The sequence below is a fragment of the Bacillus sp. COPE52 genome (assembly GCF_003355115.1).
In the GTDB taxonomy this organism is placed as follows: Bacteria; Bacillota; Bacilli; order Bacillales; family Bacillaceae_G; genus Bacillus_A; species Bacillus_A toyonensis.
The window spans coordinates 5,154,395-5,269,737 of sequence record NZ_CP031292.1 but is presented as its reverse complement, the minus strand read 5'-3'; the positions used below and the strand labels follow the sequence as shown (position 1 = coordinate 5,269,737).

Here is a 115,343-nt window from a genome sequence, read left to right as displayed (position 1 = left end):
GCAATCGGTATTTTAATTGTAGCACCAGATTTACAAATGCCAGCAGTTTCAAAATTTATCGATGGAACAGGCCCTGTTTTCTCAGGTAACTTATTCCCGTTCTTATTTATTACGATTGCCTGTGGGGCGGTGTCTGGATTCCATGCGCTTGTTTCATCTGGTACGACGCCAAAAATGATTGAGCAAGAGGGGCATGCACAGCCAATCGGTTATGGAGCAATGTTGATGGAGTCGTTTGTAGCAGCGATGGCTATGATTGCGGCTTGTGTATTAACACCAGGAACTTATTTTGCAATTAACAGTCCGGCAGCACTTATCGGTACGGATGTATCTCAGGCGGCCCAAGTTATTTCTTCATGGGGATTTGCTATTACACCAAATGAATTAAAAGATCTTGCTGTAAACGTTGGAGAACAAACGATTTTATCACGTACAGGTGGCGCACCAACGTTAGCGATAGGTATGGCATATATTTTCTCACAAGTAATAGGTGGGACCGCAATGATGGCATTTTGGTATCATTTTGCCATTCTTTTTGAAGCACTATTTATTTTAACAACGATTGATGCAGGAACGCGTGTCGGTCGCTTTATGATTCAAGATATTTTAGGACATGTATATAAGCCGTTTGCGAAAACAGATTCTACATTAGCGAATGTAATAGCTACAACGTTATGTGTATTAGGCTGGGGATATTTCTTATACCAAGGAGTAATAGATCCACTTGGTGGAATTAATACATTATGGCCGTTGTTCGGTATTGCAAACCAAATGTTAGCAGGTATTGCATTATTACTTGGGACGACAATTTTATTCAAAATGGGGAAAAAGGTATATGTTTGGGTGACACTTATCCCGACTGTCGGATTGTTAATTGTAACAATGACAGCTGGTTATCAAAAGCTATTTCATGAAAATCCAAAAATAGGATTTCTATCTCATGCAAAGGTGTTTCAGGGAGCATTAGATGAGGGGAAAGTGTTAGCTCCAGCTAAAAATGTCGCTCAAATGAAACAAATTATTTTTAATGATTATATCGATGCCGCACTTTGTGGGATTTTTATGATAGTTGTAATCGCCGTATTAATTTCTGCAATTCGAATTTGGATTCAAGTATTAAGAAATAAGCCGATGCCGTTAAAAGAGGCACCATATATTCCTAGGGATGAAAGTGAGTCGAGGAATTATGCTTAAAAAACTACGGCAAGTATGGGGCAAAAGGAAACACTTTATTAGTTTACTTGTAGGGGTACCAAGTTATGAAGCATATGTGGAGCATATGAAAAAGCATCATCCAGAAGAAGAGATTGTATGTCAGAAGCAATTTTTCGCTGAGGCGCAAGAAGCTAGATTTAATGCGAAAGGCGGCAAGATATCACGTTGTTGTTAATAAAAAAGGGACGAATCTTCGTCCTTTTTTATTTTTTTGCTGTTTCACGTGGAACAGCAAAAATAAATAAAAAGCTTTGGGAATTATAGGGAGTTCGTATACAATAAAGTAAGGAAAGGGATAGACGAAAAAGTAGGGAGATTATTTTATGTTAAGGGATTTATTTGTAAACACAACAATCATTCTTTCCTTTATCTTTATTGGAGGTCAGCTTTTAAGAGATAGTCCGTTAAAAGAAGGATTCTCTTTTTGGCAGAAATGCGTAGTAGGTATTTTTACTGGAATATTAGGTATATTACTAATGTATTTCGGTGTTCGTATTGGTACTATTCTATTGGATTTACGCTACTTAGCTGTCATTCTAGCTGTTATAATTGGAGGGCCAATAGCGAGTACTATAACAGTTGGTATGATTTTAGTAACTAGGCTATTATTTATGGATTATTCTTTAGCTTCTCAAGTGGCTATTTATACAATTATTGCGATAGGGATAGGTAGTATCTTTATTTCACGCATGAAGCTTTCTTTAGGAGAAAAGTGGGTATGGTTACATACGTATATTTTATCTATTCTAATCCCGGCGCTATATATATGGTTAATTAAAGATACCTACATTGTGGGGTTATATTTATTTTCTAGTATTCTTACAGGCTATATCACGTTTTTTAGTGCAAAATATGTATTGCAATCTAATCAATTATTCCAAACGATGAAACAGTATGCAACGATAGATGCTTTAACAGGACTTGGAAACGTAAGACATTTTGATTTAGAGATGAATCGTTACATCGGTAATAAGCATATGAAAAGTGGTTCACTTTGTTTATTACTTATAGATATTGATCACTTTAAGTATGTAAATGATACGTATGGGCATCCTGCAGGAGACGAAGTGTTAAAACAAATAGGGTGTATTTTAAGAGGAATTTCAACATTTCCAGATTTGGTTTTTCGAAAGGGTGGAGAGGAATTTGCACTTTTGATACCGCAGAGGGGACTAACTTATGGTATTCGTCTTGGGGAACAAATCCGTATAGCTGTTGAAAAACATTCATTTCAATTGTTAGATGGAACGAAAATAAAAATCACAGTGTCGGTAGGGATTTCAGAGTATAAAGGATCACAGGAACAGCTTATTCAAGCGGCTGATGACGCGTTATATTATTCAAAAAGAAATGGTAGAAATCAGGTCAATTCTGCATCTTAAAGGTAAGATGACCAGAAGATGTAAAATTTATTTAAAAAAACACCCACAGAGGCAACGTATTAGCTCTGCGGGTGTTTTTATTTATACGCTAGACAAGCTCTTTCGGTGCAACGAATTTACGATATGCACCATGATGAGTTGGTCCTACGTATTCGTTAATCTTGAATGAGTAACGAATAGCAGCTGTGATAAATTCTTTAGCAGTTTTTACTGCTTCTTTCACAGATTTTCCTTTTGCAAGTTCTGCTGTAATTGCAGCAGAATATGTACAACCAGCACCGTGTGTGTTTGTAGTATCAATTTTTTCTGATTCTAGAAGATCGAATGTTTCTCCGTCATATAGGACGTCGATTGCAGTTTCTGTACCTAGTTTGCTACCGCCTTTAATTAGGACGTATTTAGCACCTAAAGCGTGGATTTTCTTCGCTGCTTCTTTCATGTCCTCAAGAGAATTAATTTTCACGCCGCTTAATTGGTAAGCCTCAAATAAGTTTGGTGTTACAACTAATGCTTTTGGAACTAAAACGTCACGTAAGCAATCATTCGTTTCAGGATGTAATGCTTCATCTGCGCCTTTACATACCATAACAGGATCAACTACTACGTTTTTGAAATTATGCTTTTCAATTGTTTCTGCAACCATTTCAATAATTTCTACTGATCCAAGCATACCCGTTTTTAAAGCATCTACGCCAACACCTTCAATTGTTGTTTCTAATTGTGGTTTTAATGTAGAAGCTGGGATTGGGAATACGTTATGTGTCCAACCGTTATGTGGATCCATCGTTACGATCGTCGTAAGAGATGTCATTCCGTATACGCCAAGTTCTTGGAATGTTTTTAAATCTGCTTGTATACCAGCACCGCCACTTGTATCAGAACCAGCGATAGTAAGTGCTTTATTTAATGTCATTATGAAATCCCCCTCAAGTGATATAATGAAAACTATGTTTTCACCATTATATCAATGTTACGAATAAGTACAAAGTGAAAAGTAGATGATTTACTTTAGAGGCGATTTAAAATCTTGTATGTAGGAGATTGAGCATGTTTCGAGATAATCGTACAAATGAATTAGTTATATTAAAAGAAATTGCAGAAACACTAAATACATCAAATGATACATATCATGTATTGCAAGCGGTGCTAGAAAAATTGCTAAGTGTAACAGGTTTGACGACAGGATGGATTTTTCTTGCGGATGAAAATGGGAAGTATACGAAGTTGATCGATTACCAGTTACCAGAGGCGCTGACATATGAAAACAAACGCCCGATGTGTGAAGGTGAATGTTGGTGTTTACGTGGATTTGTAGATGGGAAATTAGAACGAGCTGTTAACATTATTGAATGTAAAAGAATTAATAATGCAATTGAATACAATTGGGGAGATACAGAAGGAATTCTTCATCATGCTACAGTTCCTTTAAAAGCAGGAGGAGAAAAGTTTGGCTTATTAAATGTGGCGAGTCCAGGTAAAACACATTTTTCAGAAGAAGAATTAGTATTGCTCCAATCCGTTGCTTTCCAAATTGGGACGGCTTTAAAACGAACGAAATTATATGAAAATGAAAAACGAAGAGCACATTATTATGTGAAATTGGAACGTTTTATTCAAGATTTAAAAACAATTCATAGGTTTAATGTATTACCTGAAAAAGTTGTAAATCACGTAGGTGAAGTATTTCAATGGAATCAAGTGGCGTTTTTTATTAGAGAAGAAAAAGAATTATCTTTGCGAGCGTCTTTTAGTCAGGAAGAGTTACAAGAAGATGTAAAAGAAGCGGCAAAGAAGGCGCTAGTAAAAGGTGAATCGGTTCTTTTAAAACGTCAAATTGGTCATAATGTACATCTAAATGGAGCTGTTATTGCTACGCCAATACATATTCAAAGCCATGTATTTGGTGTTTTATGTGTAAGTTTAAATAATGGAGAATTTGATGTGAATACAATAGATGTAATCCAAGCGCTATCGAATCATATTTCGCTAATAATAGAGAATTTAAGATTAAACGAGCAGCGTCGTGAACTTGTACGAATGGAAGAAAGAAATCGATTAGCAAGAGATTTACATGATTCTGTTTCACAGAAATTATTTTCATTAACCTTTATGACAAAAGGTGCTGAGGCAGTTTTAAAAGGTCAAAATGAAAAAGTGGATCGATCTTTGCATGACATGCGTGAACTAGCGCAAGGGGCATTAAAAGAAATGAGGACATTAATTTGGCAGCTTCGTCCGGCAGGATTAGAAAAAGGATTATTACCTGCTCTAAAGCAGTACGGTGAAAACTTAGGATTGAAAATTAGGGAGCAAGTTACCGGTGTTCGTGACTTACCTCGTGTGGTAGAAGAGGCATTATGGCGCATTGGACAAGAAGCGTTAAACAATGTAAGTAAGCATGCAGGTGTAAAAGAAGCGACGGTTTATTTTACAGTGACTGAGAAAAATGTATCATTAGAAATAGTTGATCAAGGAAATGGCTTTGTAGAAAAAGATATAAAAGAGAAAAAATCACTCGGTATGACTACGATGCGTGAAAGAGTAGAATTAGTTAGTGGAACAATTAAAGTTGTAAGTAGCAAGAAACGAACGAGCGTAAAAGTAAATGTACCATTATGATGTGAAAATGAGGGAAGTTTGTGAAAATAAAAGTATTGTTAGTTGATGATCATACAGTCGTTTTAAAAGGGTTAGCATTTTTCTTGAGTACACAGGAAGATTTAGAGTTAGTTGGAGAAGCAAATAATGGGAAAGAAGCATTAGTGAAAGTAGGAGAAACAAATCCTGATGTTGTACTAATGGATTTATATATGCCTGAAATGGATGGCGTTGAGGCGACAGCTTGTATAAAAAATGAATATCCAGATGTGAAAGTAATCGTATTAACTAGCTTTTCTGATCAGGCACATGTTTTACCGGCATTAAAAGCAGGAGCAAGTGGTTATATTTTAAAAGATGTAGAACCGGATCAACTTGTTGAAGCTATTAGAAGCGCATATAAAGGTAATATTCAATTACATCCCGATATTGCGAGCGCCCTTATCTCTCAAACATTGCCTCAAGAAGAGAGGGCAGAGAAACATTTCGTTCATGTAGATGTATTGACAGCAAGAGAAAACGAAGTGTTACAACTATTAGCAAAAGGGATGAGCAATAAAGAAATTGCCTCTGTTTTAGTTATTACAGAAAAAACGGTTAAAGCACATGTAAGTAGTATTTTGAGTAAATTAAACTTATCTGATCGCACGCAGGCAGCATTATATGCAGTGAAAAATGGGATTGTATAAGACGAAAGTCGTAAGACCTAGTTCGCCTTTAGGAGGTGGACTTTTTTTATGGAAAAATACGTCTATGTGAGGACGAAATTGTCTTGATATAAAGATAAAATATGTTTGCAAGCAACAAAACAACAATTACAAGGGATACCTTTTTTAAAAACATATAACAACGTAAGAGTGAGTATTAGGAGGAAGAAATAATGGCAACAGTTTTATTCGTAAAAGCAAATAATCGTCCAGCGGAACAAGCAGTTAGTGTGAAATTATATGAGGCATTTTTAGCAAACTATAAAGAAGCACATCCAAATGATACAGTAGTAGAACTTGATTTATATAAAGAAGAATTACCATATGTAGGCGTAGACATGATTAATGGTACATTCAAAGCAGGTAAAGGATTTGATTTAACGGAAGAGGAAGCAAAGGCAGTAGCAGTTGCTGATAAGTACTTAAATCAATTTTTAGAAGCTGATAAAGTTGTTTTCGGTTTCCCATTATGGAACTTAACGATTCCAGCAGTATTGCACACGTATATTGATTATTTAAACCGTGCTGGTAAAACGTTTAAATATACACCAGAAGGTCCAGTTGGACTTATTGGAGATAAAAAAATTGCATTATTAAACGCACGCGGTGGCGTATATTCTGAAGGTCCAGCGGCTGAAGTAGAAATGGCTGTTAAATATGTAGCAAGTATGATGGGCTTCTTCGGTGCAACAAACATGGAAACAGTGGTTATTGAAGGACATAACCAATTCCCAGATAAAGCAGAAGAAATCATTACTGCGGGCCTTGAAGAAGCAGCTAAAGTAGCAAGCAAATTTTAATTGAAATTATAATCGCCACTCAAAGAAACAGCATTAACATAAACGTTAATGCTGTTTCTTTATATTTTTAACTCATCAGCAAGTTTTTCTAATTGACTTCGATCTTGTATATAATATGTTCGGCCTTCTTTTTTTAAATAATTTTGCTGGCAAAACTGGTTTAATACGTATAAAAGGTGACGATAACTGACGTTTAAGTATTCTGAGGCTTCGGTATGTTTTTCGGTATAGCAATTATTTTGTTCTGTTAATAGAATAAAAGCCGCTAATCGATTTTCGAACGGATAACTATTGTTTTTTGCATAACTTTCTGTTCGGGCAATTGTTTTTTCGCCAATGAATTTGCATAGTTTCTGTAAAAAGGTAGCATCTTGCAATAAAAGATGCTGACAATCTTTAAGAGGAAGTGCTAAGCAAATACAATTATCGATTACCTCAACTGCTTTAGTAAAGGATTCTACACCAATTAATCCTAATTCTCCAATGAACGAAGGTGCTTGAATAAAGTTAATTAATGAAACCTTTCCGTTTTTGTGACTCATATATATTTTTGCTTTCCCAGAAATTAAATAATAAAGATAAGGGAAATCAACCCCTTCAGTACATATCTTTTCTTTCTTTTGAAAGGAATGTAGCTCAGCATACGGTAAGACATCAAAAGAAAAAAGAGTGTGGAGATTGTAAGTTTGCATGTAATGAGAAATTTCTTCGTTGTTTTTGCTGACTTTCATATTTTCACCTCATATTTAGTATGAGATATCTCCTATTATTTTTACAAGAAAGAATGATACGATTTACTTAAATTTGTTTTTGTAGAAAAGAGAGTGTGAGGGGTTTATGAAAAAATATAAAACATTGTTGTTTGATGTAGATGATACACTGTTAGATTTCCAGAAGACGGAGAAAGTGGCATTACGTATGCTTTTTGAGGAGAAAGGGATTCCTCTAACTAGTGAGGTTGAAGCGCGTTATAAAAAAGTTAATAAAGGTCTTTGGGATGTTTTTGAAAAAGGCGAAATCAACCGCGATGAAGTTGTAAATACACGTTTTTCCATTTTATTCAAAGAGTACGGGAAAGAAGTAGATGGGATATTATTCGAAAATAATTACCGTAGCTACTTAGAAGAAGGAAATCAACTCATACAAGGTGCATTTGAATTTATAAATCAAATTCAAAATGAGTATGATTTATATATAGTGACAAACGGCATTTCTAAGACGCAAGATAAACGTTTACGTAATGCAGGGTTACATTCATTGTTTAAAGGTATTTTTGTTTCTGAAGATACAGGTTTTCAAAAGCCGATGAAAGAGTATTTTGATTATGTTTTTGAACGGATTCCTAACTTTGCTTCTGAGGAAGGGCTTATTATTGGGGATTCATTAAGCGCCGATATTGAAGGTGGATATGTAGCGGGAATTGATACTTGTTGGTTTAATCCAGAAAAGAAATTAAATGATAGCGAGATTGTGCCAACATATGAAGTGCATAGTTTTGAAGATTTATACGCTCTATTGAAGCGGCATGTGTAACAAAAATAGGCAGTGGAATTTTTGTCCCTACTGCCTACTTTTATTAATTTGTAGTTTCGTTCCGTTTAGGAAGCGGAAATGCATTACCAATCGCTGCTGCCCCGAGCATTGGTAATAGTAAATTAAGCGGGAAAAACATAAGTAATAGCAAAGTTATAGCTATTGGCTTTCGTAACGCATAGCTCGAAATCGCTGTCGTTACGATGGCCACAGATGCTACTGGATCTATAGGAAGAATAGAAGCTATAGCGTATCCAATACTTGACCCTGAAAATATAATTGGGAAAATATGTCCACCACGCCACCCCGTATTTAAACAAACGGCAGTAATGCATAGCTTTAAAACTCCTGAAAGAAGTAGTATCCAAAAGGATAAATGCCCCCATTCAACAACTAATTCTTTTAATTGATGTTCCCCTGAAAATAATGTGTACGGAAGAAAAGTGCCTACAATTCCTAATAAAATACCACCGATAATTCCAAGTGTAATTTTGTACTTTGTAAAAGGATGAATTAACTTCTCTAATATGAATTCTAATTTGAAATAAAAGAAACCAATTATAGCACCAATACTAGCAAGCGGGAGAAATGCGATCCATTCATTGAAAGAAAGTGAACCTTCTCCAAAATCAACAATAAAGGATCCTCGATTATCGAGTTTACTCAGTAGTAAATAAACAGAAAAACCTGCAAAAGTAGTAGTTAAGTATACAATTGCTTTTTTTCCTTTAGAAAATTCGTTAATTTGCTCACTCTCATTTTCATTTGGGGCCAAGTAACCGAATAATGGTGCATTAAAAATGACACTTAAAGTAGCACCAATTCCAACCTCTGTTAGTTCATTCATTCCCTTTAAAGCAAATTTAAAGCGATCACCAACCCATGTGCAAAGTCCGCCAATAATTCCAACAAGTGCGGCTTCTGGACCGAGACTAGCCCCAAATATTAAGACAATAATCGCAGTTAAAGTAGCTTGATGGACAAAACGGTATTCAATCCTACCTGTTTTTTTATATTCATCCATAACCTCTGGCATAAGACGTGGATATGTACCAAAGTATTTTTGTGATAAACCAACAAGAATCCCGCCGATTGTGGTTACGCAAAGGGTGTAATAAGGGGGGGAAGAGAAAACGCTAGGTAAATAACCCCAAATAAAATGGATTCCGATATTTATCGTAACTAAAAATAGCCAGACTGTAGCGCCTACTATGGATCCTAGAAGAATGCCATATAAGACGATTATATAATTCATGTCTTTTGTATTTGTCATGTTATACCTCCGTTATGCAAGTCTTAGTAGGAAAAGGTTGCAGATGTTAGTGTGAAATGGATTGAATATGTATAGTATCTTTTTGAGAGGATTGCTTATTCAACATGTAGGGCGATTTTTTGAATTTATAGTTTAAGTTACTTATTTAATTTTATAGATTGATTTGAGTTTTTTAAAGGTCTTTTTTGAAATAGAATGGAATATATTTCTTTTGTTGCTTTCTATAAAACTGTTAACATTTATTTTAGAACATTCGGAAAAATCAATTGACATTAGGAAATTATTGCTATAAAATCAACGGTAATTGCATAGTCTTATCAAGAAAAGGTGGAGGGACAGGCCCGATGAAACCTTGGCAACAGCCGTATAACGGAATTGTGCCAAATCCTGCAGGTGATAATCCTGAGAGATAAGAAAGAGCCTTTAGAGCGTGTTTTCAAACTGCTCCTTTCTTATTTTCAGGAAAGGGGCAGTTTTTTATTTTGTATAAAAGAAAGGAGAATGAGAGATGGGAGAATCATGGGGAAAAGGAACGATTTGTGTGCAAGGTGGCTATACACCAAAGAATGGTGAACCACGTGTTTTGCCGCTTTATCAAAGTACAACGTATAAGTACGATACGTCGGATGATTTAGCAGCACTATTTAATTTAGAGGCAGAAGGATATATATATACGCGTATTGGCAATCCTACTCTAGCTGCATTCGAGCAGAAGTTATCAGATTTAGAAGGCGGTGTAGGAGCGGTTGCAACAGCTTCTGGGCAGGCAGCCATTATGCTAGCAGTTTTAAATATTTGTAGTAGTGGAGATCATCTTCTTTGTTCTTCAACAGTTTACGGGGGGACGTTTAATTTATTTGGAGTAAGTTTACGTAAGCTTGGCATTGATGTTACGTTCTTTAATCCAAATTTATCAGCAGATGAAATTGTGGCACTTGCTAATGATAAGACGAAACTCATCTATGCAGAATCGTTAGGAAATCCAGCAATGAACGTTTTAAATTTCAAAGAATTTTCAGATGCAGCCAAGGAGCTGGAAGTACCTTTTATCGTTGATAACACATTAGCGACTCCTTATTTATGCCAAGCGTTCGAACATGGAGCAAATATTATTGTTCATTCTACGACGAAATATATTGATGGGCATGCAAGCTCTTTAGGTGGCATTGTAATTGACGGAGGAAATTTTGATTGGACAAAAGGGAAATATCCTGAGCTTGTTGAACCAGATCCAAGTTATCACGGCGTAAGCTATGTTCAAAACTTCGGGGCAGCAGCTTATATTGTGAAAGCACGTGTTCAGCTGTTAAGAGACTATGGAAATTGTATGAGCCCATTCAATGCGTATATTAGCAATATTGGCTTAGAAACACTGCATTTACGAATGGAGCGTCATAGCGAAAATGCTCTCGCAGTTGCCAAGTGGCTTGCTAACCATGAACGTATTGAATGGGTGAATTATCCGGGGTTAGATAGTAATGAAAATTACTCGTTAGCACAAAAGTATTTGAAAAAAGGTGCTAGTGGAGTTTTAACTTTCGGTATTAAAGGTGGATTAGAAGCAGCAAAAGAATTTATTGCAAATGTAAAACTAGCGACTCTCGTAACGCATGTAGCTGATGCAAGAACTTGTGTTATACATCCTGCTAGTACGACGCATAGACAATTAAGTGCTGAAGATCAGCGTTTAGCTGGTGTTACATCTGATTTAATTCGTTTATCGGTTGGTATAGAAGATGTTTCTGATATTATTGCAGATTTAGAAGCGGCATTAGTCGGAGGCAAACAACATGCCGATCATAATTGATAAAGACTTACCAGCTCGTAAAGTATTGCAAAAAGAAAATATTTTTGTAATGACGAAGGAACGAGCAGAAACACAAGATATTCGGGCATTGAAAATTGCTATATTAAATTTAATGCCAACGAAGCAAGACACAGAGGCACAATTACTTCGATTAATTGGAAATACACCGTTGCAATTAGATGTTCATTTGCTTCATATGGAATCACATCTGTCTCGTAATGTAGCGCAGGACCATTTAACAAGCTTTTATAAAACGTTTCGTGATATTGAAAATGAAAAATTTGATGGGCTCATTATTACAGGAGCACCAGTTGAAACTCTTTCTTTTGAAGAAGTAGATTATTGGGAAGAGCTTAAACGTATTATGGAGTATTCAAAAACGAATGTAACATCCACGCTTCATATTTGCTGGGGGGCACAGGCTGGTTTGTATCATCATTACGGCGTTCCGAAGTATCCCCTTAAGGAAAAAATGTTCGGCGTATTTGAACATGAAGTCTGTGAGCAACATGTGAAACTGTTACAGGGGTTTGATGAGTTGTTTTTTGCCCCGCATTCCCGTCATACAGAAGTACGAGAGAGTGATATTAGAGGGGTGAAAGAATTAACGTTGTTAGCAAACTCTGAAGAAGCTGGTGTTCATCTTGTTATTGGGCAAGAAGGAAGGCAAGTTTTCGCCCTCGGACATAGTGAATATAGTTGTGAGACGTTAAAACAAGAATATGAACGAGATCGTGACAAAGGGTTAAATATTGACGTGCCAAAAAATTATTTTAAACATAATAATCCAGATGAAAAGCCGCTTGTTAGGTGGAGGAGTCATGGGAATTTATTATTCTCTAATTGGTTGAATTATTACGTGTATCAAGAAACCCCTTATGTATTGTAAAAAAAGATTGTGTAACACGTGGCAACGTTTTCTTTGTAAGGATTACTCTTTATTTTTCCGAATCTTCAAAATACATTGTTTTTCAGACTTTTTATTCATATAATTTCATCTAAACACAATTTTTGAGGGGTGGACAGTATTATGAAAGAAATTCAGGTTGGTCTATTAGGTCTTGGGACAGTTGGTAGCGGTGTAGTTCGTATTATTACAGATCATCAAGAGCGACTTATACACCAAGTAGGTTGTCCAGTGAAGGTAACGAAAGTATTGGTGCAAAACATTGAGAAAGAGAGAGAGGTAGAGGTACCTTCTACTCTATTAACACAAAATGCAAATGAAATTTTAGATAATCCAAATATTGATGTTGTCATCGAAGTGATGGGTGGCATTGATGATGCAAAGGCATATATTTTACAAGCTTTACAAAGTGGGAAGCACGTTGTGACTGCAAATAAAGATTTAATGGCGTTACACGGAGCGGAACTATTAGCAGTAGCAAAGGATAATAAGGCTGATTTGTTTTATGAAGCAAGTGTAGCTGGAGGAATCCCGATTTTGCGAAGCATCGTAGAAGGACTTTCTTCAGATCTTATTACGAAAGTAATGGGAATTGTAAATGGAACGACAAATTTTATTTTGACGAAAATGTCAGATGAAGGGAGAGCATATAACGACGTGTTAAAAGAAGCCCAACAACTTGGATTTGCAGAAGCAGATCCAACATCAGATGTAGAAGGTTTAGACGCGGCAAGAAAAATGACGATTTTAGCTACTCTCGGTTTCTCTACAAACGTAGAGCTTGGAGATGTGAAAGTAAAAGGAATTACTTCTATTACAGAAGAAGATATTGAATATAGTAAGAGCTTAGGTTATACAATTAAATTAATTGGTCTTGCAAAGAGAGATGGCGAAAAATTAGAGGTTACAGTTGAACCGACTTTACTTCCCAATACACATCCTCTTGCGGCGGTGCAAAATGAATATAATGCTGTGTATGTGTACGGTGAAGCGGTAGGAGAAACGATGTTTTATGGGCCGGGAGCAGGAAGCTTACCGACAGCAACAGCGGTTGTTTCGGATTTGGTTGCTGTGATGCAAAATATTAGACTAGGGGTAACAGGAAATAGTGCTGTAGTCCCGCAATATCAAAAAGTATTAAAAGAGCCAGACGAAATTGTCGTGAAAAAGTTTTTAAGACTGCATGTAAAAGATGAAATTGGTGTATTTGCAAAAATTACTTCATTGTTCTCTGAGCGCGGAGTTAGCTTTGAGAAAATTATTCAAATGCCGCTTGAAGAGAAAGGAAAGGCTGAAATTGTGATTGTAACGCATCGTGCGTCTCTTGCTGATTATGATTATATTCTACATACGTTGCAAGGGTATGAAGAAATAGATTGTTTGAAAGCGAACTATCGAATTGAAGGGGATGCTAAGTAGTATCTCTTACCATAAAACAGAAAGAGCCTATTAAGCGGCTTGCTTAATAGGCTCTTTTTTATTTAAAATCTGCGTACCAATTTGAATAAATGCTTGAATGATCCAACCTGTTGTAAAGGATAAGATAATTGTTCCAAAATAGATGGGTCCATCTAATAAGAAGCTTAATGTTAAAAATAGAAAAGCCAATGAAATCTCTGTTTTTCTAAACGTCCATTTTCTCTTTTCAGCAACTGTTAAAACGAAAGCTTCTTGAGGTGCTGCGCAAAGGTTTGTTGAGACATAAAGGCCAATGCCAGCTCCGACAAATAGATTTCCACAAATAAGTGTTATATATTTTGGAAGAGAGCGGATAGCGTCCATAATAATTGTAATGGAACCAATCCAGTCAACAAAAAGAGAAATAAGAATCATCGTTACAATTGTGCCAATTGTAATTTGTTTTTTATTCCAAAAGAGTACGATAAGTGTAAAAGCAAAGTTAATCATGAAAATCCAAAAACCAATACTTATCCCGAAATTCTGATATAGTGCAATAAAGAAGGAATCGTAAGGGCTAAGTCCAAAGGAAGTAATTGTCGTCATCATATTAATACCGATGGCGAGAATGAGTAAACCGCCAATAAAAAATATATATTCTAACTTGAATCGAAGCATAGTTGCATATCCTTTCTAAATGTATTTGCTAGGAAAGGATATATTGTGGAAAGCTTACCAGGTCAAGTGAGAATTTTTGAGGGGAAGGGGAAAATGAGATGACGAATATAAGAAAGATTGCTGAACTTGCCGGGGTATCGGTTTCAACCGTTTCACGTGTACTAAATAATCATCCATACGTGAATGAACAGAAACGAAAAGAAATTTTAGCGATTATAGAGGAATTGAATTATACGCAAAATGTGAACGCGATTCATTTAGTGAAAGGAAAAACGAATGTAATTGGCGTTTTATTGCCACACGTAAATGATCAATATTATAGTGTTATTATTGAGGGGATATCAAAAGAAACGGCAAAGAATAATTATAATATGATGCTTTGCCAGACAAATTACAGCGAAGAAAGAGAACTAGAAATTTTACATATGTTAAAAATGAAAAAGCTTGATGGGGTTATTATATGTTCCCGTGCCAATAGTAAGGAGAAACTTGAAGAATATACGAAATTCGGCCCGATTGTTATGTGTGAAGAAATAGATTCGAAGTGCATTTCAAGTGTGCATATTGATTACTACAAAGTATTTTCGCATGGGATGAAAAGCTTAATAGATGTCGGTCATACACGTATTGGATATTGCATTGGAAGAAGTAATAGCATTAATAGCCAAAGACGAAAAAAGGCGTATGCAGATTCGCTTCAACAGAGTACCGTAACACCGTTAGAGACTTGGAAATTTGAAGAGTGTTTTACGGTGGAAGATGGACGTAACGTAATCAGAGAATGGGCTCGTATGTCTGTAAAACCGACGGCGTTTCTTGTATCTTGTAATCATATTGCAGCGGGAATGGTAACAGAAGCAAAAAAACAAGGAATTCGAATTCCAGAAGATATGACGATTATCGGATGTGACGATCAAGAGGTAGCAGATATATTAGGTATAACAACAATTTCCCATCCTAGTAAAAATGTCGGGATAAAAGCGTTTGAATTATTATATGAAAAGATTAATGCAGAGAAATTAGATGTGAAACATATAGAGTTATTACCAAAGTTAGTAAATAGAGAAACGACGTGATAGGGAAGGTGTGAAAATCGCTTTTCAAAATTTCGTTTGGTATAATTATGGACAATCTAAGAGGGCTAAAAGGGGTTTTGACATGAGATCAAAAGTAGTAAAAGTAATCCTACTCATTACAATTGCATCTTTTTGTTTATTTGCATATGGCTTTGTTTCAGGTGTAAATGATGTATTAAATCCGAAAGCTTCAAGTTTAATTAAGAAAACGGATGTAGTAGCAAAAGAGAAAAAGAAAACGGGAACATTGCAAGTCGTTAGTTTAGGTGATTCGTTAACGCGCGGCGTCGGTGATAAAGAAGGCATTGGCTATATTGGACGAATGAAAGAAGATTTACAAAAAGATTATAAGCAAAAAGTTGCACTAACTAACTTGGCAGTGAGTGGTGCGAAAATGCCCGATTTATTAAAACAAATTGAAAGCAGCGGTGCTCAATATTCAATTAAGCAAGCAGATGTGATCGTTTTAACCATTGGCGGAAATGATTTATTTCCAGGCTGGGAATCGCTTGGAAAGATAGATTTAGAAACATACCGTCCTGATACGGAAACGTTCCAAAATGAAGCTAAGAAAATTATAGAACAAATTCGTAAGTTAAATACAGATAGCCCTATTTTTTGGCTAGGTTTATATAATCCTTTTGAAGATGTAGAAGATTTAAAAGGGTCTTCAAACATTGTTGTGGATTGGAACGCTTCTTTAGAGAAGTTAGCGTTAAATGATAAAAATGTATATATTACACCGACATTTGATTTATTCCAAAACCGTGGAAAAGATTTATTATACTCTGATCATTTTCACCCGAATGAAGTAGGGTACACATATATGGCAGAACGATTAGTTCAAAATGTTGTGAGTAAGTTAAAACTAGAACAAGGAGGGGTAACATGACGACGATACTTTCCGTGCGAGACTTGAAGAAGGTAATTGGAAAGAAGACTCTTGTAGAGAATATTTCCTTTGATGTAAAGCAAGGAGAAGTGTTCGGGTTCCTAGGACCGAATGGTGCTGGAAAGACGACTACCATTCGAATGTTAGTCGGATTGATTAAGGCGACAGAAGGTACGATTTCTATCGGTGGTTATTCAATTAAGGAAAATTTCAGAGAAGCGATGCGTCAAATTGGGAGTATCGTTGAAAACCCAGAACTGTATACATATTTAACAGGATGGGAAAATTTAAAGCAATTTGCTCGTATGTTAGGTGATATATCAGATGAACGTATTATTGAAATTGCTCAAATGGTTCATTTGGATGAAAGAATTCATGACAAGGTAAAAACGTACTCACTCGGTATGAAACAGCGCCTTGGAATTGCGCAGGCGCTCCTTGGGAATCCGAAGTTGCTCATATTAGATGAGCCAACGAATGGTTTAGATCCAGCCGGGATTAGAGAACTTAGAGAATTTATACATACGCTTGTGAAAGAAGAAAATATGAGCGTGTTTATTTCAAGTCACTTGCTAAGTGAAGTACAAATGATATGTGATCGTGTCGCAATTATTCATAAAGGAAAAATGATAACAGTTGCCAAGGTTGAAGAGTTAATTAAAACAGCAAGTGATCGTGTAGAATGGATTGTTACACCAATTTCTAAGGCGAAAGATATGCTAGAAGCGGCCGAGGAAGTAAGAGAAGTGAGTGTAGAAGGCGAGCGATTACTATGCCGCATGGATATTGCATCTATAAGTAGTTGGAATAAACACTTTGTAGAAAATGAGATAGATGTGCATAGCGTTAAGGAGCTTGTATTTACGCTAGAAGATTTATTTATTGAACTCACAAGGGGTGAGCAGCATGCGTGAATTTGCGAATCTAGTTTTAAATGAATCAGAAAAGATTTACCGTAAGAAACGTATTTTTGTTGTCATGCTTATTTTAGCAATATTGATCCCGCTTTTTGTGTATGCGCAGTATCGTGAAATAGAAACGACACAAAAAAGACTCGGTACAACGGATTGGAAAGTTTCATTACAACAGCAAATTGTTGATTCTCAGAACCGGTTGAACAATTCTAGGTTGCCAGAAGAATGGCGTGATTGGTTAAAAGTAAGAGTTGAGCAACAACAATATTATTTAGATCATGATATTAACCCGATGGCGCCGGGCGCACCGACTTTTGTCAGAGCATTTATTGAACAAGGAATTACATTGTTTATTCCGCTTCTCGTGATGATTGTCGCTATTGATATCGTTTCAGGAGAACGAAGTGATGGGACGATGAAGATGTTACTTACGCGGCCGATTCGGCGCTGGAAAATACTACTTAGTAAATACGTGACGATGTTATTTTTCATTTCGCTCATACTGCTTCTTGTAGGTTTGTTTGCTTACATATTATCAGGGCTTGTATTTGGGTACTCGGGATGGAATTTACCTGTTTTAACTGGATTTGTCATTGATAAGGAAACGTTAAATACGAACTTTGTGCACCTTATTCCGCAGTGGCAATACATCTTAATGGCGTATGGACTGGCCTGGTTTGTTGCTATCGTTGTCGGAACTATATCGTTTATGGTTTCTGTTTTAATTCGCAATACACCAGCTGGTATGGGTGTTATGTTAGCTGCATTAATTGCAGGTGGTATTTTAAGTTCATTTGCAACGTCTTGGGAAGGCGCAAAATATATTTTTAGTGTGAACCTATCATTAACGGATTATTTATCAGGAAAATTACCTGCATTACAAGGTTTATCGATGGGATTTTCTTTGATGAATTTAACTGTTTGGGCAGTTGTTTCCCTTATTATTTCGTTCATAGTATTTACAAAACAGGATATGTTGAATTAATTAGACAGGGAGTGACAGTATGGAAAATGTTTTAAAAAATGATTGGGGGCCGTTATTGGCACCAGAATTTGAGAAAGAATATTATCGCGAATTGGCTAATTTTTTGAAAGAAGAATACAGTACACATGTTGTTTATCCAAAGATAGAAGATATTTTTAATGCTCTAGAGTATACAAGTTATGAAAATACAAAGGTCGTTATTTTAGGACAAGATCCATACCATGGACCGGATCAAGCGCATGGTTTAAGCTTTTCTGTGCAACCCGGTATTAAAACGCCACCGTCGTTGTTAAATATGTATAAAGAACTTCGAGATGAATATGGGTATGGCATTCCAAATAACGGTTATTTAGTAAAGTGGACAGAGCAAGGAGTTTTATTATTAAATACTGTATTAACAGTTCGGCAAGGTGAAGCAAATTCTCATAAAGGAAAAGGATGGGAGCATTTCACTGATCGTGTAATTGAGCTATTAAATGAACGTGAAAAATCAGTTATTTTCATATTGTGGGGACGCCATGCACAGGCGAAGAAGAAGTTAATTACGAATCCAAATCATCATATTATCGAATCTGTACATCCAAGCCCATTGTCAGCAAGACGTGGTTTCTTTGGAAGTAAGCCGTACTCTAAAGTAAATACGATTTTAGCTAATATGGATGAGAGAGAAATTGATTGGGAAATTCCAAATTTGTAAAGTGAAACTTTAATCAGTGGGGGTTTTGTTCACCCCCTACTGATTATCAGCCTTCACCAATCGGGGTAAATAGAAAAGGTAGTTAACAGTCGTTAACTACCTTTTTATTATCATTGTTGCTCGTTCTTTAATTTTGCATCTAGTACAAAAGTACCAAATGGGATAACTGATGAAACGAATGCCCCAAGTGCCCATAAAATTGATTTACGGTGTACGATTGTTACTTGAATGACTGCAAAGATGAATAGAATAAATAGAACACCATGAGCCATGCCTGTAATTTTAACAGCTGTTGCAAATCCTGCGAAGTATTTCAATGGCATTGCTACAAATAATAGTAATAGGAAAGAAATCCCCTCAACTAGTCCAATTGCTCTTAATCGTCCAATTGGTGTAGATAACATGTAAAGTAGCCTCCTTTAACGTATGCTTGTTTATAGTAAATTTGTATTCTTTTTCAAAATAAAATAGTCTATTTTGTTTCATTATATACAAAAAGAAAGTTTACACTACGAGAATAGTGCAAAGTTCAAAATATAGTCACAAAAGCACGAGAATTTAAATAAAAACCTATTTGAAGTGTTTGACTTCAAATAGGTTTTATGAATGAAAATATTAAACAAGTACTTCTGTTTTTAAAACGAATTTCTCTACAACTTTTGCAACGCCATCGTTCATATTTGTATCTGTTACATAGTTTGCAATTTCTTTAATATCATCTGGTGCATTACCCATTGCAACGCCAAGACCTGCGAATTCAATCATCGCTTGGTCGTTATAGCTGTCGCCCATTGCGATAACTTCTTCGCGTTTAATACCAAGTTTTTGGATGAGTTGGTTTAGGCTTGTTCCTTTTGTAACACCATATTCAGTAAATTCTAAGAAGAATGGTTTTGAACGCATCACGCTTAATTGGCCTTCTAGTTGTTTTTGTAGTTTTGACTCTACATTTTGTAAATGTTCTGGATTTTCTACCATTAGCACTTTTACCACTGGTTGTTGCACAGCTTCTTTAAGGTTATTTACTTCTACAATTGGCATACCAGTAATGTGACCTTCAATTTCTGTATAAGAGTTATTTTCTTCAGTGATAATATCGTCACCAATGTATGTATGAATCCATACATTTTCGTCTTTACTAATATCGTATAGACTGTGAACGATTTCAGGAGATAACGTACTACTGAATAATTCTTCATCTGTATTACAGTTAATAATTTTTGCGCCGTTAAATGACAGAATAAAACTACCGTATGCCTCTAAATGTAATTCGTTTGCGATTGCGCGCATCGCAAACGTTGGGCGCCCAGAAGCAAGTACAACTTTAACGCCGCGCTCCTGTGCAGTCATTAAAGCTTCTTTCGTACGAGGTGAAATAGTATGGTCATCACGTAATAAAGTATCATCTAAATCTAAAACAATCATTTTATAAGTCATATAGAAAATTCCTTTCTTTAATTGAAATCAAAATACATGTTCATGAAGATGTTGAGGAATAATAGTAAGACATCAAACCTCTTTGAAAAGAAGTAGATAAATTATTATGAGTGTGTTGCTCATAATATTGGTTAATAATCATTGGGGATGAATAAACCCCCAATGATTAAAGTTTAATTTTATCGTAACAACTCTAAAGGTAGAGTGCAATAATGGAAGTTTTCCAATTTAAGATATTTGTTTTGCCGTGGAACGAGAAAATAGTATTTCTAGCAAGATTGCCATTACAGATCCAAGAACGAGACCATTACTTAAAAAAGATGCTAGAAATGGTGGAAGTGTGGAATATGCTCCTGCTGGAACAAACATAACTCCGACTCCTGTAAAGATGGAAAGACCGGCTACTTTAAATAATCGTTCTTTATCCTGGACAGTTTCGTATTCTCGAAAGGCGAGGCCAATCATGCTTGCGAATACAGGATAAATAGCGGCATAACCAACTGCAACAGGGATTGCTGCAAAGAATGAAGTGCTCTTTGGGAATATACTAACGGCAATAATAAAGCTTGATCCTAATATAAATGGAAGGCGTTTATAAATATTAGTCGTTGCAATAAATCCTGCTGATCCAGAAATGGCAACAGGTCCAATAGCTGAAAATAGACCGCCTAGCAATTGATTTATTCCCGTTATAATGCCAGCTTGTTTAAATCGATCTGGAGCTGCATCTGTTTCGTACTTAGAAACAACCTTTTGTACAACACGAATACTTGCTAACATATTTGTTAGAAGTAATAGTGTAACGAAAATGACTGTGATTGCCATGTTCCATTCAACGCGAGGCATTCCGAAAACGAATAGAGATGGAAGACGGATTATGTCTGTTACAGGTGTTACAGGATTAGATAATCCGAAGCATGCAAATAAAATCCAGCCGCAGACAATACTGAAGAGAACGGAATATTGTCCAATAATAGGTAGCTTCATAATGAAAAAGGATAGTAAAATAACAATGAGTGAAAGAATAAATACTTTTGGTTGTACTTCTGTATGTTGTCCATCAAGACCAAACATTCCTTTTAAGAAGGAGCCACTGAGTTGCGTGACAAGAAGAAATAAATATGTTCCAATAACTGTCGGTGTAAAGTAGCGAACTAGTTTATCAATGAGTCCAAAAACGCTAAGAATAATGCAAATAATACCGCTTAATAAGAAAGCATATTGAAGAACTTTAAGTGTCTCATTGCTTGATCCAAATAATATGACGCCTAAACTTGCGTAAAGGGAGAAAATTCCCCACCAAAGGCCAGCAGGACCTTCTTGAATAGGAAGTTTATGCCCAAATATAGCTTGCAAGAGACCAGCAAAGCCTAGAACAAATAATGTTCTTTGTACGAATGCGATAGCTTCAGCGCCATCAAGACCATAACTAGTTGCGACACTAATTGGTACAATAAGGCTTCCCGCTAAAATAAATAGTGCCCATTGTAAGGCGGAAAGAAATGTCTTCATTATATCAACCTCTTTCATAGATTCCGTATCTAGTATATACGTATTTTATTTCCACTGGCAAAGATTGTAGATAGAGAAAAGAGTTGAAACACGATATGAATGCACGTAAGCAATTATGGATAGCTGTTGTATGTATGACCTTTGTTGTAATTTTAGGAACACTAGGATTTATGACAATTGAAGAGATTAGTTTGTTTCAAGCATTTTGGATGACGATGATTACTGTATTGACTGTTGGATACGGAGATGCCGTTCCTGTAACGCAAGCAGGGAAAGTATTTGCGCTCCTTATTATTCCTGTTGGTGTTGGTATTGTTACATATGCAATTGGAGTAGTGGCAGCTATAATTATTGAAGGGAATTTATTTCATGCAGTGCGGAGGAAGAAGATGGATAAACAAATAGCACAGTTACAAAATCACATTATAGTATGTGGTTGCGGTAGAGTGGGGCTTCAAGTTGTACATGAATTGCAAGAAAAGAAAATTCCATTTGTTGTTGTCGATAAAGATGAAAGCATATTAGAGAAAGAAAAGCTTTTGTATATACATGGAGATGCGACGGAGGATCAAGTTTTACATCATGCTGGAATTTCAAAAGCGGCTGGTTTAGTTGCTATTGTTGCAAATGATGCTGAAAATGTATTTATTACATTAACGGCAAGAGGATTAAACGATGCAATTAAAATTGTAGCAAGAGCGGAAAAGCCAGAAACCGAAGAAAAATTAAGGCGTGCTGGTGCAAATAAGGTTATTAATCCATCTAGTATGGCAGGAATTCATATTGCAAAAGGTATTGCGAATCCGCTAACAGTTCATTATATTGATACAGTACTGTATGGAATAGAGCAATCATTTGTAATTGAAGAAATTTCAGTCGGAAGCGATTCTATCTTAGTCAATAAATCGTTACTAGAGAGTGATGTGAGAAATCAATTTGATGTAACAATTTTAGCGATTTTGAGAAGTGGGGATATTATACATAATCCGACGGGGCAGGAAAAATTGCAAGAACATGATATGATAATAGTATTTGGTTCAGTAGAGAAGCTGGGGCAATTTGAGAAAGAACTACAAAGTACGAGGTGATAAGGAATGCAAATATCGAGCGATAAGATTTTAAATAAAATGGCGAATGAAATTGCAAAGGCAAAAAGTAGTGAAGGACAAAAATCAAAAGATCATTTATTAGTTGTGCGTGCTTTATGCGATTTACTATTAGATGAACAAGTTGAATCTTCTACGTATAGAGAGCCGCAAATTCAATCGCAAGTAATTAGATCGCAGCCTATAACAACAGTTCAACCAGTCCAACCAGTTATACCGGTTTCTGGAGAACCTGTGTATATAAAAGAAGAAGGTGCAAATGGTAATTCTTTATTTGATTTTTAAGGATTAAATCGTTTGGCTTATATGAAAAAATTGCTTATGATAAAAGTAAAAAAGGGGAATTAAGATGAAAATTTTCTTTTTACTAGGTTGTATTGCAGCGGGGCTATCTGTTGCGTTAGGAGCCTTTGGGGCACATGGTTTAGAAAATAAAATTTCTGCGAAAATGTTAGAAGTTTGGAAAACAGGCGTTACATATCAAATGTTTCATGCAGGTGGACTATTCGTAGTTGCTCTATTGATGGATAAGATTCAATCATCACTTTTAACTACTGCTGGTTGGCTTATGGTAGCTGGGATTATTATGTTCTCAGGTAGTCTTTACGCACTAAGTACGACAGGTATTAAGTTCTTTGGTCCAATTACACCTCTTGGTGGTGTAGCGTTTATTGTGGCGTGGATTTTAGTAGGAACTGCAGTAGTAAAAGGGTTATAAAAAAACAAAAGCTGGCATTTGCCAGCTTTTTTTTTATGGTCTCGGAGCATAAGATGCTTGTTGACTAGGTAAATACGTAATCTCTTCTGGGAATTCTACATAATCTAAGTAGATCATTAATAGTAAAAAACGTTTCCCTGATTGTGGTTCACTAATAACGATATGATCACGTCCGGCCGCTTCGATAATCCCTGTATAAGATTGTGTACCGAGCGAGCTACCACGCTCATAAGTCATTACAACTGTAGCTTGCTTTCCTTTATTTAAGCGAAGAATGTTTTCAATGTATGATTGCTCGAGCGGTAACATCCCTTGAGAAACTGCAAGTTGAGCCTGAGCAGCTTGTTGTTGCATTGCTTGCTGTTGTTGCTGTTGCTGCGCGGTCATTTGTTGCGGTTGTACGTAAGTGCCTGATGGTTGATAAAAACCTGTTCCATAGTACGGGTTTTGTTGCTGTGCCATTCAAAAATCCCTCCTTATTTTCATTCCCTAATATACGCTTGGACAGTCTCCGGCAGATGGCTGGAAGAAGCAGTGCTTTTTAAAGCGACCAGAATTTTGTTGGTCATACCAAGTTGGCGGACAAGGACCTTCAGGTCTAAAAAACCATAAGGCAAAGTTAGCGGGCCAAAAACGTTGTCCTTGAATGGTCCGTCTTGCTAATGCGATATCTTGCTCCCTCGCTCGCTGATAAAAATATCCTTTTTGAGTTGCCTCAAAACCACCAGGATTTTGATAAACCATTTGACGTAAATTACGTATCTTTTTAAAATCTAAACAATTTCCGCGGACACGATTTACCCCAACGTTTCCGACCATTAGCATTCCTTGTTGCCCTTCTCCTTCGGCTTCAGCACGCATCAGTCTAGCTAATAACTTTACATCTTCTTCGTTATAAGCAATAACACCCATTATGTGTCACCTCTCTTTGTGGAATACCTTTTGGAAAGAGGTTTATCCCGCATTAATGGGCAGTAAGACTCCCACCTTAAAATTTGGCTGGAGCAAAGAAGGTGGGTGGGAGATCAAACTGCCCCTAAACGCCTGATTGGTGAAGGCTAATAATCAGTGGGGGATGAACAAAACCCCCACTGATTAAAGTTTCACTTTATCTCTAGATGAAGTGTGGAACAATTACTAGTTCATACGTATGAGGAAAAGGACTCAGATATGACAACCAAACGAAGTTTTACATTGAGAGAGGAAAATAAAAAAGCTAGCGTGTGCTAGCTTTTTATCATTAAAATATTTTGGACCATAAGTTTGAGAAGAAATCACCAACGGAACGCATTGTTAATACGAACCAATTTGCTTTTTCTACTTCTTCTGTCGTTTTTGCAGCAACCTTCATGCTCTTATTTCCATCTAAGAAACCATATTTATCAGTTGATTCTAAAACGATGGAACCCACCTTTGTATCTTTCTTAATAGGAGCACTTAAATGTCCATCTTCAGCGAGTGACTTATCTGCTTCAGTAGAAATTTTGTAAGGTGATTTGTCACCCTTTTTCGCAATTACTGTTATTTCTTTTTCAGGTGCAACAGTTACTTGATCTGCTTTCCCTTTTACTACAGAGATTGTATTATTTTTATCAATTTTCAGCTTTTGTTTTTCGAAGCTATTAAATCCATATTCAATTAATGCACGAGATTCTGTGAAACGCTCGTCCATTGATTTTGTCTTAATAATAACGGAAATAAGACGTAGATCACCACGTTTTGCTGTAATAGTGAATCCATATCCAGCCGTATCAGAACTTCCTGTTTTCAAACCATCTGATCCTTCATAAGCGAAAGCAGCACCTGGTAGCATCCAGTTCCAGTTTTCCATACGAATTGGCTTCGGATGATTATCCGGGAAGTTTCTAAATCTTTGTTTTGTATCCTTTAGCATTTCTGGATACTTTGTAATTATTATTTTTGAAAGAATACCCATATCGCGAGCTGACATGGAGTTTTCTCCATTCGGATCAGTTCCTTCAGGGTGTTTTCCTTTTAAATCAGCGTTATTTAACCCAGTAGCGTTTACAAATTTATATTTCTTTAACCCTAGTTTTTTTGCATGGTCATTTGCAAGATTTAAGAAGTTTTTTTCGCTTCCTGCAAGAAGTTCTGCTAAAGCAATACTAGATCCATTCGCAGAGAAGATAACGATAGAATGATATAATTCTTTTACAGTATATTGACGTCCTTTTTCAAATGGTACGTTAGAGAATTCGTTATTACGAGAGACTTCATAAGCATAATCAGAAATATTTACTTTTGTATCCCAAGTAATTTTCCCTTCTTTAATTGCCTCTAAAACAGCATAAACAACAATTAATTTTGACATACTAGCGATAGCTAGTAATTCATCTGGATTTTGCTCATGCAGTATTTTTCCTGTATCTGCATCAAATAGAAGTGCAGCGGCTGCCTCAATATGTATTTTTTCTTCCGCATGGGATGTTGTTACTACTAAGGGAGAAATTGACAATAAAAGCAATAGTAAAATAGACAAGATTTTCTTCATATAGATTATCACCTTCGCATCGGTATTTAGCATATAGCTCGTATCATTTTAGCATAAATTTATATATAAAAAGGTTACAATTTTACAATAAATTTGAAAATAATTTGTCGATTTTTGTTCAAATTTGCGGAGAAAAGAAGTTTTTTGAGGAGAAATATAGAGGATAATAAAAAAGGAACGAAATTCGTTCCTTTTTCACTATTTATATGTGTAAAAATTTCTCTACTTTTTCGTTCGGTAAAATGTTTCCTACGAAAAATGTTCCGAATTCACCGTAACGAGCACTTACTTCATCGAAGCGCATTTCATATATAAGTTTCTTAAATTGAAGAACATCATCAGCGAATAATGTTACGCCCCACTCGAAATCGTCGAATCCGACTGATCCTGAAATAACTTGGCGTACTTTACCTGCGTACTGTCGGCCAATTTTACTATGACTGTACATCATTTTTTTACGTTCTTCCATAGGAAGCATGTACCAGTTGTCATCACCTTGGCGACGCTTGTCCATTGGATAGAAGCAAATATGATTTGCTTTTGGTAATTCAGGATATAAGCGAGCTAAAATTTGTGGGTTTTGGTATGGATCTTCATCAGCTGGAAGATAGTTGCTTAGTTCAACAACAGATACGTAAGAATATGCAGGAACCATATATTCAGCTAATGTTGTTTTATTTAGTTCTGTTTCAATTTCATTTAATTCTTCCATTGTTGGACGTAAAATCATAAGCATAATATCAGCCTTTTGACCAACAACTGTATACATTGCGTGACTACCTTTTTTTGCAGTAGCTACTTCGTTCCATTTTTCAACGACATTTAAAAATTCAGACACAGCTTGTCCGCGTTCGTCGCTAGATAATGTTTTCCATGCAGCCCAATCAATAGAACGTAAATCATGTAGACAATACCAGCCATCTAACGTTGTTGTTGCTTCACTCATTCTATTCACCTCAGTTAATGATAGTTTTACACGTTAACTATAGCATATATAGTTTTAAAATCATCTATATAAAGTTTCGGCATATAAAATTGTCACATTTATATTTATTAGAAAACGGGAGAAAATAAGGCTTAAGTAGGACATATTTTTAGGCTGAATTTTATGAAAATATAATCATTTTCATTTTATCTATTTTTTGGGAGCTATAAGTTTAAAATATAGAGGAAAAGCAGTATTCTTAAAGATAGAGTTTTTTTAACATATGTAGGAGGGTTTATTCGTGAGCAACTTATTTACAACAGTAAAAGAAAAAGTTCAAGGAAAAGGCATTTCTATCGTACTTCCTGAAGGAACTGATGAAAGAATTTTAGGCGCTGCAGAGCGTTTAGCAAAAGAAGAGTTAGTAAAACCAATTTTAGTTGGTAATAAAGAAGAAATTAGCGCAAAAGCTGCTAGCATGAATTTAACATTAGCAGGCGTTGATATTTATGACCCAGCTACATACGAAGAAATGGATGCAATGGTAGCATCTTTCGTTGAACGCCGTAAAGGTAAAGCAACTGAAGAAGACGCTCGTAAAATCCTTAAAGACGAAAACTACTTCGGTACAATGCTTGTATACATGGGCAAAGCACACGGTTTAGTAAGTGGTGCAGCTCACTCTACAGCTGATACAGTTCGTCCAGCACTTCAAATTATTAAAACAAAACCAGGCGTTACAAAAACTTCTGGCGTATTCATCATGGTACGCGAAGAAGAGAAATATGTATTCGCTGATTGCGCAATTAACATTGCACCAAACAGTCAAGATTTAGCTGAAATTGGTATTGAAAGTGCGAAAACTGCTGAACTATTTGGCATTGACCCACGAGTTGCTATGTTAAGCTTCTCTACAAAAGGTTCTGCAAAATCTCCAGAAACAGAAAAAGTTGTAGAAGCAACTCGCATTGCAAAAGAAATGGCTCCAGAATTAACTTTAGATGGAGAATTCCAATTCGATGCTGCATTCGTACCATCTGTAGCTGAGAAAAAAGCTCCAGGTTCTACAATTAAAGGTGATGCTAACGTATTCGTATTCCCAAGCTTAGAAGCTGGTAATATTGGCTACAAAATCGCTCAACGCTTAGGTAACTTCGAAGCAGTAGGACCGATCTTACAAGGTTTAAACATGCCTGTAAATGATCTATCTCGTGGATGTAACGAAGAAGAAGTGTACAAGTTAGCTTTAATTACAGCAGCTCAAGCACTTTAATTCTATAATGAATTGCTATGAAAAACGACCACCCTTAGGGTGGTCGTTTTTATTTTTCTAAGCCAAGTGCTTTATTATTACGATCAATAATACGCTGTAAACTCGTCTCATATAAAGGAACTTCATCTACTGTTAATTGAGATGGTGTTAACTTTGGAGCGAATTGCTGTAATGTTTTTAAAAGACGCATCATTAAATCTTGTACTGTAATTGTTTCACCAAGTAATTCTGAGAGTGAGGCCATTGTACTCGGTACAATTTCAGGATACGTGAAGCGTGTTTCTTCTCCTTGAATTGCTACATTGTAAAAGTCGCGAACAAGCGCAGCGCGTTCCGATCCGCTTCCTGTAGCACATAAGTAAATTTGTACAGCAACCCCACCGCGAATACGGCGCTGAGAAATACCTGCGAATTTTTGGTCGCGAATACTTAAATCATAGCTACCAGGACAATAAGAACCAACAATTTCTTTTGCCTCGATTGTAACGTCGTAATCTTTTAACATTTCCTTAATTAAATGCCACATTGTATCGTATCCCAGATCAATATCGATACCTTTTTCTGTTTCTTGGAATAAAAGTGATACGTTTAACACACCTTCATCAAGTACGACCGCAAGTCCACCGGAATTACGAACGATAACATTGAAGTTGTTTTCTTTTAAAAAGGAAATACCTTCTTCTAAGTGTGGTAGGCGTGAATCTTGAATGCCGAGAACGATTGTATTGTGATGAACCCAAGAACGCATTGTTGCAGCGGATGCGCCATTCCCAATACTTGTGCATAATGTGTCATCCATTGCGAATGATTGCAAGGCATGGAATGTCGGTCCTAAACTAGACTGATCTACAATACGCCACTCTGGCTGAGATAAAATTGAACGGGAATTGCTCATATAACTAACCCCTTATCTTTAAAATGACAATCTCTATTATAGCAAAAAATGATGAAAGGAGTTTTCCCATATATAAAGAGAGATTTTAAAGTAAAAGAAGCATGTGTGCTTGAAGTGAAATAATAAAAAGGATGCATTGCATGCATCCTTTTTATTCTGCAATTTTTTCTAAATTACCGTTTCGATCCATTCGGAAAGAAGTTTGTGAACGTTCCTCATCATCCATTACTGCTAATTTACGAGCGCGGTTCATAATATTCATAAGTGTTTCGTAATCCTCTTGTACAGTATGAGATTGTTGTTCTAATTTTTCTAGTTTCTTTTCTAGTTCTTCATTTCGCAAGATTTGTGATTTAATTTCTTGTTTCAATCTCGTATTCTCGTTTTCAAGACCGGTTAATTTTATATTTGAAGATCCAACGGTTTGTAAAAAGTAAATAACATCTTGCATTGTGATAGAGCTTTTTACAGCAGGGATAGTAGGCTCTTGATATAGACTAGCTTCTTTATACTGTACAGTTGTTTCCTCTTGTACTAGTTCTTCATAATCAGCTATCGCTCCTGAAGCTGGTGGTGTATAAAGTAAACGTTTTTTCGCTTGTTCACCGCTCGCAGCACGCATTTTATCTTTACGATGTTTTTTTGCTAGTTGAAGAGCCTGCTCATAACTATAGCGAACAACGGCATTCCAGCGGAAACCACAAGCAGCGGATGTGCGATTTAACTGATCTCCTACCTCCTCAAATGCATTTAATTGCGTACTTCCTTCTCTAACATGGCGAAGTACCGTTTCAGCAAGTAATAAATCATCCTCGTCTGTCCAAGCATCTTGTCTTACTTTCATAGATTCAACTCCCTTTCTTTTTATGAACTTCCTATTTTTATAATGGGCAAAAAAATGTGCTTTTATACAAAGCTTTTAAAAATATGGTAGATTTCGATGAAAGGAATAAAGTGAAACTTTAATCAGTGAAAGTTTTTTCCGTCTCCCGCTGATTATTAGGGGTTTTTACGGGCAGTGGATTTTCTACCTAACTCTCTCACATTCGCCGAATTTTAAGGCGGAAGTCTTACTGCCCGCAAACAGCGGGATAAATTTTGCCAAGAATGATGGAAGCTTCTGTAGGAGAGCATAAAAATATGTAGCTTTATATGAAGGAAAGAGCGTCGCAAGGAAACTTGCAACGAGCTTAAAAGAGCGGTAAAATACCATTTAGTGTTTATTTTTAAATGTACTTGAGAAAAGTTTAAAATAGAGGAAGTGTTATATAATGGGAAACGAATTTCGTGTGTGCGATGATTGTCAGGCAACGAACGTTAAAACGTTAATTCCGAAGTTAAAAAAAGTAGATTCATGTGCAACGATTGAAGTTGCATGCCAGTCTTACTGTGGTCCTGGTCGTAAAAAATCATTCGCATTTGTAAATAATCGTCCAGTTGCAGCTCCAACAGAAGATGAATTAATTGTAAAAATTGAAGCAAAGTTAAATAAGTAAGAAAAAGAAGAGTGAACAGATTACTCTTCTTTTTTTATACCCATAAGAGGAATGAGTTATTCTACGGAAGCTTAATTGGTTATTACTGATAGTCAGTGACAGATGAACATCAACTGTTCATTACATTGTCAATTTATATGAATTTGTATTTCAAAATAATGGTTGACAGCCTTTTGAAGCGGTGGGTAGAATAGAAAGTGTCTGATTCTGATAATCATTATCAAGAATAAGCCAATTCACCTAATTTTTTTATTACTATTTGAGAATAAATTTCATTTTATTAAATATATGTTTTTGGTTAGGATGGTTGAGGGATGAAAGCGAGCGCAAGGAGTATAGAACAACAAGAAGAGAGTGTTAAAGAGATTAAGAGCAGGCCGCTCATCGCTTCTATCATTTTAGTAGCGGGTACAATTTTATTAGCTTTAAGCATGGCAGTTTCTATTTCGTTTGGCGCGGCAGATATTAGTTTAAAGACCGTATGGCAAGCTGTGTTTCAGTTTGATGGTTCTATTACGCATCATAACGTAATTCAAGAACTTCGCATGCCTAGAGCAATAGGGGGCGTAGTTGCAGGTGCCTTTTTAGCGGTATCAGGAGCAATTATGCAAGGTATGACGCGAAATCCACTTGCATCACCATCGTTAATGGGGATTACAGATGGCGCTGTATTCGGGATTGCAATTATGTATGCATTCTTCCCTAATTCACCTTATTTAATGTTTGTTATCGCATCTTTTATTGGAGCTGCGTTTGGCGCAAGTATTGTATATGGAATTGGGTCTTCTTCACCAGGTGGATTAACACCTGTGAAATTAGCTTTAGCAGGTGCAGCAATTAGTGCTTTATTAGGGGCAATTTCATCTGGAATTGCGCTGTATTTCAATCTTGCCCAAGAGGTGAGTATGTGGAATGCAGGCGGAGTTGCTGGAGTGAAATGGCAAAGTATTAATATGTTAGTGCCAATTGGTCTAGTTTGTCTCTTTATTGCAATTATGATGTCGAGGTATATTACAATTTTGAGCTTCGGTGAAGAAATTGCGATTGGACTTGGTCAAAATACGACATTAATTAAATTTATCGGAACAGTACTTGTTCTTGTGTTAACAGGTTCTGCAGTTTCTATGGCAGGGTCAGTTGGGTTTGTTGGTCTTGTAATTCCACATATGACTCGTTTCCTAGTAGGCTCAGACTATAGATGGGTTATTCCATGTTCTGCAGTCTTAGGTGGATTGTTAATTGAGTGTGCAGATATGTTATCTCGCGTTATTAATCCACCATTTGAAACACCAATTGGAGCAATTACAGCGCTAATTGGGGTTCCATTCTTCCTCTACTTAGCACGTAACGAAGGGAGAGGAAAAATGTGAGGACGAGTATTTTAACAAAAAAGAACGTTTCTGTTTTAACAGTTTTAGTAGGATTAATCATTTCTATATTTCTTATTAGTTTAAATACAGGAACTTTTAAAATACCACCAATGGATGTATTAAAGTCATTGGTTGGACTCGGGGCTGAAGATCAGTCAGTTATTTTATTTGAATTTCGTATGCCGCGTATGGTTATCGCTATATTAGTAGGATCTGCGTTAGCCATGTCAGGTGCAATTCTGCAAGGGCTATCAAGAAATCCACTTGCTGATCCAGGTATTATAGGTATTAACGCTGGAGCGGGATTAACGGTTGTTATATTCGTCTACTTTTTCTTTGGAAAAGTTGGGACGGGTACATTTTTATCTGTATTTATCCTTCCATTTTTCGCCCTAGTTGGTGCGATATTAGCGGCAGTTATTATTTACTTATTAGCATGGAAAGACGGCGTTTCATCGACTCGATTAATACTTGTTGGTATTGCTGTTGCGGCTGGATTTGGTGCTGTTAGTTTAATTTTCTCTATGAAGATGACATCTAACGATTTTCGTTTTGCTACGATTTGGTTAGCAGGAAGTCTCTGGGGTACAGATTGGAAATTCGTATTAAGTGTACTTCCATGGATGGTTATTTTCTTACCGCTTGCTATTAGTAAAGCACACATATTAAATGTAATGAATTTAGGCGACTCTACAGCTGTTGGCCTTGGTGTAAACGTAGAAAAAGAAAGACGTAAATTATTATTTATTGCAGTTTGTTTAGCTGGTGCATCTGTTGCGGTGGCGGGCGGAATAGGTTTTATCGGTTTAATGGCTCCTCATTTAGCGAGACGCCTTGTTGGTGGTAAACATCAAATCATGTTACCAACTGCAGCATTAATAGGAACGTTCTTGCTTTTATTTGCAGATGTAATTTCAAGAAGTGTGTTGCCAACTTCAGAAATACCGGTCGGTCTTGTTATTTCTGTAATTGGTGCACCATATTTCATATATTTACTTATGAGGACAAAATAAAGGGAGGCTTTTTGTATGGCAACTTTAGCAGTTGATTCGGTATCTGTTGGCTATAATGAAGGATTAATTATTGATGGATTAACAGTTGAAATTCCGGAAGGAAAAATTACAACGATTATTGGACCAAATGGTTGTGGGAAATCCACATTATTAAAAACGGCTTCTCGTATTTTGAAGGCGAAAAAAGGTACTGTTTATCTTGATGGAAAAGCAATTGAGAAACAGCCAACGAAAGAAATCGCAAAGAAAATGGCGATCTTACCACAAACTGCAGAAGTGCCAACAGGCCTTACTGTGTTTGAACTTGTTTCATATGGACGTTTTCCTCATCAAAAAGGATTTGGAACATTGAAAGAAGAAGACTATCGCTACATTCATTGGGCACTTGAAGTGACGGGAATGACAGAGTTCGCAAATCGTTCAGCAGAAGCCTTATCAGGTGGTCAACGTCAAAGGGTATGGATTGCGATGGCTCTTGCACAAGGAACAGATTTACTTGTATTAGATGAACCAACGACATATTTAGATATGGCACATCAACTTGAAGTATTAAACTTACTGAAGAAATTGAACCAAGAAGAAGGTAGGACAATTGTGATGGTTATTCACGATTTAAATCATGCTTCTCGTTTCTCTGATCATATGATTGCATTAAAAGCAGGTAAGTTAATGAAACAAGGAACGCCAGATGAGGTTATGACAAGTGAAACACTTCGTAACGTGTTTGAGATTGAAGCGCAAATCGTTCCATGTCCAGTAAACTGTAAACCGATTTGTTTAACATATGATTTAGCGATGATTAGTAATCAATTGCGTAAAAAAGCATAAGTAGAACCCCCTCGTAAAGAGGGGGACTTCTAATGGACGTTGAGCTTCTTACTTATAAATGGGAAGTTGAACGCCCGTTAGAATGGGTCATTAACAACGGTTAATAAATATATATTGATTAATTGTTATTTTTGTTTCTTATAGTTCATCCTAAATTATAAGATAAATACAGCCAGAAGGAGTGGGAACATGAAGAATTTTAAAATGGCACTATTAGCAATGGTACTAGTGGTTACTTCTGTACTATTTGCAGCTTGTTCTAACAAAGAAGAAGAAAAGAAAGCAGATGCGAAGACTGAAGAGCGCACTGTAAAACATGCAAAAGGGGAAATTAAAATCCCTGCAAATCCAAAGAAAATTGCTGACCTTAGTGGTTCAACAGAAGAATTATTAATCTTTGGCATGAAACCAATTATTACAGCTAATACATCTCAAGAAAAAATTGATGCACATATTGCAAATAAATTAAAAGACGTTAAACCAGTTGGTTCTGCTTGGGGCGATAAAATTAACATCGAAGCAGTAGCTGCTGCAAAACCAGACTTAATTCTTGTAAATAATCGTCAAGAAAAGATTTACGATCAATTATCTAAAATTGCACCAACAGTTATGTTAAACACTCCATTAGATCAATGGCGTCCAAAGTTTGAAGAAGTAGGCCAAATTCTTGGTAAAGAGAAAGAAACAAAAGAATGGTTTAAAAAGTATGATGAAAAAGCAAGCAAATTACATGATAAAATTATCGCTAAAACTGGTGATGCAACATTCATGAAAATGGCTGCATATCCAAATGCATTCCGTGTATATGGTGACTACGGTTACGGTAGCGTAATCTTTAATGATTTAAAATTACCAGCAGTTAAAGGTACACCAACTGATAAACCATTAGTACAAGTACAAAAAGAAACTTTAATCGATTACAACCCAGATTACTTATTTGTATTTACAACGGGTGACGGTTCTCAGCGTCTAAAAGAATTCCAAGAAGAATCAATTTGGAAAAACATGAATGCTGTTAAAAATAACCACGTATTTACAATTAAAAATGAAGATCTAAACAAAGGTTACTTCCCACTAGGAAAAGAAATGATCTTAGATGAAGTCGCTGAGTTCGTTTTAGGAAAATAATGTATAAAAAGAAATCACTTTTACTTCGGTAAAGGTGATTTTTTCTTTATATAAGGGCAATTAATACAGTCTTTCATTTCTTTCTGTTTCCTATTTCGTTTATAATATATAGTAAGAATGCAGTAAAGAAAGGGGGATGTCGAAAAGTGGTATATTTAAACGACAAACTCAGCGAAACAAAAGTGTTTAAAGACCCAGTACATAAATATGTGCACGTGCGTGATCGTGTTATTTGGGATTTAATCGGAACGAAAGAATTTCAACGCTTGCGCCGTATTAAGCAGCTTGGAACAACATTTTTTACATTTCACGGTGCAGAGCATAGTCGCTTTACTCATTCGTTAGGTGTATATGAAATTATTCGTCGTATGATTGATGATGTGTTTGATGGCAGACCGAACTGGAATGCTGAAGATAGATTGTTATGTTTATGTGCGGCATTACTTCATGATGTCGGTCACGGCCCATTTTCTCATTCGTTTGAAAAAGTATTTTCATTAGATCATGAGAAATTTACGCAAAAGATTATCGTAGGAGATACGGAAATTAATCGTGTATTAAGTCGTGTGGATAAGGACTTCCCGCAAAAAGTGGCAGATGTAATTGCGAAAACATCCACTAATAAATTAGCGATTAGTATGATTTCAAGTCAAATTGATGCAGATCGTATGGATTATTTATTAAGAGATGCTTATTTCACAGGTGTAAAGTACGGGAACTTTGATATGGAACGTATATTGCGTGTCATGCGTCCGTATGGGAATCAAGTAGTTATTAAAAATAGTGGTATGCATGCTGTTGAGCATTATATTATGAGCCGTTATCAAATGTATTGGCAAGTATATTTCCATCCGGTAACGCGCAGTGCAGAAGTTATTTTAACGAAGATTTTACACCGTGCTAAATCATTGCATGAGAAGTATTATGCGTTTAAAAATCATCCTGTTCATTTTTATTCTTTGTTTGAAGAAGAAGTGACAGTAGAGGATTATTTAAAGCTAGACGAGAACGTAATGTATTATTACTTCCAAGTATGGCAAGACGAAGAAGATCCAATTTTAAGTGACTTATGCCGTCGTTTTATGAATCGAAATCTATTTAAATATGTAGAGTTTACAGATAAGCACGGTTTAGATAATTGGATGGAGCTAAGCAGCTTATTTAAAAAGATTGGACTAGATCCAGAGTATTATTTAGTAGTTGATTCAACATCGGATTTACCATATGACTTTTATCGCGCAGGAGAAGAGGAAGAGCGTCTGCCAATCTTACTCCTTATGCCGAACGGGGAACTTAGAGAGCTTTCACGTGAATCGGATATTGTTGAGGCGATTACGGGGAAGAAGAGAACGGACCAAAAGTTATTCTATCCGCATGATTTAATCTATGAAGATGGAAGAAAAGGAAAATATAAAGAGAGAATTATCGAGTTGTTAGAAGGCAAAAAATAAGAAGCAGCTAATGGCTGCTTCTTATGAAAGAACTTGAAATTATTTGTCGCTTAAGCGTTTTCCGCCAACTGCATAATGGTTTTTAGACATTTCTTCGATGAAAACAACGATGTTTTCTTCAGGAGCACCAGTTGTTTCGCTTACTGCTGCTGTTACTTTCTCAGCAAGAGCTTTCTTTTGTTCCTCTGTGCGTCCTTCTAGCATTTTCACTGTTACGTATGGCATGTACAATCGCTCCTTTTATGTAAGTTACACTCTTATTATAGCGGATTATGGGGAAGAACAATCGAAAAAACAAATAATTTCTTTTTTGACATATTGAAGAGGAGATGAAGTATGGATCAGTTATTTAGATATCCATTGCACGAAATTCCGTTAGTAGCAATGGCGATTATTATTGCACTATCCGTTCATGAATTTGCACATGCATATGTTGCATATAAATTTGGGGACGATACAGCGAAAAAACAAGGACGTTTAACGTTATCACCGATGGCCCATTTAGATCCTATCGGGATGATTGCAGTATTAATTCTTGGATTCGGTTGGGCAAGACCGGTGCCTGTTAACCCCTATAACTTTAAAAGACCACGTCTTGCAGGCATATTAGTTTCTATTGCAGGACCGATTAGTAACTTAATTTTAAGTGCGATTGGTTTAATTATTTGGTATAGCTTATTAACATTTGGCGTACTAGACTCAATTCCATTTGCAGTAGCAGATACATTAGGTCGATTCTTCCAAATTTTTATTATGCTTAATATCGTTTTACTTGTATTTAACTTATTACCGATTCCGCCACTTGATGGATATCGCGTTGTGGAAGATTTAGCACCAGCAAATATTCGCGCGAAAATGACACAGTATGAAAAATATGGAGCAATTGCGTTATTAATTCTTGTTATTACACCGCTTAGCAACTACACAATTCAACCTATTTTCAATGTTGTCATTCCGTATGTATTCGTATTTTTACAAAGTATCATTGCGCCTATTTTTGGGCTTTTATAATTTTTAAGTGAGGAGGAAGTTACATATGACAGAGAAAAAGAAGAAAATCGGTTTTAATATCGTGAAAAATGATTCAACAGATGGACATGGTGGATTTGGTGTTGGGGCATTAAGCTTAGAAAACATTTCACCTGTATTTGTTGATGTACTAGAGAAAACTGCATTCGTTGATATCGGTGCGATGCATGCGCGTAGTACAGTAGAAAAAGGAATTAAGTTTTTAACAAATAAAGATGACGTTCCAAACGGAAAACCATTTTGGCTTGTTTGGGTAACAATTGAAAGAACACCGAACGGTGCTTATTACGCAGGGGTAACAGCTTGTGAAATGACAGTAGACCGTGAAATTCGCCGCGGATATAAATCACTTCCAGAGCATGTAAACAAAATGGATAAATCATTGAAGCGTCACATTATGGTTGAACATATGGATGAATCTTCTAAAAAAGTACTTGGTACGTTCTTGAAAGAACATAATGAAGCGATTTGGAACGAGTCTAGTGAAGAATTGCGTCATGCATTATTAAGTGAATAAAAAATAGCTGACGGATGTCCGTCAGCTATTTTTTTACCAAGGAAGATATTTTTTCCACCAACTTGTTTTTTTCTTTTCTTCACTTGTTTTTTCAAATTCCTCTTTATCATCGACATGATCCATACAATATTCAGTAGGCTCGGTACCTTTGGCGAAATACATTTTAACTGAAATTGGACAGTTCTTTGTAGCAATCTTGCCGTTTTCTGGGTTAATATTAACGGCTACGACATCACTTGGTTGTTTAAAATCCTTTTTAGGTTGTCCATCTAAGCCTTTCTCCATCGTATCGGTCCATATTTTTTTCGCATATCCTTGTTCTGCTACGTTTGAAATAGATTTAGGTTGATCGTATCCAACCCATACACCAGTTACAATTTGCGGAGTGAATCCAATCATCCAACTATCGGTTTCAGTAGAACCAGATTTTCCGGCATATGTTCTTGATAGTTTTGATAACATAGATTGACCAGTTACAGCGGCATAACTGCTTAGTTTTTTATTAAACATACCAGTCATCATTTCTTCCATCACAAACGCTTTGCTCTTATCGAGAACTTGTTTGCTCTCCAAATGAGCATCGTATAACATGTTCCCTTCATGATCCATAATACGGCGAATAAAGATAGGTTTTACTTCTTTTCCACCGTTTGCGAACATACTATAAGCATTCACCATTTCAATTGGTTTTACAGGAGACGTGCCGAGAGCTAGGGAAGGCACATCTTTTAATGCACTCTTAATTCCGAATTGCTTCGCTGTTTTTGCGAGCGTGTCATCACCTAAAAATAAATTTGTTTTCACAGCGTATATGTTATCAGAGACTGCGAGAGCTTGTGCCATCGTTACGAAATCATCTGCGTAATAATCTTTATAGTTTTTCGGTTTATACTTTGAAACACCGTCACCTAAAGTGAATACAGTGTATTCGCTTTTTAAGCGCGTAGCAGGGGTGAATCCTCGTTCCAAAGCTGCGTAATATAGAAAGGGTTTAAATGTAGATCCAGGCTGACGGACGGCTTGTGTAGCCCTGTTAAATTGACTCGTATTATAATCAGTTCCTCCAACAAGAGCAGCCACTTCACCTGTTTTTGGATTCATAGAGACGAGGGCAGTTTGTATGTTTGCTGTTTCAGGTATATGATCTTTGACAGCTTGTTCTGCTACAGATTGTAACTTAGGATCTAAAGTTGTATAAATACGTAAGCCACCTCGTTGTAAGGCTTGCTCATCCAGTCCGATATCCCGAAGAAGAGAAGCTTGTACAGCATCTTGGAAATAAGGCGCAACTTCTGCTACTTTTTTCGTATCAAGCGAGGCAAAAGTTAGTGGTTCCTTTTTTGCAGAAGCTGCTTGCTGCTTCGTAATATAACCTTGTTCTACCATTTCATCTAATATGAGAGATTGACGTCCTTTAGCACGTTCTTCTTTTAAAAAGGGAGAGTAGACACTAGGTCCTTTCGGGATTCCTGCAAGCATACTGGCTTCTGCTAATGTTAATTCTTTTGCTGTTTTATCGAAATATAGACGAGACGCAGCTTCGATGCCATAAGCACCATGTCCGTAATAAATTGTATTTAAATAACCTTCTAAAATATGATTTTTATTATAATTCACTTCAAGGCGGACAGTATACATTGCCTCTAATAGTTTCCGTTTCCACGTTTTATCATGATCTAAATATAGATTACGTGCGTATTGTTGTGTAATCGTACTAGCACCTTGTACTTTTGCCATCGCTTTTAAATCAGCAACAATTGCACCTGCAATACGTTTCATATCGAAGCCATGATGCTTATAAAATCTTTGGTCTTCAATAGAAAGTGTCGCTTCTTTTACATAGGGAGAAATTTCATTTAGAGAGACATTGTAACGCTTTTGTATTTCGTTACTTTGTCCAATAACTGTATCATCATTCGCGTAAAAGACGCTTGTTTGCGGGACTGCGACAGGAGGTGGTCCCATAATTTTTGCAACTATAATAATAACAAAAAAGGAAAAAACGAAAAAAATAACACAAGAAAACATTACGGTGAAGAAAAGACGTTTATATTTTTTAAGTTTTGGATTCATAGTTTGATTCATCTTTTTCAGCCCCTCATTAATACAAACATTATTGTATTAGTATTGAGGATTTTCATTTATTTTAAACAATGAAATTTTGAAAACAAAAAAGCCCCTTCAATTAAGAAAGGAGCTCAAAGGCACGTGCTGGCCAATCGGTGATGATGACATCTACACCATAATCAATCATCGTTTGTAAATCTTTGTATTCGTTAATTGTATAAGGGCGGAAAACGTACCCTTGTTTTTGTGCTAACTGTACGAATTCTTTAGTTAGTAGCTGAAAGTTTGGATGTAAACCAGTTGCTTCTCTAATTTTTGCTTCAGCAATAGGATTAGCAAGTGGCGTATCATATAAAATTGCCCTTGGGATTTCAGGAGCTATTTCTGCTAATAATGAAACAGAGTCATGGTTAAATGATGAGAATACAATTTGATTAGAAAGATGATATTCACGAACAAGTGCAACAACTTTCTCTTCAATATTTGGGTAGTGAATCACATCTGTTTTTAATTCGATATTTAGTTGTAAGTTCGTTGTGGAAAGCCAGATGAAAACTTCGCGTAACGTTGGGATTTTTGCTTCATGGAAAGAAGGATCTTTATGGCTACCAGCGTCCAATGATTGTAGTTCCTCTACCGTTTTTTCAGAAACAATCCCTGCGCCATTTGTTGTGCGATCCACTGTTTCATCGTGGATTACGACAAGTTCGCCATCTTTTGATAGATGAACATCAAGTTCAATCCCATGAGCGCCAATGCGTTCAGCTTCTTGGAAGGCGATCATCGTATTTTCTGGATGTGTTCCTTTTACCCCGCGGTGAGCGAAAATAAGTGGTTTATTCATGTGAAAATCTCCTTATCATCTCTTTTCCTTCATTATGAAACCGCTATGAGAAAAATACAATTTATATGAAAAAAATTTACAAAAGTCTAACAGTTGCACAAAAGTTAACGTTAACGTAAAATGTAATAATTGAGTGAAGGGAGGAATAAACATGTATAAAATTGATGAAGTAACAAAGCAAGTTGGTTTAACAAAGCGTACACTTCGTTATTATGAGGAAATTGGTTTAATTCATCCCCCGGAGCGTAGTGAGGGGAACATTCGGCTTTATACGGATGAGGATATTGCAAGAATTAAAAGGATCGTGGAAGCGAAAGAAGTATTAGGAATCACGCTTCAAGAAATGCAACATTTCTTATCGTTAAAAGAAAGAATGGAACAAAGAAGAAATAGCGAGAATCCTCGCGACCGCGAAGTGATTCAAGAAATTAAAGATATGCTTGAGAAACAAGTGCAAACGTTGGATGAAAAAATGGAGCAAATGCAGCGTGTAAAGGCAGAACTTGAAGATAGTTTACATCGTGCAGTGACATTTTTAGAGAGCATAAAAGGAGAATGATTGAAATGGAGAGCAAACAAAAACTAGGGAGATTGATTACAGTGGTGGCTACTTTCCTTGCCTTTTCTGGTATAGGGGTAGTCGATCCAATCTTGCCAATTATTGCTGAGAAAATTGGTGCAACGCATTGGCAAGTTGAAATGTTATTTACCGCATATATTTTAACGATGGCAATTATGATGTTACCAGCTGGTATATTCGCATCAAGATTTGGTGATAAGCGCATGATGACAATCGGTCTTGCAATTGTAACTGTATTTGCGTTTATATGCGGTATATCGCAAACGATTGCTCAATTATCTCTTTTCCGTGCTGGATGGGGATTAGGAAATGCGATGTTTTTTGCTACAGCAATGACACTTTTAATAGCATTAAGTAAGGAGGTTCATGAAGCAGTAGGATTATATGAAGCAGCTATCGGTTTAGGAATGGCAGGTGGCCCATTGTTAGGTGGTATATTAGGTGGACATTCTTGGCGTTACCCATTTTTCGCAACGAGTATTTTAATTTTCTTAGCATTTATTTTAGTATTCTTTTTTGTAAAAGAACCGGAGCGAAAAGTGAAGCGTAAAGCAGCAGGCGTAGGTGAATTACTTAACCTAGTGAAATATAAACCGTTTATGCAAGGTGCGATTTCAGGGATGTTATACTACTACGGATTTTTCGTCGTGCTAGCATATTCACCACTTATTATGCATTTATCCGCTATTCAATTAGGTTTTGTATTTTGTGGATGGGGATTAGCGTTAGCTTACGGTTCCGCAATTTTAGCACATAAGCTAGAAGGGAAATATGAACCGAAAACATTGTTAAAAGGTAGTTTACTCGTATTTGCGATTTTCTTAATTGCATTATTCTTTGTGAAAATTATGTGGTTACAAATCGTATTAATCGTTCTATCAGGATTAGCATCTGGTTTAAATAATGCATTATATACAAGCTATGTAATGGATATTTCACCTTATGAAAGATCTGTTACGTCAGGTGTTTATAACTTCGTTCGTTGGTTAGGAGGAGCGATTGCTCCCATTTTATCAGGAGTTATCGGACACACTGTTTCACCACAAAGTCCATTTTTAGTCGGTGGAGTTGTTGTATTAGTTGGTTGCGTTATGATCTTAATTCCGATTCGTAAACCGGTAGAAATAGAGACAAAAGCCCTTTCTTAAGAAAGGGTTTTCTTTCCTATTACAAGGCAAACCCTTTCCACATATATGTTAGAACCCTCTGACTAAAATATATTTTCGGTATTTTTGTACTTTTAACTATACATTTTGGATGTTTTGTTTTATTTTTGTTAGGGGACATTAATGATGTCCCTATTATAAATTTGCATTGAAAGGCGTGATTGTACGATGGAACTATGGTTCACTGAAAAACAAACAAAACATTTTGGGATTACGGCACGTATTAACCGCACATTACATACGGAGCAAACAGAATTCCAAAAACTTGATATGGTTGAAACGGAAGAGTTCGGAAACATGCTTATTTTAGATGGCATGGTTATGACAACAGAAAAAGATGAGTTCGTTTATCATGAAATGGTAGCGCACGTACCTTTATTTACACATCCAAACCCTGAAAACGTATTAGTTGTCGGTGGTGGTGATGGCGGTGTTATTCGTGAAGTGTTAAAACACCCAAGCGTAAAAAAAGCAACTCTTGTTGAAATTGATGGAAAAGTAATTGAGTACTCTAAACAGTACTTACCATCAATTGCAGGCGCATTAGATGATGAGCGTGTAGAGGTGAAAGTAGGAGACGGTTTCCTACACATCGCAGAAAGCGAAAATGAATATGACGTAATTATGGTAGATTCTACTGAGCCGGTAGGACCAGCAGTAAACTTATTTACGAAAGGTTTCTACGCTGGAATCTCTAAAGCGTTAAAAGAAGATGGTATTTTCGTTGCACAAACGGACAACCCTTGGTTCACACCAGAACTAATTACAACTGTGTTCAAAGACGTAAAAGAGATCTTCCCAATTACTCGTTTATACACAGCAAACATTCCAACGTATCCAAGTGGACTTTGGACATTCACAATTGGATCTAAAAAACATGATCCACTAGAAGTAAGTGAAGAGCGTTTCCACGAAATCGAAACGAAATACTACACAAAAGAATTACACAATGCAGCATTCGCATTACCGAAATTTGTTGGCGATTTAATTAAGTAAGAGCGTTAAATTGAAATAAATAAAGTGTAAGTAACTCATTTAAGGTGTTTGTCTAGAAGGCTTGAACATGCTAGTTACTTACACTGCTACAAATGAAGTAGTCTTCTTGTGATAACAAGAAGGCCCAGGTAAATCGAGAAAGAGGAGCAGTACGCTCCAAATTTGAGAAATAATGAAAGGTTGGGATACCTTAAGTTCCACATAAGGAGGAAAAGAATATGCGTTTTGATGAAGCTTATTCAGGTAAAGTATTTATTAAAAGTCATCCAAGTTTTGAAGAGTCAAAGGCGGTTATTTATGGGATGCCTATGGATTGGACAGTAAGTTTCCGTCCAGGATCTCGCTTTGGCCCTGCACGTATTCGTGAAGTATCAATCGGTCTTGAAGAATATAGTCCGTATTTAGATCGTGAACTAGAAGAGGTAAAATATTTTGATGCGGGTGATATCCCATTACCATTCGGAAATGCACAACGCAGCTTAGACATGATTGAAGAGTATGTATCAAAACTTTTAGATGCCGGTAAGTTTCCACTAGGTCTCGGCGGTGAGCACTTAGTGTCTTGGCCAATTTTTAAGGCAATGGCAAAAAAATATCCGGATTTAGCAATCATCCACATGGATGCTCATACTGATTTACGTGAATCGTATGAAGGGGAGCCTTTATCCCACTCTACACCAATTCGTAAAGTGTGTGATTTAATTGGTCCGGAAAACGTATATTCTTTCGGAATTCGTTCTGGAATGAAGGAAGAATTTGAATGGGCGAAAGAAGTAGGTATGAACTTATACAAATTTGACGTATTAGAGCCGTTAAAAGAAGTATTACCGAAACTTGCAGGACGTCCAGTCTATGTCACAATCGACATTGATGTATTAGACCCAGCTCATGCTCCTGGAACAGGAACGTTAGAGGCTGGAGGTATCACATCTAAAGAACTATTAGATTCCATCATGGCAATTGCAAATTCAAATATAAATGTAGTTGGAGCAGACTTAGTAGAAGTAGCTCCTGTCTACGACCATAGTGATCAAACACCAGTCGCAGCAAGCAAATTCGTGCGGGAAATGCTGCTCGGTTGGGTAAAGTAAAAGTGAAGCCGACTGTTTAGACCCGGTGACTAAGGTTCTTTCCTGCAAAAGGTGCTTTTTACCTTTTGGTAGGGAAGGTTCTTAGACGCAAGGGGCTAGGAGGCGTAACTGGATAGAAATAAAAGCGGAAGCGAAGCGACCGACCATTCTAGCCGCTGTAGCTGGATAAAGTAAGAGTCCCCTATGAATAGGAGCTTTTATTTTATCCGTTATGTGTCGGTAAGTCGATATAATCCCATTTACCATAGCAAGACATGAAAAAAAGAGTTATTCTCAAAAGGTGAGAATAACTCTTTTTCTTATGCAACCTTTTCTTCTGAAGCAATGCCGCGAATTTCATCAGCAGAGCGGATCGGATATTTGCGGAACACAATAGATCCGATGTATCCGACAATAGTGGTAACGATTCCACATAGTACAGCAGCAATCGTTACTTTTATAACGTCATTAAATCCAAACAAGACGAGAAGCCCTGGAATTGGTGATGCTGTTCCTGGCGCATTATTAACGAGCTGGAATAGCGATGTAATAATACCGGCAAGCGCGCCGCCAACGAAGTTTGTCATATAGATAGGAATTGGATTTGCTGAGACAACATCGGCTTGTGTTAAAGGCTCGATTGCTACAGCAATTGTATCTTTCTTTGAACAAATTTTTAGTCGTTTAAAGAAAATAAAGTTCATCGGGGCTGAGGCCGCAACGGCAAGACTGCCAATTGCCATTGGTAAACCTGTTAATCCAAGCATTGCAGTTAATGCCATAGAACTTAATGGAGAGGTAGAAATAACTGTTATTAATCCACCAAGCATAATACCCATAATGATAGGACTTTCTGTAGTTGCAACTGAAATCATAGAACCGATTTTACCAAGTGTTGCGTTAACGAGTGGATCCATAAGCATGGCCATTCCACGTGAGATTGGTGCAGCAATAAATAGGATTGCTAAAAACTCTACACCAGCTGGTAATTTCTTTTCGAGAAATTTCACGACGAAGGCACAAACGTATCCAGCAAAAAATCCTGGTAAAATACCGAATCCACTAGTAGCGATACCGATTAAAACAGCGTATACGGGTGAAACGCCGATTGCTAATGCTACTAAAATTGCTGCTGCAACACCGCTCATACTACCAGAAGCTTCTCCTACTGATTGTAAAAAGTCATTATGAAACATTTCTCCACCTATATAACGGTGAAATGCTTCAATAAGAAAACTTGCGATTGCTGCATTAGCTAAAGCACCCATCGCCTTCATTCCGTAAGGCGCACGGTAACTGAAAAGTGTAAATAGACAAAGTACAACAAGTAATAGTGCTAAACCTTGCAAGATAGCCATTTGAAAACTGTCTCCTTTGATTTTTGTAATAAAAATTTGTATCATTCAATAATAATATAAAAGTTTGTGAAACGGAAAAATTTTTTATTGGGAAATTGCTGTAAGGTGAAAAACCCTTACAATAATGTAAGGAAAGTGTAAGGCATTTCGATAGAGTATAGTATGCTTTTTTTCGTATAATACAGGTATAGACATATGATTAGTGAGAAAGTAGTGCAAACAGGAGGCGCATTTATGAAATTGGTAATTAAAGTTTTAGCTGTGTTCGCCATTATTTTAGGAGGAACAGCATATTATTTAAACACGAAAACAGAAGGTGTGCATGCTTTTGTAGACAACTTCTTTTCAAATAAAGAAATACAAGATTATTATGCTGTTATAGATAAAAGCGAGAAAAAAGACGATGAATATTTGTATACATTTAAAGGATATACAGAAGATGGAAAGTTACAAGTTATTAAAAGAATGGTGAACCGTGAATTGCATACAGGTGCTTTTATAAAAATTTATGCAAAAGGTATGCAGGGAAAAGGATGGGCTGAAATCCCGAAAGAATCAATCCCACAAAAAGCGTTGCAAAAAATAGAAAAACCATAAGAGGAGCGAAACGTTCGCTCCTTTTTTAGTGCGTTAAAATGGTGATAGCTGAACTTTCTTTATTAGAAATGATTTTTGCACGTCCGCCAATTGGGAAAGTGAAGATCGGAGTTGTATGTCCGAAACTTGCATTCGCAATAATAGGGATATGTGCAAGTTCAGGCTTTGAAGCAATCATTTCTTGAATGTCCTCTATCATACATTCTGCTCCTTTTTGCATTCTTCCTATAACGATACCTTTTACGTATTCAAAATCAGTTTGTTGCATAAGAGAATGTAAGTATCGATCGAAAGTTTTAAGTGTAGCTTTTCCCGTTAAACTATCTTCTTCAAGAAATAAAACTTTATCTCGTAAGCTTGGCATATACGGTGTACCTTGTAGTAAATGTAAAGTGCTCATATTTCCGCCGATAATATCCCCTGTAGCTTCTCCTTCTTGAATCGAAATATATCCTTCATTTTTAATAAATTCTCGATTTTCCTGATCTATATACCAAGAATCATCACTCCACGTTTCAGATGGTAGGATTTCAATAGAATCATTAGAAGTTAAGCATTTAAAAAAGTAATCGGTTGTATACGCGAGACCTTTCTCCATTCCAAATGAAGAGAAGTGAGGACCTGAATATGTAACAAGACCTGTTTTTGTATAAAGTGCGTTATGTAAAGCAGTAATGTCAGAATAGCCGCAGAAAAACTTTGGATTTTCGCGAATTAAATCGTAATCGAGATGTTTCAATAAGCCGTTAGAGTTATATCCGCCAAGTGTCGTCAAAATTGCTTTTACATTAGGGTCTCTAAATGCTTCATGGAGGTCTTGAACACGTGAAGAAATAGAAGAGGAAGCGAATCGATCTATCTCATCAGCATATTTTGAGAATGTAACTTGAAAGCCCATGTCGGTTAATCTTTTTATAGCAAGGTTTCTGTTTTCATTTGAGACAATACTTAAACTACAAGATGGTGAAATAACTCTTATTTCATCCCCTTTTTTTAATTTTGTTGGTATCACGACATTCACCCCTTTAATTAAAAGAATATTTAGATTTAAAAAATATTTTATCATATGAAATAAAGTGAGGGTGAATTATTTTTTGAAAAGGAGTTTTCCTGATTTTTCAGCAGACAGACAGCATCTTTTTTTGATATGATAGGAAAAGTGATTTATTATAAGTAGTATTTAATATCTATAACATTTGAAAGGTGTGCAAGACGTGAAGAAACAACTTGCAGGCTTGCCGGTACACGTTCATTTCGTAACAGAAATCCGTGAAGGGGCGAGGAAGGAAACCGTTGCTTTTGAAGCAAATGGTCAATACTATGTAAAAGGTCAAGGTACATACGTAACATTCCAAGAGCCGAACGAACAAGGCGAAGTGAAGACAATTATAAAAATTCAAGATGAACAAGTTCTCATTATGCGTTCAGGTGCTATTTCTATGCGTCAGACGCATGTGAAAGGTGAATGGACAACTGGTACGTACACGAGTGAACTTGGTACGTTTGCACTGCAAACGAAAACTGATAACGTTCTTTTTAAATGGTCGGATGAAAAGAAAAAAGGACAACTCTTCTTAACGTACGCATTGCTTCTAAGTGAACAAGAAGCTGGCAGATATACAATTACAATTAACTTGAAGGAGGCAAAATAATGAATTCTTTAGAACAGGTAAAAGGATTGATTAAAGAAGAAATTCAAGCTGCTGTATTAAAGGCAGAATTAGCAACAGAAGAACAAATTCCAAACGTTGTATTAGAATCTCCAAAAGATAAAACAAATGGTGATTTCTCTACAAATATGGCAATGCAACTTGCACGTGTTGCGAAAAAAGCACCTCGTATGATTGCAGAAGAATTAGTTGCAAACTTTGATAAAGCAAAAGCTTCTATTGAAAAAATTGAAATCGCTGGTCCTGGTTTTATTAACTTCTATATGGATAATAGTTACTTAACAGACTTAATTCCAACAATCGTTAATGCTGGTGAAGCTTACGGTGAAACGAACACTGGTAAAGGTGAAAAAGTACAAATTGAGTTCGTATCTGCGAATCCAACAGGTGACCTTCACTTAGGACATGCACGCGGTGCTGCGGTAGGCGACACTTTATGTAACGTATTAGCAAAAGCAGGATACGATGTATCTCGTGAGTACTACATTAATGACGCGGGTAACCAAATTCATAATTTAGCTCTTTCTGTTGAAGTTCGTTACATGCAAGCGTTAGGTTTAGATAAAGAAATGCCAGAAGACGGTTACCACGGTGCAGATATTATCGGTATCGGTAAACGTTTAGCTGAAGAGTTTGGCGATCGTTATGCGAAAGCTGATGCAGAAGAAAGCTATGAGTTCTATCGTTCATACGGTTTGAAATATGAGTTAGCAAAACTTCAAAAAGACTTAGAGAGCTTCCGTGTTAAATTCGATGTATGGTTCTCAGAAACATCATTATACAAAAACGGAAAAATTGATCAGGCTCTTGCTGTATTAAAAGAGCGTGACGAAATCTTTGAAGAAGGCGGCGCAACTTGGTTCCGTTCAATGACTTACGGTGACGACAAAAACCGTGTATTAATTAAAAACGACGGTTCTTACACATACTTAACGCCAGATATCGCTTACCATCGCGACAAATTAGAGCGTGGTTTCGATAAATTAATCAACATTTGGGGTGCTGACCACCACGGTTACATTCCTCGTATGAAAGCTGCGATACAAGCACTTGGTTACGATAAAGACACATTAGAAGTAGAAATCATCCAAATGGTACAACTATACCAAAACGGTGAAAAAATGAAGATGAGTAAGCGTACGGGTAAAGCAGTTACACTTCGTGAGCTTATGGAAGAAGTAGGCGTGGACGCAATGCGTTACTTCTTTGCAATGCGTAGCGGTGATTCTCATTTAGACTTCGATATGGACTTAGCTGTATCAAAATCTAATGAAAATCCAGTATACTATGCGCAATATGCACATGCTCGTGTATGCAGTATCCTTCGTCAAGGTGAAGAGTTAGGATTAGCTACAGGCGGAGACGTGAACTATAAACTTGTTACTTCTGAGAAAGAAGTAGAATTACTGAAAAAACTTGGTGAATTCCCAGCTGTAGTTGCGGATGCAGCGCAAAAACGTCTGCCACACCGCATTACAAACTATGCATTTGAATTAGCTGCAGCGCTACACAGCTTCTACAATGCAGAGAAAGTATTAAACCAAGATAACTTAGAGTTAAGTAAAGCTCGTTACGAATTAATGAAAGCAGTACGCACTACACTTCAAAACGCACTAGCAATCGTAGGAGTATCTGCACCAGAAAAAATGTAATGAAGAAAAGCGGAAGCGGCTCGTTTAGAATAGGAGGGGGATGGAGCTCCTGACAGAGAGGCGTACTTTGCCTCGGAGGAAGGCGCGAAGCCACCGAGTATTCTAGCCGCTGGAGCTGGACAATGAAGAAAAGCGGAAGCGGACTTTCGCTTTAAGTAAAAGGCAATCACACGATGGTGTGGTTGCCTTTTTGTATGGAGATAATAAAAAAATATAATTTTTATCAAACAAATATATGAAAGAGTTCGCTAATCCATTTGTGATATTTGAGGTGGCAGGAGTTACAATGCTTTTTGCTTTTATAGCACTTTTAGTATGTATAGCATCATGGGTATATACAGATGCAAAAACGCATGGAATAAGTAAGTGGTGGAGTGTGGTATCGATTCTATTACCATTCTTTATTGGAGTTTTGTTATATATGATGCGAAGAAGTAAAAAGAGAGTAGAAGGAGAACATATGATGAAGGGTATGAAAAAACAAAAAATAACGTTAGTTGCCATATTTGCAAGTGTAATGTTTGTATTACTCAGTGGCTTTGCTTTTGTCCAAACGTTAGATGATACGTGGAAAGCCGGAGATATATATTTAGAAAGCGAGAAGCAAGGAGAGGCAAGTTACGAGGCCAAGTTCTCATCATGGGATACTGCGGGGAAAGACATTGAGCTTGAGTACGAAAAAGATACAGAAGTAACATTTTTTTATGAAACAGATGCAAGACGTGGTAACTTATGCTTTAGTTTGTATGAAAGACAAGCGGAAAGTATGAAAGAGTTAAAAGAATCTGTGAATCGAAAAAAGGTACTTTTACAGTTACATTGAAGGCAAACGAAAAGTACGTATTTAATATAAGTGGTTTCATGGTGAAAGATGGATTTGTAAAAGTGAATTGGAAAGAGCAATAAGAGAGGCCCTATAAAGGGCCTCCTTTTTATTGAATTGTATAAGTAACAGAAAAACTAACAGGACTATAGTATACGTAAGGTGCATGAAATTGGACATACATATTTCCATCTGTTTTTGCAGCGAAAATTCTGCCGTAACCATCAGAATAACGCCCAATAAGGTTATGATTTGAGTCATAAACACTGTAACTAGGAGTTTTGCTGTTAGGATGAATTGTTAGTTCTTGTCCTTTTTGAAGGAAAATAGGTTCTTGTTCGGAACTACTTCCAGTTTGCAAAGAATAAAATTTTGTAAAGCTTTGTTCTTGAGCGGCGGCAGCCTTTGTTTCTGGAATAAAGGCGGTAGCTCCAGTAATTCCTGCTAAAGTTAACGCACCTGCTAAAATCATTTTTTTCATAGTAGAAAAAGCCTCCTTATTAGTTGTAATCATTTTTGTTACAGTTAATATTGTATACGATAATACATAGGAGAAAATATGCTTTTATGCATATATATTTTTTCTCAATAAAAAACCACCGATAAACTCAGTGGTCTTTTAAAGCATTAAGCGGCCTTCTGTTCAGTTTGAGTAACAGGTGTTTGAAGTGTATTATAAACTCCTGTCCCGATAACGTCTAATGCCATTTTCATACGTTCAGGCGAAATGTTTTCTAACACATTATCTTGAGGTGTATGGTATACCTTTTCAATATGATAGATTAATGGATTCCAGCTATCGACACCCATCCAAATAAATAGAGCGGCAGGAATACCAACTTCAGCAAACGGTACGTGATCACTAGAGTCGAATTTTCCTTGAAGAACGAGGTTATTATTTAATTGTTTACCCGCTTGCAGGGCTGCATCTGTTACAAGATTTGTAGAACCATCAGGTGTCATAGCGTATAAATTTTTTGCTTTATCATAATTTGTTGCAACCATATCAGCGTTAAAGACACCTAAAATACGGTCACGTTCTTTCTGAGATAGGCTATTTACATAATGGTCTGAACCAAGTAATCCAGTTTCCTCGGAGCCGAAAGTAATAAAACGAATTTCTTTATCAGTTTCTACATTTTGCAAAGCACGAGCTAATTCTAATACCAATCCAGTCCCAGAAGCATTATCGTTGGCACCAGGTGCTCCAACGACGCTATCATAGTGTGAACTTATAACGGCAGCTTTTTCATTACCTGTACTATTTTTTGGTTTCTTTTTCGCAATAACATTTAGAGAAGTTAAATTAGATTCATGTCTAGCTTTTAAAGAAAGGATTGTCGTTCCTTTTTTCGCAATTTCTTCTTTAAATGCATTTCCTTGAGCGTAAGCAAGACCAAATACAGGAACAGACTGTTTTTTCATTAAGCGGGGATTGAAAGTTTGTCCGTAGTTTCCACGCCCCCCAATTAAACTGTATAAAAGAACGCCTTTTGCACCTTTACTAACAGCATTTTCAACTTGTTTATTATAGTCTGCTACCGTTGTTCCTCTTTCGAATAGAACAATTTTACCATTAACTTCATTTGGAATATCCGCTAATTTTGTTCCACCTTTAACAAAGATAAGAGGGGCTGTAACAGCCTCTGTAGAAATTAATGCATTAGGAGCAGCACCGGCTTGCCAATTACGTTTTGTGGATAATGGCGATTCGATAAATCCAACGTACTGATCCGGCACTTGAAATGGCTGATATTCAACTTCATAGCCCATCGACTTAAGTTGCATACCAATGTAGCGAGAAGCCCATTCTTCAGACTTTGTTCCACCAGGGCGAGGACCAATTGTTTCGGATAAGAAACGGATATGTTCGATGGCACGGTTTGCATCAATTTGTTTTGTAATAGATGGAGTCTGTGTAATTTCTGAGGTGGAATCAGCTTTTGCTTGTCCGATTGGAGCTAAACCGACAGCAAGTGATAAGGCAAGTAAAGAGCTTACCATTTTTTGTTTCAACGATTTTATCATTTTTTCCTCTCCCATTCTTCTATTCTCTCTGACTGACAAAAGAAGACGGATAACGACTTTATTTTACCTGTGCACCATTTATTTTTCAATATTCTGACATTGAGAAATAAAAATGCTATATGCATATTTGCATATTTTTGGTGGAGATATGTATGCTATCATCTTAAATGAAGGTTAGCTTTCTGCTTGGAAAGCTCCTACATTGCATGAATCTAGTGTACCCAAACTTTAGATTATGTAGAGAAAAGAATCCACTGTAGGGTTTCTTTTCTCATGTTTGAATCATATGATGATAAATATGTTTCCGCATTTCATAATTATCATCAGTGATATATGTAAGGCATCCATATGAAAATACGAGGCTGTTCAAAGGTTTTCCGTACTTTTGGACAGCCTCACCCCGTTAAAAAGACGATACTTTATGTATCGTCTTTTTTGTATAAAAAAACATCCAATCAATTGAGAGATTAATTGGATGTGAAAAAAATTAATAATTTTTTTTTCGTTTTGTAGCTAAAATGCTTAACAATCCAGCGAGTAGAAGAACAATACCTACTGCTTGTGTAGGATCTTCTTTATGACCTGTGTTTGGAAGGTGTTTATCCGTATTTCGATCATTTTGCGGTTTGTTAGCTTGTTTGTCATCAGTTTCTTTTGATTGTTTTTCAGAAGTTCCGTTTCCGTTTTCCTCAGACATTTTATTGCCTTGTTCTTCGGATGTTTCATTTCCTTGATTTTCTTCTTTATTTGGAGGAGTAACTGGCTTGTTATCTCCACCTGAAGAAGATTCAATCTTTTTATTTGAAACTGTAAGTTGTAGTGGCGCAGCTTGAGCTTTTTCAATTGTAAAGTTTATTGGTGATGCATCTAATTGATAGCCTTCAGGAGCCTTTGTTTCCACTAATTGATAATTACCAGGCTTCAAATTATTTACGATTAATTTACCATGCCCGTCTGTTTTTAAACCTTCTCGAATTATTTTTCCGTCTTGATCTAAAATATTGAAAATGGCACCTTCAAGTGTTCCGCGGTGATCAATATCAACTTTAGTTAACTTAATTGAACCCTTTGTTAAACTATTTAGAGCTGTAACAGAGGCAATTTGAGATTGTCCTTTCGTGATTGTGAAAGGAATTGGATTAGGATTAGCATTTAAATCATATCCAGTAGGAGCTTTCGTTTCAATGAATTGATAGTCTCCTGGACGTAAATCAGAAACAGTAATTTTCCCATCTTTATCAGTAGTTAAATCAGTACGAACATCAAGTCCGTTAGAATCAACAATTTTAAAGATAGCCCCTTCAAGAGTAGTGCTGTCGATGTCGTCAAGCTTAGTTAATTCAACTGCGCCTTTCGTTAAGCTGTTAGTAACAGTAACAGAAGCTTTAGCTGTTTGACTCTTTTCAACAGTAAACTTGATAGGAGTTTGATTTAAGACATAATGTTTCGGAGCTTTCGTTTCAATGAACTGATAGTCTCCCGGACGTAAATCAGAAACAATAATTTTCCCGTTGTTATCGGTAGTTAAGTTAGTATGAACATCATTGTTTTTGTCATCGACGATTTTAAAGATAGCGCCCTCAAGAGCAGAACCATCGATATCATCCACTTTAGAAAGTTCGACAGCGCCTTTTGTTAAGCTGTTAGTAGCGGTAACAGAAGCGATTTTTTCTTGACCTTTTTTAACTGTGAACTTAATCGGTGTTTCGTTTAAGTCATAGTGTTCAGGAGCTTTCGTTTCGATAAACTCATAGTCTCCCGGTGGTAAGTTATCAACGACTAAACGGCCATTTTTATCAGTAGTTAAATCGGTACGGACGTCATGCCCATCCTTGTTAACAATTTTAAATACTGCACCTTCAAGTGTTGTGTTTTGCTTGACATCATCAACTTTAATTAACTCCACACTACCTTTCGTTAAGCTATTAATAGCTGTAACGAAGACATGTTTTGTTTGACTTTTTTCGATTGTGAATTTAATTGGTTCTTCATTTAAGTCGTAATGTTTAGGAGCTTTTGTTTCAATAAATTGATAGTCTCCTGGTTGTAGGTCTTTCGCGATGATTTTCCCATCTTTATTTGTAACTAAATTCGTACGAATGTCGTTACCATTCATATCAGTAATTTTAAATACCGCACCTTCAAGTTTTTCTTTCGTATTTACAGAGTCAACTTTTGTTAATTCCACGCCGCCTTTTGTTAGGCCGTTTTTAGCGGTAACAGAAACGTGAGCTAGTTGGCTTTTCTCGATAGTGAAACTGATCGGTGTTTTATTTAAATCGTAATCTTTCGGAGCCTTTGTTTCAATAAACTGATAGTCTCCTGGGCGTAAATGAGAAACAGAAATTTTACCTTCTTGGTTAGTAGTTAAATCAGTGCGAACAACATTACCTTTCGCATCAATGATGTTAAATGCCGCACCAGAAAGTGTTATATCTTGATTTACATCATCTACTTTAATTAATTCTACAGCACCTTCAGTTAAGCTGTTAGTAGCAGTAACTTGCAGTGTTTCTTTTTGGCTTTTCTTAACTGTAAATTTAATTGGTGTTTCGTTTAAGTTATAGTGTTCAGGAGCTTTTGTTTCAATAAACTGATAGTCTCCCGGACGTAAATGAGAAACAGAAATTTTTCCGTGTGCATCTGTTGTAAGATCAGTGTGAACATCGTTACCGTTCATATCAACGATTTTAAATATTGCACCTTTAAGAGCATTGCCATCAACGTCATCCAATTTAGAAAGCTCTACAGCGCCTTTTGTTAAGCCATTGGTAGCTGTAACAGAGATAGGGTCTGCTTGGCTCTTTGTGATTGTGAATGAAATCGGTTCTTTATTTAAATCGTAGTGTTTCGGAGCTGTTGTCTCGATAAATTGATAACTACCAGGACGTAGGTCAGAAACGCTGATTTTACCTTTTTGATTCGTAATAAGGTCTTTGCGAATTACAGTACCATTCATATCAACAATTTTAAATACTGCGCCTTCAAGAGTAGTGCCATCGACGTCATCCACTTTAGCAAGTTCCACGCCGCCTTTTGTTAAACTATTTTTCATAGTAACAGTAGCAATAGTTTTCTGGCTTTTTTCGATTGTAAATACAATTGGCTTTTTGTCTAAATCATAATGTTCAGGAGCCGTTGTTTCGACAAATTGATACGTACCAGGACGTAAGTTTTCAACAACGATTTTACCTTCACCGTTTGTTTTTAAATCTGTTTTAAGTACTTTGCCATCTTGATCTAGTAAATTAAATACCGCATCGGCAAGTTTTGTTTGATTGTTTAAATCATCAACTTTAAGTAATTCGATACTACCTTGTTTTAAGCTATTTGTAGCAGTTAAAGAAATTGCTTTCTTCTGTCCTTTTTCAATAGTGAATTTGATTGGTGTTTCATCTAAAACGTAATGCTTAGGGGCTTTCGTTTCGATGAATTGGTAATCACCAGGACGTAGGTCGTTAATTTCGATTATTCCTTGTTCATTTGTAACAAGGTCTTTATGAACTACATCACCGTTCATATTAACAATTTTAAATGCTGCATCTTTAAGAACAGTGCCATCAACATCATCTACTTTAGAAAGTTTAACTGCACCCTTTGTTAAAGTATTTGTAGCAGTGACATGAAGAGTTTCAGTTTGGTTCTTTTTAATTGTAAATACGATAGGTTTTTTATCTAAATCGTAATGTTCAGGAGCAATTGTTTCAACGAATTGATACGTACCAGGACGTAGATTTTCAACAACAATTTTACCTTCATCATTTGTTTTTAAGCCTTCTTCAACTAGCTCTCCGTCTGCATCTAATAAATTAAATACGGCGTTAGCAAGTTTTGTATTTATATCAATATTGTCAATCTTTGTTAGTTCAACGCTACCTTTTTTCAAAGCATTTTTGCCTGTAACATTGATCTCTTTCGTTTGACTTCTTTCAATTGTAAATGGAATCGTTGTTTCATCTAATACATAGTGCTCAGGAGCTTTTGTTTCAATGAACTGATAGTCTCCAGGGCGTAAATCAGAAACAGAAATTTTTCCGTTTTTATCTGTAACAAGATTCGTATGAACTTCCTTACCATTCATATCAACAATCTTAAAGATTGCACCTTCGAGCATCGTGCGATCGATGTCATCGATTTTTGTTAATGTTACTACACCTTTCTTTAAGCTGTTAGTAGCAGTAACATTAATATTTTCTTTTTGACTTTTTTCGATAGTGAACGGAATAGGGTCGTTGCTTAAGGTATAGTCTTTTGGAGCTTTTACTTCAACAAATTGATAGTCTCCAGGACGTAAATCAGAAGCAGTAATTTTACCTTGTTTATCAGTCGTTAAACCTGTGCGAATTACCTTTTTAGTATCATGAGCGTCAACAATTATAAATTCTGCACCTTCAAGAGTAGTGCCATCAACATCATCAACTTTAGTTAAAGTGACACCACCTGTAAGTAAACTATTTTTTACAGTAACAGGGATAGGAAGATCTTCCTTGCTACCTTTTTTAATTGTGAACTTAATAGGTTTTTTGTCTAACTTATAATGTTCAGGAGCTTCTGTTTCAATAAATTGGTAATCACCTGGTGCTAAATCTGGAATAACTAGTACTCCATAATCATCTGTTTTTAAATCTTTCATAATTTCGTTGCCAGTTGCGTCTTGTAATGTGAATACCGCGCCAGCAAGAGCTATACTGCTTTCCACATCATCTTCTTTAATTAGTTTAACTTTCCCTTTCGTCAAACTATTTTTAAATGTAAGTGGAATTAGCTTTTGTTGCCCTTTTTCGATTGTAAATTCAATTGGTTCTACATTTACATCGTAATAAGTAGGGGCCTTTGTTTCGATTAGTTTATAGTTACCAGGGCGTAAGTCGTCCACCACTAACTTTCCATCACTATTCGTAACAAGGTCTTTATGAATTACCTTTGTATCATCATTTGCATCTACAATTTTAAATACTGCACCTTCAAGTGTTTCCTTTTCATCTGCAGCGTTAACTTTTGTTAGCTCGATACCGCCTTTTGTTAAGCTGTTTTTAGCAGTAACGTTAATAGCAGTTGCTTGGCTTTCCTTAATTGTAAATTCAATCGGTTTTTTATTTAAGTCGTAATGCTCAGGAGCTTTCGTTTCGATAAATTTATAGTTACCTGGACGTAAACCAGTAGCAATAATTTTACCTTCTTGATTCGTAACTAATTCTGTACGGACATCTTCATTTTTGTTATTAACAATTTTGAAAACGGCACCTGTAAGTGCAGTGCCATCAACATCATCGACTTTTGTTAGTTCAACATCGCCTGGTAATAGACCATTTTCAGCTGTAATAACAATCGATGTTTTTTGACCTTTTTCAATTGTAAATTCAATTGGTGTTGATCGCAGTTCATAATGTTCAGGAGCTTTCGTTTCAATAAATTTATATTTGCCTGGACGTAAGTCAGAAGCTTTAATAGTTCCGTTTGTATCGGTAGTTAAATCCATACGAACGTCTTCATTCTTTTCATTAACAATTTTGAACATAGCTCCAGCAAGAGGAGCCTTTTTATCAAATTCGTCGACTTTTACTAACTCAACGGCACCAGTTGTTAAACTGTTTTTTGCAGTAATTGGAATGATACTTGTTTGACTTTTCTCGATTGTAAACGGAATTGGTTCTTTATTTAAGTCATAGTATTTAGGTGGTGTTGTTTCAATAAATTGATACTCACCAGGCTCTAAATCTTTAATGGATAAGGTTCCATCTTTTTCCGTTTTTAAGTTTGTACGCACGTCTTCGTTTTTGTCGTTAACAATTTTGAATACCGCACCTTCAAGGGTAGTACCATCAACATCATCAATTTTTGTTAAAGTCACGCCACCTTTAATTAAAGTGTTTTTTGCTTTAACAGAAGCTGCTGTAGTTTGGCTTTTTTCTATTTCAAATAGGATAGGTGTTTTGTCTAATTCATAATGCTCAGGAGCTTTTGTTTCGACAAATTGGTATTTACCAGGACGTAAATCTTTTGCTTCGATTTGTCCATGTTCATTTGTTGTTAATTTCTCATATCCAGTAATATTTTTTCCGTTGCGATCTTGAACAGTAAACTCTGCCCCTGCTAAAGTTTTATTATGATTATCAACTTTTGTTAAAAGAGCAGATCCTTTAGTTAAACTATTTGTCGCAGTTCGGTTTACTATTGTTGTTTGATCTTCAGAGATAGTAAAGCGAATTAGTTTGCTATCTAGTTGATAATGCTCAGGAGCCTTCGTTTCTTGTAAGTAGTAAGTTCCTGGCTTTAGTTTATCTATAATAATTTGTCCGTTATTATTTGTTGTTAATTCTTTGTGTTCTGAAATTACTTTTTTGTCTTTATCAAGTAGTGTGAAAACGGCACCTTGCAGTGTTACGTTTTTATTCAGGTCATCAGATTTTGTTAAAACTACTTTCCCGACAAATTTCTTATTTGCAAGTGTATATGTTGTAGTCTCTTGTGTACCAAGTTCCACGATTTTCCCTTGTTTTAAATCCCAGCTAATTACATAGCCTTCAGGAGCTTTTGTTTCTTTTAATAAATATTTATCGCGTTTTAAGTTATTAAATTTAGCAATCCCGTCTTTGTCTGTTGTGATTTTACGGATAACAGTTTTCCCTGTACGATCGTATAAAGTAAATTCTGCCCCGGCCAATGGTGCGTTCTTATTGTCATTATCTACCTTTATAATTTCAAGGTTTCCACGACCTTTAGTAGCAGATCCTCCGCCCGAACCAGAAGACATTCGTACTTCAATCGTTTCGGTAGTTTCTGTATTTGTTACTGTTAACTTATTGCCTGCGATTTTCGCTTTATTACTTACTTTTTCTTTATCGTCTGCATTAATAAGTGAACGATATTCTAAAATATAAGCTCGATCAATTTTTTTCAAGAAGGCAATTTCGAAATGTTGCTTTCCTGTATTATTGTCTGTTGTGATCTTTAACTTATAGTCTGTTCCTTGTTTTAATTCATTTGCTGTATCTTTTGTTAAATTTCCATATGGATCGACAGTTGTAGGATATAAGTGGAATGAATCGTCCACAAGTACCTGATTGTCTGTTGGATCGTCTGTTACAACTGCGTCTGCAATGGTTGATTGGCTTTCGTTAATTGCAATACTCCAATTAATATAGTTGTCATCTTGTACAGCTTTTTTTGTGACAAAGCTATCACCTTTATTTACTTGAGCATCACCTTTAAGAGTGTTAACAATTTTAGAGCCATCTTTTAACTCTGCCTCGTTTTTGTAGGTACCTTGGATAAGCTCACCATCAAGACTTGTTTTAAAGATAATATAATAAGGTGAATTAATTGATTGTTTGAAATGAACCTTTAGGGTGTTTTTATTTTTATCTGTAGGCTCTTCAAGTTCATATTGCTCAGTCGGTACAGCATTACCAGGTTTTGCGTTATCCGGACTTCCATTTAAAATCATGTCGCGCACTTCGATGGATCCTGGTACTAACTTTTGTTTATCTTGTATTACGTCTATAACATAAGGATCTTTAATCTCAACGTTATTATAATTAAAGCCTATTATCCAAGTGATTTCTTTTGTTTGGGCGTTATAAGAACCGTATTTATACCCATTCGCCTTTGTGAAAGCATCAGGATCAAAATTAGCTGCATCTTTATTTGATTGTTTGTTGGAATCTGCATCTATCCAAGATATGTTACCTGTATTTTTAAAGGAAGTTTTACCACTTTCCAATTTTGTATAGTCAAAGTCTGTTGTATATTTTACAACTAATGTCTTTGTCATATTAGACTGATATGTACCTATAAGGGTAATGTTGAAACCTTTATCCGTCACATCTAAAACATAGTCAGTCCCAGCTTGAAGAGTATAATCTCCGTCTTTAATTTCTAATTTCTTATCTTTTAATTGCAATCCACCATGATCAAAGGTATCCGTAATGATCGCGTTGTTTAATGGATAGTTGTTATTATTTACTATAATTGTCCAAGTTGTTGTTTTGTCTTTATAGTTTGTTTCAGCTTTATTATTAGATTTAATAATATTTTGCTGCTTGAAGCCGGCTTCATTTTCTTTACTTGAACCATTATCAGCTGTAACTGTATTTTTTACTTTTCCATCTGTTATGACGTTACCAGTTGGCTTTGTTTTATAGGTAATTACATAAGCACTATTAATATCCTCATTAAACTGTAGGTCGAATCCATTTTTCTTTTTACTTACAGTGTAATTAGTAACAGCGTCTCCTGTTACAAGCTTTCCTTTATCATCATATGAAGCATTTTTCACGACAATAGAATTTTCATCTAGTACATGTGCAGCGCCAAAAACATCTTTTAAAATTGCATCTGTTTTTTTGATATCTCTTTGATCACCATTGTAAGTAATTGTCCATTCAATCATTTGCGTCTTTGGATCATATTTACTCGTTTTGTTTAAATGTGTACCACGAGAAACCGTTACAGTAGAGCTTGCGTTTTGTTGCTTTTGATTATCACTCGTTATCGTAACGTTATTTTGGAAATTTTCAACATTTTCATCAGTAATTTTTGTGGTATATTCGATTTGGTATGCTTTATCGATGTTATCTTTAAAAGCAATCTCTAATTTTGAACCATCTGATGAAGTGATTTTGTAATCTGCTGGATCAGCTTCTGCACCACGTGTTGCGTTCCCATTAACATCAACTTCTAAATAATAAACTTTAATAGAATCTTTATTTAAGCTTGTACCTTGTGGGATGTTATCTTTAAAAATAGCGTTTTTAAGCTTATCTTTCGTTTTATTCATCTCTACTGTCCAATTAATTTCATTTGTATTAATTGGCCTATCAGGTAACCCTTTTTTATTCGTAGCTGTTTGGACATTAGGCTTAAAGTCAACTGTAATAGAAACATCTTTATCTTTAATTGGGAAAGGAATTTCTTGTGTTGTTGTACCTTTAATTTCAGCTTTATTAAATTCTGTCTTTAATTGTAGGTTACCGACAAGATCTGGATGTTCTTCAACATAATCGTTGAATGTCATTGTGACCTTTCCCTCTTTTGTAACAGTAAAGTTCCCAATTGTGTTGCTTTCGCTATCGTATAAAGGACTGTTAATTGTATTGTAAATCTTAAAATGTTTAGGAAGATCAAAAATATAGTAATCTCCACTTTTGACATTCATTGATTTTAAAAGTTCCCATGTAAACTCAATGTTGGCAGGGGAATCTGTACTTGGACGGTTATCCTCTGTAAATGGTTTTCCGTCTTTGTCCGTTAACTTTACACCTGTTAAAATGTTTGTTGTTATTTGCTTTGGACCTGAATTTGTATTCTCAGCAGGGTTGCTTGCTAGTTTTTGTTCTGGGTTGTCAGTGGCTTGCGTAGCTGCTGGATTTTGTTCCGGATTGTCAGTAACAGGTTTAGTTGCTGGATCTTGCTCCGGATTGTCAGTAACAGGTTTAGCTGCTGGATTTTGTTCCGGATTGTCAGTAACAGGTTTAGTTGCTGGATTTTGCTCTGGATTGTCAGTAACAGGTTTAGCTGTTGGATTTTGCTCCGGATTACCAGTAACAGGTTTAGCTACTGGATCTTGCGCTTGTTTATTAGTATCCTGTTTGGTTACATCTTCTTTAGAATCTTCTACTTGAACAGGAACTGAAATAGGATGAAGCATTGTTCCTAGAGGAAAAGCAATTTGAACTGATTTTTCTCCAGTTGTTAAAGTTGGGTTAAATACAGTATCAAGTTTAATTTTTCCTTTAGCACCTTTTGAAGTTTCTACTTGATCATTAAATAGTAGCTTTAATTTATTATCTTTAGCTGTTATAAAATATTGACCAATATTTTTTTGGTCTGCTACTAAATCCCCTTGCAAATCTTTAGATACTTTCAATGCAAGTGGTATTTGAAGTACTGCTGTCTCGTTTGCATGTACAACTTGTTTATCTTTTATTGACCAAGCGTATTCAACTTGAATGGTTGATCCTATCTTTATTAAGTTGTTAGGATTTTTTGCTTCGTCAATAATATGATTAGTTGCATCTTTCATTTCAACAGTGTCAAATAATGAATCCCCTGTTAAGGTTTCCGCTCTTACTTGATTGTATGGAAAACTAGCAAGCTGCGAAAATAGTACGAATACAGTTAAACATATATTGAAAAGTTTTTTCATTGTTCCTCCTCTGTACATTCCTTTGTCCATTGGGGACTTATTCCACATGAACAAATGGAATATTAAAAGTATTTGTTATAAGCGATTTGTTTTTGCTATCCCTCCATTTCTATACGCGTTCTCCGACAAAAAAGATGAATTCAATGTAGTGTTATTTAACGTAAAACAAAATGTATATTTACGCATTTCTATGGAAATATACACAATTCGACAAAAAATGTCGAAAAAAATACTGATATAAAAATGATATCAGACCTTTATAGGTGAGAGTTTTCATGTGAATCTAATAAAAAGAATGGTTATAAAGGTAAGTTTTACGATACATGCTAACCAAAGTAATGTATCCCTTTGTGAAGGCTTGCTTTTGCCTTAAGTTTATGTGGAAATAAAAATCTAGATAGGGTTGATTTTGGTCAGAATGAAGAAAATATATACTTTGAAAATAGTCATCTATTTTGCCTAAAAAGAGTTTTACGATTAGTGGACCGAAGTGGAAATTCGATTGTTTCTTACATTGTTAGAGGAATATAAGGATTACATAATATTCGACTAATCCGTTACTGCGGTCATTTTTGAAACTGTTTTAAATAATAAAAAAGAAGGTACGTTACTTCTTAGCGACAATATCTTTTTAGTAAAGATAAGCCTAAATAACCTCCGCTAAAGATTATATACTTAAATGATAAAGAGTTCAACAATACTTCATATATTTTCCAAAAATGAAAAAACGACTGTTTTATGTAGAATCAATCTACAAAACAGTCGTTTTTCCGTATTATATTTCTGTTAAAATTATCGGCTCACCACGTGTTACGACAACTGTATGTTCACATTGTGCAACAAGGCTTTTGTCAGGAGTAACGAATGTCCAACCGTCATCACCGCGTTCGATAATATGATCAGCTTTCATAGAGATAAATGGCTCTACAGCGATAACAAGACCGTCTTTTAGAAGCGCACTATCCATTGGATCATAATAGCTTAAAATGTGGTTTGGTGCTTCATGTAAACTAAGACCGATACCATGACCAGTTAAGTTTTGAATAACATTGTATCCACTTTTATGTGCGAAGTTTGAAACCGCACGACCAATTTGATTTTGTTTTGAACCAGCTTTAACTTTTTTCATTGCTGCCCAAAATGCGTCAACAGCTGCTTGGCAAAGTTTTTCTTTTTCTTCGTCTTTCCCAAGTACAAATGAGATACCCGTATCTGCATAATAACCATCAAGTGCGGCAGATACGTCGACGTTTACTAAGTCGCCTTCTTTTAATACACGATCTCCTGGAATGCCGTGAGCAACTTCTTCATTTACACTAATGCAAGTTACACCAGGGAAATCATATTCTTTTTCAGGTGCAGAAATAGCACCATGCTCATCTAATACTTTTTTACCGATCAAATCAAGCTCTTTCGTTGTCATACCTGGCTTCGCTTCTTTTTTCATTTCTTCACGTGCAAGCGCAACGATGCGGCCGATTTTTCGTAAGCTTTCTAAATCCTGTTCATTACGAATAATCATGAAAACCACTGTCCTTCCTCGAATATATATCTTACCCGATTGTATCATGTTTATTTTCGTCCTGCTACTCGCTTGCGGTATGCGGGTTGATTCCTCACACAAAGAATACATGACAATTGTCATATCGATGTCATGACGCATCATACTGTTTCCTAACTTTTCCAAGGAATACAATGTAAATATAAGAAACAGCGGGGGTGGAGAGATGGAAAAGGTTATTGAGATAAATGGTGTTTCTAAAACATTTAAACATAAAAACGCAGTAAGTAACGTTTCATTTCACGTGGATAAAGGGGAAATAGTAGCATTACTTGGACCAAATGGTGCGGGGAAGACGACGATGATTTCGATGATGCTTGGATTAAAAGATCCTACAGAAGGGACAGTTTCTATATTTGGAAAGAGTCCAAAGCATAGAGGCGTTCGTAATAGCCTTGGGGCAATGTTACAAGAAGTAAGTGTGATTGATAGCATTACAGTGGAAGAGGCAATTGAGCTATTCCGCAGTTATTATACAAACCCGGTAGCGAAAGAAACATTACTACAGTTATCAAATTTGGAATCAGAGCGAAAGCAAAGATGTGAAAAGTTATCAGGTGGGCAAAAAAGAAGATTAAATTTTGCACTCGCACTTGCGGGAAATCCAGATTTGTTATTTTTAGATGAGCCGACAGTTGGAATGGATATTACGTCTCGAAGAACGTTTTGGGAAACGATTAAAAAGTTAGCAAGTGAAGGGAAAACGATTATTTTAACAACACATTATTTAGAGGAAGCAGATGCGTTGGCGAATCGTATTTTATTGTTTGCGAACGGAAAGATTATCGCAGATGGCACACCGGATGAGATGAAAGCGACGATTTCTCGAAAAACCATCTCGTTTTATTCTAAAGAAAAAATCCCTAAGAGTTTACTAAAGGAATTACCGCATGTAACAGAAGTACAGTCAAATGAAGGGCGCTTCACTTTAACGACGGAAGATACAGATGCCACTCTACAAGCAATTTATCAGAAGAATCTACCTGTAACAAATGTTTCTGTTGAACGTGGAAGTCTCGATGAAGCATTTGAACAGTTTGTCGCAAATCAAAAGGGGGAAATTGCATGAAAGCTTTATGGATGCAATGCAAAATAGAAATTTTACGTACGTTCCGTAATAAATTATTTATCTTTTTCTCATTATTAATGCCAGTTATGTTTTACTACATTTTCACAAATGTTGTGCAAGTGCCACAAAACGGAGATGCGTGGAAAGCACATTATTTAATTTCTATGGCGACTTTTAGTATTGTAGGGACTGCACTTTTTAGTTTTGGTGTGAGACTTTCTCAGGAAAGAGGGCAAGGTTGGACACATCTTCTAAAAATTACACCGCTTCCTGAAGGGGCGTATTTAACAGCAAAAATTATCGCTCAAACAGTAGTAAATGCTTTTTCAATCTTAGTTATTTTTATGGCAGGGATATTAATTAATCATGTTGAGTTAACGGTAGGACAATGGATTGGTGCTGGATTATGGTTATTGTTAGGTGTGACACCATTTTTAGCACTCGGAACAGTAATAGGTTCCATTAAGAAGGCGGATGCAGCTGCTGGTCTAGCAAATATTTTAAATATGAGTTTAGCTGTAATTGGCGGGTTATGGATGCCGATTGAAGTATTCCCGAAAATATTAAGAACGATTGGTGAATGGACACCGACATATCATTTTGGAAGCGGTGCGTGGGATATTGTAGCTGGAAAATCAATTGGATGGGAAAATATCGCGGTATTAGGAGGTTATTTCCTTATATTTGTTGTAGTATCAATATATATAAGAAAAAGACAGGAAGCGGTATAAATGATAGAGAAGAAGAGGATTGAGGTTTTTCCGAAACATATGGGATTTTTTCCGTATATGTGGCTCGTGTATTTGTTATTTCCAATTTATAATTTAACACAAGTATCAGGATGGAAACTTGTAATGGGGATCGGTATGTTGATAGTCTTCATTATCACATACCGTCAACTTTATTTTGTTCAGAAGACGTTTGTTTTGTGGGCGTTTATTCAAATGATATTAACCTTTTTATTTGCCATATTTTATAATCCTTTCATGATATTCTTTGGCTTTTTCACGGCAAGTGCGATGGGCTTTGCGCCAAGTAAGAAAGCATTTCGAGTGCTACTATGTCTGTTAGTTGTAATGCTCGGAGCATTTGTATTTGTAAATATGAATCAACTAACACCGGCAAATTTAGTAAATATCGTTCCGATGTTTATTTTAATGCTTCTTACGCCATTTGGTATGCGTAATTTTAATCAGAAAAAGATGTTAAAGAACCAATTAAACGAAGCGAATGAGCAAATTAAAGATTTAGTAAAACGTGAGGAACGGCAGCGAATTGCACGGGATCTTCATGACACGTTAGGTCATACGTTATCTCTTATTACGTTAAAAAGCCAGCTTGTTGAGAAGTTAATCGTAAAAAATCCAGAGCGTGCAAGTGTGGAAGCAAAGGAAATTACACAAACATCTCGTACCGCTTTAAAACAGCTGAGGGAATTAATTTCTGATATGCGCATGATTACAGTAGAAGAAGAGCTTGAGCAAATAAAAGCGATCTTACAAGCTGCTAATATTGAATTAGAAATAGAACAAGAAGCGAGTGCAAGTTCGTTATCACCAATTGAACAAAATATTTTAGGAATGTGTTTACGTGAGGCTGTGACGAATGTTGTAAAACATAGTAAGGCGACGCAGTGTACAGTTTCTGTATTAGAATCACAAGGTGAGCTGATTTTGAAAGTAGAGGATAACGGAATTGGTTTAGAGGATCAAAGCAATGATGGAAATGGTATTCGCGGTATGAAAGAGCGAATTGCTCTTATTGATGGATTTGTTGAACTAAATACGATACATCCAGGGACGCTATTAAAAGTAAAAGTACCAGTTGTCATTAGAACAGGAAAAGATGAGGTGAGGGTATGATTCGAATTATTATTGCGGAAGATCAACGGATGCTTCGTGGTGCATTAGGAGCCCTACTTGATTTAGAAGATGATATGGAAGTGATTGGGCAAGCTGCGAACGGGGAAGAGGCGTTAAAATTAATTGAATCGTTAAAGCCAGATGTAAGTATTATGGATATTGAAATGCCGATTCAAAGTGGATTGGATGTCGCTGAGACTTTAAAGAAAGAAAAATCATCATGCAAAGTAATGATTTTAACAACATTTGCAAGACCTGGTTATTTTGAACGAGCAATGAAAGCTGGTGTGCACGGATATTTGTTAAAAGATAGCCCAAGTGAAGATTTAGCCGCAGCGATTCGTAATGTAATGAAGGGAAAACGAGAAGTTTCTCAAGATTTAATGTTTGGTTTATGGCAGGAGCAAAATCCGTTGTCAGATCGTGAAAAAGAAGTATTGTTACTTGCTAAAGAAGGAAAGACTGCAAATGAAATTGCGAAAACACTTTATCTTTCACCGGGCACAGTACGTAATTATATTTCTGAAGTGTTAACGAAGCTCGACGCGAAAAATAGAATTGAGGCAATTACAATTGCGGAAGAAAAGGGATGGATATGAAAAGAAGTTTACCTACGAACGGTAAACTTCTTTTTTATTATTATACTTCTATTACTCTATTTATTTTTTGTAATGGTTTATAACCATGTGCTTCAAATGCTTTTGCAAATTCATTTGATACGGCATTTCCGTATAAATCTTTTGCAGCTTGTACGATGTGGGATTGGAGTGATTCAAAATCTTCAGCTGAAGTTGCGTAATTTTGCAATGTACGCATAACAACTTTACTTACTTTTTCGTTGCCTTGTTTTTGAACAGCAACATTGTTATATGTTTTACCTTCAGCTAATTGATATAATACGTGGCTGATGATACCAGAATTTACGTGAGACTCTTGATCATTTCCATCGTTATAAAAATCTTGTAAGTTTGTATATAATTTATGACCACCGTCACCAATTTCTCCCGGGATGTCACGGATTGTTAGGCCACCTAGTGTATCACCCATAATCCAGTTTCCCTTATCTTTCTTTACATAATATTCGATTTGCGTGCCCCAAAAATCTGCTAATCCCTCGTTTAACGCAGATGTTTCAGCGCTTGGATATCTCACAATTTTATTCTTTGTCGTACCGCTGAATACAGCATGTCCAAATTCATGGGCTGTTACATCAAGGGCTGAAGTGAGCTTTCCGTTTAAACCATCACCAAATACCATTTGATTCCAAGCAGGGTGCCAAAATGCATTTACATAATCTTCTTTTACACCATCACTAACTTCAGTAGAATCAAAACCGTGTACACTAGCAATAACTTTTGAATCTTTATTATCGTAACTTTTTAGATTATGCTCTTTTTTGAAGTAGTCATAAATATCACTCATATTCTTCATAGCACCCGCTGCTTCTTTATCTGCAAAGTTAGGAGTGCTACTTGAAACTAGTGTCCCTGGATAACCAGCTTGACTATATCCGCCGAGAGAGTCCGCATAGTTTGCATTATAAATATATATGCCAGTTCCGCGTGATAGATCAGCTAAATAAAATTTTCCGTCAGTCCCTTTGGCGATATTGAAAGAGATGTTTTCTTGAAGTGCATTTTTCCCGGTTCCGTGCTCACTTGTGGGGGATAGTCTAGGTGATGTTACTTGATTTATAGTTTTATTCTCTTTATTTTTAATGAATTTTTCTTGGAAGAGTACCTCGCCAGTTTTTAAATCAAGGATTGCATTACCGTTTATAATTTGTTCATTATTTTCGTAAGTAAAGGTAATAACAGTTGCAAATGTGTAATATCCATCTTTTTTCTTATAAACAACGGTTTCGTTGGAGAATTCTGTCTCAGTCGCATCGTTTGGAATTTGAAGTATATCGCGTAATTTAGATTTTACTTCATTTTTCGACAAAAAATTTGTTATAGTAAGATTAGGTTGTTGGTCTAAATTTTGGACAACTTTACCACTAACAGTTGTAATTACTCCATTTTTATCTACGTTTACAATAAGATCTTGGCCATATACTTTATATTTTTTGTAAGTTTGTGCAAGGCGAACTTCGGTTTGATTTTCTTTTGTTTCTTTATTTGTAGGTTGAAAATCAACATTTTTTTCAGTTGTAACTTGCTCTTGTTGAGCTTTAGCCCCGTTTACCTCACCTTTTAAATATTTTTTAGCAATATTCTCTTTCGTATCATTTTGAGGTTCTGTTAATTTTCCGATTGTTAAACCAGGCTGAGCAATTTCAACTTTCACTTCATTTTTGTTTAATTCTTGGGCATGAATAGCTTCTGTGGATAAAGGACAAAGGAGACCGAATGTAACGAATGCACTAGCAAGTTTTCTATAATTCATCTATAACACTCCTAATCTATTGTATGTGAGATGAATTGTATGAAACATTTGCCAGATTTTATATATATTATGCATTATTTCATATCAAAAATTGTCGAATTCACATTATTGTAGTGGTATGACAACTCAAAAAATTAGATTGTTATAATGGGATGGTGAGTAAGTATGCACGCAGAAAAATTAGGAATTGAAATTAAGAAAATTAGGGCGATGAGAGGATTAACACAAAAACAGTTATCCGAGAACATATGTCATCAATCAGAAGTGAGTAGAATTGAATCGGGTGCGGTATACCCAAGTATGGATATATTGCAAGGTATAGCAGCAAAATTACAAGTTCCCATTATTCATTTTTATGAGGTACTCATTTATTCTGATATTGAGAGGAATAAGCAGTTAAAAGATCGAATTATTATGCTTTGTAAGCAAAAAAAATATAAAGAAATTTATAATAGGGTATGGAATGAACTGAAAAAGGAAGAATATCATCCCGAGCTTCAGCAATTTCTTCAATGGCAATATCATGTAGCAGCTTACGTATTGAAAAAAATTGATTACGAATATTGTATTTTAGAATTAAAGAAATTGCTCAATCAACAATTGGCAGGAATAGATGTATATCAGAATCTTTATATTGAAAACGCAATTGCAAACATTTATGCTGAAAATGGCTATTTGAAGAAGGCTATTGAGTTATTTGAAAATATATTAAAACAGTTAGAGACATTGCATGATAATAAAGAATTTGATGTAAAGGTGAGACATAATCATGCAAAAGCATTATACTCAGATAATCAATACGAAGAAGCGCTTTGCCACGCAAATAAAGCTATTGAACTATCGTGTCAAATTAATAGTATGACATTGATTGGACAGCTATACTTTCGAAAAGGTGAATGCCTAGCAAAGCTAGGATGTGATAGAGCAGAAATTGAAGATGCTTACGAAAAAGCATGCTTCTTTTTTGATATGTTAGGAAACCATGCATTAAAAGAATCACTTATAAAAAAAATGAAAAAATAAAAAAGACCTAAAAAACAAATATGCATAATTGCATAAAATGTGGATAAATTTTCATGATATATTTAAAGAAAAAATGCAGGTGATGGAATATGAAGAAACTGCTTATTGGTAGTCTATTAACGTTAGCGATGGCATGGGGTATTTCATTAGGAGATATAGCATTAGAGGAAAGCCAAATAATTTCTCATAATGATCAAGAGGTACAATTAGCTCAAGAGGTACCTTATGAGTACTAAAAAACAACCGTCTTACTTAGGCGGTTGTTTTTTTATGGAGTAACATCCAAACGTCTTTACTAGAAACAGGTTTGCTAATAAAGAATCCTTGAATGTGGTCACAGTTTTGTTCATATAGAAATTTCCATTGTTCTTCTGTTTCTACACCTTCTGCAATAACTTCTAAATTTAATTCTTTTGATAGTGTAATAATGGAAGAGATAATTGCTTCCTCTAAAGGACTTGTTGTAATTCCACAAATAAATTCTCGAGCAATTTTTAATGTGTTGATTGGGTATTTTGTTAAATAAGCTAAAGAACTATAACCAGTTCCAAAGTCATCTATTGAAATTTGAATACCGAGATTTTGAAGCTGTTCTAGCTTTGCAATTACAGATTGATTTTGATTAATAGCGATACTTTCCGTAATTTCAATATCTAGTGCTTCTGGTTTTAACTGTGTTTCTTCTAACACTTTTGAAATAGTTGAGATTAAATTTGCATGGTTAAATTGAACAACAGATAAATTCACACCAACTTTTAAGTGGGAAAATCCTTGTTTATGCCACTTTCTTGCTTCCAAGCAAGCTGTGCGTAAAATCCAATTGCCTAGTTCAATAATAAAACCTGTTTCCTCTGCTAGAGGGATAAATTGGGCAGGAGATACGATGCCTAGTTTTGGATGCTTCCAACGAATTAACGCTTCAAAACCGATAATTTGTTTTGTTTTTGTGCTTACTTGTGGTTGGTATTCAAGGAAAAATTCATTTTGTTGTAATGCTTTTGAAAGTTCGCCTTCTAAGAATTGAATCTCATTTTGCGCAATACTTATTTCTTTTGAGAAGAAAACAAATCGATTTTTTCCATTTGCTTTCGCGCGATACATAGCCATATCAGCATTTTTCATTAATTCGGTTACATCATTTCCATAATCAGGATACATTGCGATGCCGATGCTTGGTGTAATAGATAGTTCTTCATCTTTAATGAAGAATGGCTTGTTTAAGATGGTTAAAATCTGTTCAGCTATAAAAGTAGCACTTTTTTCTGAGTACATATCTGGTAATAGGATTGTAAATTCATCTCCGCCTTGACGGGCAACAATATCCTTTGAACGCAAACATCCGCGTAATCTTTTTGCTACTTCAATTAATAATAAATCTCCGACATCATGACCGAGTCGATCGTTAATTTTTTTAAATCGATCTAAGTCGAGGAACATGACGGCAATATCATTTGCACTAGTTTGAGCTGTATTTAAAATAGCCTTTAAATCTTTTTCGAATTTGCGGCGATTTGGTAATCCAGTAAGTGCATCATGAAAAGCTAAATGTTCTACTTGTTTTTGTTTTTCATATAAAGTTGTAATATCACGCGCTATCCCAAACATCCCAACAACTTCTTTATTTATAAAGGTAGGGATGAGTGTAATGTGAAGGTAATAGTAATAGCCTTCTTTTTCTTTCGTACGAACCTCTAAAGTTTGTGGCCTACCTTCTTTTGTTATTTGTAACGCCCTTTTTAGTAAATCATGATCTTTTGGATCAATAAAGTGCAGAAGGGAATAGCTTGCTACTTCACAATAGTAAGCAGTAAATAAGCTTTCACAAGCTGTATTAGATTGCTGAAAAATACCATGCATATTTAAAGAGAAAACGGCATCAGGATGATCTTCAAATAAAGATTTATAACGTTGTTCACTTTTTGATAACGCAGAAGCACCTTCTTCAACTTCACCCTCTAGTTGTGTAGTCAACTGTTCGTACGTATCAATTAATGCTTGATTATCTTTCCACATGTAAAGTTGTCGTAAGAATAACAAGATGAGTGATAATACGAGACCAATTAACATGAATTTATCGTCCCAAGGTTGAATGATAATAAAGGAAAAAGTAATGATTATACTAAAATAAGGTAATATAAAGCGTACATAATCAAATCGATAATATTTCGTTTTTGTTTCATGTTGTATTGGTTTATCTAAAATATATAGTATAGAAGATAAACCGATTAATAAAATTGAAGCGGTATGTATTAAATAAGAGACTTCAGAAGAAGTTTCCATTCCTTTGTTTAACTGGAACAGGTGTATATATCCATACACGAGTATGATAGTAAAGCCGATAATTAATGAGATTCTACTAGAAGAATATTGTTCTCTTCTATATAAGCTAATAACGGCATAAATTACTAATGATTGTGCAATAAAGTAGCTAATTAAAATCCACGTATCCGTTGTTAGCATGCGGAAACTTGAAATGTCCAAAATAAAGGTTAAGGTAAAATAAATATTCATAATAATGATAAAGATGCTATCGAATGAAAACTGTGCAAGGCCCCTAATAGAGTAATGTTTTATGAACTTTATAGCAAAGCCAGAAAAGAGCAAAACATATTGTATGATAAAAAAGGGTAATGCTCTATATGAGAATAAAACTTGTTCATATATAGAAAGTGAATGAAGAAATAAAGTTATCTCCATAGTCAATCCACATAGGCAAGTGCACAGTATTAAAACCCAAAATAGTTTGTCACCGCGCTTCATCTTCTTAATTGCTTTATATAAGCAATTACAAGAAAAGAATGTAGCAAAACAAAATAAGAAGAGAATTCCAATTTCTTTTATATGTAAGTCCTTAGGAATAAGGAATATCCAAAGAGAAAATACAATTATATACATCATGACAAATTGTACATATTTTTTTTGATTAATCATATGATGACTCCGTTTCAATAAAGTTGAATCGCAGGATGAAAATGCTAATTTAAATAATATCATATAAAATAGGAACTTTTTTACTATAAGAATTACTTTTTGAAAAAAACAACGCAACATGACAATTTACCATTGTAATGTTGCGCCATTTATTCTTTTGATTCCTTTTATAGAAGAAAGCTCACTTATTAATTGTAACATTGCTAAATCTTTCTGTTTACTTTCAATCATAATATCAAAATTATAATTAATTTTTTTTGCAATGTGTAAAAAGGGCTTAATAAATTCTAAATTAATATAATCTGCATGAGCCCTAAATTCTTTTTCTGATTTAGGAGAGGAAATATGAACTTTAGGTGGGATATTTGTATGTGACCAAGTTTCAAAAATTGCAGGAAGTAATTCTTCTAGTGATTCTTCGCAAAGATTAGCCATGTGATGATGATAATCAAATACGAAAGGGATCTTTTCTTTTTGGCAAATTGATAAAGTTTCAGCAGTTGTATATGTTTTATCATCATTTTCTAGAGTCATTTGTTTTTTTATATGTGCAGGAAGTTTTTTTATGTTTTCATGGAAGCGTCCAACTGCTGCTTCTTTATTTCCGTAGGCACCACCTACATGAATGTTAATGTAAGAAGAATCTGCAATTCCTATCGCATGTAATACTTTATAATGATAGGTCATATCCGTAACTGCATTAGTTGTAATATGCGGCTTATCGCTTGTGAATAATGTAAATTGATTTGGGTGAAAACTTACTCGTAAATTGTGCTCTTGAATTAACGACCCTATTTTACGCCAAAGCGGCATGAATGCTCCAATATAATCAAATTCAACTTCAGGGTGTGTTGCAAGTGGAACGATGGAAGAAGAAAGACGATATAATGGGATTTCATGTGCGATATTGTAATGAAGGATACGTATTGTATGTTCTAAATTTTGCCTTGTAACATCGTATAGTTTATCCTCTCGCTCTTGTTTATTGAGTTTTTTAAAAGTTGTAAATGTCATCGTTTTAGCAGGAGAACAGTCCCACAATGCCATTGCATGTGAGACGTATCCAAACCGCATAATCATAAGGAATACACCTCTTTTATTCATCACCTTTCTTATAAGAAGAAAGCAAGTATCGTTCCTATCCATTCCTTTCCTCTATCTATAAGGGAAAGCGGGCTGACATCGTCATAGGAAAGTAATGACGCATTTTTTAAATCTTCATGGAATTTATTTTTTACCACCTGTATGAAGTGCCTATCATATAAGAGGCAGTTGATTTCATGGTTACTATATAAACTTCTCATATCAAAGTTTGCAGTTCCAACATCGCAAATATCATCGTCCACTATAATAACTTTAGCGTGAAAAAAACCTTGTTGAAATGCGTAAATATTGCAACCAGCCCGTATTAACTTTCGGCAGTACGGGAATTTCGCTTCTCGAACGAGGGCATGATCAGCCTTTTCTGGAACGAGAATTGTTATTTGGACCCCTCTTTCTCGTGCTTTTAATAGAGCGTTCATAATTTTTTTGCCAGGAATGAAATATGGTGTACCGATAAAAAGTTCCTTTTTCGCACTTTTAATTAAATGTAAAAAGGTATGTTGTAAATAGGCACCATCGGTTGGAATGAATTGATGTAGGATGGTACCAGGTTCCTGTTTCGGAAAATAAAGAGGAGCATCCAATAAATTTTGGTTCGTATCATCCAACCAGTCATGTAAAAATTGTTTTTGTAAATCTTGAACGCCTTCTCCTGTAAGACGTAAATGATAGTCTCGCCATAATCCTAATTGCTCATTATGTCCCAAATATTCCTCGCCGATATTAAATCCCCCAATATAACTAATTTTCCCGTCAATCACTGTAATTTTTCTATGATTGCGTTGATTGGCAGAAAAGAAAGGGAAAGGGAATCTGACTTTATGACAAAAAGAAAAAGAGACACCATGTTTTTGTAGGGAACGAATTGCTTCATTTGATAAATAATGGCTACCAAATCGATCAAGTAACAGTCTTACTTCAATGCCTTCTTTTGCCTTATCAATAAGTAACTTTAAAAATTCACGACTGATCTTATCATTTTTTACAATGAAGAATAAAACGTGAATGTGGTGCTGGGCTTGTTTTATATCAGTAAATAAAGCATCGTATAAATCTTTCCCATATGTATAAAGGTGAAAATCACTTTGACGTAAAGGGAAAGTACGGGAACGCACACGTTTTAAATGAAGAAGTCTCCCATATGAAAGGTCAATTGTGATCCAAAGAGTAACGCATATGAATAAGAGAGAGAAATAGAACATGAGTGAAGTCCCTCCTTTGCATTCTTTTCACCTTCAGTGTGTTACAAATGATATGGGGAGTAAGAATGCTACCAAAAATTTAACTAGAAGATAGCACGGTTTGTTCATTAAAGTTTCACTTTATCCCGCTTCAACGGACAGTAAGACAATCGCCTTAAAATCCGCTGAATACGAGGAAGCTAGGTTGAAATCAACTGCCCGTAAAAGCCCGATTGATTTAACTAATAATTAGTGGGGGATGGACAGTCCCCACTGACTAAAGTTTCACTTTATAGTTTCACCCAAATAAACAGGTTTATTAAAAAATATGTTGTTGTATAACAAAAAACTGTTGACTGAATGCTCACTCATTATATAATGAAGGTAGGGGATAAAATTCAGAAAATTATATGTTTTTGAAGATTCTAAAAAAGAAAGAAGGCTTACAAAGAGAGGGGTAGCATAAAAATGAATAGCTTACTGATCATGAATTGGCTGGCTGCCATTGCTGTTATTGCTTATGCGGGATATTTGTTTGTATATCTTATACGAACGAGAATGGCCTACATACAATTAGGAAAAAAGATTGAATTTGACCGTCGCTTCAAAGAACGTTGGGATCTTCTTAAGGTCAATGTTTTCGGTCAGAAAAAGCTGCTGAAAGATAAAAAGAGCGGCATTATTCACGTTATGTTTTTTTACGGATTTATTCTTGTCCAATTTGGAGCAATTGACTTCGTTTGGAAAGGACTCGCACCAGGATCGCATCTTCCACTTGGACCACTATACCCTGCATTTACATTCTTCCAGGAAATTGTCACACTCGTTATATTAATCGCAGTCTTTTGGGCTTTTCATAGACGTTATGTTGAGAAGCTAGTTCGTTTGAAACGTAATTTTAAATCAGGTCTTGTTCTTATCTTTATCGGTGGTTTAATGATTTCTGTACTACTTGGTAATGGGATGGGAATTATATGGCACGGCGAGGAACTTTCATGGAGTGAACCGATTGCTTCTGCAATCGCTTACGTTTTCTCGGGAATAAATGAAACCGTAGCCATTTCAGTGTTCTATTTTTCTTGGTGGGTGCATCTACTAATTTTGTTAACATTTTTAGTCTATGTTCCACAATCAAAACATGCACATTTAATTGCTGGACCAGCTAACGTTTTCTTCGGTCGTCTCTCAAATCCAGGGAAGCTTGAAAAGATTGATTTTGAAGATGAAACGCAAGAAACATTTGGTGTTGGTAAAATTGAAGACTTTAGACAAAATCAGCTTATTGATTTATACGCTTGTGTAGAGTGTGGGCGCTGTACAAATATGTGTCCGGCAACAGGAACAGGAAAAATGTTATCACCGATGGATTTAATTTTAAAACTTCGGGATCATTTAACTGATAAAGGAGCGGCGGTAACATCGAAAGCACCTTGGGTTCCAGTAGTTGCTTTTAATAATACACAAGGAAATCAATTAGCGATGATGGCAGCTGGAAAAGGGCAGCAAGAATCAGCAGCTACAGCGCTAGCTTACGATCCGAGTTTAATCGGAGATGTTATTACAGAAGAAGAAATTTGGGCTTGTACAACGTGCCGTAACTGTGAAGATCAGTGTCCGGTTATGAATGAGCATGTTGACAAAATTATTGATTTACGCCGCTATCTTGTTTTAACAGAAGGAAAGATGGATGCGGAAGCGCAGCGTGCGATGACGAATATCGAGCGTCAAGGGAATCCATGGGGTCTGAACCGTAAAGAGCGTGAAACATGGCGCCAAGGTGATGATGAAGTAACAGTTCCGACTGTAAAAGAAAAATCAAAAGCTGGCGAGGAGTTCGAATATTTATTCTGGGTAGGTTCGATGGGATCATATGACAATCGTAGTCAGAAGATTGCGATATCGTTTGCGAAGTTAATGAACGAAGCAGGCGTCTCATTCGCGATTCTTGGTAATAAAGAAAAGAACTCTGGAGATACACCGCGCCGCCTTGGAAATGAGTTCGTATTCCAAGAGATGGCAACAAAGAATATCGAAGAATTTGAAAAAGCAGGAGTGAAGAAAATCGTTACGATTGATCCTCATGCTTATAACACATTCAAAAATGAGTATCCAGACTTTGGCTTACAAGCAGAAGTCTATCATCATACAGAATTGTTAGCTCAGTGGGTGAAGGAAGGACTCTTAAAACCTGTTCACGCTATTGAGGAGACAGTTACGTACCATGATTCCTGTTATTTAGGACGATACAACGAAGTGTACGAAGCACCGCGCGATATTTTGAAAGCAATTCCTGGTGTGAATCTTGTAGAAATGGCACGTAACCGTGAAACAGGAATGTGCTGTGGCGCAGGTGGTGGCTTAATGTGGATGGAGGAGACAACGGGTTCTCGTATTAACGTTGCTCGTACAGAACAAGCACTAGCTGTGCAACCATCCATTATCGGTACAGGTTGTCCGTATTGCTTAACGATGATTAGTGATGGGACGAAAGCGAAGGAAGTAGAAGAGAAAGTTCAAACACTTGATGTAACAGAGATTTTAGAACGATCTGTTATCGGACAGAAGAAAGAAGCAATGTAGTTTGTAAGCATGTATACAACTTTAGAAAGAGGTGCAATTATTGCACCTCTTCTCAACGCAAGGATACCGAGCGAGCGCTCGGTACTAAAAAAGAAACGGGGGAAAGAAACATGAATAAGACAGTTATTTTAAGTGCTGCAAGAACACCGGTTGGAAAATTTGGAGGATCTTTAAAAGATGTGAAGGCAACAGAACTTGGAGGAATTGCAATTAAAGCAGCGCTTGAAAGAGCAGATGTTTCTGCTAGTGATGTTGAAGAAGTTATATTTGGAACGGTTATTCAAGGTGGACAGGGGCAAATTCCATCTCGTCAAGCTGCGAGAGCTGCTGGAATCCCTTGGGAAGTGCAGACGGAAACAGTAAATAAAGTTTGTGCATCGGGACTTCGTGCGGTTACGTTAGCAGATCAAATTATTCGTACTGGTGATCAATCACTTATTGTAGCTGGTGGAATGGAATCGATGAGTAACAGTCCTTACATTTTACGAGGTGCAAGATGGGGATACAGAATGGGTAACAACGAAGTTATCGATTTAAATGTTGCAGATGGTTTAACATGCGCATTTTCAGGCATACACATGGGCGTTTATGGCGGCGAAGTTGCGAAGGAAGACGGAATCTCTCGCGAAGCCCAAGATGAATGGGCATATCGTAGTCATCAGCGTGCGGTTTCAGCGCATAAAGAAGGGCGCTTTGAAGAGGAAATTGTACCAGTAACAATTCCGCAAAGAAAAGGCGATCCTATTGTTGTTGCTAAAGATGAGGCGCCGCGTGAAGATACAACAATTGAAAAGTTAGCGAAATTAAAACCTGTATTTGATAAGACATCGTCAGTAACAGCTGGTAACGCTCCAGGACTGAATGATGGCGGTGCTGCACTTGTATTAATGAGCGAGGACAGAGCGAAGCAAGAAGGAAGAAAGCCTTTGGCGACGATTTTAGCACATACGGCAATCGCGGTAGAATCAAAAGATTTCCCAAGAACGCCAGGTTATGCAATTAACGAATTATTGAAAAAGACCGGCAAGACAATTGAAGACATCGATTTATTCGAGATTAATGAAGCGTTTGCGGCAGTAGCAATTGCGAGTACAGAGATTGCAGGTATTGACCCAGAAAAATTGAATGTAAATGGCGGCGCGGTTGCAATGGGACACCCAATTGGAGCAAGCGGAGCGCGTATTATCGTTACACTTATCCATGCACTGAAGCAGCGCGGCGGCGGAATTGGAATTGCTTCGATTTGTAGCGGTGGCGGTCAAGGTGATGCAGTGATGATTGAGGTTCATTAATTTACGGCGAGAAAACGATTCATTTATTACAGACTTATATTAAGGGGGAAGAAAGAATGGGTGTACAAAAAATAGTTGTAATTGGTGCGGGACAAATGGGATCGGGAATTGCGCAAGTATGTGCAATGGCAGGATATGATGTGAAGATTCAAGATTTAAAACAAGAGCAATTAGATAGAGGGTTAGCTATCATTACGAAAAACTTAGTGCGTCAAGTAGAAAAAGGACGCATGAAGGAAGAAGAGAAAGAGGAAACGTTAAATCGTCTTACAGTAACGCTTGATTTAGATTGTGTGAAAGAAGCTGATCTTGTTATTGAAGCAGCTGTTGAGAAAATGGATATTAAAAAGAAAATATTTGCGAATTTAGATGAAATTGCTCCAGATCATACAATTTTAGCAACGAATACGTCATCTCTTCCAATTACTGAAATTGCAGCGGTAACGAAACGCCCAGAAAAAGTAATCGGTATGCACTTTATGAATCCAGTTCCCGTTATGAAGCTTGTTGAAATTATTCGTGGATTGGCTACAGATGATGCGGTATATGAAACGATTGAAGATATTACGAAGAAAATTGGGAAAGTACCAGTTGAAGTAAATGATTTCCCAGGGTTTGTATCGAACCGTATTTTATTACCGATGATTAACGAAGCAATCTATACGTTATATGAAGGTGTAGCGACGAAAGAAGCGATTGATGAAGTAATGAAACTTGGCATGAATCATCCGATGGGCCCTTTAACGCTCGCTGATTTTATCGGTTTAGATACGTGTTTATACATTATGGAAGTGTTGCATGAAGGATTAGGAGATAGTAAATATCGCCCATGTCCATTACTACGTAAGTACGTAAATGCAGGGTGGTTAGGGCGTAAAACGGGCCGTGGTTTCTACGTTTATGAGTAAATCCCTCCTTGTATAGAGTAGTGGTCTTACCAACTTGTTAAAAGATATATAGCAAATGGAGGCGGAGTATATGAACTTTCGTTTTAATGAAGAGCAACAGATGATGAGGAAAATGGTTCGGGATTTTGCACAGAAGGAAATAGCACCCTTTGTTCCTAGCATGGAACAAGGGGTGTTCCCGACAGAGATTTTGCAAAAGATGGGTGAGCTTGGATTAATGGGTATTCCAGCGCCTGCAAAATACGGCGGCGCAGAAATGGATTTTATTTCTTACATTTTAGCAATTGAGGAAATCTCAAAAGTAAGCGCAACGGTTGGTGTAATTTTAGCTGTACATACGTCAGTTGGAATGAACCCGATTTTATACTTTGGAACAGAAGAGCAGAAGCAGAAGTATGTTTCTAAGCTTGCGGCTGGTGAATATTTAGGTGCATTCGCCTTAACTGAGCCAAATGCTGGATCAGATGCAGGGAGTTTGAAATCACGAGCTGTCAAGAAAGGTGATAATTACATCATTAATGGATCGAAAGTATTTATTACAAATGGCGGCGAAGCAAGTACATACATCGTTTTCGCTTCTACAAATCCAGATGCAGGAAAAAGTGGTATTTCTGCATTTATTGTAGAGAAAGATACGCCAGGCTTAATTATCGGAAAAGATGAACATAAGATGGGACTTCTCGGTTCTCGTACAGTTCAACTTACGTTCGAAGATATGATAGTGCCGGCTGAGAATTTACTCGGTGAAGAGGGACAAGGATTCAAGGTAGCGATGGCGAATTTAGATGTTGGACGAATTGGAATCGGGGCGCAGGCGTTAGGGATCGCGGAAGCGGCGCTCGCATGTGCGATAGATTATGCAAAGGAACGAGAGCAATTCGGGAAGCCGATTGCGGCGCAGCAAGGGATTGGCTTCAAACTTGCAGATATGGCGACAAGTGTGGAGGCGGCGCGATTACTTGTATATAGGGCTGCATCGCTTAGAGCACAAGGATTACCATGCGGTAAAGAAGCGTCTATTGCGAAGTTATTTGCTTCTAAGACAGCAGTTGAAGTTGCAATTGAAGCGGTACAAGTATTTGGCGGTTACGGTTATACGAAAGATTATCCGGTAGAGAGATTTTTCCGTGATGCGAAGATTACGCAAATTTATGAAGGAACGAGTGAGATACAAAAACTTGTTATTAGCCGTGCTTTATAAAGGGAAGAGGGGGAGACGGAAATGCATTTTAAATTATCAGAAGAACATGAAATGATAAGAAAAATGGTTCGGGATTTTGCTAAGAACGAAGTAGCACCAACGGCAGCTGAGCGTGATGAGGAAGAGAGATTTGACCGCGAGCTATTTGATCATATGGCTGAGCTTGGTTTGACAGGTATTCCATGGCCTGAAGAGTATGGTGGAATTGGAAGCGATTACTTAGCGTACGTAATTGCGATCGAAGAATTATCACGCGTTTGTGCTTCTACAGGTGTAACGCTGTCCGCGCATACTTCACTTGCTGGGTGGCCGATTTTTAAATTCGGAACGGAGGAGCAAAAGCAAAAGTTTTTGCGACCGATGGCTGAAGGGAAGAAAATTGGTGCATACGGTTTAACAGAACCGAGTTCTGGATCAGATGCTGGTGGAATGAAGACAATCGCCAAAAGAGATGGAGACCATTACATATTAAATGGATCGAAAATTTTCATTACAAATGGCGGTATTGCTGACATTTATGTTGTTTTTGCGTTAACAGATCCTGAATCGAAGCAGCGCGGCACGAGCGCATTTATTGTGGAAAGCGACACGCTAGGATTTTCGGTTGGGAAGAAGGAAAGTAAACTAGGGATTCGCTCTTCGCCAACGACTGAAATTATGTTTGAAGATTGCCGTATTCCTGTAGAAAATCTACTAGGAGAAGAAGGGCAAGGATTTAAGATTGCAATGCAAACGTTAGATGGCGGTCGTAACGGTATTGCTGCACAAGCAGTTGGTATTGCACAAGGGGCTTTAGATGCTTCTGTAGAATATGCAAGAGAGCGCCATCAATTTGGAAAGCCGATTGCGGCGCAGCAAGGGATTGGCTTTAAACTTGCGGATATGGCAACGGATGTAGAGGCTGCGCGCCTTTTAACATATCAAGCTGCGTGGCTTGAATCGGAAGGGCTTCCATATGGGAAAGAGTCAGCGATGTCAAAAGTATTTGCAGGTGATACAGCGATGAAGGTGACGACTGAAGCTGTGCAAGTATTTGGTGGTTACGGTTATACGAAAGATTATCCAGTAGAGCGTTATATGCGAGATGCAAAGATTACACAGATTTATGAAGGAACACAAGAAATTCAAAGGCTCGTAATTTCTCGTATGTTAACGAAGTAGGGGCAAAGGCGTAGGTATTTTCCTACGCTTTTTCCTTCCAAAAAATAATAGAGAGAGGTGAAGGGGATGGTTAAACATAATGTGCATGCGTCAGTAAAAGATGAAAAATTAGTTGCGTTAAGGCGTGAACAAATGATTAAAGGTGCGGTGCAACTGTTTAAGCAAAAAGGATTCCCGCGTACAACAACGAGAGAGATTGCAAAAGCGGCCGGATTTAGTATCGGAACACTATATGAATACATTCGTACGAAAGATGACGTGTTATATTTAGTTTGTGATAGTATTTATGAACATGTAAAAGAACGATTAGAGGAAGTAGTATGCACGGAGAAAGGAAGTATAGACAGTTTAAAAATAGCGATAACAAATTACTTTAAAGTGATGGACGAATTGCAAGAAGAAGTATTAATCATGTATCAAGAAGTACGGTTTTTACCGAAAGAATCACTCCCATACGTACTAGAGAAAGAGTTTCAAATGGTAGGAATGTTTGAGAATATTTTAGAACAATGTACAGAAAATGGAACATTTATATTAAATAAAAAAGAAATACAGCTTCTTGCACATAACATTTTCATACAAGGACAGATGTGGGGATTTAGACGTTGGGCGCTGCAAAAACTGTATACGCTCGAAGAATATACAGAAATGCAAATTAGGTATGTGTTGCAAGGGGCGCATATGCTTCCGAAGTAAGGAATGGAAAAATTATAATTTTATTACTATATAAAGTGAGGGTGTTCATCCAAAGCTGATTAGTAGCCTTCACAAATCAGGCGTTTACAGGTAGCGGGGCTTCCGCCTAACTTCTTTGCTCCAGCCGAATGTTGAGGCGGGAGTTTTACTGCTCGCAAATAGCGGGATAAAAGTTTCCCGTTTTTTTTGTAGCATATTTGTGCGACTTTTGTTTATAATGAATAGTATGGATTTTTTTAAGCAGACCGTTATATATAAGGTTATATTTGATGAAAGGAAGTGCCGCATAAGTGAATTTTAAGCAATATTCACCAGAAGAGCTAAAAGAATGTTCAATGATTGAAGTTGTACATAGCGTTTTAGGGGATAAAAGACAAGCAACGACATTCAACGAGTTGGTTAAAGAAATCGCTCAAGTGCTGGGACTATCTCAAGAGCAAGTTAATGCGAAACTCGCACAATTTTATACAGATTTAAACATCGATGGACGCTTCATTAATTTAGGAGAAAATCGTTGGGGACTACGTAGCTGGTACCCATATGAGCAAATCGATGAAGAAATTCTGCCTCAGCCAAAACCGAAGAAGAAACGTAAAGTTGAAGAGGACGGTTTTGACGACTACATGGAAGACGAAGATGACTTCGACGATGCAGACGGAAATGTAGAGGAAGAAGAAGAAGTAGAAGATTTGGACAAGGTTCTTGAAGAAGAAGACGGAGATGACGATGATCTTGATGATTTAGATGAAGATGATGAAGATGACTTCGCTGAAGAAGAACTTGAGTATGATGAAACTGAAGAAGAAGAGGAAGAACTGTAGTTCTTGACTTTTCATTATCGTCCATGTAGAATCATTTTTGGGCTCTTTAAAAAAGGACGATAATACTTTTAAAGTGTAAATATAAAAGAAAATTGCTCCCTACTTGTTACTTTTTGTGATGAGGGGAGCAATTTTCTTTTTTGTTTTTTGTTTAGAATACAAAAAGAGTCTAACAATAAGATAGATACAGTGTTATCTACATACGTTGCGCTTTGCAACGGTGATTATATAACAACAAGGTAGAAGGGAGCTTTTTCATGACTAAGTATATTTTTGTAACAGGCGGTGTAGTATCGTCTTTAGGTAAAGGTATTACAGCAGCATCTCTTGGAAGACTTTTAAAAAATCGTGGTTTAAACGTAACGATTCAAAAGTTTGATCCGTACATTAACGTAGACCCAGGGACTATGAGCCCATACCAACACGGTGAGGTATTCGTAACAGATGATGGTGCAGAAACGGACTTAGACCTTGGTCACTATGAACGTTTTATCGACATCAACTTAAACAAATACAGCAACGTAACAACAGGTAAAATTTACTCTTCAGTTCTTCAAAAAGAGCGTCGTGGTGAATATCTAGGAGGAACAGTTCAAGTTATTCCTCACATTACTAACGAAATTAAAGAACGTGTATATCGTTCTGGTCGCGAAACAAATGCGGACGTTGTTATTACAGAAATCGGTGGAACTGTTGGTGATATCGAGTCTCTACCATTCTTAGAAGCAATCCGTCAAATTAAGAGCGACATCGGTCGTGACAATGTAATGTACATTCACTGTACGTTAATCCCGTACTTAAAAGCAGCGGGTGAAATGAAAACAAAACCAACGCAACATAGCGTTAAAGAGCTTCGTAGCTTAGGTATTCAACCAAATATTATCGTTGTTCGTACAGAACTGCCTGTTTCTCAAGATATGAAAGACAAGCTTGCATTATTCTGTGACATCGATACAAAAGCAGTTATCGAAGCACGCGATGCAGATACTTTATACGCGGTTCCATTATCTCTTCAAGAGCAAAACATGGACCAAATCGTTTGCGATCACTTAAAATTAGACAATCCAGCTGCAGATATGACAGAGTGGACTGCGCTAGTTGATAAAGTACGTAACCTTTCTAAGAAAACAAAAATCGCTCTTGTTGGTAAATACGTAGAGCTTCAAGATGCATATATTTCTGTTGTAGAAGCACTTCGTCATGCAGGTTATTCATTCGACACAGATGTAGAAGTGAAATGGGTAAACGCTGAGCACGTAACAGCAGAGAACGTAAAAGAATTAGTTGGTGACACAGATGGTATTCTTGTGCCAGGTGGTTTTGGAGATCGTGGTGTAGAAGGTAAAATCGTTGCAATTCAATATGCTCGTGAAAACAAAGTTCCATTCTTAGGAATTTGCTTAGGTATGCAACTTGCATCAATCGAATTTGCACGTAACGTATTAGGATTAGAAGGAGCTAACTCTTCTGAAATTAATCCTGACACACCTTATGCAATCATCGACTTATTACCAGAGCAAAAAGATGTAGAAGACTTAGGTGGTACACTTCGTCTTGGTCTATACCCATGTAAGCTTTCTGAAGAAACGAATGCTTATAGAGCTTACAGTGAGCCGGTTGTATATGAGCGTCATCGTCATCGTTATGAGTTCAACAATCAATTCCGTCCGGATATGGAAAAAGCAGGATTTGTATTCTCTGGTACAAGCCCAGACGGTCGCCTAGTTGAAATCATTGAATTAAAAGATCACCCTTGGTTCGTGGCAGCACAGTTCCACCCAGAACTTGTATCTCGTCCAAACCGTCCACAACCATTGTTCCATGATTTCGTAAGTGCTTCTATTACGAATAAAGAGAGCAAGTAATAAAAAAGCGCCTGAAATAGGGCGCTTTTTTTAATATTCGTTTAACATTTCATCAATTGTAAATTTCAATCCGTGATAAGCAAATAAGGCTATCATTAAACTTGGGAATCCGTAGCGATTACCTTCATCGTCTGGAATAAGACCTTTTAACAGTTTTGTATCAATATGTACATCTGTATATTGTTCCAGTGATTCAATACCTTCTTGAATAGCAGAGATTCCAACGATAGAGTGGCCTTCTTCTTGAAGTTTTTTTGCAATACTTACCGCTTCTTCATCTGTTGAAAAACGGCTAATAAGAAGTACACGGTCTGCAGAAGTTACTTCTGCTTCTTTATCATTTTCAAATAAACGTTTCGCTTGCTGCATTGGTTCAGCACCGAATAGTGCTTCAGCAACAACACCATCCATTTCATTTGTACCATGTAAATAAATGAAGCCATCGCCAACTAATGCTTGAGCAAGTAGACGAGCGCTATCTTCTATATTCATTTCCTCTTTTTGAGAAACTCTGGAGAAATAACCACTTAATTGAGTCGAAAAAATTTTTAACATAATGTTACTCCCTTCGTACGTGTTCGCCGGCTTTCATTATAGTGTATTTTTTTAGAAAGGTGAAATCGTAGGGTAGCATAACAAAAAAGGAAACGGTAAAATAAGAAAGAATAGGAAGGAATTTGCCAAAGAATAGCGAAAATAAATCGTTAAGATATAAGAAGCTTTAAATCTTGTATTTATACAGAAAGGTTGGGAGTTATGGAAGGGAAAATTTTAATCGTTGATGATCAATATGGCATTCGTGTGTTATTACATGAAGTGTTCCAAAAAGAAGGTTATCAGACGTTCCAAGCAGCGAATGGATTTCAAGCTTTAGATATCGTGAAAAAAGATAATCCAGATTTAGTTGTGTTAGATATGAAAATTCCAGGTATGGATGGTATAGAGATTTTAAAGCATGTAAAAGAAATTGATGAGAGTATTAAAGTAATTTTAATGACTGCTTATGGAGAGCTTGATATGATCCAAGAGGCAAAAGATTTAGGAGCTTTAATGCACTTTGCTAAACCATTTGATATTGATGAAATTCGTCAAGCGGTGAGAAATGAGCTTGCTGTAGAGGCGTAAAAAATGAATTTTTTATAAAAAATATGGAAAAAAGCGTTTACATGGACTATTGAGCAGGTGAATACAGTTGAGTTTTTGAGTACAAGTTGTTATCCTATTGAGTGTAGAAAAAAGTCCGGTATGTAAATATACATATTTTACCTTATTCTGGTCATACTACCAGCGATAAGAATTTATCGGATACAAAAAACGTTTTTTAGGAGGATTCACCATGCCTTTAGTTTCTATGAAAGAAATGCTAAACAAAGCACTAGAAGGAAAATACGCAGTTGGTCAATTCAACATGAACAACTTAGAGTGGACTCAAGCTATCTTAGCTGCTGCGGAAGAAGAAAAATCTCCTGTAATCCTAGGTGTATCTGAGGGTGCAGCTCGTCATATGACTGGTTTCAAAACAGTTGTAGCTATGGTTAAAGCTTTAATCGAAGAAATGAACATTACTGTTCCTGTAGCGATTCACCTTGACCATGGTTCAAGCTTCGAAAAATGTAAAGAAGCAATCGATGCAGGTTTCACATCTGTAATGATTGACGCTTCTCACCACCCATTCGAAGAAAACGTTGAAACTACTAAAAAAGTGGTAGAATACGCACACGCTCGTAACGTATCTGTTGAAGCTGAGCTTGGAACAGTTGGCGGACAAGAAGATGATATCATCGCTGAAGGCGTAATTTACGCTGATCCTGCAGAGTGTAAGCACCTTGTTGAAGCAACTGGCATCGACTGCCTAGCTCCAGCTTTAGGTTCTGTACACGGTCCTTACAAAGGTGAGCCTAACTTAGGATTCGCAGAAATGGAGCAAGTTCGCGACTTCACTGGCGTACCTTTAGTATTACACGGTGGTACTGGTATCCCAACTGCTGATATCGTAAAAGCTATTTCTTTAGGTACTTCAAAAATTAACGTAAACACTGAGAACCAAATTGAGTTTACAAAAGCTGTTCGTGAAGCATTAAACAAAGATCAAGAAGTTTACGATCCTCGTAAATATATTGGACCTGGCCGCGAAGCTATCAAAGCAACTGTTGCTGGTAAAATTCGCGAATTCGGTTCTAACGGTAAAGCGTAAGAATAAAATTCCGTTTTGGAAACCGTCTAGTCTTTTAGACGGTTTCCTTTCGTTGTATAATGAAAGCGTGAACAAGTCTAAAGATTTTTATCATTTCGTTTTTGAAATAGAAAATAATGTGCATAGTCCTATTAATAAATGTGATAACGTATCTAAATTGATAAATTTTGCTCGATGAATAGTTAATCTTTATCTATTCGGAATATAGGAGAAATGGAGATAATGGTTTCCTATTTATTGAGTTTTGGGATGGAAAGAGTGATTGAGATTGTTAAGGGGAATCTTCTAATTCTTTTTATAAAGAATTTAGAAGGTAAATACATTCACAAGAAGGGAGCTCAATATGGAAAAATTGCTAATTGAAGGCGGAAGAGCTTTAAATGGAACAATTCGAGTGAGTGGTGCGAAAAACAGCGCTGTTGCACTAATTCCAGCGACAATTTTAGCAGATACTCCAGTAACCATTGGTGGAGTTCCTAATATTTCGGACGTGAAAATGTTAGGAGACTTACTAGAGGAAATTGGAGGGAAAGTAACATATGGGCAGGAGGAAGAGATGGTAGTCGATCCTTCTAACATGGTTGCGATGCCTTTACCAAATGGAAAAGTGAAAAAGTTGCGTGCTTCTTATTATTTAATGGGTGCGATGCTTGGTCGTTTTAAAAAAGCTGTTATTGGGCTTCCAGGTGGATGTCATTTAGGACCGAGGCCGATTGATCAGCATATTAAAGGGTTTGAAGCGTTAGGTGCACATGTTACGAATGAACAAGGTGCTATCTATTTAAGAGCAGATGAATTGCGCGGGGCACGTATTTATTTAGACGTTGTTAGTGTAGGGGCTACGATTAATATTATGCTAGCAGCTGTCCGAGCGAAAGGTAGAACTGTTATTGAAAATGCAGCGAAAGAACCCGAGATTATTGATGTAGCTACATTGTTAACAAGCATGGGAGCACGCATTAAAGGTGCTGGTACAGATGTAATCCGAATTGATGGTGTGGACTCACTGCATGGTTGTCACCATACTATCATTCCAGATCGTATTGAGGCTGGTACGTATATGATTTTAGGAGCGGCATCAGGAGGAGAAGTAACAGTTGATAATGTTATTCCTCAGCATTTAGAGTCAGTTACTGCAAAGCTAAGAGAAGCTGGTGTTCAAGTTGAAACGAACGATGATCAAATTACAGTGAACGGTAATAGAAGGTTAAAAGTAGTTGATATAAAAACGCTTGTATATCCAGGTTTCGCAACAGATTTACAACAGCCGTTTACGACGCTTTTAACAAAGGCGCACGGGACGGGAGTTGTAACGGATACAATTTACGGCGCTCGTTTCAAACATATTGATGAATTACGTCGTATGAATGCACAAATTAAAGTAGAAGGTCGTTCGGCAATTGTAACTGGTCCTGTTTTATTACAAGGTGCAAAAGTAAAGGCGAGTGACTTACGAGCTGGGGCTTCGCTTGTTATTGCAGGATTAATGGCGGATGGAATTACAGAAGTAACCGGACTTGAGCATATTGATCGAGGTTATGAAAATATAGTAGACAAGCTTAAAGGTCTTGGTGCAAACATTTGGCGAGAACAAATGACAGAGCAAGAAATTGAAGAGATGAAGAACGCATAAGTGATACTTCCGCAAGTGGGGAGCGAAGTATCACTATTTGCGGAAGTACACTTTATAGAAAAATAAAGTTCACAAAATACGGCAGAAATATAAAGGCTTAAAGGAGAGGGATTATCGTGGAAAGAAGTTTATCTATGGAGTTAGTACGTGTAACAGAGGCTGCAGCATTATCATCAGCGCGTTGGATGGGACGCGGGAAAAAGGATGAAGCAGACGGTGCAGCAACGTCTGCTATGCGTGATGTATTTGATACAATTCCGATGAAAGGTACAGTTGTAATTGGTGAAGGTGAGATGGATGAAGCGCCAATGCTGTATATCGGAGAGAAATTAGGTACAGGGTATGGCCCGCGCGTAGACGTTGCAGTTGATCCTTTAGAAGGGACAAACATTGTAGCAGCTGGCGGATGGAATGCACTTGCCGTTATTGCAATTGCAGATCATGGTAATTTGTTACATGCTCCTGACATGTACATGGATAAAATCGCGGTTGGTCCAGAAGCAGTTGGAGCCGTTGATATTGATGCCCCTATTATTGATAACTTACGTGCAGTTGCGAAAGCAAAAAACAAGGATATTGAAGATGTTGTAGCAACAGTTTTAAACCGTCCACGTCATCAAGCAATTATCGAAGAAATTCGTAAAGCTGGTGCTCGTATTAAATTGATTAACGATGGAGATGTAGCTGGAGCAATCAATACAGCATTTGACCGTACAGGTGTAGATATTTTATTCGGTTCTGGTGGGGCTCCTGAAGGAGTATTAGCAGCTGTCGCATTAAAATGTTTAGGTGGAGAAATCCACGGAAAGCTTCTTCCTCAAAATGAAGCTGAATTAGCTCGTTGTAAAAAAATGGGTATTGAAGATATAAATCGTATCCTTCGTATGGAAGACTTAGTAAAGGGTGACGATGCAATCTTTGCAGCAACAGGTGTAACAGACGGAGAATTGTTACGAGGCGTTCAATTTAAAGGTAGCGTTGGAACAACACAATCTCTTGTTATGCGTGCAAAATCAGGTACAGTACGTTTCGTAGACGGACGCCATAGTTTAAATAAAAAACCGAACTTGGTTATTAAATAAAAAGTGCAAGCGGCTCGTTCAGAATGGAAGAAGCAAAGCTACCGACCATTCTAGTTGTTAAAACTAGATTAAATAATAAGCGAAGACAAATTTTCTTGTCTTCGCTTATTGTATTTGTGTCCCAACGTATTGATTAAAACTAGATAAAAGGGTTACAATAGTGAATATTACCCTACTTGAACTTATTGCCTTTCATTATTAATTATTTGCCTTCCGTATTTTTTCCCTTTACCCATGTGAAAAGAGAATAACGTTAAAGTGTGGTGTCTGAATGAATTTGTCAATTGCAGCATTAGAAAACATGAAATTAAAAGAGTTATACGAGCTTGCGAAAGAATTTAAGATTTCGTATTATAGCAAATTAACGAAAAAAGAATTAATCTTCGCCATTTTAAAAGCTCGAGCAGAAAAAGAAGGTTTCTTTTTCATGGAAGGCGTATTAGAAATTATTCAATCAGAAGGATTTGGATTCCTACGTCCTATCAACTATTCTCCAAGCTCAGAAGATATTTATATCTCAGCTTCGCAAATTCGTCGTTTCGATTTACGTAATGGAGATAAGGTTTCTGGTAAAGTACGACCTCCGAAAGAAAATGAACGCTATTTTGGATTATTACAAGTTGAAGCTGTAAACGGAGATGATCCAGAGTCAGCAAAAGAGCGTGTGCATTTCCCTGCATTAACACCATTATACCCAGATCGCCAAATGAAATTGGAAACGGAACCGAAAAAGTTACCGACACGCATCATGGATTTAATCGCACCAGTTGGATTTGGACAACGTGGTTTAATTGTTGCGCCTCCAAAGGCGGGTAAAACAAGTCTATTAAAAGAAATTGCACACAGCGTTACAACAAATCATCCAGAAGCAGAATTAATTGTGCTTCTAATTGATGAGCGTCCAGAGGAAGTAACAGACATTGAACGTTCTGTTAAGGGCGATGTTGTAAGTTCTACTTTTGATGAAGTACCAGAAAATCATATTAAAGTAGCTGAACTTGTGTTAGAACGTGCAATGCGTCTTGTAGAGCACAAAAAAGACGTTATCATTTTAATGGATAGTATTACCCGTTTAGCGCGAGCTTACAACCTCGTTATTCCGCCAAGTGGTAGAACATTATCGGGTGGTATCGACCCAGCGGCTTTCCATAGACCGAAGCGTTTCTTTGGGGCTGCGCGTAATATTGAAGAGGGCGGTAGCTTAACGATTTTAGCAACAGCGCTCGTTGATACAGGGTCTCGTATGGACGATGTAATTTACGAGGAATTTAAAGGAACTGGAAATATGGAACTTCACTTAGATCGCTCATTAGCTGAGCGTCGTATCTTCCCAGCGATTGATATTCGTCGCTCTGGTACGCGTAAAGAAGATCTATTAATTCCGAAAGAGCATTTAGACAAGTTGTGGGGTATTCGTAAAACAATGCGTGATACACCAGACTTCGTTGAAGGTTTCTTACGTAAACTTCGTCAAACAAAGACAAATGAAGAATTTTTACAAAACATTGTTGCAGACTCGAAAAGGTATGTAACAACTAAGTAAAGGGAAAAGATTGGGACTCGCTTATTTCGTAGTAAGCGAGTTTTTTTATGTTTTTTAGGTGATGTTAAAGGGAGAAGTAAGTGGGAGAACCTTAGCCAGTCAGAGCTGAACGAGCCGCTTGCGCTTTTAAATTGTATCCAGTTCTGGCGGCTAGCTCTTCGCATCTAAGAACCTTCCGCCCGAAAGGTAAAAAGCACCTTTAGGGCGAAAGAACCTTAGCCAGAGCTAAGCAAGCCACCTCCACTTTAAGATAATATCCAGCTCCAGCGGCTAGAACCTCCGGTCATTTCACTCTCTCGAAGCAAAAGGCGCTTCAAGGTCGAGAGTTTGAAGTGTCCTGGATTCTGAACGAGCCGCTTATGCTTTTAAATTGTATCTAGTTCCGACGGCTAGCTCTTCGTGTCTAAGAACCTCCCGCACTAAAGGTAAAGAGCACCTTTTGTGCGAGAGAACCTTAGCCAGTCAGAGCTGAACGAGCCGTCTCCACTTTTAATTTAAAAAGACAAAAACAGGTAGTTGCAAAATGAAGTTAGCCTTGTTATAATTTCATCATATGTGTTTCATCAATATAGTTGTGTATGCAGCTGAAGATGAAAAACTCTGTTTCGAAAATGATTCAGGGCGGAAGGAGATGAAAAGAATGAAAGCAGGAATTCACCCAGATTACAAGAAAGTTGTATTCATGGACACAAACACAGGCTTCAAATTCTTAAGCGGGTCTACTAAAGGCTCTAGCGAAACTGTTGAGTGGGAAGATGGTAACACTTATCCATTACTAAAAGTTGAGATCAGTTCTGATTCTCACCCATTCTACACTGGACGTCAGAAGTTTGCTACTGCAGACGGACGCGTTGATCGCTTCAATAAGAAATACGGTATCAAGTAATAAAAACATAAAACAGGCAAGTGTATGTATTCGCTTGTCTGTTTTTTTTGCGAAAATATTATACCTTTACCCTACTTTTAACTAAAAAGTAGATGAAAGGAGAGCTTCATGTACTTAATAAATCAAAATGGCTGGATTGAAGTGATTTGCGGTAGTATGTTTTCTGGTAAATCAGAAGAGCTAATCCGCCGTGTGCGCCGCACGCAATTTGCGAAACAACATGCAATTGTATTTAAACCATGTATTGATAATCGTTATAGTGAAGAAGATGTTGTATCACATAACGGATTAAAGGTAAAAGCAGTTCCTGTTTCAGCTTCAAAGGATATATTTGAACATATTACAGAAGAGTTGGATGTTATTGCAATCGATGAGGTGCAATTTTTTGATGGGGACATTGTGGAAGTGGTGCAAGTATTGGCAAATCGTGGCTATCGTGTCATTGTAGCTGGTTTAGACCAAGATTTCCGTGGTCTACCATTTGGACAAGTTCCTCAGCTGATGGCGATTGCTGAACACGTAACAAAACTGCAAGCAGTATGTTCTGCATGTGGATCTCCGGCAAGTCGTACACAACGATTAATTGATGGAGAGCCGGCGGCATTTAATGATCCGATTATTTTAGTTGGAGCTTCAGAATCGTACGAACCACGTTGTCGTCATTGTCATGCAGTTCCTGCAAACAAAAATAAGTAAAACTCGCTTTGTAGGGCGGGTTTTTTTCAAAATAGAGAGAATGAGTGGTGCAAGCCGCTTGCGCTTTTAAATATATCTAGTTCTGGTGGCTAGCTCTTCGCATCTAAGAACCTTCCGCCCGAAAGGTAAAAAGCACCTTTAGGTCGAAAGAACCTTGGCTGGTCAGAGCTGAAAGAGCCACCGCCACTTTTAAATATATTATCTAGCTCCAGCGGCTAGAATCGCAGGCCATTTCGCTCTCTCGCTCGAAGCAAAAAGCGCTTCAAGGTCGAGAGCTCCAATGGCCTGCGATTCTGAGCGAGCCGCTTGCGCTTTTAAATATAATTTGCGTTTTTTTGAGTAAGTACCATATACTATTTGTATTAGATACTAGGATGTAGAGGTGAATGATGTGTTAGATCGTTTGCAAGCTGTAGAAGATCGTTATGAGAAGTTAAATGAATTGTTAAGTGACCCAGAGGTTATTAGCGATACAAATAAGCTTCGTGAGTATTCAAAAGAACAATCTGATATGCAAGAAACGGTAGAGGTGTACCGTGAGTATAAAGATGTTCGTGAGCAATTACGAGATGCAAAAGCAATGTTAGAAGATAAGTTAGACGCTGATATGCGTGAAATGGTTAAGGAAGAAGTCTCTGAATTAGAAGGACAAGAGAAAACATTATCAGAACGTCTGAAAATTTTACTTGTTCCAAAAGACCCTAATGATGATAAAAACGTTATCGTGGAGGTTCGTGGTGCTGCTGGTGGTGATGAGGCAGCTTTATTTGCTGGTGATTTATATCGTATGTATAGCCGTTATGCTGAGGTGCAAGGTTGGAAAACTGAAATTATCGAAGCGAGCTATACAGAGTTAGGTGGATATAAAGAGATTATCTTTATGATTAACGGTAAAGGTGCTTTCGCGAAGCTGAAATTCGAGAATGGTGCTCACCGTGTACAACGTGTTCCTGAAACGGAATCTGGTGGACGTATTCATACATCTACAGCAACTGTAGCTGTATTACCAGAGGCAGAAGAAGTAGAGATTACTATTCATGAAAAAGATGTTCGTGTTGATACATTTGCTTCTAGTGGTCCTGGTGGACAGAGCGTTAATACAACGATGTCAGCGGTACGTTTAACGCATTTACCGACTGGTGTAGTTGTATCTTGTCAGGATGAGAAATCACAGATTAAGAATAAAGAAAAAGCAATGAAAGTATTACGTGCACGTGTTTATGATAAATTCAGACAAGAAGCGCAAGCTGAGTACGATCAAAACCGTAAACAAGCTGTTGGTACGGGAGACCGTTCAGAGCGTATTCGTACGTATAACTTCCCGCAAAACCGTGTAACTGACCATCGAATCGGCTTAACGATTCAAAAGCTAGATCAAATCCTACAAGGTAAGTTAGATGATTTCATCAATGCCTTAGTGATGGAAGATCAGGCGCAAAAGATGGAGGCAGCTGAGTAATGCGTGTCTATGAAGCCCTGAAATGGGCTTCTTCTTTTTTACAGGAAAATGGACGAGATGAAAATGCGGGAGAACTTGTCCTTTGTCATGTATTAAAGACGAACAGAACAGGAATGCTCATGAATATGCGTGAAGAGATAACCGCGGAACAAGAGAAAAGTTTTGCAGAATTTATCCACAAGCACGTGGAAGGTATTCCAATCCAATATATGCTCGGTTATGAAATGTTTTATGGACGCTCGTTTTTTGTGAATGAAGAGGTATTAATACCAAGGCCTGAAACGGAAGAGCTTATAGTAGGAGTGCTAGAGCGAATTGAGCGTCATTTTGGTAATGAGAAACTTCATGTAGCGGATATTGGTACAGGTAGTGGAGCAATTTCTATTACGCTCGCTTTAGAAAATAAAAATCTTCATGTGTATACGGTAGATATTGCACGAGAATCGATTGAAGTTGCAAAAGAAAATGCAAAATCTTTGGGTGCAGAAGTAACGTTCTATCACGGTGATTTATTGTCACCATTTTATAAAATAGATCAAAAGTTAGATGTTGTCGTTTCAAACCCTCCATATATACCAGAAGAGGATTGGCGTGGTCTTTCTCCTGTTGTGAAAGAGCATGAACCAAAGAGAGCACTTGTTGGCGGTGAAGATGGATTAGATTTCTATCGCCGTTTTATGGAAGAATTGCCGAACGTGTTGCAGAAGAAAGCAATTGTGGCATTTGAAATTGGAGTAGGGCAAGGTGAGGATGTAAAGGAATTGTTACAACAAGCCTTTCCGCATGCTCATGTTGAAGTTGTTTTTGATATTAACGGAAAAGATCGTATGGTATTTGCAGAGATGGAGTAAGGTTCACACCTTACTCTATTTTTTTGTGGGGAAAATTCATATAGATTTTGAATTTAATAGTTTAGAAAGATGAAAGTCTGTCCACACTGTTTGTAGAGGGGACGGTGGAGGAAATGAAAAAACAAGTTATTGCTTATCTTCTTCTATTATTAATTGGTGCACAGTTACTTGTGCAGTTTGGATATATGAAAGCTGATGCGAAAGGGCCTTCTGTTATTCCGAAAGAGGCCGTTCGATTACGAATTTTAGCAAATAGTGATTCAGATAAAGATCAGGCGTTAAAGCGTAAAGTACGCGATGAAGTAAAAGCGCAAATTGATGGATGGGTAGCAGATTTAACGTCATTTGAAGAGGCGCGAAAGGTAATTCAAAGTCATATTCCAGAAATCGAAAAAACAGTGAAAAACACGCTAAAAAAGGAAGGCAGTACAGAGTCATTCCAAGTGAAATTTGGTAAGAATGTAAAGTTTCCTACAAAGGTATATGGGAATTTTATTTATCCAGCAGGAGAATATGAAGCGGTACTCATTACAATTGGAAAAGGTGAAGGGGCGAATTGGTGGTGTGTGTTATTTCCTCCAATGTGTTTCTTAGATTTTTCAAGTGGTACAGCTGTAAGAAAAGAAGAGCATGTTGTGAAGGCTGAATCTCCTGAAGAAGATCAAGTGGAACAAGCTGAAGGGGATATAGTCGATTCACCAAAGATAGAAGAGGATAAGGTGAAGGAAAAGAAAGTTGTAAAACAGGAAGTAGCAAAAAAGGTAACAGCTTCTGAAAAGAAAGTAGTAAAAAGTGAAATAAAAGTAGAAGAACAGCCTGTAAGTAAAGAAGAAACAAAAACAGTGGAAAAAGTGGAGAATCCTGTGGAGAAAAAGCAAGAAAAACAAAATGAGTATGTACAAGTGGAAGAGGAAGAAAAAAAGCCAGAAGTTAAATTATTTATTGTAGAAGCTTTTACATCTTTATTTTCTAAATAGTACTATTAACAAGTCCCTTCTCATATATAAAGATGAGGAGGGATTTATTATGAAGAAAGTGTATTTTGCTACGAAAGAGGATGTAGAAAGATTACATTCTTTTTTCGGACAAGCTAATAAAAAAGATGATAAAATAAATGAGTTATACGCACAATTTATGATTTTGGAAGAGGCGGAAGAAATACGAGCTGTAATTGGATATGAACAAAGTGAAGAAAATGCACTTATTCGTTCTTGTTTATTCACACCTCATGTGGATAAACAGACTTTCTTATATTTTTTTGAAATGTTTTTGCAGTATATGAAAGAAAAAAATATTCGACAATTGTACTTACTAACAAATCATCCACAATCTATAACAATCTTTCAGTTTTTTGACTTTGTCACTATAGAGAGAGAGAAAGTGCCAGAGGGAATTCGACAGCTAGAACACTTTTGTAAAAATATAAAAGAGCCGAATGCAATAATACTAAATTGTCAGCTATTCACAAAGTTATCCACGGATTAATTAGGTTTATCCACATTTTGTGGATAAACCTTGTTTGTCTTTTGGATAAATCTCATAGTAAACTAAAAATAGACAAGTATTTCAGGGTAGAAAAGGACGTGGAAAAAAATGCACACAAATATGTGGGTTGTGGATAATGTTGTGGAAAGAAAAAAATATTATCCACAGTTACAAGAAGCAGCAAGACTATTAAGAGAAAACGAAGCGGTTGCCTTCCCTACGGAAACGGTATATGGGCTAGGTGCAAACGCGATGAATGATGAAGCAATTGCGAAAATTTTTGAAGCAAAAGGGAGACCAAGTGATAATCCACTTATTGTTCACATAGGTACAAAATCTCAGTTAGATGGGATTGTAAATGAAATTCCACCGGTTGCGGAGAAGTTAATGGAACACTTTTGGCCAGGACCATTAACGATTATTTTGCCAAGAAAAGAAGGTATTTCTGAGAAGGTGACGGCAGGTCTTAATACGGTTGGAGTAAGAATGCCGGATCATCCAGTAGCGCTCGCTCTTATTGAGGAGGCGAATGTACCGGTTGCAGCACCGAGTGCGAATCGTTCAGGGCGTCCAAGCCCGACGTTAGCTTCTCACGTATATGAAGATTTGAATGGAAAGATTGCAGGTATTGTTGATGGTGGGGCAACGGGAGTAGGCGTTGAATCAACTGTAATCGATTGTACAAGTGAGATTCCAACAATTTTACGTCCAGGCGGGATTACGAAAGAACAATTGGAAGCAGTAATAGGTACTGTTTCTTTAGATCCAGCTTTAAAGGATGAGAAGGAAAAACCGAAATCACCTGGAATGAAATATACACATTATGCACCGAAAGCGCCACTTAGTATTGTTGAAGGATCACGTGAGTTTATTCAGCGTCTTGTGGATAAGAAGAAGGAAGAAGGATTTAAAGTAGGTGTATTAACGACAGAAGAGTATCAGCATGTATATAGTGCAGATGTCGTATTATCTTGTGGTATGCGAAGTGATTTAGCTAGCGTTGCGACCAAATTATATGATGTACTTAGAACGTTTGATGCAAGTGAAGTGGATGTTATTTTTAGTGAGTCGTTCCCGAATGACGGAATAGGGAATGCAATTATGAATCGCTTAACAAAAGCGGCAGGACATCATATTATTACTGAATGATAAGGTACGATTAGCAAACAGAATATTTCTCCTCGGATAAGCATATTTTGAAGTAGCACGTCCGAGGAGGGACATGAATGACGTTTGAACAGCTAATACCTTTAATAATTATGGCATTCGCCTTAGGGATGGATGCGTTCTCGGTGAGTCTTGGTATGGGGATGATGACCTTAAAGTTAAGACAAATCCTGTATATCGGTATGACGATAGGGATTTTTCATATTATCATGCCATTTATAGGAATGGTATTAGGTCGTTTTTTATCAGAGAAGTATGGGGACATTGCACATTTTGCAGGTGCTATTTTATTAATTGGTCTAGGGTTTTATATCGTATATTCGTCTATTTTAGAAAACGAAGAGACTAGAACTGCTCCTATTGGAATTAGTTTATTTGTATTTGCATTTGGCGTCAGTATAGATAGCTTTTCGGTAGGCCTTAGTCTTGGTATTTACGGAGCACAGACGATTATTACAATATTACTTTTTGGATTTATTAGCATGTTATTAGCGTGGTTTGGTTTATTAATTGGTAGACATGCGAAAAGTATACTCGGTACATATGGTGAGATAGTAGGTGGTATCATTCTGGTTGGATTTGGATTATATATCCTTTTTCCTATATAATTTTATGTAGGAGGGAATTATGAACACGCTATTGGAATGGTATGTTAAGTTTTTAACCTTCTTTCCTCGATGGCTAAGAAGACTTATAATTTGGGGTATTATTTTGCAAATTTCGATGTTAGGTTGGATTAAGTTAATTCGTGAATGGTGAGATGGTTCCTTTCTGTGCATATTTTGTTTGTACTATATTTATTGCACTAAAAATTACAGATATAGAAAGGATGAGATGAATGACGAGATTGAAGCAAGTTTTTGGTATTATTATTAGTTTTTTTGTTTTTTGGTTTAGTATGCTCGGTGTACAAATGTTTGCTGAGTTTTTAGATATTGAGTCATTGAAGTTTGTTGCCGGAAAGACTGAGGCAGCGCGTACTTTTTATTCTCCATACCCGTTTTTAATTGTTTTTCTTATTACATTGCTTTCCCTATATTTCTTAGTAATTAAGCTTGGGAAACCGAAAAAAGAGAAATTGCCTACTTTAGAGGAAAAGAAGGAAGAATTACAATGATAAAATCCCCCGCTTCTTAGCGGGGGATTTTATTTTTGAGTGATGGAAGTAATTAAGTTACCTTCGCTTTTAGATATATCCAGCTCCAGCGGCTAGAATCTCCGGTCATTTCGCTCTCTCGCATGAAGCAAAAAGCGCTTCAAGGTCGAGAGCTCCAATGCTCTGCGATTCTGAATGAGCCGCCTCCGCTTTTAAAATATTATCCAGTTCCAGCGGCTAGAATGGTCGGTGGCTTCGCGTCTTCCTGCGAGACAAAAAGCGCCTCTACGTCAGAAGCTCCATCCCCCTCCCATTCTGAGCGAGCCGCTTCCACTTTTAAATTGGCCTAACCAATTCAAATTGTTCTCCTAATTTTGCATAGTTGTGTCCTGCTAGACGGCTTACTGGTTTTAGTCCTTCTGCGTGAATGCGGCCTTTTTCGTATAGGTGTTCTGCGATGTGGAAACGAACGATGCGTCCGATTAGTAGATCGCAAGCTGGTGAGTCTTCCGTTCCGCCAAGAGGGATTGCGCGTTCTAGTACGCATTCCATTCGAATGTTCGCTTCTTTCACACCTGGAACAGAGATGACGTCACTTTTAATTGGTGTTAGTTTTGCTAGTTCGATTTCACTCTCGTTTGGCGGAAGGTTAGCTGCTGTTTCGTTAATCGCTTCTATGTAAGATTCGTCAGAAATATGTACAACAAACTCTCCTTGTTCCATTGCGTTTCGGGAAGTATCTTTCGGTGTTCCTGCTTTTCGTTGTACAGAAACTGAAATAAGTGGTGGATTAGCAGCAACAATATTGAAATAACTATAAGGCGCTCCATTTAATACACCGTCTTTTGTTATAGAAGTAACGAATGCGACGGGACGTGGAATAATGCTGCCCGTTAATAATTTGTAATTCTCTTTTTCCGTTTGTTCATTTGGATTAATTGATAACATGTTTAAAATCTCCCTTCTGAATATGACGACTTATTGTTTGTTTACAAGATGTTAGTGGGAAACTCCTGCTGGAAATAATATTTTTTTAATGATGTAAAAAAGAGATTACCTCAATTATACTGAAGTAATCTCTTTTTAAGTAAACATCTTGAAATTGAGATAAATATTAAAGTAAAACGTATGCGCCAGGCCCGATTAAAGCGACACCAACAGCGACAGCGATTAACATTAAATTATATTCAAATCCGTCTTGTGTTACCCAGTAACCATTTTTTCCGTGAACAGTGAAGATTGCCATTAACATTGTTCCAACGATAAATAATGAACCAATTACAGTGAAAATACCTGATGCGAATAAGAAACCACCTAGTAATTCAGTTGCACCAGCCATAAATGCCATAAATACACCAGGGCGTAAACCGATTGATTCCATCCAACCGCCTGTTCCTTTTAAGCCATAACCACCGAACCAACCGAATAATTTTTGAGCACCATGACCCATGAATGTAATTCCTATAATAAGACGAATAATAAGAAGACCGAAATCCATCATTTTTGAAAACCTCCTGAAAGTTTATTAACTTACCTTATGTAAGTAATAATAAAATAGTTACTTACTTTAGTCAAGTGAATTTAGAAAAAAGTTTGAATTAAATTTTACAAATTAACGACAAAAAATAAAATGTAGTAAAGACCTCTAGACAAGTTGGTCGAAAAAAGAGAAAATATAAGTAGAAGTTAACTTCTTATTGTTATTCAGACAATCAGAATTGACTGGAATTTTGTGAAGCGCTACAATAAGAGTCTATTAGTAATGACGTAATTTATTTCGAAAGCGTTTTTACAGTATAATATTCGAAGTATGAAGTCTTACATGTATCCCGAGCTTTACTAGGGATTGCCCTATAAACTTTTAGGTAAATTATAAGGAGGACTATCCTATGTTTAAAAAATTATTCGGTCTTGGTTCAAAAACAAATGAAGAAACAATTGTAGCTCCATTAACTGGAGCAGTGAAAAATATTGAAGAAGTACCAGATCCAGTATTCGCTGGTCGTATGATGGGTGACGGTGTTGCAATCGATCCTACTGAAGGTGTAGTTGTATCTCCAGTTGATGGTGAAATCGTACAATTATTCCACACGAAACATGCTATCGGAATTAAAGCGAAAAACGGTACAGAAATTTTAATCCACGTTGGATTAGAAACTGTAAAAATGGAAGGCGAAGGTTTCGAAGCTCACGTTTCTGAAGGACAAGCTGTAAAAGCTGGAGATAAATTAATCTCATTCGACTTAGAATTAATCCGTGAAAAAGCGAAAAGCACAATTACTCCAATCGTTATTACAAACACAGATGCAGCTGATTCTATTAAGACAACTGTAGGTGTAACAGCTACAAAAGGTTCAACAGAAGTAATGAAAGTTACAATGAAATAATTGTTGTATAAAAGGAATCCGTTTCATATGAAATGGATTCCTTATTTTTTGTTGTATGTTTAGTAGGTATGTTAAAATACTCTAGGCACTTGGAAATAGGGTTTCACATATATGTGGATAGGCGCATTTTTCTTAGAAAAATGCGCCTTTTGTATATTCACATTTCTTTTGTTCCATCCTAATGTAAGCTATTATTAAAGGGAAAAGATACAATATAAGGGGTGGGTTTGGATGAAACGAGTGTTATTTGTTTGCACTGGCAATACATGTCGTAGTCCGATGGCTGAGGCGTTACTTCGTCATCATGGAGGAGATAAGTTTGAAGTGCAATCTGCTGGTGTTTTCGCCTATCCTGGAAGCGATGCATCGATATATGCGAAGGAAGCTTTAGCTGAAAAAGGAATTTCAATCGATCATGCCGCGCAGCAGGTAAATGAAGCTTTGCTTGATTGGGCTGATATTGTCGTAACGATGACAGAAAATCATAAGCAAATTGTACTTGGTCACTATCCGAGTGTTGAAAAGAAGTTGAATACATTATATGGACTAACTGAAGGTATAGGTAAAGACATTTCAGATCCTTTTGGAGGATCGCTTTCTATTTATAAAGAAACGTTAGATGAGATGGAAAAACTTGTACAAACTTTACTGAAAAAACATTCAGAGGGTTGATGTTTCGTGTATAATACGATATTGGAGATCACTTCGTCCTATTGAGGTAGCGAGTGTGAAATGAAGATAATTGGTTGAAACTTTGGAGGGGTAAAAATGAAAGTAGTAATAGCATCTGATCACGGCGGTATGAATATCCGTAAAGAACTTGTAAGTTTATTAGAAGAATTAAATATTGAATATATTGATTTAGGTTGTGAATGTGAAGCTGGTTCTGTTGATTACCCTGATTTTGCATTTCCAGCAGCGGAAATGGTAGCAAATGGTGAAGTGGATCGTGGTATTTTAGTTTGTGGGACAGGCATCGGTATGTCAATCGCGGCAAACAAAGTAAACGGTATTCGTTGTGCGTTAGTTCATGATACTTTCAGTGCGAAAGCAACGAGAGAGCATAATGACACTAACATGCTAGCGATGGGCGAGCGTGTAATTGGTGCTGGTCTAGCGCGTGATATCGCAAAAATTTGGTTAACAACTGACTATGAAGGTGGCCGTCACGAAAACCGCGTAGGAAAAATTAAAACATACGAAACAAAGTAATAGATTCTAACTATCAGTAGTGTGAAATATAATTTGGTGAACCAACCTGTGAAAGGAAGAGGCGTAATGACAGAAATCGTAAAGGTAAGAGAACAGCTACAAATATCGCTTTCTGATTTCCAAGAACAAGCTTCATTGCAAAGTGGTCAAATTTTTGTAGTGGGGTGTAGCACGAGCGAAGTGCTAGGAGAAAGAATTGGAACATCAGGAACGATGGAAGTAGCAGAGGCGATTTTTTCTGAGTTAAAACAATTTCAAGAGCAAACAGGTATTGAGTTAGCGTTCCAATGTTGTGAGCATTTAAACCGTGCTTTAGTAGTTGAGAGAGAAGTAGCGATAAAATATCAATTTGAAATTGTAACAGTTACGCCTGTTAGATCAGCAGGTGGTGCATTGGGGACATATGCGTATCACAATTTGAAAGATCCGGTAGTAGTTGAATTTATTAAAGCGGATGCTGGAATGGATATTGGTGATACATTTATTGGTATGCATTTAAAGCATGTAGCTGTTCCAGTTCGTACAAGTGTGAAGGAAATTGGAAATGCACATGTAACGATGGCGAAAACACGTGGAAAACTAATAGGTGGAGCACGTGCTGTTTATGCAGCGGAGGAAGAAACGATTACTTGCCGTTAAATGCGAAAAATGAGGAAGTCATATAGCAGCTTTTTATCATAGGATAAAAGGTATGTTGTCTGACTTTATAATAGAAGAAAGAAAAGACCGATTTTCGGTCTTTTTTTTCTTTTATGATATAGAAAGTCATGTTAGAATGTAGTTGAAAACATGAAGGTTCGAAAGAATTACAACCTGAATTTTCGTTTTTTCTGAATAAATAAGAAAAAACTGTTGGGAATTGATGTAATTCGTTCAGAAAAGGGGGATTTTGGTGGATCATTTAAAACGTCAAGATGAAAAGGTATTTGCTGCAATTGAGGCAGAACTAGGAAGACAGCGTTCAAAGATTGAGTTAATCGCTTCGGAGAACTTCGTAAGTGAAGCAGTAATGGAGGCGCAAGGTTCTGTTTTAACGAATAAGTATGCTGAAGGATATCCTGGAAAACGTTACTACGGTGGTTGTGAACACGTAGACGTAGTAGAAGATATCGCACGTGATCGCGTAAAAGAAATTTTCGGTGCAGAGCACGTAAATGTTCAACCACATTCTGGTGCACAAGCGAACATGGCAGTATATTTCACAATTCTAGAGCAAGGCGATACAGTACTTGGTATGAATTTATCTCATGGTGGTCACTTAACACACGGAAGCCCTGTTAACTTCAGTGGAGTACAATATAATTTCGTAGAATATGGCGTGGATGCTGACTCTCACCGTATTAATTACGATGATGTATTAGCAAAAGCGAAAGAACATAAACCAAAATTAATCGTAGCAGGTGCAAGTGCATACCCTCGTGTTATCGATTTCAAACGATTCCGTGAGATTGCGGATGAAGTGGGCGCATACTTAATGGTTGATATGGCACATATCGCTGGTTTAGTAGCTGCTGGTTTACATCCAAACCCAGTACCACATGCACATTTCGTTACAACAACAACACATAAAACATTACGTGGCCCGCGTGGTGGTATGATTTTATGTGAAGAGCAATTTGCAAAACAAATTGATAAATCAATCTTCCCTGGTATTCAAGGTGGCCCACTTATGCATGTAATCGCTGCAAAAGCTGTTGCATTTGGTGAGGTGCTTCAAGATGACTTTAAAACATATGCACAAAATATCATTAATAATGCGAACCGCTTAGCTGAAGGCCTTCAAAAAGAAGGACTTACACTTGTTTCTGGTGGAACAGACAATCACTTAATCTTGATTGATGTTCGTAACTTAGAAATCACAGGTAAAGTAGCAGAGCACGTATTAGATGAAGTTGGTATTACAGTGAACAAAAATACAATCCCATTTGAAACAGCAAGCCCATTTGTAACAAGTGGCGTACGTATCGGTACGGCAGCTGTAACATCTCGTGGTTTCGGTTTAGAAGACATGGATGAAATTGCTGCACTTATTGCTTATACATTAAAAAATCATGAAAATGAAGCTGCATTAGAAGAAGCACGTAAGCGTGTAGAAGCGTTAACGAGCAAATTCCCAATGTATACAGATCTATAATAGATTGAAAAAGACTGCTGAAACGTACTTGTTTTAGCAGTTTTTTTTGAGGACATATATTGTTTTTAAAGTATGTATACAAATGATGAATAAATTTTGGCGATATAATGAAGGATACAGCTTCCATTATTGGTAAAGATACTAGATAGATTCATCGTAAAATCATGATTTTGCCAAATTTGCCCTTGAATATTAGTAGCGTTTTCTTTACAATCGTAAATAGTGTAAAAAAGCGTGCAAACGCATGAATATCATCTAAAGGAGAGATTCACATGGGAAAACTGTATGTATTTGATCACCCGTTAATTCAACATAAGATTACATATATTCGCGATAAGAATACAGGTACGAAAGATTTTCGTGAATTAGTGGACGAAGTAGCAAGCTTAATGGCTTTCGAAATTACTCGCGACCTTCCACTTAAAGACATTGAAATTGAAACGCCTGTAAGTAAAGCGACAACAAAAGTGATCGCTGGTAAAAAACTTGGTTTAATTCCGATTTTACGTGCAGGTTTAGGAATGGTTGATGGAATTCTGAAATTAATTCCAGCAGCAAAAGTAGGACACGTTGGTTTATACCGTGACCCTGAAACATTGCAACCGGTAGAATACTATGTGAAACTTCCAACGGATGTAGAAGAGCGTGACTTTATCGTACTAGATCCGATGCTAGCAACAGGTGGTTCTGCAGCTGAAGCAATTAACTCTCTGAAAAAACGCGGTGCGAAACAAATTAAATTAATGTGTATCGTAGCTGCTCCAGAAGGAGTAAAAGTAGTACAAGAAGAGCATCCTGATGTTGATATTTATGTAGCAGCATTAGATGAAAAGTTAAATGACCACGGTTATGTAGTGCCAGGTCTTGGTGATGCTGGTGACCGTTTATTCGGAACGAAGTAAGACAACTGACGAGAGGGGATTCCCTACTCGTCTTTTTTTGTCCCGGGTATGCAGGTAGGGGAGGGGGATAAATATGCAACGTGTATACAACATAAGTTGCATACACAACACATATAATATAGAAGTCTTACGTCTAAGGAGCACTATATTATGGAAGGAAAGCGTTATATCTTAAAAATATAATAGTGACAAACTTGTGAACATTTCCTTCTATTATAAAGAGAAAACTGTTAGAAATTGCATATCTCTAACCAGTATTTAGAAGGGGAACGTTTTCATTTTTGGGAGGAAATGCCTAATACTCAAATTTTTTGATTTTTTACGATTTCTCGTTGACACTGTTAATACCCTATTGTATGCTAACAACGGGGATAGATGGTAGGGCTTTCAGTGACAAAAATACATCTATTCCGTGACGAAAATGTAAACTTTTTATTTTGTATAGGATTTATGCAAAAAAATGAGTTATTATTAACACATCGTGAATGAGGGTTACATATTGGAGGGATGAATCCTTGCAAAAAAACGACCGCAGCCATATAAAAGCTTATGCTTTAATGTCAGGAATTCTTGCTCAATTAGTCGGTTCTATTCTTATTGGAATCTTTGGTGGGCAGTGGATTGATAATAAGGTTGGAACGTTTCCATTGTTTCTTATTATAGGTTTATTACTAGGATTAGGAACAGGGGTATACGCAATGATTCGACTCATTCGACATTACTATTCGGGAGAGCAATGATGATAGACGTACATGGACTTGTCCAAAGACAAAAGAAATATATGTACTACTTGCTTGCGCTTCTAGTGCTAGGATGGGGATTCACCTCTTACAAGGATGTATTTCTTGGGCTGATTATCGGAACGATTTTCAGTTTTCTTAGTTTGCGCATCATTGCACGTAGAACAGACAAGCTGTTAGATCGCGTAACGAATGGAGAAAACGTGAAGTTTAAGGCAACAGCGGTAAGTACATATTCGAGATTCGCGACAATTGGGTTATTAATTTTATTTGCAGCCAAATATCAAGAGTTAATTGCGATGTGGGGCTTAGGTGTAGGATTGCTGACAGGATATCTTGTCATGATCATAGATTTTCTTTATTTAGAGTATAAGAGCAGGGAAGAGAGGTGAATTACTAGTGGAACACGGTAAATTAGTTGAATTTCTAGGTTTAACGTTCGATTTGTCATCAGTTATGATGGTTACTGTAGCAGCAGTTATTGTTTTCTTAATCGCAGTTATAGGAACTCGCAGCTTAGCTCTTCGCCCAACAGGAATGCAAAATTTCATGGAATGGGTGTTTGACTTCGTGAAAGGGATTATCAATAGTACGATGGACTGGAAAACAGGTGGACGTTTCTTAACGCTTGGCGTTACGCTTATCATGTTTATCATCGTATCGAACTTCCTTGGTTTACCATTCATGTATTCAACAGTTGAGGCTGGCGAACATATTGCATGGTGGAGATCACCAACGTCTGATCCAGCAGTTACATTAACATTAGCCGTGATGGTAGTTACCCTCACCCATTATTATGGAATTAAGATGAAGGGTACGAAAGAATACGTTAAAGGTTATTTCCAACCTATGAAATTCTTATTCCCATTAAAGGTTATTGAGGAGTTTGCTAACACATTAACGTTAGGTCTTCGTTTGTTCGGTAACATTTATGCAGGTGAAATCCTGTTAGGATTACTTGCTAAGTTAGGCGGAGCATCAGTTCTTGGAGCATTAGGTGCGCTTGTACCGATGTTAGCATGGATGGGATTCAGTGTATTCGTTGGATCAATCCAGTCATTTATTTTCGTTATGTTAACGATGGTTTATATGGCTCATAAAGTAAGCCATGACCATTAATATAATTTAAGTAAGAAAAAATTTATTTTTTTATAATACAAAGGAGGACAAATTAAATGAGTTTAGGTGTAATCGCAGCTGCAATTGCAATTGGTTTATCAGCATTAGGTGCAGGTATTGGTAACGGTCTTATCGTATCACGTACAATCGAAGGTGTTGCTCGTCAACCAGAATTAAAAGGCGCACTTCAAACAATTATGTTCATCGGGGTTGCTTTAGTTGAGGCACTTCCAATCATCGGTGTAGTTATTGCTTTCATCGTAATGAACAAATAAGGGAGACTCCCCTTACATAGATGGCGAAGAGTGTTTTTTGAACTTTCTTCGCCATTGCTTTATGAACGAAACGTATGTCTTTTTTTTTCATATGATCAATTTAGATATTTTGAAGGGAGTGAATCCTTGTGCCAACTTTATTATTAGGGGCTGCCATTCCATTTGGAACGATTGCTTATACATTGTTCATTTTCTTACTTCTATTAGTAATGCTACGCAAATTTGCGTGGGGTCCTTTAATGGGAATTATGAAAGAACGTGAAGAGCATGTTACTAGTGAAATCGACGCTGCAGAAAGAAGTAACGCTGAAGCGAAGAAATTAGTAGAAGAACAACGTGAAATGTTAAAACAATCGCGTGTTGAAGCACAAGAGTTAATCGAAAGAGCGAAAAAACAAGCTGTAGATCAAAAAGATGTGATTGTTGCTGCTGCGAAAGAAGAAGCAGAATCAATTAAAGCATCTGCTGTACAAGAAATTCAACGCGAAAAAGAGCAAGCGATTGCTGCTTTACAAGAACAAGTCGCTTCTTTATCTGTTCAAATTGCTTCTAAAGTAATTGAAAAAGAGTTAAAAGAAGAAGATCAAGTGAAGTTAATTCGCGATTATATTAAAGAAGTAGGAGAAGCGCGATGAGCAATGGGATTGTAGCAAAACGTTATGCTGTCGCTCTTTTTAAAATTGCAAAAGAAAAACACGTATTAGAAATGTTTGAAGAGGAATTACGCCTTGTACAAAACGTTTATGTAAAGAACGGAGAACTACATAGCTTTTTAACGCAACCGAACATTTCAAAAGAGCAGAAGAAAACGTTTCTTGCAAACGTATTCGGATCTGTTTCTGAATCTATTTTAAATACGTTATATATTTTAATTGATAACAAGCGCATTGAAATCTTACCTGAAATTGCAGATGAATATGTTGTTCTTGCTAATGAAGAACGTAACGTAGCGGATGCAACTGTGTATTCTACTCGTCTTCTATCTGAAGAAGAGAAGCTTAACGTTGCAGAAGCATTTGCAAAGAGAACGGGAAAAGATGCAATTCGCGTGAAAAATGTTGTAGATGAAGATTTACTAGGCGGCATTAAAGTACGTATTGGAAATCGCATTTATGATGGAAGTTTACAAGGAAAATTAGCACGTATTCAACGTGAATTAATGAAGAATAGATAGGGGTGAAGCACATGAGCATCAGAGCTGAAGAAATTAGCGCACTGATAAAGCAACAAATCGAGAACTATCAGTCTGAAATCGAAGTTAGTGATGTTGGTACAGTTATCCAAGTTGGTGACGGTATCGCGCGTGCTCATGGTCTTGATAACGTTATGGCTGGTGAACTTGTAGAGTTCTCTAACGGCGTTATGGGGCTAGCACAAAACTTAGAAGAAAACAATGTAGGTATCATTATTTTAGGACCTTACACAGAAATCCGTGAAGGTGACGAAGTTCGTCGTACTGGTCGCATCATGCAAGTACCAGTAGGGAAAGAACTAATCGGTCGTGTTGTAAACCCATTAGGTCAACCAGTTGATGGTTTAGGCCCAATCAATACAACAAACACTCGTCCAATCGAAAGTCCAGCACCAGGTGTAATGGATCGTAAATCTGTTCATGAGCCACTTCAAACAGGTATTAAAGCGATCGATGCTCTTGTACCAATTGGCCGTGGTCAACGTGAGTTAATCATCGGTGACCGTCAAACAGGTAAAACAGCAGTTGCACTTGATACAATCATTAATCAAAAAGATGAAGATATGATTTGTATCTATGTAGCTATCGGACAAAAAGAATCAACTGTACGTAACGTAGTAGAAACACTACGTAAGCACGGTGCATTAGATTACACAATCGTTGTAACTGCATCAGCTTCTCAACCAGCTCCATTATTATACTTAGCTCCTTACGCTGGTGTAACAATGGGTGAAGAGTTCATGTACAATGGTAAACACGTATTAGTAGTATATGATGACTTATCAAAACAAGCAGCGGCTTACCGTGAGCTTTCATTACTATTACGTCGTCCTCCAGGTCGTGAAGCATATCCAGGGGATGTATTCTACTTACATTCTCGCTTATTAGAGCGTGCAGCAAAATTAAGTGATGCAAGAGGCGGCGGTTCTTTAACTGCACTACCTTTCATCGAAACACAAGCAGGGGACGTATCAGCTTACATCCCAACAAACGTAATCTCGATTACGGATGGACAAATCTTCTTACAATCTGACCTATTCTTCTCTGGCGTACGTCCAGCGATCGATGCGGGTACTTCTGTATCACGTGTAGGTGGATCTGCTCAGATTAAAGCAATGAGTAAAGTATCAGGTACACTTCGTCTTGACCTTGCATCTTACCGTGAGTTAGAAGCGTTCGCTCAGTTCGGTTCTGACCTTGATAAAGCAACACAAGCGAAACTAAACCGTGGTGCTCGTACAGTTGAGGTATTAAAACAAGGATTACACAAACCGTTACGTGTAGAGAAACAAGTTATCATTCTTTACGCTTTAACACGTGGATTCCTAGATGATATCCCAGTAGTCGATATTACTCGTTTCGAAGAAGAATTCCATGCTTGGTTAGATTCAAATGCAGCTGACTTATTAAGCGAAATCCGCACAACTAAGAAACTTGCGGATGACGACAAATTTGCAGCAGCAATTAACGGATTTAAAAAAGTATTCGTAGCTTCTGAGTAATTAATAAAAGCGGAAGCGGCTCGATTTGAATGTGAAGTGAAGCCACCGAGCATTCAAGCCGCTGGAGCTAGATAGTATATATAAAAGGCATCTCAGGTTCTGAGATTGCTGACGGTTATGTAGAGGAAAAGAGTAGGTGCACCTATTCTTTTCCTTCAATCATGAGCAAGAATATCTTGCAACGTAGATTAGGAAGAGGATTCTTACTAATCGTGCCAACTTCCGGAAAAAAGGTGGTGAAAACCTGTGGCATCTTTACGCGATATAAAAGCGAAGATTACCTCGACAAAGAAAACGAGTCAAATTACGAAAGCGATGGAGATGGTATCTGCATCTAAGTTAAACCGTGCAGAGCAAAATGCTAAATCTTTCGTTCCGTATATGGAAAAGATTCAAGAAGTAGTAGCGAGCATTGCGCAAGGAAGTAAAGGAATTAATCATCCAATGCTAAATGCGCGTCCTGTAAAGCGTACAGGATACATCGTTATTACATCTGATCGCGGACTAGCAGGTGGTTATAACAGTAACGTATTACGTACAGTTAGTAACGTGATTCGTGAACGTCATAATATGGATTCAAACCAATATTCAATTATTGTGCTTGGCCGACTAGGACGTGATTATTTAAAACGTCGCGGATTTAACATCATTGATGAAGTAGTTGGATTATCTGACCACCCATCATTTACTGATATTAAAGATCTTGCTTCTCGAGCAATTGCGATGTTCGCAGATGGTGCTTATGATGAGCTGTATATTTACTACAACCATTACGTAAGTAAAATTTCACAAGAAGTAACGGAAAATAAAATTTTACCGCTTACTGATGTGGCGTCTGACAAACCGACGACAGCTTATGAATTCGAACCTTCTGAAGAAGAAATTTTAAAAGTATTATTGCCACAATACGCAGAAAGCTTAGTGTACGGTGCATTACTAGACGGTAAAGCAAGTGAGCACGCGGCGCGTATGACAGCAATGAAGAGTGCTACAGACAACGCAATGGAAGTTATCGATTCACTTACACTTTCATTCAACCGTGCACGTCAAGCAGCGATTACGCAAGAAATTACGGAAATCGTTGGTGGAGCAGCAGCGTTAGAATAGTAATAAAAAGTGGAAGCGGCTCTGTCAAAAGAGTCGCATAAGCTATAAACTAATAAAAAATTAAAAGCCGACTTCTCTTAGAAAGCTGGCTAATTAAAAGAAAGCTAGGAGGGAACCCGATGAATAAAGGGCGCGTTACGCAAATCATGGGTCCGGTTGTAGACGTTAAGTTTGATGGCGGAAAGCTACCAGAAATCTACAACGCCCTTACGGTAAAACAAAGCAACGAAAACGGAGCAAACATTAACTTAACATTTGAAGTTGCACTTCATTTAGGTGATGACACAGTTCGTACAGTTGCAATGTCTTCCACAGATGGACTTGTTCGTGGCACAGAAGTAGAAGATACTGGTAAAGCAATCTCTGTACCAGTTGGTGATGCAACACTTGGTCGTGTATTTAACGTATTAGGTGATGCAATTGACTTAGATGGTGATGTTCCTGCGGATGTACGTCGTGATCCAATTCACCGTCAAGCACCTGCATTCGAAGAGTTATCTACTAAAGTAGAAATTCTTGAAACTGGTATTAAAGTAGTAGACTTACTTGCTCCTTACATTAAGGGTGGTAAGATCGGTCTATTCGGTGGTGCCGGCGTAGGTAAAACAGTATTAATTCAGGAATTAATTAACAACATCGCACAAGAGCACGGTGGTATCTCTGTATTCGCTGGTGTAGGTGAGCGTACTCGTGAGGGTAATGACTTATACCACGAAATGAGCGATTCTGGCGTAATCAAGAAAACTGCGATGGTATTCGGGCAAATGAACGAGCCACCTGGAGCACGTCAACGTGTTGCATTAACAGGTTTAACAATGGCTGAGCATTTCCGTGATGAGCAAGGACAAGACGTACTATTGTTCATCGATAACATCTTCCGTTTCACGCAAGCGGGTTCTGAAGTATCTGCCCTTCTTGGTCGTATGCCATCTGCGGTAGGTTACCAACCAACACTTGCAACAGAAATGGGTCAATTACAAGAGCGTATTACATCTACAAATAAAGGGTCTATCACGTCTATCCAAGCGGTATATGTACCAGCCGATGACTATACTGACCCAGCACCAGCTACAACGTTCGCTCACTTAGATGCAACAACAAACTTAGAGCGTCGTTTAACGCAAATGGGTATTTACCCAGCCGTAGATCCATTAGCATCTACATCTCGTGCACTTTCTCCAGAAATCGTAGGAGAAGAGCATTATGAAGTAGCTCGTCAAGTACAGCAAACTTTACAACGTTATAAAGAGCTTCAAGACATCATCGCTATCTTAGGTATGGATGAGTTATCTGAAGAAGATAAGTTAGTTGTACATCGTGCTCGTCGTATTCAATTCTTCTTATCTCAAAACTTCCACGTAGCTGAGCAGTTTACAGGTCAAAAAGGTTCTTATGTACCTGTAAAAAATACAGTTAGTGGTTTCAAAGAAATTCTAGAAGGAAAATATGATGACCTTCCAGAAGATGCATTCCGCCTTGTTGGTGGCATTGAAGAAGTTATTGAAAACGCGAAGAAAATGATGGCGTAAGGCCTTAGGAGGGACGAAGTATGAAGACATTTCCAGTCAGTATTGTAACTCCTGATGGACCGGTTTACGAAAAAGAAGTAGAGATGGTAAGTGTAAAAGCAGAGAGTGGGGAAATGGGGATCTTACCAGGTCACATTCCAACTGTTGCACCATTAAAAATTAGTGCAGTTCGTCTGAAAAATGGTGGACACACTGATTATGTAGCAGTTAGCGGTGGCTTTATCGAAGTTCGTCCAGATAAAGTAACTGTATTATCATCATCTGCTGAAGAAGCAAACCATATCGATATCCATCGTGCAAATGAAGCGAAGCGTCGCGCTGAGCAACGTATGCAAGACAAACAAGCACATGTTGACTTTAAACGTGCAGAAATGGCATTACAACGTGCTGTGAACCGTTTAAACGTTTCCGATATGAAATAAAAAAATCCGTAAAGGTA

The 115,343-nt window shown here is 36.9% G+C and carries 108 protein-coding genes, 2 pseudogenes and 1 riboswitch (1 of these 111 cut by a window edge); of the genes and pseudogenes, 81 read left to right on the top strand and 29 right to left on the bottom strand.

Annotation, left to right across the window (positions count from 1 at the left end):
• The 3 genes from cstA to DPQ31_RS26735 form a co-directional block, all read left to right on the top strand.
• Positions 1-1,194: the 3' portion of a carbon starvation protein CstA gene (gene cstA, locus DPQ31_RS26745; RefSeq protein WP_000854304.1), read on the top strand. The gene continues 882 nt to the left of window position 1, outside the view; the window shows 1,194 of its 2,076 coding nt (coding positions 883-2,076); its start codon lies beyond the left edge, outside the window; the stop codon is at positions 1,192-1,194.
• A complete protein-coding gene (locus DPQ31_RS26740; RefSeq protein WP_097958230.1) occupies positions 1,187-1,390 on the top strand; it encodes a YbdD/YjiX family protein in 204 nt (67 codons plus the stop codon). Before cstA ends, DPQ31_RS26740 begins: the two co-directional genes overlap by 8 nt.
• A 148-nt stretch (positions 1,391-1,538) precedes the next feature.
• Positions 1,539-2,597 carry a GGDEF domain-containing protein gene (locus tag DPQ31_RS26735; RefSeq protein WP_097958169.1) on the top strand — a complete coding sequence of 353 codons (1,059 nt, stop codon included), beginning with the start codon at positions 1,539-1,541 and terminating at the stop codon, positions 2,595-2,597.
• An 88-nt stretch (positions 2,598-2,685) separates the two neighbouring features.
• On the opposite strand, the gene pdxK is transcribed toward DPQ31_RS26735, so the two are convergent.
• Positions 2,686-3,510 carry a pyridoxine/pyridoxal/pyridoxamine kinase gene (gene pdxK, locus DPQ31_RS26730; protein ID WP_208731246.1) on the bottom strand — a complete coding sequence of 275 codons (825 nt, stop codon included), beginning with the start codon at positions 3,508-3,510 and terminating at the stop codon, positions 2,686-2,688.
• Positions 3,511-3,644: 134 nt separating this feature from the next.
• Here pdxK and DPQ31_RS26725 point away from each other — a divergent pair, with 134 nt between their 5' ends.
• From DPQ31_RS26725 to DPQ31_RS26715, 3 genes are all read left to right on the top strand, one after another.
• Positions 3,645-5,216, top strand: coding sequence for a GAF domain-containing sensor histidine kinase (locus DPQ31_RS26725; protein ID WP_000488134.1), 1,572 nt, complete (start codon positions 3,645-3,647; stop codon positions 5,214-5,216).
• Between the two features lie 20 nt (positions 5,217-5,236).
• A complete protein-coding gene (locus DPQ31_RS26720) occupies positions 5,237-5,884 on the top strand; it encodes a response regulator (protein WP_208731245.1) in 648 nt (215 codons plus the stop codon).
• A gap of 191 nt (positions 5,885-6,075) precedes the next feature.
• Positions 6,076-6,702, top strand: a complete 627-nt coding sequence (locus tag DPQ31_RS26715) for an FMN-dependent NADH-azoreductase (protein ID WP_000246726.1) — start codon at positions 6,076-6,078, stop codon at positions 6,700-6,702.
• Between the two features lie 59 nt (positions 6,703-6,761).
• On the opposite strand, the gene DPQ31_RS26710 is transcribed toward DPQ31_RS26715, so the two are convergent.
• Positions 6,762-7,433 (bottom strand): transcriptional regulator YeiL, encoded by a 672-nt coding sequence (locus tag DPQ31_RS26710; RefSeq protein ID WP_208731244.1) that lies wholly within the window; start codon positions 7,431-7,433, stop codon positions 6,762-6,764.
• A gap of 106 nt (positions 7,434-7,539) precedes the next feature.
• Between DPQ31_RS26710 and DPQ31_RS26705 the strand changes: the two genes are divergently transcribed.
• Positions 7,540-8,235 carry a YjjG family noncanonical pyrimidine nucleotidase gene (locus DPQ31_RS26705; RefSeq protein WP_208731243.1) on the top strand — a complete coding sequence of 232 codons (696 nt, stop codon included), beginning with the start codon at positions 7,540-7,542 and terminating at the stop codon, positions 8,233-8,235.
• Between the two features lie 43 nt (positions 8,236-8,278).
• Here DPQ31_RS26705 and DPQ31_RS26700 read toward each other — a convergent pair whose 3' ends face one another.
• Entirely contained in the window at positions 8,279-9,508 is a 1,230-nt protein-coding gene (locus tag DPQ31_RS26700) for a chloride channel protein (RefSeq protein WP_208731242.1), read from the bottom strand.
• 311 nt (positions 9,509-9,819) lie between these two features.
• Positions 9,820-9,924: riboswitch (SAM riboswitch) on the top strand.
• Between the two features lie 92 nt (positions 9,925-10,016).
• On the opposite strand from DPQ31_RS26700, the gene DPQ31_RS26695 reads away from it, so the two are divergent.
• From DPQ31_RS26695 to DPQ31_RS26685, 3 genes are all read left to right on the top strand, one after another.
• Positions 10,017-11,315, top strand: a complete 1,299-nt coding sequence (locus DPQ31_RS26695; protein WP_098911317.1) for a bifunctional O-acetylhomoserine aminocarboxypropyltransferase/cysteine synthase — start codon at positions 10,017-10,019, stop codon at positions 11,313-11,315.
• Positions 11,299-12,204, top strand: coding sequence for a homoserine O-acetyltransferase MetA (gene metA, locus DPQ31_RS26690; protein WP_001121528.1), 906 nt, complete (start codon positions 11,299-11,301; stop codon positions 12,202-12,204). The genes DPQ31_RS26695 and metA overlap by 17 nt, the downstream gene beginning before the upstream one ends.
• Positions 12,205-12,345: 141 nt before the next feature.
• Positions 12,346-13,641: a homoserine dehydrogenase gene (locus tag DPQ31_RS26685; protein WP_000659112.1), complete on the top strand. Its 1,296-nt coding sequence runs from the start codon at positions 12,346-12,348 to the stop codon at positions 13,639-13,641.
• Between the two features lie 30 nt (positions 13,642-13,671).
• On the opposite strand, the gene DPQ31_RS26680 is transcribed toward DPQ31_RS26685, so the two are convergent.
• Complete coding sequence (locus DPQ31_RS26680) at positions 13,672-14,298, bottom strand: YczE/YyaS/YitT family protein (protein WP_000943407.1); 627 nt, start codon at positions 14,296-14,298, stop codon at positions 13,672-13,674.
• A 98-nt stretch (positions 14,299-14,396) separates the two neighbouring features.
• Between DPQ31_RS26680 and DPQ31_RS26675 the strand changes: the two genes are divergently transcribed.
• Genes DPQ31_RS26675 through DPQ31_RS26655 form a run of 5 tightly spaced genes read left to right on the top strand, consistent with a single transcriptional unit; the run spans position 14,397 to position 18,862 of the window.
• The gene (locus tag DPQ31_RS26675; RefSeq protein WP_208731241.1) at positions 14,397-15,374 is read left to right on the top strand and encodes a LacI family DNA-binding transcriptional regulator; all 978 of its coding nucleotides are present in this window, start codon (positions 14,397-14,399) and stop codon (positions 15,372-15,374) included.
• Between the two features lie 10 nt (positions 15,375-15,384).
• Entirely contained in the window at positions 15,385-16,266 is an 882-nt protein-coding gene (locus DPQ31_RS26670; RefSeq protein ID WP_142345843.1) for an SGNH/GDSL hydrolase family protein, read from the top strand.
• The gene (locus DPQ31_RS26665) at positions 16,263-17,180 is read left to right on the top strand and encodes an ABC transporter ATP-binding protein (RefSeq protein ID WP_000207726.1); all 918 of its coding nucleotides are present in this window, start codon (positions 16,263-16,265) and stop codon (positions 17,178-17,180) included. Before DPQ31_RS26670 ends, DPQ31_RS26665 begins: the two co-directional genes overlap by 4 nt.
• Positions 17,173-18,165, top strand: a complete 993-nt coding sequence (locus DPQ31_RS26660) for a DUF2705 family protein (RefSeq protein WP_087968790.1) — start codon at positions 17,173-17,175, stop codon at positions 18,163-18,165. Before DPQ31_RS26665 ends, DPQ31_RS26660 begins: the two co-directional genes overlap by 8 nt.
• A gap of 19 nt (positions 18,166-18,184) precedes the next feature.
• Positions 18,185-18,862, top strand: coding sequence for a uracil-DNA glycosylase (locus tag DPQ31_RS26655; protein WP_208731240.1), 678 nt, complete (start codon positions 18,185-18,187; stop codon positions 18,860-18,862).
• A gap of 110 nt (positions 18,863-18,972) precedes the next feature.
• Here DPQ31_RS26655 and DPQ31_RS26650 read toward each other — a convergent pair whose 3' ends face one another.
• The 3 genes from DPQ31_RS26650 to DPQ31_RS26640 all read right to left on the bottom strand — a co-directional run bounded on the left by DPQ31_RS26650 (position 18,973) and on the right by DPQ31_RS26640 (position 21,811).
• Positions 18,973-19,266 carry a DUF3817 domain-containing protein gene (locus DPQ31_RS26650; RefSeq protein WP_000953396.1) on the bottom strand — a complete coding sequence of 98 codons (294 nt, stop codon included), beginning with the start codon at positions 19,264-19,266 and terminating at the stop codon, positions 18,973-18,975.
• Between the two features lie 211 nt (positions 19,267-19,477).
• Positions 19,478-20,299 (bottom strand): Cof-type HAD-IIB family hydrolase, encoded by an 822-nt coding sequence (locus tag DPQ31_RS26645; protein WP_000221402.1) that lies wholly within the window; start codon positions 20,297-20,299, stop codon positions 19,478-19,480.
• 228 nt (positions 20,300-20,527) lie between these two features.
• Complete coding sequence (locus DPQ31_RS26640) at positions 20,528-21,811, bottom strand: purine/pyrimidine permease (RefSeq protein ID WP_142345842.1); 1,284 nt, start codon at positions 21,809-21,811, stop codon at positions 20,528-20,530.
• A gap of 95 nt (positions 21,812-21,906) precedes the next feature.
• On the opposite strand from DPQ31_RS26640, the gene DPQ31_RS26635 reads away from it, so the two are divergent.
• From DPQ31_RS26635 to DPQ31_RS26625, 3 genes are all read left to right on the top strand, one after another.
• A complete protein-coding gene (locus tag DPQ31_RS26635; protein ID WP_142345841.1) occupies positions 21,907-22,899 on the top strand; it encodes a potassium channel family protein in 993 nt (330 codons plus the stop codon).
• A 6-nt stretch (positions 22,900-22,905) separates the two neighbouring features.
• Entirely contained in the window at positions 22,906-23,202 is a 297-nt protein-coding gene (locus DPQ31_RS26630; protein ID WP_001167342.1) for a YwdI family protein, read from the top strand.
• A 64-nt stretch (positions 23,203-23,266) separates the two neighbouring features.
• Positions 23,267-23,635, top strand: coding sequence for a DUF423 domain-containing protein (locus DPQ31_RS26625; RefSeq protein ID WP_000688311.1), 369 nt, complete (start codon positions 23,267-23,269; stop codon positions 23,633-23,635).
• Between the two features lie 33 nt (positions 23,636-23,668).
• Here the strand turns inward: DPQ31_RS26625 and gerQ are convergent, their stop codons facing one another.
• The 4 genes from gerQ to hemQ all read right to left on the bottom strand — a co-directional run bounded on the left by gerQ (position 23,669) and on the right by hemQ (position 27,093).
• Positions 23,669-24,097, bottom strand: a complete 429-nt coding sequence (gene gerQ / locus DPQ31_RS26620) for a spore coat protein GerQ (protein WP_097954076.1) — start codon at positions 24,095-24,097, stop codon at positions 23,669-23,671.
• A 27-nt stretch (positions 24,098-24,124) separates the two neighbouring features.
• Positions 24,125-24,547 (bottom strand): cell wall hydrolase CwlJ, encoded by a 423-nt coding sequence (gene cwlJ, locus DPQ31_RS26615; protein WP_000538157.1) that lies wholly within the window; start codon positions 24,545-24,547, stop codon positions 24,125-24,127.
• A gap of 328 nt (positions 24,548-24,875) precedes the next feature.
• Positions 24,876-26,147: a serine hydrolase gene (locus DPQ31_RS26610; RefSeq protein WP_208731239.1), complete on the bottom strand. Its 1,272-nt coding sequence runs from the start codon at positions 26,145-26,147 to the stop codon at positions 24,876-24,878.
• A 202-nt stretch (positions 26,148-26,349) separates the two neighbouring features.
• Positions 26,350-27,093: a hydrogen peroxide-dependent heme synthase gene (gene hemQ / locus DPQ31_RS26605; RefSeq protein WP_001287596.1), complete on the bottom strand. Its 744-nt coding sequence runs from the start codon at positions 27,091-27,093 to the stop codon at positions 26,350-26,352.
• A gap of 280 nt (positions 27,094-27,373) precedes the next feature.
• Between hemQ and pta the strand changes: the two genes are divergently transcribed.
• Positions 27,374-28,345 (top strand): phosphate acetyltransferase, encoded by a 972-nt coding sequence (pta, locus tag DPQ31_RS26600; RefSeq protein ID WP_000067215.1) that lies wholly within the window; start codon positions 27,374-27,376, stop codon positions 28,343-28,345.
• Positions 28,346-28,394: 49 nt separating this feature from the next.
• Here the strand turns inward: pta and DPQ31_RS26595 are convergent, their stop codons facing one another.
• Both DPQ31_RS26595 and DPQ31_RS26590 read right to left on the bottom strand, forming a co-directional pair.
• Positions 28,395-29,240 carry an octanoyl-[GcvH]:protein N-octanoyltransferase gene (locus tag DPQ31_RS26595; RefSeq protein WP_097958183.1) on the bottom strand — a complete coding sequence of 282 codons (846 nt, stop codon included), beginning with the start codon at positions 29,238-29,240 and terminating at the stop codon, positions 28,395-28,397.
• Positions 29,241-29,391: 151 nt separating this feature from the next.
• Positions 29,392-30,084 carry an RsfA family transcriptional regulator gene (locus DPQ31_RS26590; protein ID WP_097958185.1) on the bottom strand — a complete coding sequence of 231 codons (693 nt, stop codon included), beginning with the start codon at positions 30,082-30,084 and terminating at the stop codon, positions 29,392-29,394.
• A gap of 427 nt (positions 30,085-30,511) precedes the next feature.
• On the opposite strand from DPQ31_RS26590, the gene DPQ31_RS26585 reads away from it, so the two are divergent.
• The 6 genes from DPQ31_RS26585 (at position 30,512) to DPQ31_RS26560 (ending at position 36,526) form a co-directional block, all read left to right on the top strand.
• Positions 30,512-30,736 carry a YuzB family protein gene (locus DPQ31_RS26585; RefSeq protein ID WP_000526075.1) on the top strand — a complete coding sequence of 75 codons (225 nt, stop codon included), beginning with the start codon at positions 30,512-30,514 and terminating at the stop codon, positions 30,734-30,736.
• A gap of 314 nt (positions 30,737-31,050) precedes the next feature.
• On the top strand, positions 31,051-32,106 hold the full coding sequence (locus DPQ31_RS26580) for a FecCD family ABC transporter permease (RefSeq protein ID WP_208731238.1): 1,056 nt from the start codon (positions 31,051-31,053) through the stop codon (positions 32,104-32,106).
• Entirely contained in the window at positions 32,103-33,119 is a 1,017-nt protein-coding gene (locus DPQ31_RS26575; RefSeq protein WP_087950815.1) for a FecCD family ABC transporter permease, read from the top strand. Before DPQ31_RS26580 ends, DPQ31_RS26575 begins: the two co-directional genes overlap by 4 nt.
• 15 nt (positions 33,120-33,134) lie before the next feature.
• Positions 33,135-33,947: an ABC transporter ATP-binding protein gene (locus DPQ31_RS26570; protein ID WP_000212075.1), complete on the top strand. Its 813-nt coding sequence runs from the start codon at positions 33,135-33,137 to the stop codon at positions 33,945-33,947.
• A 189-nt stretch (positions 33,948-34,136) separates the two neighbouring features.
• Positions 34,137-35,075 (top strand): ABC transporter substrate-binding protein, encoded by a 939-nt coding sequence (locus DPQ31_RS26565; protein WP_208731237.1) that lies wholly within the window; start codon positions 34,137-34,139, stop codon positions 35,073-35,075.
• Between the two features lie 146 nt (positions 35,076-35,221).
• A complete protein-coding gene (locus tag DPQ31_RS26560; RefSeq protein WP_000262735.1) occupies positions 35,222-36,526 on the top strand; it encodes an HD domain-containing protein in 1,305 nt (434 codons plus the stop codon).
• A 39-nt stretch (positions 36,527-36,565) separates the two neighbouring features.
• Here the strand turns inward: DPQ31_RS26560 and DPQ31_RS26555 are convergent, their stop codons facing one another.
• The gene (locus DPQ31_RS26555) at positions 36,566-36,751 is read right to left on the bottom strand and encodes a 2-hydroxymuconate tautomerase (RefSeq protein WP_001147171.1); all 186 of its coding nucleotides are present in this window, start codon (positions 36,749-36,751) and stop codon (positions 36,566-36,568) included.
• 111 nt (positions 36,752-36,862) lie between these two features.
• Between DPQ31_RS26555 and DPQ31_RS26550 the strand changes: the two genes are divergently transcribed.
• Complete coding sequence (locus tag DPQ31_RS26550) at positions 36,863-37,537, top strand: site-2 protease family protein (protein ID WP_000372440.1); 675 nt, start codon at positions 36,863-36,865, stop codon at positions 37,535-37,537.
• Between the two features lie 25 nt (positions 37,538-37,562).
• Positions 37,563-38,072 carry a YwhD family protein gene (locus DPQ31_RS26545; RefSeq protein ID WP_000136676.1) on the top strand — a complete coding sequence of 170 codons (510 nt, stop codon included), beginning with the start codon at positions 37,563-37,565 and terminating at the stop codon, positions 38,070-38,072.
• A 33-nt stretch (positions 38,073-38,105) separates the two neighbouring features.
• Here DPQ31_RS26545 and DPQ31_RS26540 read toward each other — a convergent pair whose 3' ends face one another.
• Complete coding sequence (locus DPQ31_RS26540) at positions 38,106-40,157, bottom strand: transglycosylase domain-containing protein (protein ID WP_208731236.1); 2,052 nt, start codon at positions 40,155-40,157, stop codon at positions 38,106-38,108.
• 100 nt (positions 40,158-40,257) lie between these two features.
• Positions 40,258-40,983, bottom strand: coding sequence for a glycerophosphodiester phosphodiesterase (locus tag DPQ31_RS26535; RefSeq protein WP_208731235.1), 726 nt, complete (start codon positions 40,981-40,983; stop codon positions 40,258-40,260).
• 151 nt (positions 40,984-41,134) lie between these two features.
• Here DPQ31_RS26535 and DPQ31_RS26530 point away from each other — a divergent pair, with 151 nt between their 5' ends.
• The 4 genes from DPQ31_RS26530 to speB all read left to right on the top strand — a co-directional run bounded on the left by DPQ31_RS26530 (position 41,135) and on the right by speB (position 44,816).
• Positions 41,135-41,542 (top strand): MerR family transcriptional regulator, encoded by a 408-nt coding sequence (locus DPQ31_RS26530; RefSeq protein ID WP_000276559.1) that lies wholly within the window; start codon positions 41,135-41,137, stop codon positions 41,540-41,542.
• A 5-nt stretch (positions 41,543-41,547) separates the two neighbouring features.
• The gene (locus tag DPQ31_RS26525; protein ID WP_097927419.1) at positions 41,548-42,711 is read left to right on the top strand and encodes an MFS transporter; all 1,164 of its coding nucleotides are present in this window, start codon (positions 41,548-41,550) and stop codon (positions 42,709-42,711) included.
• A gap of 186 nt (positions 42,712-42,897) precedes the next feature.
• Positions 42,898-43,725 carry a polyamine aminopropyltransferase gene (gene speE, locus DPQ31_RS26520; protein WP_000424693.1) on the top strand — a complete coding sequence of 276 codons (828 nt, stop codon included), beginning with the start codon at positions 42,898-42,900 and terminating at the stop codon, positions 43,723-43,725.
• Between the two features lie 218 nt (positions 43,726-43,943).
• A complete protein-coding gene (gene speB / locus DPQ31_RS26515) occupies positions 43,944-44,816 on the top strand; it encodes an agmatinase (RefSeq protein WP_001209829.1) in 873 nt (290 codons plus the stop codon).
• Between the two features lie 299 nt (positions 44,817-45,115).
• Here speB and DPQ31_RS26510 read toward each other — a convergent pair whose 3' ends face one another.
• Complete coding sequence (locus DPQ31_RS26510; RefSeq protein WP_000996326.1) at positions 45,116-46,153, bottom strand: PTS sugar transporter subunit IIC; 1,038 nt, start codon at positions 46,151-46,153, stop codon at positions 45,116-45,118.
• A gap of 234 nt (positions 46,154-46,387) precedes the next feature.
• Here DPQ31_RS26510 and DPQ31_RS26505 point away from each other — a divergent pair, with 234 nt between their 5' ends.
• The gene (locus tag DPQ31_RS26505) at positions 46,388-46,750 is read left to right on the top strand and encodes a YxeA family protein (RefSeq protein ID WP_000779925.1); all 363 of its coding nucleotides are present in this window, start codon (positions 46,388-46,390) and stop codon (positions 46,748-46,750) included.
• A 25-nt stretch (positions 46,751-46,775) separates the two neighbouring features.
• Here DPQ31_RS26505 and DPQ31_RS26500 read toward each other — a convergent pair whose 3' ends face one another.
• Positions 46,776-47,816, bottom strand: a complete 1,041-nt coding sequence (locus DPQ31_RS26500; RefSeq protein WP_141555934.1) for a S66 family peptidase — start codon at positions 47,814-47,816, stop codon at positions 46,776-46,778.
• A gap of 148 nt (positions 47,817-47,964) precedes the next feature.
• Here DPQ31_RS26500 and DPQ31_RS26495 point away from each other — a divergent pair, with 148 nt between their 5' ends.
• From DPQ31_RS26495 to DPQ31_RS26485, 3 genes and pseudogenes are all read left to right on the top strand, one after another.
• Positions 47,965-48,402, top strand: a complete 438-nt coding sequence (locus DPQ31_RS26495) for a YwiB family protein (RefSeq protein WP_000744343.1) — start codon at positions 47,965-47,967, stop codon at positions 48,400-48,402.
• Complete coding sequence (argS, locus tag DPQ31_RS26490) at positions 48,402-50,072, top strand: arginine--tRNA ligase (RefSeq protein WP_208731234.1); 1,671 nt, start codon at positions 48,402-48,404, stop codon at positions 50,070-50,072. The genes DPQ31_RS26495 and argS overlap by 1 nt, the downstream gene beginning before the upstream one ends.
• Positions 50,073-50,307: 235 nt before the next feature.
• Positions 50,308-50,978 (top strand): annotated as a pseudogene (locus tag DPQ31_RS26485) (anti-sigma factor).
• Positions 50,979-51,004: 26 nt separating this feature from the next.
• Here DPQ31_RS26485 and DPQ31_RS26480 read toward each other — a convergent pair.
• The 4 genes from DPQ31_RS26480 to map form a co-directional block, all read right to left on the bottom strand.
• Positions 51,005-51,376, bottom strand: a complete 372-nt coding sequence (locus tag DPQ31_RS26480; protein ID WP_000738215.1) for a hypothetical protein — start codon at positions 51,374-51,376, stop codon at positions 51,005-51,007.
• 146 nt (positions 51,377-51,522) lie between these two features.
• On the bottom strand, positions 51,523-52,923 hold the full coding sequence (locus DPQ31_RS26475) for a M28 family metallopeptidase (protein WP_098710738.1): 1,401 nt from the start codon (positions 52,921-52,923) through the stop codon (positions 51,523-51,525).
• A gap of 487 nt (positions 52,924-53,410) precedes the next feature.
• Positions 53,411-63,070 (bottom strand): SpaA isopeptide-forming pilin-related protein, encoded by a 9,660-nt coding sequence (locus DPQ31_RS26470; protein WP_208731233.1) that lies wholly within the window; start codon positions 63,068-63,070, stop codon positions 53,411-53,413.
• 775 nt (positions 63,071-63,845) lie between these two features.
• Positions 63,846-64,640 (bottom strand): type I methionyl aminopeptidase, encoded by a 795-nt coding sequence (map, locus tag DPQ31_RS26465; RefSeq protein WP_002106654.1) that lies wholly within the window; start codon positions 64,638-64,640, stop codon positions 63,846-63,848.
• Between the two features lie 157 nt (positions 64,641-64,797).
• On the opposite strand from map, the gene DPQ31_RS26460 reads away from it, so the two are divergent.
• From DPQ31_RS26460 to DPQ31_RS26445, 4 genes are read left to right on the top strand one after another with little or no spacing between them, the layout of a single operon-like run.
• Complete coding sequence (locus tag DPQ31_RS26460; RefSeq protein WP_097958198.1) at positions 64,798-65,700, top strand: ABC transporter ATP-binding protein; 903 nt, start codon at positions 64,798-64,800, stop codon at positions 65,698-65,700.
• Positions 65,697-66,431 carry an ABC transporter permease gene (locus DPQ31_RS26455; protein WP_000646291.1) on the top strand — a complete coding sequence of 245 codons (735 nt, stop codon included), beginning with the start codon at positions 65,697-65,699 and terminating at the stop codon, positions 66,429-66,431. Before DPQ31_RS26460 ends, DPQ31_RS26455 begins: the two co-directional genes overlap by 4 nt.
• The gene (locus DPQ31_RS26450; RefSeq protein ID WP_097958199.1) at positions 66,432-67,562 is read left to right on the top strand and encodes a sensor histidine kinase; all 1,131 of its coding nucleotides are present in this window, start codon (positions 66,432-66,434) and stop codon (positions 67,560-67,562) included.
• Entirely contained in the window at positions 67,559-68,161 is a 603-nt protein-coding gene (locus DPQ31_RS26445) for a response regulator transcription factor (protein ID WP_000619274.1), read from the top strand. Before DPQ31_RS26450 ends, DPQ31_RS26445 begins: the two co-directional genes overlap by 4 nt.
• A gap of 40 nt (positions 68,162-68,201) precedes the next feature.
• On the opposite strand, the gene DPQ31_RS26440 is transcribed toward DPQ31_RS26445, so the two are convergent.
• Positions 68,202-69,950, bottom strand: a complete 1,749-nt coding sequence (locus DPQ31_RS26440; protein ID WP_208731232.1) for a M4 family metallopeptidase — start codon at positions 69,948-69,950, stop codon at positions 68,202-68,204.
• 165 nt (positions 69,951-70,115) lie between these two features.
• Here DPQ31_RS26440 and DPQ31_RS26435 point away from each other — a divergent pair, with 165 nt between their 5' ends.
• Entirely contained in the window at positions 70,116-70,973 is an 858-nt protein-coding gene (locus DPQ31_RS26435; protein ID WP_097958203.1) for a helix-turn-helix domain-containing protein, read from the top strand.
• An 89-nt stretch (positions 70,974-71,062) separates the two neighbouring features.
• The gene (gene papR, locus DPQ31_RS26430) at positions 71,063-71,209 is read left to right on the top strand and encodes a quorum-sensing peptide PapR (protein WP_087971147.1); all 147 of its coding nucleotides are present in this window, start codon (positions 71,063-71,065) and stop codon (positions 71,207-71,209) included.
• Between the two features lie 16 nt (positions 71,210-71,225).
• Here the strand turns inward: papR and DPQ31_RS26425 are convergent, their stop codons facing one another.
• The 3 genes from DPQ31_RS26425 to cls all read right to left on the bottom strand — a co-directional run bounded on the left by DPQ31_RS26425 (position 71,226) and on the right by cls (position 76,210).
• Positions 71,226-73,904, bottom strand: coding sequence for a DUF4084 domain-containing protein (locus DPQ31_RS26425; RefSeq protein WP_208731231.1), 2,679 nt, complete (start codon positions 73,902-73,904; stop codon positions 71,226-71,228).
• Between the two features lie 126 nt (positions 73,905-74,030).
• Entirely contained in the window at positions 74,031-74,984 is a 954-nt protein-coding gene (uvsE, locus tag DPQ31_RS26420; protein ID WP_140154198.1) for a UV DNA damage repair endonuclease UvsE, read from the bottom strand.
• 32 nt (positions 74,985-75,016) lie between these two features.
• Entirely contained in the window at positions 75,017-76,210 is a 1,194-nt protein-coding gene (gene cls, locus DPQ31_RS26415) for a cardiolipin synthase (protein ID WP_000499186.1), read from the bottom strand.
• A 447-nt stretch (positions 76,211-76,657) separates the two neighbouring features.
• Here cls and DPQ31_RS26410 point away from each other — a divergent pair, with 447 nt between their 5' ends.
• The 8 genes and pseudogenes from DPQ31_RS26410 to pyrG all read left to right on the top strand — a co-directional run bounded on the left by DPQ31_RS26410 (position 76,658) and on the right by pyrG (position 86,713).
• Positions 76,658-78,769 (top strand): (Fe-S)-binding protein, encoded by a 2,112-nt coding sequence (locus DPQ31_RS26410; protein ID WP_087950828.1) that lies wholly within the window; start codon positions 76,658-76,660, stop codon positions 78,767-78,769.
• 9 nt (positions 78,770-78,778) lie between these two features.
• Positions 78,779-80,061 (top strand): annotated as a pseudogene (locus DPQ31_RS26405) (acetyl-CoA C-acetyltransferase).
• A gap of 56 nt (positions 80,062-80,117) precedes the next feature.
• Complete coding sequence (locus tag DPQ31_RS26400) at positions 80,118-80,969, top strand: 3-hydroxybutyryl-CoA dehydrogenase (protein WP_000538854.1); 852 nt, start codon at positions 80,118-80,120, stop codon at positions 80,967-80,969.
• Positions 80,970-81,039: 70 nt separating this feature from the next.
• On the top strand, positions 81,040-82,170 hold the full coding sequence (locus DPQ31_RS26395) for an acyl-CoA dehydrogenase (RefSeq protein WP_001011192.1): 1,131 nt from the start codon (positions 81,040-81,042) through the stop codon (positions 82,168-82,170).
• Positions 82,171-82,191: 21 nt separating this feature from the next.
• Entirely contained in the window at positions 82,192-83,331 is a 1,140-nt protein-coding gene (gene acdA / locus DPQ31_RS26390) for an acyl-CoA dehydrogenase AcdA (RefSeq protein ID WP_000545536.1), read from the top strand.
• A gap of 66 nt (positions 83,332-83,397) precedes the next feature.
• A complete protein-coding gene (locus tag DPQ31_RS26385) occupies positions 83,398-84,027 on the top strand; it encodes a TetR/AcrR family transcriptional regulator (protein WP_000238592.1) in 630 nt (209 codons plus the stop codon).
• 290 nt (positions 84,028-84,317) lie between these two features.
• Complete coding sequence (rpoE, locus tag DPQ31_RS26380; protein ID WP_001009769.1) at positions 84,318-84,848, top strand: DNA-directed RNA polymerase subunit delta; 531 nt, start codon at positions 84,318-84,320, stop codon at positions 84,846-84,848.
• Between the two features lie 257 nt (positions 84,849-85,105).
• Positions 85,106-86,713: a CTP synthase gene (gene pyrG, locus DPQ31_RS26375; protein WP_000170441.1), complete on the top strand. Its 1,608-nt coding sequence runs from the start codon at positions 85,106-85,108 to the stop codon at positions 86,711-86,713.
• Positions 86,714-86,743: 30 nt separating this feature from the next.
• Here the strand turns inward: pyrG and DPQ31_RS26370 are convergent, their stop codons facing one another.
• Positions 86,744-87,268 carry a DUF2529 domain-containing protein gene (locus tag DPQ31_RS26370; protein WP_000912396.1) on the bottom strand — a complete coding sequence of 175 codons (525 nt, stop codon included), beginning with the start codon at positions 87,266-87,268 and terminating at the stop codon, positions 86,744-86,746.
• A gap of 201 nt (positions 87,269-87,469) precedes the next feature.
• Between DPQ31_RS26370 and spo0F the strand changes: the two genes are divergently transcribed.
• The 15 genes from spo0F to DPQ31_RS26300 all read left to right on the top strand — a co-directional run bounded on the left by spo0F (position 87,470) and on the right by DPQ31_RS26300 (position 100,826).
• Positions 87,470-87,838: a sporulation initiation phosphotransferase Spo0F gene (gene spo0F, locus DPQ31_RS26365; protein WP_000398594.1), complete on the top strand. Its 369-nt coding sequence runs from the start codon at positions 87,470-87,472 to the stop codon at positions 87,836-87,838.
• Between the two features lie 211 nt (positions 87,839-88,049).
• Positions 88,050-88,907 carry a class II fructose-bisphosphate aldolase gene (locus tag DPQ31_RS26360; protein ID WP_001131849.1) on the top strand — a complete coding sequence of 286 codons (858 nt, stop codon included), beginning with the start codon at positions 88,050-88,052 and terminating at the stop codon, positions 88,905-88,907.
• A gap of 343 nt (positions 88,908-89,250) precedes the next feature.
• Positions 89,251-90,540 (top strand): UDP-N-acetylglucosamine 1-carboxyvinyltransferase, encoded by a 1,290-nt coding sequence (gene murA / locus DPQ31_RS26355; RefSeq protein WP_000413255.1) that lies wholly within the window; start codon positions 89,251-89,253, stop codon positions 90,538-90,540.
• 116 nt (positions 90,541-90,656) lie between these two features.
• Complete coding sequence (gene glpX / locus DPQ31_RS26350) at positions 90,657-91,622, top strand: class II fructose-bisphosphatase (RefSeq protein WP_000442336.1); 966 nt, start codon at positions 90,657-90,659, stop codon at positions 91,620-91,622.
• A gap of 271 nt (positions 91,623-91,893) precedes the next feature.
• Positions 91,894-93,165, top strand: coding sequence for a transcription termination factor Rho (gene rho, locus DPQ31_RS26345; protein WP_001053898.1), 1,272 nt, complete (start codon positions 91,894-91,896; stop codon positions 93,163-93,165).
• 640 nt (positions 93,166-93,805) lie between these two features.
• Positions 93,806-94,051 carry a type B 50S ribosomal protein L31 gene (locus DPQ31_RS26340; protein ID WP_000643435.1) on the top strand — a complete coding sequence of 82 codons (246 nt, stop codon included), beginning with the start codon at positions 93,806-93,808 and terminating at the stop codon, positions 94,049-94,051.
• A 108-nt stretch (positions 94,052-94,159) separates the two neighbouring features.
• A complete protein-coding gene (locus DPQ31_RS26335; RefSeq protein ID WP_000280853.1) occupies positions 94,160-94,747 on the top strand; it encodes a thymidine kinase in 588 nt (195 codons plus the stop codon).
• A 391-nt stretch (positions 94,748-95,138) separates the two neighbouring features.
• Complete coding sequence (prfA, locus tag DPQ31_RS26330; RefSeq protein WP_000887062.1) at positions 95,139-96,206, top strand: peptide chain release factor 1; 1,068 nt, start codon at positions 95,139-95,141, stop codon at positions 96,204-96,206.
• Positions 96,206-97,057: a peptide chain release factor N(5)-glutamine methyltransferase gene (prmC, locus tag DPQ31_RS26325; RefSeq protein WP_001267071.1), complete on the top strand. Its 852-nt coding sequence runs from the start codon at positions 96,206-96,208 to the stop codon at positions 97,055-97,057. Before prfA ends, prmC begins: the two co-directional genes overlap by 1 nt.
• A gap of 113 nt (positions 97,058-97,170) precedes the next feature.
• A complete protein-coding gene (spoIIR, locus tag DPQ31_RS26320) occupies positions 97,171-98,034 on the top strand; it encodes a stage II sporulation protein R (protein ID WP_000745083.1) in 864 nt (287 codons plus the stop codon).
• Between the two features lie 49 nt (positions 98,035-98,083).
• Positions 98,084-98,542 (top strand): GNAT family N-acetyltransferase, encoded by a 459-nt coding sequence (locus DPQ31_RS26315; RefSeq protein ID WP_000758449.1) that lies wholly within the window; start codon positions 98,084-98,086, stop codon positions 98,540-98,542.
• 108 nt (positions 98,543-98,650) lie between these two features.
• Positions 98,651-99,691: an L-threonylcarbamoyladenylate synthase gene (locus tag DPQ31_RS26310; protein ID WP_016107303.1), complete on the top strand. Its 1,041-nt coding sequence runs from the start codon at positions 98,651-98,653 to the stop codon at positions 99,689-99,691.
• A gap of 77 nt (positions 99,692-99,768) precedes the next feature.
• Entirely contained in the window at positions 99,769-100,317 is a 549-nt protein-coding gene (locus DPQ31_RS26305; RefSeq protein WP_097999790.1) for a manganese efflux pump MntP, read from the top strand.
• A 19-nt stretch (positions 100,318-100,336) separates the two neighbouring features.
• The gene (locus DPQ31_RS29460; RefSeq protein ID WP_001094286.1) at positions 100,337-100,468 is read left to right on the top strand and encodes a hypothetical protein; all 132 of its coding nucleotides are present in this window, start codon (positions 100,337-100,339) and stop codon (positions 100,466-100,468) included.
• Between the two features lie 79 nt (positions 100,469-100,547).
• The gene (locus DPQ31_RS26300) at positions 100,548-100,826 is read left to right on the top strand and encodes a DUF3935 domain-containing protein (RefSeq protein ID WP_097854372.1); all 279 of its coding nucleotides are present in this window, start codon (positions 100,548-100,550) and stop codon (positions 100,824-100,826) included.
• Positions 100,827-101,141: 315 nt separating this feature from the next.
• Here the strand turns inward: DPQ31_RS26300 and DPQ31_RS26295 are convergent, their stop codons facing one another.
• Together DPQ31_RS26295 and DPQ31_RS26290 are read right to left on the bottom strand one after the other, a co-directional pair.
• Positions 101,142-101,753: a flavin reductase family protein gene (locus DPQ31_RS26295; RefSeq protein WP_098912000.1), complete on the bottom strand. Its 612-nt coding sequence runs from the start codon at positions 101,751-101,753 to the stop codon at positions 101,142-101,144.
• A gap of 166 nt (positions 101,754-101,919) precedes the next feature.
• The gene (locus DPQ31_RS26290; RefSeq protein ID WP_000968621.1) at positions 101,920-102,306 is read right to left on the bottom strand and encodes a DoxX family protein; all 387 of its coding nucleotides are present in this window, start codon (positions 102,304-102,306) and stop codon (positions 101,920-101,922) included.
• 388 nt (positions 102,307-102,694) lie between these two features.
• On the opposite strand from DPQ31_RS26290, the gene DPQ31_RS26285 reads away from it, so the two are divergent.
• From DPQ31_RS26285 to atpC, 17 genes are all read left to right on the top strand, one after another.
• A complete protein-coding gene (locus tag DPQ31_RS26285; protein WP_063222518.1) occupies positions 102,695-103,192 on the top strand; it encodes a PTS sugar transporter subunit IIA in 498 nt (165 codons plus the stop codon).
• A gap of 231 nt (positions 103,193-103,423) precedes the next feature.
• Positions 103,424-103,864, top strand: a complete 441-nt coding sequence (locus DPQ31_RS26280) for a low molecular weight protein arginine phosphatase (protein WP_000832365.1) — start codon at positions 103,424-103,426, stop codon at positions 103,862-103,864.
• A gap of 96 nt (positions 103,865-103,960) precedes the next feature.
• On the top strand, positions 103,961-104,404 hold the full coding sequence (gene rpiB / locus DPQ31_RS26275; RefSeq protein WP_000869542.1) for a ribose 5-phosphate isomerase B: 444 nt from the start codon (positions 103,961-103,963) through the stop codon (positions 104,402-104,404).
• Between the two features lie 48 nt (positions 104,405-104,452).
• A complete protein-coding gene (locus DPQ31_RS26270; protein WP_002045951.1) occupies positions 104,453-105,043 on the top strand; it encodes a TIGR01440 family protein in 591 nt (196 codons plus the stop codon).
• A 253-nt stretch (positions 105,044-105,296) separates the two neighbouring features.
• Entirely contained in the window at positions 105,297-106,538 is a 1,242-nt protein-coding gene (gene glyA, locus DPQ31_RS26265; RefSeq protein WP_000349812.1) for a serine hydroxymethyltransferase, read from the top strand.
• 272 nt (positions 106,539-106,810) lie between these two features.
• Positions 106,811-107,440: a uracil phosphoribosyltransferase gene (upp, locus tag DPQ31_RS26260; protein WP_000517536.1), complete on the top strand. Its 630-nt coding sequence runs from the start codon at positions 106,811-106,813 to the stop codon at positions 107,438-107,440.
• Positions 107,441-107,815: 375 nt separating this feature from the next.
• On the top strand, positions 107,816-107,929 hold the full coding sequence (locus DPQ31_RS26255; RefSeq protein WP_000232961.1) for a DUF4024 domain-containing protein: 114 nt from the start codon (positions 107,816-107,818) through the stop codon (positions 107,927-107,929).
• Positions 107,930-107,955: 26 nt separating this feature from the next.
• A complete protein-coding gene (locus tag DPQ31_RS26250) occupies positions 107,956-108,180 on the top strand; it encodes an AtpZ/AtpI family protein (RefSeq protein ID WP_001171219.1) in 225 nt (74 codons plus the stop codon).
• On the top strand, positions 108,180-108,572 hold the full coding sequence (locus DPQ31_RS26245; protein WP_000567600.1) for an ATP synthase subunit I: 393 nt from the start codon (positions 108,180-108,182) through the stop codon (positions 108,570-108,572). Before DPQ31_RS26250 ends, DPQ31_RS26245 begins: the two co-directional genes overlap by 1 nt.
• Before the next feature lie 7 nt (positions 108,573-108,579).
• On the top strand, positions 108,580-109,299 hold the full coding sequence (gene atpB / locus DPQ31_RS26240) for a F0F1 ATP synthase subunit A (RefSeq protein WP_000399876.1): 720 nt from the start codon (positions 108,580-108,582) through the stop codon (positions 109,297-109,299).
• Between the two features lie 56 nt (positions 109,300-109,355).
• Positions 109,356-109,574 (top strand): F0F1 ATP synthase subunit C, encoded by a 219-nt coding sequence (gene atpE / locus DPQ31_RS26235; RefSeq protein WP_000052064.1) that lies wholly within the window; start codon positions 109,356-109,358, stop codon positions 109,572-109,574.
• Between the two features lie 128 nt (positions 109,575-109,702).
• On the top strand, positions 109,703-110,209 hold the full coding sequence (atpF, locus tag DPQ31_RS26230) for a F0F1 ATP synthase subunit B (protein ID WP_001142619.1): 507 nt from the start codon (positions 109,703-109,705) through the stop codon (positions 110,207-110,209).
• Positions 110,206-110,748, top strand: coding sequence for a F0F1 ATP synthase subunit delta (gene atpH / locus DPQ31_RS26225; protein ID WP_000064687.1), 543 nt, complete (start codon positions 110,206-110,208; stop codon positions 110,746-110,748). Before atpF ends, atpH begins: the two co-directional genes overlap by 4 nt.
• A gap of 11 nt (positions 110,749-110,759) precedes the next feature.
• Positions 110,760-112,268: a F0F1 ATP synthase subunit alpha gene (atpA, locus tag DPQ31_RS26220; RefSeq protein ID WP_000027515.1), complete on the top strand. Its 1,509-nt coding sequence runs from the start codon at positions 110,760-110,762 to the stop codon at positions 112,266-112,268.
• Between the two features lie 246 nt (positions 112,269-112,514).
• Positions 112,515-113,375, top strand: coding sequence for a F0F1 ATP synthase subunit gamma (atpG, locus tag DPQ31_RS26215; protein WP_000157703.1), 861 nt, complete (start codon positions 112,515-112,517; stop codon positions 113,373-113,375).
• 119 nt (positions 113,376-113,494) lie between these two features.
• The gene (atpD, locus tag DPQ31_RS26210; RefSeq protein WP_001032587.1) at positions 113,495-114,904 is read left to right on the top strand and encodes a F0F1 ATP synthase subunit beta; all 1,410 of its coding nucleotides are present in this window, start codon (positions 113,495-113,497) and stop codon (positions 114,902-114,904) included.
• A 20-nt stretch (positions 114,905-114,924) separates the two neighbouring features.
• Entirely contained in the window at positions 114,925-115,326 is a 402-nt protein-coding gene (gene atpC / locus DPQ31_RS26205) for a F0F1 ATP synthase subunit epsilon (protein WP_000847214.1), read from the top strand.
• Positions 115,327-115,343: the final 17 nt, after the last annotated feature.

Excerpts from the sequence above, each read along its gene's own strand:
- DPQ31_RS26740 (WP_097958230.1), top strand. The coding sequence starts at position 1,187 with ATGCTTAAAAAACTACGGCAAGTATGGGGCAAAAGGAAACACTTTATT.
- DPQ31_RS26735 (WP_097958169.1), top strand. The coding sequence starts at position 1,539 with ATGTTAAGGGATTTATTTGTAAACACAACAATCATTCTTTCCTTTATC.
- pdxK (WP_208731246.1), bottom strand. The coding sequence starts at position 3,510 with ATGACATTAAATAAAGCACTTACTATCGCTGGTTCTGATACAAGTGGC.
- DPQ31_RS26725 (WP_000488134.1), top strand. The coding sequence starts at position 3,645 with ATGTTTCGAGATAATCGTACAAATGAATTAGTTATATTAAAAGAAATT.
- DPQ31_RS26715 (WP_000246726.1), top strand. The coding sequence starts at position 6,076 with ATGGCAACAGTTTTATTCGTAAAAGCAAATAATCGTCCAGCGGAACAA.
- DPQ31_RS26710 (WP_208731244.1), bottom strand. The coding sequence starts at position 7,433 with ATGAAAGTCAGCAAAAACAACGAAGAAATTTCTCATTACATGCAAACT.
- DPQ31_RS26705 (WP_208731243.1), top strand. The coding sequence starts at position 7,540 with ATGAAAAAATATAAAACATTGTTGTTTGATGTAGATGATACACTGTTA.
- DPQ31_RS26700 (WP_208731242.1), bottom strand. The coding sequence starts at position 9,508 with ATGACAAATACAAAAGACATGAATTATATAATCGTCTTATATGGCATT.
- DPQ31_RS26695 (WP_098911317.1), top strand. The coding sequence starts at position 10,017 with ATGGGAGAATCATGGGGAAAAGGAACGATTTGTGTGCAAGGTGGCTAT.
- metA (WP_001121528.1), top strand. The coding sequence starts at position 11,299 with ATGCCGATCATAATTGATAAAGACTTACCAGCTCGTAAAGTATTGCAA.
- DPQ31_RS26685 (WP_000659112.1), top strand. The coding sequence starts at position 12,346 with ATGAAAGAAATTCAGGTTGGTCTATTAGGTCTTGGGACAGTTGGTAGC.
- DPQ31_RS26680 (WP_000943407.1), bottom strand. The coding sequence starts at position 14,298 with ATGCTTCGATTCAAGTTAGAATATATATTTTTTATTGGCGGTTTACTC.
- DPQ31_RS26675 (WP_208731241.1), top strand. The coding sequence starts at position 14,397 with ATGACGAATATAAGAAAGATTGCTGAACTTGCCGGGGTATCGGTTTCA.
- DPQ31_RS26665 (WP_000207726.1), top strand. The coding sequence starts at position 16,263 with ATGACGACGATACTTTCCGTGCGAGACTTGAAGAAGGTAATTGGAAAG.
- DPQ31_RS26660 (WP_087968790.1), top strand. The coding sequence starts at position 17,173 with ATGCGTGAATTTGCGAATCTAGTTTTAAATGAATCAGAAAAGATTTAC.
- DPQ31_RS26655 (WP_208731240.1), top strand. The coding sequence starts at position 18,185 with ATGGAAAATGTTTTAAAAAATGATTGGGGGCCGTTATTGGCACCAGAA.
- DPQ31_RS26650 (WP_000953396.1), bottom strand. The coding sequence starts at position 19,266 with ATGTTATCTACACCAATTGGACGATTAAGAGCAATTGGACTAGTTGAG.
- DPQ31_RS26645 (WP_000221402.1), bottom strand. The coding sequence starts at position 20,299 with ATGACTTATAAAATGATTGTTTTAGATTTAGATGATACTTTATTACGT.
- DPQ31_RS26640 (WP_142345842.1), bottom strand. The coding sequence starts at position 21,811 with ATGAAGACATTTCTTTCCGCCTTACAATGGGCACTATTTATTTTAGCG.
- DPQ31_RS26635 (WP_142345841.1), top strand. The coding sequence starts at position 21,907 with ATGAATGCACGTAAGCAATTATGGATAGCTGTTGTATGTATGACCTTT.
- DPQ31_RS26630 (WP_001167342.1), top strand. The coding sequence starts at position 22,906 with ATGCAAATATCGAGCGATAAGATTTTAAATAAAATGGCGAATGAAATT.
- DPQ31_RS26625 (WP_000688311.1), top strand. The coding sequence starts at position 23,267 with ATGAAAATTTTCTTTTTACTAGGTTGTATTGCAGCGGGGCTATCTGTT.
- gerQ (WP_097954076.1), bottom strand. The coding sequence starts at position 24,097 with ATGGCACAGCAACAAAACCCGTACTATGGAACAGGTTTTTATCAACCA.
- cwlJ (WP_000538157.1), bottom strand. The coding sequence starts at position 24,547 with ATGGGTGTTATTGCTTATAACGAAGAAGATGTAAAGTTATTAGCTAGA.
- DPQ31_RS26610 (WP_208731239.1), bottom strand. The coding sequence starts at position 26,147 with ATGAAGAAAATCTTGTCTATTTTACTATTGCTTTTATTGTCAATTTCT.
- hemQ (WP_001287596.1), bottom strand. The coding sequence starts at position 27,093 with ATGAGTGAAGCAACAACAACGTTAGATGGCTGGTATTGTCTACATGAT.
- DPQ31_RS26595 (WP_097958183.1), bottom strand. The coding sequence starts at position 29,240 with ATGAGCAATTCCCGTTCAATTTTATCTCAGCCAGAGTGGCGTATTGTA.
- DPQ31_RS26590 (WP_097958185.1), bottom strand. The coding sequence starts at position 30,084 with ATGAAAGTAAGACAAGATGCTTGGACAGACGAGGATGATTTATTACTT.
- DPQ31_RS26585 (WP_000526075.1), top strand. The coding sequence starts at position 30,512 with ATGGGAAACGAATTTCGTGTGTGCGATGATTGTCAGGCAACGAACGTT.
- DPQ31_RS26580 (WP_208731238.1), top strand. The coding sequence starts at position 31,051 with ATGAAAGCGAGCGCAAGGAGTATAGAACAACAAGAAGAGAGTGTTAAA.
- DPQ31_RS26570 (WP_000212075.1), top strand. The coding sequence starts at position 33,135 with ATGGCAACTTTAGCAGTTGATTCGGTATCTGTTGGCTATAATGAAGGA.
- DPQ31_RS26565 (WP_208731237.1), top strand. The coding sequence starts at position 34,137 with ATGAAGAATTTTAAAATGGCACTATTAGCAATGGTACTAGTGGTTACT.
- DPQ31_RS26555 (WP_001147171.1), bottom strand. The coding sequence starts at position 36,751 with ATGCCATACGTAACAGTGAAAATGCTAGAAGGACGCACAGAGGAACAA.
- DPQ31_RS26550 (WP_000372440.1), top strand. The coding sequence starts at position 36,863 with ATGGATCAGTTATTTAGATATCCATTGCACGAAATTCCGTTAGTAGCA.
- DPQ31_RS26545 (WP_000136676.1), top strand. The coding sequence starts at position 37,563 with ATGACAGAGAAAAAGAAGAAAATCGGTTTTAATATCGTGAAAAATGAT.
- DPQ31_RS26540 (WP_208731236.1), bottom strand. The coding sequence starts at position 40,157 with ATGAATCAAACTATGAATCCAAAACTTAAAAAATATAAACGTCTTTTC.
- DPQ31_RS26535 (WP_208731235.1), bottom strand. The coding sequence starts at position 40,983 with ATGAATAAACCACTTATTTTCGCTCACCGCGGGGTAAAAGGAACACAT.
- DPQ31_RS26530 (WP_000276559.1), top strand. The coding sequence starts at position 41,135 with ATGTATAAAATTGATGAAGTAACAAAGCAAGTTGGTTTAACAAAGCGT.
- DPQ31_RS26525 (WP_097927419.1), top strand. The coding sequence starts at position 41,548 with ATGGAGAGCAAACAAAAACTAGGGAGATTGATTACAGTGGTGGCTACT.
- speE (WP_000424693.1), top strand. The coding sequence starts at position 42,898 with ATGGAACTATGGTTCACTGAAAAACAAACAAAACATTTTGGGATTACG.
- speB (WP_001209829.1), top strand. The coding sequence starts at position 43,944 with ATGCGTTTTGATGAAGCTTATTCAGGTAAAGTATTTATTAAAAGTCAT.
- DPQ31_RS26510 (WP_000996326.1), bottom strand. The coding sequence starts at position 46,153 with ATGGCTATCTTGCAAGGTTTAGCACTATTACTTGTTGTACTTTGTCTA.
- DPQ31_RS26505 (WP_000779925.1), top strand. The coding sequence starts at position 46,388 with ATGAAATTGGTAATTAAAGTTTTAGCTGTGTTCGCCATTATTTTAGGA.
- DPQ31_RS26500 (WP_141555934.1), bottom strand. The coding sequence starts at position 47,816 with ATGATAAAATATTTTTTAAATCTAAATATTCTTTTAATTAAAGGGGTG.
- argS (WP_208731234.1), top strand. The coding sequence starts at position 48,402 with ATGAATTCTTTAGAACAGGTAAAAGGATTGATTAAAGAAGAAATTCAA.
- DPQ31_RS26480 (WP_000738215.1), bottom strand. The coding sequence starts at position 51,376 with ATGAAAAAAATGATTTTAGCAGGTGCGTTAACTTTAGCAGGAATTACT.
- DPQ31_RS26475 (WP_098710738.1), bottom strand. The coding sequence starts at position 52,923 with ATGATAAAATCGTTGAAACAAAAAATGGTAAGCTCTTTACTTGCCTTA.
- DPQ31_RS26470 (WP_208731233.1), bottom strand. The coding sequence starts at position 63,070 with ATGAAAAAACTTTTCAATATATGTTTAACTGTATTCGTACTATTTTCG.
- map (WP_002106654.1), bottom strand. The coding sequence starts at position 64,640 with ATGATACAATCGGGTAAGATATATATTCGAGGAAGGACAGTGGTTTTC.
- DPQ31_RS26460 (WP_097958198.1), top strand. The coding sequence starts at position 64,798 with ATGGAAAAGGTTATTGAGATAAATGGTGTTTCTAAAACATTTAAACAT.
- DPQ31_RS26455 (WP_000646291.1), top strand. The coding sequence starts at position 65,697 with ATGAAAGCTTTATGGATGCAATGCAAAATAGAAATTTTACGTACGTTC.
- DPQ31_RS26450 (WP_097958199.1), top strand. The coding sequence starts at position 66,432 with ATGATAGAGAAGAAGAGGATTGAGGTTTTTCCGAAACATATGGGATTT.
- DPQ31_RS26445 (WP_000619274.1), top strand. The coding sequence starts at position 67,559 with ATGATTCGAATTATTATTGCGGAAGATCAACGGATGCTTCGTGGTGCA.
- DPQ31_RS26440 (WP_208731232.1), bottom strand. The coding sequence starts at position 69,950 with ATGAATTATAGAAAACTTGCTAGTGCATTCGTTACATTCGGTCTCCTT.
- DPQ31_RS26435 (WP_097958203.1), top strand. The coding sequence starts at position 70,116 with ATGCACGCAGAAAAATTAGGAATTGAAATTAAGAAAATTAGGGCGATG.
- papR (WP_087971147.1), top strand. The coding sequence starts at position 71,063 with ATGAAGAAACTGCTTATTGGTAGTCTATTAACGTTAGCGATGGCATGG.
- DPQ31_RS26425 (WP_208731231.1), bottom strand. The coding sequence starts at position 73,904 with ATGATTAATCAAAAAAAATATGTACAATTTGTCATGATGTATATAATT.
- uvsE (WP_140154198.1), bottom strand. The coding sequence starts at position 74,984 with ATGATTATGCGGTTTGGATACGTCTCACATGCAATGGCATTGTGGGAC.
- cls (WP_000499186.1), bottom strand. The coding sequence starts at position 76,210 with ATGTTCTATTTCTCTCTCTTATTCATATGCGTTACTCTTTGGATCACA.
- DPQ31_RS26410 (WP_087950828.1), top strand. The coding sequence starts at position 76,658 with ATGAATAGCTTACTGATCATGAATTGGCTGGCTGCCATTGCTGTTATT.
- DPQ31_RS26400 (WP_000538854.1), top strand. The coding sequence starts at position 80,118 with ATGGGTGTACAAAAAATAGTTGTAATTGGTGCGGGACAAATGGGATCG.
- DPQ31_RS26395 (WP_001011192.1), top strand. The coding sequence starts at position 81,040 with ATGAACTTTCGTTTTAATGAAGAGCAACAGATGATGAGGAAAATGGTT.
- acdA (WP_000545536.1), top strand. The coding sequence starts at position 82,192 with ATGCATTTTAAATTATCAGAAGAACATGAAATGATAAGAAAAATGGTT.
- DPQ31_RS26385 (WP_000238592.1), top strand. The coding sequence starts at position 83,398 with ATGGTTAAACATAATGTGCATGCGTCAGTAAAAGATGAAAAATTAGTT.
- pyrG (WP_000170441.1), top strand. The coding sequence starts at position 85,106 with ATGACTAAGTATATTTTTGTAACAGGCGGTGTAGTATCGTCTTTAGGT.
- DPQ31_RS26370 (WP_000912396.1), bottom strand. The coding sequence starts at position 87,268 with ATGTTAAAAATTTTTTCGACTCAATTAAGTGGTTATTTCTCCAGAGTT.
- spo0F (WP_000398594.1), top strand. The coding sequence starts at position 87,470 with ATGGAAGGGAAAATTTTAATCGTTGATGATCAATATGGCATTCGTGTG.
- DPQ31_RS26360 (WP_001131849.1), top strand. The coding sequence starts at position 88,050 with ATGCCTTTAGTTTCTATGAAAGAAATGCTAAACAAAGCACTAGAAGGA.
- murA (WP_000413255.1), top strand. The coding sequence starts at position 89,251 with ATGGAAAAATTGCTAATTGAAGGCGGAAGAGCTTTAAATGGAACAATT.
- rho (WP_001053898.1), top strand. The coding sequence starts at position 91,894 with ATGAATTTGTCAATTGCAGCATTAGAAAACATGAAATTAAAAGAGTTA.
- DPQ31_RS26340 (WP_000643435.1), top strand. The coding sequence starts at position 93,806 with ATGAAAGCAGGAATTCACCCAGATTACAAGAAAGTTGTATTCATGGAC.
- DPQ31_RS26335 (WP_000280853.1), top strand. The coding sequence starts at position 94,160 with ATGTACTTAATAAATCAAAATGGCTGGATTGAAGTGATTTGCGGTAGT.
- prmC (WP_001267071.1), top strand. The coding sequence starts at position 96,206 with ATGCGTGTCTATGAAGCCCTGAAATGGGCTTCTTCTTTTTTACAGGAA.
- spoIIR (WP_000745083.1), top strand. The coding sequence starts at position 97,171 with ATGAAAAAACAAGTTATTGCTTATCTTCTTCTATTATTAATTGGTGCA.
- DPQ31_RS26315 (WP_000758449.1), top strand. The coding sequence starts at position 98,084 with ATGAAGAAAGTGTATTTTGCTACGAAAGAGGATGTAGAAAGATTACAT.
- DPQ31_RS26310 (WP_016107303.1), top strand. The coding sequence starts at position 98,651 with ATGCACACAAATATGTGGGTTGTGGATAATGTTGTGGAAAGAAAAAAA.
- DPQ31_RS26305 (WP_097999790.1), top strand. The coding sequence starts at position 99,769 with ATGACGTTTGAACAGCTAATACCTTTAATAATTATGGCATTCGCCTTA.
- DPQ31_RS29460 (WP_001094286.1), top strand. The coding sequence starts at position 100,337 with ATGAACACGCTATTGGAATGGTATGTTAAGTTTTTAACCTTCTTTCCT.
- DPQ31_RS26300 (WP_097854372.1), top strand. The coding sequence starts at position 100,548 with ATGACGAGATTGAAGCAAGTTTTTGGTATTATTATTAGTTTTTTTGTT.
- DPQ31_RS26295 (WP_098912000.1), bottom strand. The coding sequence starts at position 101,753 with ATGTTATCAATTAATCCAAATGAACAAACGGAAAAAGAGAATTACAAA.
- DPQ31_RS26290 (WP_000968621.1), bottom strand. The coding sequence starts at position 102,306 with ATGATGGATTTCGGTCTTCTTATTATTCGTCTTATTATAGGAATTACA.
- DPQ31_RS26285 (WP_063222518.1), top strand. The coding sequence starts at position 102,695 with ATGTTTAAAAAATTATTCGGTCTTGGTTCAAAAACAAATGAAGAAACA.
- DPQ31_RS26280 (WP_000832365.1), top strand. The coding sequence starts at position 103,424 with ATGAAACGAGTGTTATTTGTTTGCACTGGCAATACATGTCGTAGTCCG.
- rpiB (WP_000869542.1), top strand. The coding sequence starts at position 103,961 with ATGAAAGTAGTAATAGCATCTGATCACGGCGGTATGAATATCCGTAAA.
- upp (WP_000517536.1), top strand. The coding sequence starts at position 106,811 with ATGGGAAAACTGTATGTATTTGATCACCCGTTAATTCAACATAAGATT.
- DPQ31_RS26255 (WP_000232961.1), top strand. The coding sequence starts at position 107,816 with ATGGTAGGGCTTTCAGTGACAAAAATACATCTATTCCGTGACGAAAAT.
- DPQ31_RS26245 (WP_000567600.1), top strand. The coding sequence starts at position 108,180 with ATGATAGACGTACATGGACTTGTCCAAAGACAAAAGAAATATATGTAC.
- atpE (WP_000052064.1), top strand. The coding sequence starts at position 109,356 with ATGAGTTTAGGTGTAATCGCAGCTGCAATTGCAATTGGTTTATCAGCA.
- atpH (WP_000064687.1), top strand. The coding sequence starts at position 110,206 with ATGAGCAATGGGATTGTAGCAAAACGTTATGCTGTCGCTCTTTTTAAA.
- atpA (WP_000027515.1), top strand. The coding sequence starts at position 110,760 with ATGAGCATCAGAGCTGAAGAAATTAGCGCACTGATAAAGCAACAAATC.
- atpD (WP_001032587.1), top strand. The coding sequence starts at position 113,495 with ATGAATAAAGGGCGCGTTACGCAAATCATGGGTCCGGTTGTAGACGTT.
- atpC (WP_000847214.1), top strand. The coding sequence starts at position 114,925 with ATGAAGACATTTCCAGTCAGTATTGTAACTCCTGATGGACCGGTTTAC.